This is a genomic window from Pantoea sp. X-Soil-ISGK-285, from assembly GCF_059730815.1.
On the sequence record NZ_AP035938.1, the window covers coordinates 2,053,269 to 2,168,611 of the forward strand.

Annotated in this window: 103 protein-coding genes and 1 pseudogene (2 of these 104 cut by a window edge); 51 read left to right on the top strand and 53 right to left on the bottom strand. The window is 56.0% G+C overall.

From position 1 onward, the window contains the following. Positions 1-100, bottom strand: the 5' portion of a protein-coding gene (locus AC6I8B_RS09845) for an MFS transporter (protein WP_157352138.1). 1,223 nt of this gene lie to the left of the window's left edge; the window shows 100 of its 1,323 coding nt (coding positions 1-100); it begins with the start codon at positions 98-100; its stop codon lies beyond the left edge, outside the window. A 191-nt stretch (positions 101-291) separates the two neighbouring features. Beyond that, on the bottom strand, positions 292-1,305 hold the full coding sequence (locus tag AC6I8B_RS09850; RefSeq protein WP_010670138.1) for a GT-D fold domain-containing glycosyltransferase: 1,014 nt from the start codon (positions 1,303-1,305) through the stop codon (positions 292-294). 667 nt (positions 1,306-1,972) lie between these two features. On the opposite strand from AC6I8B_RS09850, the gene AC6I8B_RS09855 reads away from it, so the two are divergent. The 7 genes from AC6I8B_RS09855 to AC6I8B_RS09885 all read left to right on the top strand — a co-directional run bounded on the left by AC6I8B_RS09855 (position 1,973) and on the right by AC6I8B_RS09885 (position 10,957). Next, the gene (locus AC6I8B_RS09855; protein ID WP_157352141.1) at positions 1,973-4,330 is read left to right on the top strand and encodes a membrane-bound PQQ-dependent dehydrogenase, glucose/quinate/shikimate family; all 2,358 of its coding nucleotides are present in this window, start codon (positions 1,973-1,975) and stop codon (positions 4,328-4,330) included. A gap of 307 nt (positions 4,331-4,637) precedes the next feature. Then, entirely contained in the window at positions 4,638-5,618 is a 981-nt protein-coding gene (locus AC6I8B_RS09860) for a TIM barrel protein (protein ID WP_022625661.1), read from the top strand. A 55-nt stretch (positions 5,619-5,673) separates the two neighbouring features. Then, positions 5,674-6,714, top strand: a complete 1,041-nt coding sequence (locus AC6I8B_RS09865) for a sugar ABC transporter substrate-binding protein (RefSeq protein ID WP_031592324.1) — start codon at positions 5,674-5,676, stop codon at positions 6,712-6,714. 16 nt (positions 6,715-6,730) lie between these two features. Continuing rightward, positions 6,731-8,233 (top strand): sugar ABC transporter ATP-binding protein, encoded by a 1,503-nt coding sequence (locus AC6I8B_RS09870; RefSeq protein ID WP_033787875.1) that lies wholly within the window; start codon positions 6,731-6,733, stop codon positions 8,231-8,233. A 32-nt stretch (positions 8,234-8,265) separates the two neighbouring features. Then, complete coding sequence (locus AC6I8B_RS09875; protein ID WP_010244946.1) at positions 8,266-9,237, top strand: ABC transporter permease; 972 nt, start codon at positions 8,266-8,268, stop codon at positions 9,235-9,237. Then, on the top strand, positions 9,237-10,094 hold the full coding sequence (locus AC6I8B_RS09880) for a MurR/RpiR family transcriptional regulator (RefSeq protein WP_010244943.1): 858 nt from the start codon (positions 9,237-9,239) through the stop codon (positions 10,092-10,094). The genes AC6I8B_RS09875 and AC6I8B_RS09880 overlap by 1 nt, the downstream gene beginning before the upstream one ends. A 2-nt stretch (positions 10,095-10,096) precedes the next feature. Beyond that, positions 10,097-10,957, top strand: coding sequence for a PfkB family carbohydrate kinase (locus AC6I8B_RS09885; protein ID WP_157352144.1), 861 nt, complete (start codon positions 10,097-10,099; stop codon positions 10,955-10,957). A 41-nt stretch (positions 10,958-10,998) separates the two neighbouring features. Here the strand turns inward: AC6I8B_RS09885 and curA are convergent, their stop codons facing one another. Continuing rightward, positions 10,999-12,030 carry an NADPH-dependent curcumin/dihydrocurcumin reductase gene (gene curA / locus AC6I8B_RS09890; RefSeq protein ID WP_033771767.1) on the bottom strand — a complete coding sequence of 344 codons (1,032 nt, stop codon included), beginning with the start codon at positions 12,028-12,030 and terminating at the stop codon, positions 10,999-11,001. A gap of 319 nt (positions 12,031-12,349) precedes the next feature. On the opposite strand from curA, the gene AC6I8B_RS09895 reads away from it, so the two are divergent. Then, complete coding sequence (locus tag AC6I8B_RS09895) at positions 12,350-12,748, top strand: VOC family protein (RefSeq protein WP_010244934.1); 399 nt, start codon at positions 12,350-12,352, stop codon at positions 12,746-12,748. Between the two features lie 120 nt (positions 12,749-12,868). Next, positions 12,869-13,387: a glutamate racemase gene (locus AC6I8B_RS09900; RefSeq protein ID WP_157352888.1), complete on the top strand. Its 519-nt coding sequence runs from the start codon at positions 12,869-12,871 to the stop codon at positions 13,385-13,387. Here the strand turns inward: AC6I8B_RS09900 and AC6I8B_RS09905 are convergent. Further along, positions 13,380-14,129 carry a DeoR/GlpR family DNA-binding transcription regulator gene (locus tag AC6I8B_RS09905; protein WP_010670143.1) on the bottom strand — a complete coding sequence of 250 codons (750 nt, stop codon included), beginning with the start codon at positions 14,127-14,129 and terminating at the stop codon, positions 13,380-13,382. The genes AC6I8B_RS09900 and AC6I8B_RS09905 overlap by 8 nt on opposite strands. A gap of 83 nt (positions 14,130-14,212) precedes the next feature. Here AC6I8B_RS09905 and AC6I8B_RS09910 point away from each other — a divergent pair, with 83 nt between their 5' ends. Further along, positions 14,213-14,797 carry an NUDIX domain-containing protein gene (locus tag AC6I8B_RS09910; RefSeq protein ID WP_010244931.1) on the top strand — a complete coding sequence of 195 codons (585 nt, stop codon included), beginning with the start codon at positions 14,213-14,215 and terminating at the stop codon, positions 14,795-14,797. 43 nt (positions 14,798-14,840) lie between these two features. On the opposite strand, the gene AC6I8B_RS09915 is transcribed toward AC6I8B_RS09910, so the two are convergent. Next, positions 14,841-15,941, bottom strand: a complete 1,101-nt coding sequence (locus tag AC6I8B_RS09915; RefSeq protein ID WP_010670145.1) for an NADH:flavin oxidoreductase/NADH oxidase — start codon at positions 15,939-15,941, stop codon at positions 14,841-14,843. 263 nt (positions 15,942-16,204) lie between these two features. After that, positions 16,205-16,954 carry a glucose 1-dehydrogenase gene (locus tag AC6I8B_RS09920; RefSeq protein WP_033787857.1) on the bottom strand — a complete coding sequence of 250 codons (750 nt, stop codon included), beginning with the start codon at positions 16,952-16,954 and terminating at the stop codon, positions 16,205-16,207. Between the two features lie 152 nt (positions 16,955-17,106). Here AC6I8B_RS09920 and AC6I8B_RS09925 point away from each other — a divergent pair, with 152 nt between their 5' ends. After that, a complete protein-coding gene (locus tag AC6I8B_RS09925) occupies positions 17,107-18,030 on the top strand; it encodes a LysR family transcriptional regulator (protein WP_157352149.1) in 924 nt (307 codons plus the stop codon). A 14-nt stretch (positions 18,031-18,044) separates the two neighbouring features. On the opposite strand, the gene uraH is transcribed toward AC6I8B_RS09925, so the two are convergent. Further along, entirely contained in the window at positions 18,045-18,467 is a 423-nt protein-coding gene (gene uraH, locus AC6I8B_RS09930; RefSeq protein ID WP_157352152.1) for a hydroxyisourate hydrolase, read from the bottom strand. Between the two features lie 741 nt (positions 18,468-19,208). Between uraH and AC6I8B_RS09935 the strand changes: the two genes are divergently transcribed. The 8 genes from AC6I8B_RS09935 to AC6I8B_RS09970 all read left to right on the top strand — a co-directional run bounded on the left by AC6I8B_RS09935 (position 19,209) and on the right by AC6I8B_RS09970 (position 28,959). Then, a complete protein-coding gene (locus tag AC6I8B_RS09935; RefSeq protein ID WP_157352156.1) occupies positions 19,209-20,228 on the top strand; it encodes an alpha/beta hydrolase in 1,020 nt (339 codons plus the stop codon). 1,641 nt (positions 20,229-21,869) lie between these two features. Next, entirely contained in the window at positions 21,870-22,484 is a 615-nt protein-coding gene (locus tag AC6I8B_RS09940) for a LuxR family transcriptional regulator (protein ID WP_487345377.1), read from the top strand. A 20-nt stretch (positions 22,485-22,504) separates the two neighbouring features. After that, a complete protein-coding gene (locus tag AC6I8B_RS09945; protein ID WP_033767254.1) occupies positions 22,505-23,050 on the top strand; it encodes a fimbrial protein in 546 nt (181 codons plus the stop codon). A 57-nt stretch (positions 23,051-23,107) separates the two neighbouring features. After that, positions 23,108-23,854, top strand: a complete 747-nt coding sequence (locus AC6I8B_RS09950; protein ID WP_022625650.1) for a fimbria/pilus periplasmic chaperone — start codon at positions 23,108-23,110, stop codon at positions 23,852-23,854. Next, on the top strand, positions 23,826-26,387 hold the full coding sequence (locus tag AC6I8B_RS09955) for a fimbrial outer membrane usher protein (protein ID WP_029519528.1): 2,562 nt from the start codon (positions 23,826-23,828) through the stop codon (positions 26,385-26,387). The genes AC6I8B_RS09950 and AC6I8B_RS09955 overlap by 29 nt, the downstream gene beginning before the upstream one ends. Next, a complete protein-coding gene (gene stbD, locus AC6I8B_RS09960; RefSeq protein ID WP_050498533.1) occupies positions 26,365-27,717 on the top strand; it encodes a fimbrial usher protein StbD in 1,353 nt (450 codons plus the stop codon). The genes AC6I8B_RS09955 and stbD overlap by 23 nt, the downstream gene beginning before the upstream one ends. Beyond that, the gene (locus AC6I8B_RS09965) at positions 27,683-28,399 is read left to right on the top strand and encodes a fimbrial assembly chaperone (RefSeq protein WP_157352889.1); all 717 of its coding nucleotides are present in this window, start codon (positions 27,683-27,685) and stop codon (positions 28,397-28,399) included. The genes stbD and AC6I8B_RS09965 overlap by 35 nt, the downstream gene beginning before the upstream one ends. 224 nt (positions 28,400-28,623) lie before the next feature. Further along, positions 28,624-28,959, top strand: a complete 336-nt coding sequence (locus AC6I8B_RS09970) for a gamma-glutamylcyclotransferase family protein (protein WP_157352159.1) — start codon at positions 28,624-28,626, stop codon at positions 28,957-28,959. 212 nt (positions 28,960-29,171) lie between these two features. Here AC6I8B_RS09970 and AC6I8B_RS09975 read toward each other — a convergent pair whose 3' ends face one another. From AC6I8B_RS09975 to hipB, 5 genes are all read right to left on the bottom strand, one after another. Further along, the gene (locus tag AC6I8B_RS09975) at positions 29,172-31,217 is read right to left on the bottom strand and encodes an FUSC family protein (protein WP_157352163.1); all 2,046 of its coding nucleotides are present in this window, start codon (positions 31,215-31,217) and stop codon (positions 29,172-29,174) included. A 75-nt stretch (positions 31,218-31,292) separates the two neighbouring features. Further along, complete coding sequence (locus AC6I8B_RS09980) at positions 31,293-32,714, bottom strand: M24 family metallopeptidase (protein ID WP_157352166.1); 1,422 nt, start codon at positions 32,712-32,714, stop codon at positions 31,293-31,295. A gap of 171 nt (positions 32,715-32,885) precedes the next feature. Then, positions 32,886-33,059 (bottom strand): type II toxin-antitoxin system MqsA family antitoxin, encoded by a 174-nt coding sequence (locus AC6I8B_RS09985; RefSeq protein ID WP_230873490.1) that lies wholly within the window; start codon positions 33,057-33,059, stop codon positions 32,886-32,888. 137 nt (positions 33,060-33,196) lie between these two features. Next, positions 33,197-34,510 carry a type II toxin-antitoxin system HipA family toxin gene (locus AC6I8B_RS09990; protein WP_010244882.1) on the bottom strand — a complete coding sequence of 438 codons (1,314 nt, stop codon included), beginning with the start codon at positions 34,508-34,510 and terminating at the stop codon, positions 33,197-33,199. Further along, positions 34,510-34,758, bottom strand: coding sequence for a type II toxin-antitoxin system antitoxin HipB (hipB, locus tag AC6I8B_RS09995; protein ID WP_022625644.1), 249 nt, complete (start codon positions 34,756-34,758; stop codon positions 34,510-34,512). Before hipB ends, AC6I8B_RS09990 begins: the two co-directional genes overlap by 1 nt. A 180-nt stretch (positions 34,759-34,938) precedes the next feature. On the opposite strand from hipB, the pseudogene AC6I8B_RS10000 reads away from it, so the two are divergent. After that, positions 34,939-35,396 (top strand): annotated as a pseudogene (locus AC6I8B_RS10000) (GNAT family N-acetyltransferase). Positions 35,397-35,429: 33 nt separating this feature from the next. Here the strand turns inward: AC6I8B_RS10000 and AC6I8B_RS10005 are convergent. From AC6I8B_RS10005 to AC6I8B_RS10020, 4 genes are all read right to left on the bottom strand, one after another. After that, positions 35,430-36,224, bottom strand: coding sequence for an inositol monophosphatase family protein (locus AC6I8B_RS10005; protein WP_033767265.1), 795 nt, complete (start codon positions 36,222-36,224; stop codon positions 35,430-35,432). 23 nt (positions 36,225-36,247) lie between these two features. Further along, positions 36,248-37,309, bottom strand: a complete 1,062-nt coding sequence (locus AC6I8B_RS10010) for an ABC transporter ATP-binding protein (protein WP_010670160.1) — start codon at positions 37,307-37,309, stop codon at positions 36,248-36,250. After that, on the bottom strand, positions 37,306-39,531 hold the full coding sequence (locus tag AC6I8B_RS10015; RefSeq protein WP_158149304.1) for an ABC transporter permease: 2,226 nt from the start codon (positions 39,529-39,531) through the stop codon (positions 37,306-37,308). Before AC6I8B_RS10015 ends, AC6I8B_RS10010 begins: the two co-directional genes overlap by 4 nt. An 87-nt stretch (positions 39,532-39,618) precedes the next feature. Then, positions 39,619-40,644, bottom strand: coding sequence for an ABC transporter substrate-binding protein (locus tag AC6I8B_RS10020; RefSeq protein WP_033757674.1), 1,026 nt, complete (start codon positions 40,642-40,644; stop codon positions 39,619-39,621). A 221-nt stretch (positions 40,645-40,865) separates the two neighbouring features. On the opposite strand from AC6I8B_RS10020, the gene AC6I8B_RS10025 reads away from it, so the two are divergent. The 3 genes from AC6I8B_RS10025 (at position 40,866) to AC6I8B_RS10035 (ending at position 44,975) form a co-directional block, all read left to right on the top strand. Further along, complete coding sequence (locus AC6I8B_RS10025; RefSeq protein WP_069026289.1) at positions 40,866-41,900, top strand: LacI family DNA-binding transcriptional regulator; 1,035 nt, start codon at positions 40,866-40,868, stop codon at positions 41,898-41,900. A 264-nt stretch (positions 41,901-42,164) separates the two neighbouring features. After that, positions 42,165-43,058: an SDR family oxidoreductase gene (locus AC6I8B_RS10030; protein ID WP_010670164.1), complete on the top strand. Its 894-nt coding sequence runs from the start codon at positions 42,165-42,167 to the stop codon at positions 43,056-43,058. A 93-nt stretch (positions 43,059-43,151) separates the two neighbouring features. Further along, positions 43,152-44,975, top strand: coding sequence for a glycoside hydrolase family 15 protein (locus AC6I8B_RS10035; protein WP_157352172.1), 1,824 nt, complete (start codon positions 43,152-43,154; stop codon positions 44,973-44,975). A gap of 39 nt (positions 44,976-45,014) precedes the next feature. Here the strand turns inward: AC6I8B_RS10035 and AC6I8B_RS10040 are convergent, their stop codons facing one another. The 5 genes from AC6I8B_RS10040 to AC6I8B_RS10060 all read right to left on the bottom strand — a co-directional run bounded on the left by AC6I8B_RS10040 (position 45,015) and on the right by AC6I8B_RS10060 (position 48,707). Next, a complete protein-coding gene (locus tag AC6I8B_RS10040; RefSeq protein WP_033771790.1) occupies positions 45,015-45,485 on the bottom strand; it encodes an RES family NAD+ phosphorylase in 471 nt (156 codons plus the stop codon). Beyond that, positions 45,485-45,937, bottom strand: a complete 453-nt coding sequence (locus AC6I8B_RS10045) for an Xre family toxin-antitoxin system antitoxin (protein WP_010244850.1) — start codon at positions 45,935-45,937, stop codon at positions 45,485-45,487. Before AC6I8B_RS10045 ends, AC6I8B_RS10040 begins: the two co-directional genes overlap by 1 nt. 89 nt (positions 45,938-46,026) lie before the next feature. After that, positions 46,027-47,181 (bottom strand): class C beta-lactamase, encoded by a 1,155-nt coding sequence (ampC, locus tag AC6I8B_RS10050; RefSeq protein WP_052271938.1) that lies wholly within the window; start codon positions 47,179-47,181, stop codon positions 46,027-46,029. A gap of 31 nt (positions 47,182-47,212) precedes the next feature. After that, positions 47,213-47,458 carry a hypothetical protein gene (locus AC6I8B_RS10055; RefSeq protein ID WP_010670167.1) on the bottom strand — a complete coding sequence of 82 codons (246 nt, stop codon included), beginning with the start codon at positions 47,456-47,458 and terminating at the stop codon, positions 47,213-47,215. Positions 47,459-47,525: 67 nt separating this feature from the next. Continuing rightward, on the bottom strand, positions 47,526-48,707 hold the full coding sequence (locus AC6I8B_RS10060; RefSeq protein WP_284672231.1) for a glycosyltransferase family 4 protein: 1,182 nt from the start codon (positions 48,705-48,707) through the stop codon (positions 47,526-47,528). 619 nt (positions 48,708-49,326) lie between these two features. Between AC6I8B_RS10060 and hpxO the strand changes: the two genes are divergently transcribed. Next, positions 49,327-50,484, top strand: a complete 1,158-nt coding sequence (gene hpxO / locus AC6I8B_RS10065) for an FAD-dependent urate hydroxylase HpxO (RefSeq protein WP_157352179.1) — start codon at positions 49,327-49,329, stop codon at positions 50,482-50,484. 51 nt (positions 50,485-50,535) lie between these two features. Here hpxO and dcp read toward each other — a convergent pair whose 3' ends face one another. The 5 genes from dcp to guaD form a co-directional block, all read right to left on the bottom strand. Then, a complete protein-coding gene (dcp, locus tag AC6I8B_RS10070) occupies positions 50,536-52,581 on the bottom strand; it encodes a peptidyl-dipeptidase Dcp (RefSeq protein ID WP_497817426.1) in 2,046 nt (681 codons plus the stop codon). 61 nt (positions 52,582-52,642) lie between these two features. Beyond that, positions 52,643-53,419, bottom strand: a complete 777-nt coding sequence (gene xdhC / locus AC6I8B_RS10075) for a xanthine dehydrogenase accessory protein XdhC (RefSeq protein WP_157352185.1) — start codon at positions 53,417-53,419, stop codon at positions 52,643-52,645. Next, a complete protein-coding gene (xdhB, locus tag AC6I8B_RS10080) occupies positions 53,406-55,772 on the bottom strand; it encodes a xanthine dehydrogenase molybdopterin binding subunit (protein WP_157352188.1) in 2,367 nt (788 codons plus the stop codon). The genes xdhC and xdhB overlap by 14 nt, the downstream gene beginning before the upstream one ends. Continuing rightward, on the bottom strand, positions 55,762-57,204 hold the full coding sequence (gene xdhA / locus AC6I8B_RS10085) for a xanthine dehydrogenase small subunit (protein ID WP_157352191.1): 1,443 nt from the start codon (positions 57,202-57,204) through the stop codon (positions 55,762-55,764). Before xdhA ends, xdhB begins: the two co-directional genes overlap by 11 nt. Beyond that, positions 57,201-58,529 (bottom strand): guanine deaminase, encoded by a 1,329-nt coding sequence (gene guaD, locus AC6I8B_RS10090; RefSeq protein WP_010244825.1) that lies wholly within the window; start codon positions 58,527-58,529, stop codon positions 57,201-57,203. Before guaD ends, xdhA begins: the two co-directional genes overlap by 4 nt. 400 nt (positions 58,530-58,929) lie before the next feature. Between guaD and ydfG the strand changes: the two genes are divergently transcribed. After that, positions 58,930-59,676, top strand: coding sequence for a bifunctional NADP-dependent 3-hydroxy acid dehydrogenase/3-hydroxypropionate dehydrogenase YdfG (ydfG, locus tag AC6I8B_RS10095; RefSeq protein ID WP_010244822.1), 747 nt, complete (start codon positions 58,930-58,932; stop codon positions 59,674-59,676). 31 nt (positions 59,677-59,707) lie between these two features. Here the strand turns inward: ydfG and AC6I8B_RS10100 are convergent, their stop codons facing one another. Continuing rightward, on the bottom strand, positions 59,708-60,034 hold the full coding sequence (locus AC6I8B_RS10100) for a YnfA family protein (protein WP_031292947.1): 327 nt from the start codon (positions 60,032-60,034) through the stop codon (positions 59,708-59,710). 279 nt (positions 60,035-60,313) lie between these two features. On the opposite strand from AC6I8B_RS10100, the gene AC6I8B_RS10105 reads away from it, so the two are divergent. Both AC6I8B_RS10105 and AC6I8B_RS10110 read left to right on the top strand, forming a co-directional pair. Then, the gene (locus tag AC6I8B_RS10105) at positions 60,314-60,637 is read left to right on the top strand and encodes a DUF1283 family protein (RefSeq protein ID WP_010244816.1); all 324 of its coding nucleotides are present in this window, start codon (positions 60,314-60,316) and stop codon (positions 60,635-60,637) included. Positions 60,638-60,681: 44 nt separating this feature from the next. Continuing rightward, complete coding sequence (locus tag AC6I8B_RS10110) at positions 60,682-60,978, top strand: DUF1161 domain-containing protein (protein ID WP_033757708.1); 297 nt, start codon at positions 60,682-60,684, stop codon at positions 60,976-60,978. 39 nt (positions 60,979-61,017) lie between these two features. Here the strand turns inward: AC6I8B_RS10110 and AC6I8B_RS10115 are convergent, their stop codons facing one another. Further along, complete coding sequence (locus tag AC6I8B_RS10115; protein WP_039388670.1) at positions 61,018-62,484, bottom strand: MDR family MFS transporter; 1,467 nt, start codon at positions 62,482-62,484, stop codon at positions 61,018-61,020. Between the two features lie 392 nt (positions 62,485-62,876). Here AC6I8B_RS10115 and AC6I8B_RS10120 point away from each other — a divergent pair, with 392 nt between their 5' ends. Genes AC6I8B_RS10120 through osmV form a run of 4 tightly spaced genes read left to right on the top strand, consistent with a single transcriptional unit; the run spans position 62,877 to position 66,315 of the window. Beyond that, entirely contained in the window at positions 62,877-63,593 is a 717-nt protein-coding gene (locus AC6I8B_RS10120; protein WP_010244807.1) for an ABC transporter permease, read from the top strand. A gap of 17 nt (positions 63,594-63,610) precedes the next feature. Then, complete coding sequence (locus AC6I8B_RS10125; RefSeq protein ID WP_010670177.1) at positions 63,611-64,522, top strand: glycine betaine ABC transporter substrate-binding protein; 912 nt, start codon at positions 63,611-63,613, stop codon at positions 64,520-64,522. 9 nt (positions 64,523-64,531) lie between these two features. Next, the gene (gene osmW, locus AC6I8B_RS10130) at positions 64,532-65,179 is read left to right on the top strand and encodes an osmoprotectant ABC transporter permease OsmW (protein WP_010244802.1); all 648 of its coding nucleotides are present in this window, start codon (positions 64,532-64,534) and stop codon (positions 65,177-65,179) included. Then, positions 65,179-66,315 (top strand): osmoprotectant ABC transporter ATP-binding protein OsmV, encoded by a 1,137-nt coding sequence (osmV, locus tag AC6I8B_RS10135; protein WP_010244799.1) that lies wholly within the window; start codon positions 65,179-65,181, stop codon positions 66,313-66,315. The genes osmW and osmV overlap by 1 nt, the downstream gene beginning before the upstream one ends. A 430-nt stretch (positions 66,316-66,745) precedes the next feature. On the opposite strand, the gene AC6I8B_RS10140 is transcribed toward osmV, so the two are convergent. From AC6I8B_RS10140 to AC6I8B_RS10155, 4 genes are all read right to left on the bottom strand, one after another. Next, positions 66,746-68,122 carry a nucleobase:cation symporter-2 family protein gene (locus tag AC6I8B_RS10140; protein ID WP_010670178.1) on the bottom strand — a complete coding sequence of 459 codons (1,377 nt, stop codon included), beginning with the start codon at positions 68,120-68,122 and terminating at the stop codon, positions 66,746-66,748. A 180-nt stretch (positions 68,123-68,302) separates the two neighbouring features. After that, positions 68,303-69,001 (bottom strand): dethiobiotin synthase, encoded by a 699-nt coding sequence (gene bioD / locus AC6I8B_RS10145; RefSeq protein ID WP_122458430.1) that lies wholly within the window; start codon positions 68,999-69,001, stop codon positions 68,303-68,305. A 113-nt stretch (positions 69,002-69,114) separates the two neighbouring features. After that, positions 69,115-70,332: a sugar metabolism global transcriptional regulator Mlc gene (mlc, locus tag AC6I8B_RS10150; protein WP_010244790.1), complete on the bottom strand. Its 1,218-nt coding sequence runs from the start codon at positions 70,330-70,332 to the stop codon at positions 69,115-69,117. 130 nt (positions 70,333-70,462) lie between these two features. Continuing rightward, positions 70,463-71,356, bottom strand: coding sequence for a LysR family transcriptional regulator (locus tag AC6I8B_RS10155; RefSeq protein WP_033771811.1), 894 nt, complete (start codon positions 71,354-71,356; stop codon positions 70,463-70,465). A gap of 95 nt (positions 71,357-71,451) precedes the next feature. On the opposite strand from AC6I8B_RS10155, the gene ynfM reads away from it, so the two are divergent. The 4 genes from ynfM to AC6I8B_RS10175 all read left to right on the top strand — a co-directional run bounded on the left by ynfM (position 71,452) and on the right by AC6I8B_RS10175 (position 75,147). Further along, positions 71,452-72,705 (top strand): multidrug efflux MFS transporter YnfM/SxtP(Kp), encoded by a 1,254-nt coding sequence (gene ynfM / locus AC6I8B_RS10160; protein WP_332837838.1) that lies wholly within the window; start codon positions 71,452-71,454, stop codon positions 72,703-72,705. Positions 72,706-72,872: 167 nt separating this feature from the next. Continuing rightward, complete coding sequence (locus AC6I8B_RS10165) at positions 72,873-73,133, top strand: hypothetical protein (RefSeq protein ID WP_010244780.1); 261 nt, start codon at positions 72,873-72,875, stop codon at positions 73,131-73,133. Between the two features lie 112 nt (positions 73,134-73,245). Continuing rightward, a complete protein-coding gene (cybB, locus tag AC6I8B_RS10170; RefSeq protein WP_010244777.1) occupies positions 73,246-73,788 on the top strand; it encodes a cytochrome b561 in 543 nt (180 codons plus the stop codon). A 174-nt stretch (positions 73,789-73,962) separates the two neighbouring features. Next, on the top strand, positions 73,963-75,147 hold the full coding sequence (locus tag AC6I8B_RS10175; protein WP_010244774.1) for a sugar transporter: 1,185 nt from the start codon (positions 73,963-73,965) through the stop codon (positions 75,145-75,147). 62 nt (positions 75,148-75,209) lie between these two features. Here AC6I8B_RS10175 and bhsA (AC6I8B_RS10180) read toward each other — a convergent pair whose 3' ends face one another. Both bhsA (AC6I8B_RS10180) and bhsA (AC6I8B_RS10185) read right to left on the bottom strand, forming a co-directional pair. Further along, positions 75,210-75,467 (bottom strand): multiple stress resistance protein BhsA, encoded by a 258-nt coding sequence (gene bhsA / locus AC6I8B_RS10180; protein WP_033757723.1) that lies wholly within the window; start codon positions 75,465-75,467, stop codon positions 75,210-75,212. Positions 75,468-75,505: 38 nt separating this feature from the next. Then, positions 75,506-75,763: a multiple stress resistance protein BhsA gene (gene bhsA / locus AC6I8B_RS10185; RefSeq protein WP_010244768.1), complete on the bottom strand. Its 258-nt coding sequence runs from the start codon at positions 75,761-75,763 to the stop codon at positions 75,506-75,508. A 307-nt stretch (positions 75,764-76,070) separates the two neighbouring features. On the opposite strand from bhsA (AC6I8B_RS10185), the gene AC6I8B_RS10190 reads away from it, so the two are divergent. Continuing rightward, positions 76,071-76,721 carry a TetR/AcrR family transcriptional regulator gene (locus AC6I8B_RS10190; RefSeq protein ID WP_010244765.1) on the top strand — a complete coding sequence of 217 codons (651 nt, stop codon included), beginning with the start codon at positions 76,071-76,073 and terminating at the stop codon, positions 76,719-76,721. Positions 76,722-76,768: 47 nt separating this feature from the next. On the opposite strand, the gene rhaM is transcribed toward AC6I8B_RS10190, so the two are convergent. From rhaM to rhaB, 4 genes are read right to left on the bottom strand one after another with little or no spacing between them, the layout of a single operon-like run. Then, positions 76,769-77,083, bottom strand: a complete 315-nt coding sequence (rhaM, locus tag AC6I8B_RS10195; RefSeq protein ID WP_010670186.1) for an L-rhamnose mutarotase — start codon at positions 77,081-77,083, stop codon at positions 76,769-76,771. After that, positions 77,073-77,915: a rhamnulose-1-phosphate aldolase gene (rhaD, locus tag AC6I8B_RS10200; RefSeq protein WP_010670187.1), complete on the bottom strand. Its 843-nt coding sequence runs from the start codon at positions 77,913-77,915 to the stop codon at positions 77,073-77,075. Before rhaD ends, rhaM begins: the two co-directional genes overlap by 11 nt. A gap of 10 nt (positions 77,916-77,925) precedes the next feature. After that, positions 77,926-79,182: an L-rhamnose isomerase gene (locus AC6I8B_RS10205; RefSeq protein ID WP_010670188.1), complete on the bottom strand. Its 1,257-nt coding sequence runs from the start codon at positions 79,180-79,182 to the stop codon at positions 77,926-77,928. Next, positions 79,175-80,647: a rhamnulokinase gene (rhaB, locus tag AC6I8B_RS10210; RefSeq protein WP_157352194.1), complete on the bottom strand. Its 1,473-nt coding sequence runs from the start codon at positions 80,645-80,647 to the stop codon at positions 79,175-79,177. Before rhaB ends, AC6I8B_RS10205 begins: the two co-directional genes overlap by 8 nt. 291 nt (positions 80,648-80,938) lie before the next feature. Here rhaB and rhaS point away from each other — a divergent pair, with 291 nt between their 5' ends. Further along, on the top strand, positions 80,939-81,760 hold the full coding sequence (gene rhaS, locus AC6I8B_RS10215; protein WP_029519526.1) for an HTH-type transcriptional activator RhaS: 822 nt from the start codon (positions 80,939-80,941) through the stop codon (positions 81,758-81,760). A gap of 11 nt (positions 81,761-81,771) precedes the next feature. Further along, entirely contained in the window at positions 81,772-82,635 is an 864-nt protein-coding gene (gene rhaR, locus AC6I8B_RS10220) for an HTH-type transcriptional activator RhaR (protein ID WP_010244749.1), read from the top strand. A 173-nt stretch (positions 82,636-82,808) separates the two neighbouring features. Here rhaR and rhaT read toward each other — a convergent pair whose 3' ends face one another. Beyond that, positions 82,809-83,843 (bottom strand): L-rhamnose/proton symporter RhaT, encoded by a 1,035-nt coding sequence (gene rhaT / locus AC6I8B_RS10225; RefSeq protein WP_033787799.1) that lies wholly within the window; start codon positions 83,841-83,843, stop codon positions 82,809-82,811. Between the two features lie 359 nt (positions 83,844-84,202). Here rhaT and AC6I8B_RS10230 point away from each other — a divergent pair, with 359 nt between their 5' ends. Next, a complete protein-coding gene (locus AC6I8B_RS10230) occupies positions 84,203-84,526 on the top strand; it encodes a hypothetical protein (RefSeq protein ID WP_010244743.1) in 324 nt (107 codons plus the stop codon). A gap of 43 nt (positions 84,527-84,569) precedes the next feature. After that, positions 84,570-84,668 carry a YoaK family small membrane protein gene (locus AC6I8B_RS10235; RefSeq protein ID WP_008925225.1) on the top strand — a complete coding sequence of 33 codons (99 nt, stop codon included), beginning with the start codon at positions 84,570-84,572 and terminating at the stop codon, positions 84,666-84,668. A gap of 3 nt (positions 84,669-84,671) precedes the next feature. Here the strand turns inward: AC6I8B_RS10235 and AC6I8B_RS10240 are convergent, their stop codons facing one another. Next, positions 84,672-84,938, bottom strand: coding sequence for a DksA/TraR family C4-type zinc finger protein (locus AC6I8B_RS10240; RefSeq protein ID WP_010244737.1), 267 nt, complete (start codon positions 84,936-84,938; stop codon positions 84,672-84,674). Positions 84,939-85,134: 196 nt separating this feature from the next. On the opposite strand from AC6I8B_RS10240, the gene aldA reads away from it, so the two are divergent. Then, positions 85,135-86,571 (top strand): aldehyde dehydrogenase, encoded by a 1,437-nt coding sequence (aldA, locus tag AC6I8B_RS10245; RefSeq protein ID WP_497817427.1) that lies wholly within the window; start codon positions 85,135-85,137, stop codon positions 86,569-86,571. A gap of 75 nt (positions 86,572-86,646) precedes the next feature. On the opposite strand, the gene AC6I8B_RS10250 is transcribed toward aldA, so the two are convergent. Beyond that, positions 86,647-87,915, bottom strand: a complete 1,269-nt coding sequence (locus tag AC6I8B_RS10250) for an MFS transporter (RefSeq protein WP_010244731.1) — start codon at positions 87,913-87,915, stop codon at positions 86,647-86,649. After that, a complete protein-coding gene (locus AC6I8B_RS10255; RefSeq protein ID WP_157352207.1) occupies positions 87,912-89,333 on the bottom strand; it encodes a M20 family metallopeptidase in 1,422 nt (473 codons plus the stop codon). The genes AC6I8B_RS10250 and AC6I8B_RS10255 overlap by 4 nt, the downstream gene beginning before the upstream one ends. A 140-nt stretch (positions 89,334-89,473) precedes the next feature. Between AC6I8B_RS10255 and AC6I8B_RS10260 the strand changes: the two genes are divergently transcribed. Beyond that, entirely contained in the window at positions 89,474-90,388 is a 915-nt protein-coding gene (locus tag AC6I8B_RS10260; RefSeq protein WP_157352210.1) for a LysR family transcriptional regulator, read from the top strand. Between the two features lie 348 nt (positions 90,389-90,736). Here the strand turns inward: AC6I8B_RS10260 and AC6I8B_RS10265 are convergent, their stop codons facing one another. Beyond that, positions 90,737-92,332, bottom strand: a complete 1,596-nt coding sequence (locus AC6I8B_RS10265) for an ABC transporter substrate-binding protein (protein ID WP_157352212.1) — start codon at positions 92,330-92,332, stop codon at positions 90,737-90,739. Between the two features lie 127 nt (positions 92,333-92,459). On the opposite strand from AC6I8B_RS10265, the gene pepT reads away from it, so the two are divergent. Further along, positions 92,460-93,686 (top strand): peptidase T, encoded by a 1,227-nt coding sequence (gene pepT, locus AC6I8B_RS10270; RefSeq protein ID WP_033787793.1) that lies wholly within the window; start codon positions 92,460-92,462, stop codon positions 93,684-93,686. Positions 93,687-93,722: 36 nt separating this feature from the next. On the opposite strand, the gene AC6I8B_RS10275 is transcribed toward pepT, so the two are convergent. Continuing rightward, entirely contained in the window at positions 93,723-94,499 is a 777-nt protein-coding gene (locus AC6I8B_RS10275) for a transporter substrate-binding domain-containing protein (protein WP_010670199.1), read from the bottom strand. A 65-nt stretch (positions 94,500-94,564) separates the two neighbouring features. Continuing rightward, positions 94,565-95,731 (bottom strand): methionine aminotransferase, encoded by a 1,167-nt coding sequence (locus AC6I8B_RS10280; RefSeq protein ID WP_157352217.1) that lies wholly within the window; start codon positions 95,729-95,731, stop codon positions 94,565-94,567. Positions 95,732-95,856: 125 nt separating this feature from the next. Between AC6I8B_RS10280 and AC6I8B_RS10285 the strand changes: the two genes are divergently transcribed. After that, positions 95,857-96,738: a LysR substrate-binding domain-containing protein gene (locus AC6I8B_RS10285; protein ID WP_010244709.1), complete on the top strand. Its 882-nt coding sequence runs from the start codon at positions 95,857-95,859 to the stop codon at positions 96,736-96,738. Here the strand turns inward: AC6I8B_RS10285 and AC6I8B_RS10290 are convergent. The 4 genes from AC6I8B_RS10290 to AC6I8B_RS10305 form a co-directional block, all read right to left on the bottom strand. Continuing rightward, positions 96,696-98,360, bottom strand: a complete 1,665-nt coding sequence (locus AC6I8B_RS10290; RefSeq protein ID WP_064691337.1) for a methyl-accepting chemotaxis protein — start codon at positions 98,358-98,360, stop codon at positions 96,696-96,698. The two genes, AC6I8B_RS10285 and AC6I8B_RS10290, sit on opposite strands and share 43 nt — an antisense overlap. A 217-nt stretch (positions 98,361-98,577) precedes the next feature. Continuing rightward, a complete protein-coding gene (locus AC6I8B_RS10295) occupies positions 98,578-100,098 on the bottom strand; it encodes a carboxylesterase/lipase family protein (RefSeq protein ID WP_497817428.1) in 1,521 nt (506 codons plus the stop codon). Between the two features lie 431 nt (positions 100,099-100,529). Next, entirely contained in the window at positions 100,530-101,873 is a 1,344-nt protein-coding gene (hglS, locus tag AC6I8B_RS10300; RefSeq protein ID WP_089414159.1) for a 2-oxoadipate dioxygenase/decarboxylase HglS, read from the bottom strand. Between the two features lie 67 nt (positions 101,874-101,940). Then, positions 101,941-103,275, bottom strand: a complete 1,335-nt coding sequence (locus AC6I8B_RS10305) for an MFS transporter (protein WP_045140321.1) — start codon at positions 103,273-103,275, stop codon at positions 101,941-101,943. A 322-nt stretch (positions 103,276-103,597) separates the two neighbouring features. Here AC6I8B_RS10305 and AC6I8B_RS10310 point away from each other — a divergent pair, with 322 nt between their 5' ends. Beyond that, positions 103,598-104,518 carry a LysR substrate-binding domain-containing protein gene (locus tag AC6I8B_RS10310; protein WP_010670205.1) on the top strand — a complete coding sequence of 307 codons (921 nt, stop codon included), beginning with the start codon at positions 103,598-103,600 and terminating at the stop codon, positions 104,516-104,518. On the opposite strand, the gene smrA is transcribed toward AC6I8B_RS10310, so the two are convergent. Beyond that, the gene (gene smrA / locus AC6I8B_RS10315) at positions 104,515-105,081 is read right to left on the bottom strand and encodes a DNA endonuclease SmrA (protein WP_052272209.1); all 567 of its coding nucleotides are present in this window, start codon (positions 105,079-105,081) and stop codon (positions 104,515-104,517) included. The genes AC6I8B_RS10310 and smrA overlap by 4 nt on opposite strands. A 317-nt stretch (positions 105,082-105,398) precedes the next feature. Here smrA and fnr point away from each other — a divergent pair, with 317 nt between their 5' ends. Continuing rightward, positions 105,399-106,151: a fumarate/nitrate reduction transcriptional regulator Fnr gene (gene fnr / locus AC6I8B_RS10320; protein ID WP_010244686.1), complete on the top strand. Its 753-nt coding sequence runs from the start codon at positions 105,399-105,401 to the stop codon at positions 106,149-106,151. 117 nt (positions 106,152-106,268) lie between these two features. Then, positions 106,269-107,225, top strand: coding sequence for a universal stress protein UspE (gene uspE / locus AC6I8B_RS10325; RefSeq protein WP_010244683.1), 957 nt, complete (start codon positions 106,269-106,271; stop codon positions 107,223-107,225). Positions 107,226-107,271: 46 nt separating this feature from the next. Here uspE and pntB read toward each other — a convergent pair whose 3' ends face one another. Both pntB and pntA read right to left on the bottom strand, forming a co-directional pair. Further along, on the bottom strand, positions 107,272-108,660 hold the full coding sequence (gene pntB, locus AC6I8B_RS10330) for a Re/Si-specific NAD(P)(+) transhydrogenase subunit beta (protein ID WP_010670206.1): 1,389 nt from the start codon (positions 108,658-108,660) through the stop codon (positions 107,272-107,274). Positions 108,661-108,663: 3 nt separating this feature from the next. Beyond that, entirely contained in the window at positions 108,664-110,196 is a 1,533-nt protein-coding gene (gene pntA, locus AC6I8B_RS10335) for a Re/Si-specific NAD(P)(+) transhydrogenase subunit alpha (protein WP_157352226.1), read from the bottom strand. Positions 110,197-110,736: 540 nt separating this feature from the next. Here pntA and ydgH point away from each other — a divergent pair. Beyond that, complete coding sequence (gene ydgH, locus AC6I8B_RS10340) at positions 110,737-111,690, top strand: DUF1471 family protein YdgH (protein WP_010244673.1); 954 nt, start codon at positions 110,737-110,739, stop codon at positions 111,688-111,690. A 206-nt stretch (positions 111,691-111,896) separates the two neighbouring features. Further along, on the top strand, positions 111,897-113,288 hold the full coding sequence (locus tag AC6I8B_RS10345) for a basic amino acid/polyamine antiporter (RefSeq protein ID WP_064704291.1): 1,392 nt from the start codon (positions 111,897-111,899) through the stop codon (positions 113,286-113,288). A gap of 142 nt (positions 113,289-113,430) precedes the next feature. Here AC6I8B_RS10345 and AC6I8B_RS10350 read toward each other — a convergent pair whose 3' ends face one another. Further along, positions 113,431-113,844, bottom strand: a complete 414-nt coding sequence (locus AC6I8B_RS10350) for a hypothetical protein (RefSeq protein ID WP_010244668.1) — start codon at positions 113,842-113,844, stop codon at positions 113,431-113,433. A gap of 178 nt (positions 113,845-114,022) precedes the next feature. Here AC6I8B_RS10350 and rstA point away from each other — a divergent pair, with 178 nt between their 5' ends. Both rstA and rstB read left to right on the top strand, forming a co-directional pair. Next, positions 114,023-114,748, top strand: a complete 726-nt coding sequence (rstA, locus tag AC6I8B_RS10355) for a two-component system response regulator RstA (RefSeq protein ID WP_010244666.1) — start codon at positions 114,023-114,025, stop codon at positions 114,746-114,748. Beyond that, a protein-coding gene (gene rstB, locus AC6I8B_RS10360) for a two-component system sensor histidine kinase RstB (protein ID WP_010244663.1) crosses the window boundary here: on the top strand, positions 114,745-115,343 show its 5' end (the start). 703 nt of this gene lie beyond the right edge of the window; 599 of the gene's 1,302 nt are visible here — the first part of the coding sequence; its start codon is at positions 114,745-114,747; its stop codon lies off the right edge, out of view. The genes rstA and rstB overlap by 4 nt, the downstream gene beginning before the upstream one ends.

Here is a 115,343-nt window from a genome sequence, read left to right on the forward strand (position 1 = left end):
CGTTAGCCGCAAACGACAGGGCGCCGCGATCAATATAGTTGATCAGGGCGATCAGGAACAGCAGTGAAAATATGGTGTAACGGTAACGGCTGGTTGTCATCTCACTTCTCCTGATTAAATGTCTCAGGAGAGCAGAAGCAAAATTGATGCCGGAAAGGGTATTTATCCGGCAAACCGCGGACAAGCACAGAATTCGGGCCCCTGAGCCCGCCCCGAAGGGGGTTAACTGATCCCGCTAATAATTCGCCTGCGCTTCAATGCGGTGCAGCCGCTGCCTGTCGGTGGTGAGGCTCAGGCGGCGTTATGATGGTTGGGGCTGACGTGTGGCAGCGGGATAACCACGGCTTCCGTGACTGCTTCTGTATCAGCCGTCCCGACCTGGGGTATTTCGCCAACGTGTTGTAAAATCTGCTGCTGATAAGTCGCATCTGCCACCGTAGTCTGTTCACTCAGCAGTACGCCCGCCTCATTGACGTTTTTTCCGTCCACTTTTATTTTGCTGGTGGCACTGGCCAGCATCCACTCATATTCAATATCGACGTGGCCGCTATCAATACAGCGGATACCGTGCTGACTTAAATCATATGCCAGCACGGTTGCGGTCGGCCCTAATGAAATCAAGACCAGGTCAAAGTTGACGGCATTCTTTAAAACGGTATCAAACAGACGATCATAGACGGAAAAGGCATTACGGTTCAGCGTCGTAATACGTTTCACTTCGCTGGCTCCCTCCAGTAAATCATTGCCTAATCCCAGGCGCGTTCCACTGCCTTCCACAATTAATACCCGGCGGCCCTGATAGAGCTGTTTAAACTTATCAAATATCGTCCGGGATAATTGCTTGCCTTTATAATCGTGATAGGGACGGGTCACCGAGGTATTTCCATACTGGTACTGTTTATTCAGCAGAGCCTCATAATATTTAAAATAAAATGATTTATGGAAGAACCAGAACAGGGCCGACCCGCTCCGCATATTACGGGTGGTGCGAAAGGCATCCGGCAGACAGATCAGACAGTTCGGGTTGGCTCCTGAATCCTGCTGCAGCAAGGCTTTGAGTCGTGCAGAGAGATTCGGGTCAAATGGCTGGAAACCGATATTTTTATACCAGGTCATTTCCAGTTCACCGTCGCCATAACGGGCCAGAGATAATTGTGGGTTACGTAATAACAGATCGACAGTCTCTTCTATCGACATGACGGAATAACGCTTTACCCGTGCCTGCGCGGCAGGATAGCGAATGGCAGCATTAAGAAACTTAAAAGGGAAACGAAACTTGCGATAAATAGCATGAAGTGCGGTCATAGTTAACCTGCCTGGTTTATTGCTGCCAGAAAAATCCCGCCTGCTGGCCGGATAAACGAATATAAGAGAGCTGATATATATCACAGATAAAATAAGCGTCATGCTACGGAATATCTGAAATCGTTTTCATCGGCAAAATCCCTTTGTTCATTAATCTATTTCCTGAGTGTTATTTTTCAGGAAAATAATAAAAAACGCGTTCAGGCTGGCACAATTAAATCATTTGAACAGCAGCGACACCGCACCAGCGTTGATGAAGCCGCCAATAATAACAGCAGGGCAGAACATTCCCGATTTCAGCAATAAGAGTTATTTCAGAGCAGAGTTAATAAACCATTATGATTATTTGACTCTGAAAAACTTTCGTCGGGCACACTTTAGCTGGCGTTACAGAAGGGCGGCTTGTCTGTTAATTAATCGCCTTTGAACAAAAGGTGCGGTCGTTAGCAGCCTATGGTTAATTTTTTGTGATGGATATCCCGTAATCAGCCCTTCAGAAAGTAAAAAAAGCGGCCTGACCGCATTAACAGGTGACATTTATAATAAATATTTCTAATGATTAACGCTTATACACGTTTTTACATATTTCGTGCGTAAGTTAAAATCTCGTTGAATTTATGTTTCCAGCTTAACCTTTCAATTGCCGCTAATGACCCGAGGATGGATCATGATCAATAAAATAACCAGTATAATCATGGTGATATTTGCTATCGCCCTGATTTACATGGGAGGACAACTCCTGCTTGCAGGAGGCAGCGCGTTCTATGCGCTGATGGGCGTGGGCGTTCTGCTCAGCGCGATTCTGCTGTTGATGAAAAAACGCAGTGCACTGACGCTTTATGCGTTGCTGATGTGGATGACTCTGTTCTGGACTATCTGGGAAGTGGGCTTCGACAAATGGCAGTGGATCCCGCGCGGCGACCTGTTTGGCGTGCTGGGTCTCTGGCTGGCGCTGCCGTGGGTGGTGCGTCCGCTCTATCAGGGGCAGCGTCGTTTCCATCCTTTCCTCGGGGGTTCCGTCGTCCTGATGGTGCTGCTGGTCATCGGTCTCTGCTTCTACGATCCGCTGCCGCAGCAGGGCGCCATTAATACGCCGCGCAACGCCTCTGCGACCGGCGGTGCCGCTGAAGAGTGGAGCGCCTATGGCGGAACCACAGATGGCCAGCGCTTTTCGGCGCTGAAGCAGATCACTAAAGATAACGTGAAAGATCTTGAAGTGGCCTGGACCTATCACACCGGCGACCTGCGTCAGGGTGATGATGCGACCGAATACACCTTTGAAGCGACACCGCTGAAAGCCAACGGCATGCTCTACTTCTGTACGCCGCACAACGAAGTCCATGCTCTTGACCCGGAAACCGGTGCGGTGAAGTGGAAAACGACGCCGGATAAAAACCGCTCTTATCTGCAGCAGCACCAGACCTGTCGTGGCGTGAGCTACTTCGATGCCGGTCAGCAGGCGCAGGCGCAGACGGGCGCATCGCCGGCCATCTGCCGCAAGCGTATCTTCAATGCCACCACCGATGCCCGCCTGCTGGCGCTGGATGCCGATACCGGTAAAGCCTGTGCTGACTTTGGTGACAACGGTGTGGTGAATCTGCGCGCCAACATGGGCGAGGTGCGTCCGCACGCGCTGATGCAGACTGCCGCGCCACTGGTGGCGGGCAACCTGGTGATTGTCGGCGGTTCGGTGATGGATAACGGCTTCAACAGCGGTAACCCATCAGGTGTGATCCGTGCCTATGATGCCGTCAGCGGTCGTCTGGTGTGGAACTTCGATCCGGCTAACCCGGATAACACCGCACCGGTCGCTGAAGGGGCAACCTATCCGCAGGATACCCCGGTCGCCTGGGCCACCCTGAGCGCCGATCTGAAAAACGGCCTGGTCTATGTGCCGTTTGGTAACGCCTCGCCGGATGAAGTGGGACTTGAACGCGATCCCGCCAGCAACACTGAAAAATTCCGTGATGCGCTGGTGGCACTGGATCTGAAAACCGGTGCGTTCAAATGGCGTTATCAGAGTTCGAACCACGACCTCTGGGATCGCGATAATCCGTCACAGCCGTCGCTGGTGGACATCAACTATCAGGGCAAACCGCAACCGGCGGTGATCCTGCCGACCAAAACCGGCAACCTGTTTGTGCTGAACCGCCTGACCGGCGAACCGGTTTATCCGGTAGAGCAGGTTAAGGTCTCCACGGATGGTATTAAAGGCGAGCAGTATGCGGCGACCCAGCCGGTCTCCAGCCTGAACTTCATTCCGCAGCCGCTGACTGAGAAGTCAATGTGGGGCATTACGCCGTTTGACCAGATGGCCTGCCGCACCACGTTCCGTGAGCTGCGCTATGACGGTAACCCGTGGACGCCGCCAACGGAGAAAGGCTCGCTGATCTTCCCGGGCAACATCGGGGTGTTTAACTGGGGTTCAGTAGCGGTTGATCCACAGCGTCAGATGCTGATTGCGGCACCGGTACGCCTGGCTTACAAATACAACCTCATCAGACGCACGCCGGAAACTGAAACCCAGCGTACCTTCACCAAAGATGGTACGCCGTACTGGAATGAGAACTTCCACGGTGACTACGCTATCCACATCCAGCAGATGGCGTCGGGTCTGGGTATTCCCTGCATCGCGCCACCGTGGGGACGGATGGTCGGTGTGGATCTGACCACCGGCAAAACCGAATGGCTGCGCCGCGTCGGCACCACCAAAAACCTCAAGACCAGCTTCCTGCCTGGCCGCTTCCCGCTCGGTTTCCCGATGGGCATGGTGGCGCACGGCGGACCGCTGCTGACGGCGGGTGATCTGGTGTTCCACGGCGCAACGGCAGATAACTTCTTCCGTGCTTACGACAGCACCACCGGCGAACTGCTGTGGCAGACTGAACTGAGTGCCGGAGCGCAGGCCACGCCATCCACCTTTATGGGCAAAGATGGCAAGCAGTATGTGGTGATTGCCGCGGGCGGCCACGGCTCGCTCGGTACCACGGCGGGCGACAGCGTTGTCGCTTTCCGTCTGAAGTGATTTTTTAAAAAACCGACCCGCTGAGCGCCGCCCTGGCGCTCAGCTTTTTTCACACCTCTGCCTGCCAGATCTCACACCCGGCTTCGCGCGACAACCTGTTGTATTTCATCTCAATTCTTTCATCTCCGCATTCACAGCATCTGATAACGCATCGAAACCATTTCGTGACAGCGCTCCCGCTTTAACGATTTCTCCTGCCTGACAGACTTGCGCATTAAGCCGCGAGGCGTAGATTAATATATGACTTCACAATTAATCGTGAATACGAAAAGTACTTCACAATACGCACTCTGAAGGATTGATGCTCATGTCGGAACTGAAATTTGCTACCCGTCTTAACTCTTTCGCCTCGGGGGCGCACCTCTACTGGCCCGATCAGCAGGGTAAGCCCTCTGTGCTGCAGATGGTTGCCCGTGCAGGCAAGGTCAAAGGCTTAACGCATCTCGACCTCAACTTTCCGCAACATCTCACCAGCGATATCCCCACACTGCGCCAGGCGATCAGTGATGCGGGTCTGGCCGTTAACGGTATGCAGATGCGCTGGGACGCGCCGCAGTTCAAAATCGGCGCGTTTACGCATCCCGACGCGAAAGTGCGTCGCGAAGCGATTGAGCTGACCAAACGGGGCATTGACGCGGGTCGGGAATTTGGTTCACGGCTGATGACGCTGTGGATGGGGCAGGACGGTTTCGATTACTGCTTCCAGGCGGACTATAAGAAAATCTGGGAGGATGCGGTCAGCGCCGTGCGTGAAGTGGCGGAGTATGCACCGGACGTTGACGTCAGCATCGAATATAAACCCAATGAGCCACGCGCCTACAGCATCTTTCCCAACGCCACCACCTGTCTGCTGGCCGTGGAAGAGGCGGGCTGCGCCAACCTGGGGATCACCCTGGATTTTGCTCATGTACTGTTTGCCAATGAGATCCCGGCTTACGCCGCCGCCATGGTGGCGCGCCGCTCACGGCTGCTGGGGCTGGACCTTAACGACGGCTGGGGCAAGCGTGATGACGGCCTGATGGTCGGCTCAGTCAACCCACGCGCCACGCTGGAGTTTCTCTGGCAGATGCAGCGTGATGGCTACCGCGGTGCCTACTACTTCGATACCTTCCCGGATGCCAGCGGTCTTGACCCGATCCGTGAAGCAGAAAGCAATATTGCGACCGTGACCCGTCTGCTGAGGCTGTGTGACCAGCTGCACGACAACGCGGCGTTACTGGCGGCCATCGGGCGCCAGGATGCGGTGGCCTCTCAGCAGATCGTCAATGACATCATGCTGGCCCGCTGACAGCCGATTAATCATAAAAACATCACACCTCTACCCAACACCCTGAGAATAAAATATGAAAAAACGCCTGCTTGCTCTTATCGCCTCCTCACTGCTCTGCAGCACGGTTTATGCGGCAGAACTGGCACCGCTGCAATCCGATACTGAACCGGATCGCACCGACTGGACCCAGCTCGACACCAAATATGGCGCACTGCCAAAAGTCGATAAGTCGCTGAAGATTGGCGGGGTATCGAAAACCCTGACCAATGAGTACTGGCGCTCACTCGGCCAGGGCTACCAGAACGCGGCGAAAAAGTATGGTTTCACTGTCGCTTATCAGGCGGCGGCCAATGAAGACGATCAGCTTGGTCAGCTCTCCATTGCGGAAACCCTGATCTCGCAGGGCTTTAACGGCCTGCTGGTTTCGCCGCAGACCGATATCAACCTGGAGCCTGCACTGGAGAGTGCCAACAGTAAAAATATCCCGGTGGTGAACGTTAATGATGCGGTGATGCCGAATGCGCGCTACTACGTCGGCAACGTCCAGAAGGACAATGGCGTGCGGGTGGCGAAATGGTTTATTCAGCACCATCCGCAGGGCGGCAAAGTGGCGGTGATTGAAGGGCAGCCAGGGGTTTATGCCGCCGGACAGCGCACCCGTGGCTTTAAAGAGACGCTGGACAGCGCCGGGAAGTTCACCATCGTGGCCAGCGTGCCCGCTAACTGGAGTCGCGAGCAGGCCTTTAACGCCGCATCGACCATTCTGCAGCAGCATCCTGATTTAATCGGCTTCTACGCCAACAACGACACCATGGCGCTGGGCGTGGTGGAGGCGGTACGCGCGCAGAACAAAGCGTCACAGGTGGCCATCTTTGGCACTGACGGTATTTCCGATGCCTACGCCTCGATTAAGCGCGGCGAGCTGACCGGCACGGTCGACAGTTTCCCGGTGCTGACCGGTGAAGTGGCGATGGACGTCATTATCCGGCTGATCAACGGACAGAAACTGTCGCGCGTTGTCTCGACACCTCAGGCGCTGATCACCAAAGAGAATGTTGAGGCGTTCTCAACCAAAGACAACAACCGGTTGCGTCAGCTGCTGGCTCAACAATAAGTCAGCGGGAGCGGGTATGGAACAGTTTCGCTTAATGATGCGTGGCATCAGCAAAAGTTACGGTAACGCCGCCGCGCTGCAGGATGTCGATTTCTCAGTGCGGCCCGGCGAGGTGCACGCGCTGATTGGGGAAAATGGCGCGGGTAAGTCGACGCTGCTGAATATCCTCTCCGGCGTTCGCGGCGCGGACAGCGGAGAGATCAGCGTCAATGGAAACCGGGTGCAGATCCGCAGTCCGCTCAGCGCCCGTCAGGCCGGGATCGCGATGATCCACCAGGAGTTACAGCATGTGCCTGAGCTTTCCGTGGCGCAGAACATGTTTCTGGGTCGCCCGCTGACCCGCGCCGGGGGCTGGTGGGTGGATAAAAAGGCCCAGCTGGCGCGGGCCACCCTGATTCTGAAGACGCTGGATCCCACTATCGATCCCGATACGCCGATCAGGAACCTCAAGGTATCGCAGCAGCAGATCGTTGAGATTGCCCGGGCGCTGCTGGATGACGCCAAAATCATTGCCATGGATGAACCGACCTCCAGCCTGACGCCACGCGAATTTGACCGGCTGGCAGAGCTGATTGGCGATCTGAAGTCGACCGGCGTCTCGCTGATCTATGTCTCGCACAAGATGAATGAGATTTTCCGGGTCTGCGACCGCGCCACCATTATGCGTGACGGAAAGCAGGTTGGGGTGGTCAATATCAGTGATGAGGATGAGGAGAGCATCGTCGCCAAAATGGTCGGACGGAAGATCGACAAGCTTGACCATCAGGCGTTTGTCACCGATCGCGAAGTGCTGCGGGTAGAGGATCTGACGCGTGGCAATGAGGTGGTGGCGGCAAACTTCAGCGTTCGTGCGGGCGAAGTGCTGGGCATTGCCGGGCTGGTCGGCGCGGGGCGCACCGAACTGCTGAAGCTGATTGCCGGTATCGACAGGCGCACCCGTGGCACGGTGAGCGTCAACGGTGCCGCGGTGAAGAACCACAACGTGCGTGCGGCGATCAAGGCGGGCATTGGCCTGGTACCTGAAGACCGCAAAAAAGAGGGCATTATCAAAGAGCGGGCGGTGAAGATGAATATGGCGCTGCCGTCGATGCACCGCTTCACGTCGGCGGGGCTGATGAACCAGGCCCGGCTGGACCGCGAGGCGCTGAGGGTCATGGGAGACCTGAAACTGCGCCCGCTCGACATTGAGAAAACCATCGGCACGCTGAGCGGCGGCAATCAGCAAAAAGTGATCATCGGCCGCTGGGTTGCGGCGGATGCCAATGTGTTTCTGTTTGATGAGCCGACGCGCGGTATCGATATTGGTGCCAAGTCTGAAATCTATCACCTGATTGAAAAACTGGCCCAGGCGGGCAAAGCCATTGTGGTGGTGTCGTCAGAAATGACCGAGATCATGCGCATCTCCGATCGGGTGCTGGTGATGCGCGAGGGCCGGATAACCAAAGAGTTAACCGGCAGCGCGATCACCGAAGAGAACATTGCCCGTTATGCCATCAAAGATATCGACCAGACCGCCTGACCGCTTACCTGACACTATTTAAGGTTATAACTATGACAACTCAGACATCTACCGGGCCGGGTACCCGACCTGCGCTGCGGCTTAAATTTAATCTGCGTGATGCCGGTACCTTAATTGGCTTACTGATTATCGTGGTGACATTTTCGTTTCTGTCGCCGGTCTTTTTCACCCTGCCTAATCTGCTGAATATTCTGCAGCAGTCCTCAATCAACGCCCTGATTGCACTGGGCATGACGCTGGTGATTATCTCCGGCGGGATTGACCTCTCGGTCGGTCCCACGGCGGCGCTCTCTGCGGTGCTGGGTGCAACCCTGATGGCATCGGGCGTGCCGGTGCCGCTGGCGATCCTCGCGACGCTGGGTGTGGGCGCGATGTGCGGGCTGTTCAGCGGCACGCTGATCGCCTATGCCGGGCTGCAGCCGTTTATTGTCACGCTGGGCGGCCTGTCGCTGTTCCGGGCGATAGCGCTGATCTACACCGGCGGCAATCCCATCTTCGGTATTCCGCTGGAATTTCGCAGCCTGATTAACAGTACGCTTTTCGGTATCCCCACGCCGATTGTGATTGTGGCAGTGATTGCGCTGCTGCTGTGGACGGTGATGAATAAGACCCCGCTGGGGGAATATATTCTGGCGATTGGCGGCAATGAAGAGGCGGCGCGGGTCGCGGGTGTGCCGGTTAAGCGCACCAAGGTCACGGTCTATATCTTCTCCGGCCTGCTTGCCTCACTGGCCTCGCTGATTCTGATTGGTCGCCTGGGGGCTGCCGAACCGACCATCGGCAACCTGTGGGAACTGGATGCGATTGCGGCGGCGGCCATTGGCGGTGCGTCGTTAATGGGCGGCAAGGGCAGTATCTTCGGAACGCTGATCGGCGTGGTTATCCTCGGTGCATTACGTAATGGCTTGACCTTACTGAACATTCAGGCCTTTTACCAATTGCTCGCTACCGGCCTTATTATTATCATAGCGATGTTGATTGACCGGGCGACCCGAGGCAAGTAATGAAGCAAGATCCGCGAGCCATTGGCGCTCAGATTCGTATGCGTTTGCCCCAGCTGACGCCGTTAGAACGTCGGGTAGCTGAGGCGATAATTGCCCGAACCGACATTACCGAGCAATCCTCATTAAAGGAGATTGCGCGGGAGAATAATGTCTCTGAAGCGATGATCGTTAAGATTACCAAAAAACTTAACTTCACCGGCTTCAGGCATTTCAGAAGTGGCCTGATCTATTACAACCAGTCTGAAGTGGCAGGGCTGCATGCGGAAATTGAGCCGGATGATTCGTCGGAGCAGTTGCTGGCCAAAGTTTTCAGAACCTCTATCCAGGCGATTGAAGAGACCTTATCGATTCTGGATGTTTCTGAATTCAATCGTGCGGCGGACATTATCTTTAAAGCGCGTCATATCGATCTCTACGCCGTGGGCGGTTCTGCCGCCGTGGCGCGGGACCTGTCACACAAGATGCTGAAGATTGGCATTAAGTCGACTGCCTATGACGACGCCCACATCATGCTGATGTCAGCCGCCGTGTTATCTGATGACGATGTGGTTATCGCCATCAGCCATTCGGGTGCTACGCGCGCGGTGAACGATCCGGTCAGACTGGCGGGGAGGAATGGCGCGAAAGTTATCGCCATTACCAACTACGCCGAATCCCCGATCGCGAAGAGTGCGCATGTGGTCCTCAATTCAACCTCTCAGGGATCGCATCTGCTGGGTGAAAACGCCGCGTCACGCATCGCCCAGCTCAATATTCTGGATGCGCTGTTTGTCGCTATCGCCAAGAAAGATCTGAAGCGGGCGGAGAAGAACCTGATGAAAACCCAGCATGCGGTTCAGGATCTGCGGGAATTCTAGCTATGAGCAAAATTGCAGTCACCGGCAGTCTTCACTACGACATTATGCTGGATGCACACCATCGCCCGGAAAAAGGCGAAACGGTGATGGGCAGCGCCTGTCACTATAAGTTTGGTGGCAAGGGGGGTAATCAGGCCGTCGCAGCGGCACGCGCGGGTGCCGCAGTGCGCTTCGCCGGTTCAGTGGGGCGCGATCAGCAGGGGCAATTCCTGCTGGATAATTTGCAGCAGGCCGGGGTCGATTGCACCGCCGTCAGCATCATTGATGCGCTTCCCTCCGGGATGAGCGTGGCGATTACCGATGCCGAAGGAGATTACGGTGCTGTGGTGGTCTCCAATGCTAATCAGCAGATCCCGCTGGAGACCTTTGAGCAACCCGGCTTCTGGCAGGAGGTGTCGCTGCTGGTGCTGCAAAATGAAGTCCCTGAAGCGGTGAACCTCTGTGCGGCCCGGGCGGCACAGCAGCGGGGGATTACGGTCTGCGTCAATGCCGCGCCCGCCCGGCCGTTGTCAGCCGCGTTTGAAAACTGTATCGATCTGCTGGTGGTGAACGCCATTGAAGCGCGCGATATGTGCGGGATTAGCGTGCAGGATCTGACGTCGGCGCGCTCAGCGGCAGAATCGCTGGCCAGCCGGTTTGCCAGAGTGGTGGTTACCGCTGGTGAACATGGTGTGGCTTACAGCGAGGCGGGAGAGACGCATACCCTGGCGGCGCAGAAGGTGACACTGGTAAGCACCCACGGTGCCGGGGATTGTTTTGTCGGCGTGTTGTGTCAGCGCCTGAGTAGCGGGGTAACGCTGGCAGAAGCGGTGAGTGCGGCAAATCGTGCAGCTGCCGAACACGTTTCCCGGCAGCCGCACTGATTAATGGCGTGCCACGTCAGTGACGCGGCACGCTAACGTCATCAGGCACCGACGTTCACCACGGTTTTACCGAAGTTTTTGCCATTCAGCATATCGATAAACGCCTGTGGCGCGTTCTCTAATCCTTCAATCATGTGCTCGCGATAGTGGATTTTTTTGTTCTCCACCAGCGGACGCATCGCCTCCAGGAACTCAGGGTAACGGTCACCATAATCCTGGAAGATGATAAAGCCCTGCATACGGATACGGCGTTTCAGAATGCCCGCCATGATCAGAGAGGTTCTGTCCGGGCCTTGCGGCAGCTCACGCTGGCTGTAAGCCGAGACCAGACCACAGACCGGCACGCGCGCAGCGGTGTTCAGCAGCGGGAACACGGCATCAAACACTTTGCCACCGACGTTTTCGAAGTAGATATCGATGCCATCCGGGCAGGCATTTTTCAGCTGCTCTTCAAAGTCGGCGCTGTGGTGATCGAGGCAGGCATCAAAGCCCAGCGTATCGACCGCGTAACGGCATTTCTCTTCACCGCCCGCCACACCAACGACACGGCAGCCTTTCTGTTTACCCAACTGACCGACCGTTGCGCCCACCGGACCGGTTGCGGCGGCAACGACCAGGGTTTCACCCGCTTTCGGCTGACCGATATCCATCAGACCCATATAGGCGGTAAAGCCTGGCATACCGAGAATACCCAGCGCCCATGAGGGATGAGGCAGATCGTTGCCCAGCTTCGCAATCTCTTTGCCATCGGAGACGGCATATTCCTGCCAGCCGCTCTGTGCCAGCACCCAGTCACCGGTCTTGAAGTCACTGTTTTTCGAATCGGCGACCTGACAGACGGTGCCGCCCACCATCGGCTGATCCAGCTCTGCCGGCGCGGCGTAGGATTTACCCTCGTCCATCCGCCCACGCATGTAGGGATCAAGCGAGAGATAGATGGTTTTCAGCAGTACTTCACCCTCTTTGATTTCCGGGACGGGCTGCGCCACATGGCGGAAATTCTCTTTGGTCGGCTCACCGTGTGGGCGTGAAGCCAGTAACCAGGCATGGTTCTGGGTTGCTTGTTCAGTCATATTGTCATCCTTTTATAGCCGGGCAATGCTCAGGGCATCACCATATGAATACCGGGAAAGTGTAGATGACCACGGCGGGAATGCGTTTAGCGCTGTGAGCGGTAAGCTGATTTACCGATAACAGGGCATAGGGTGCTAACCACGGGGACACAGCGGATGCAGGACCATTGGCGTCATGGATTCAGTCTGATGGCTGTTCACATCCGCTTGCAAAAAACGGGCAGGCGAGTCAACAGCAGTGCGGCATGACACGCATCCGGCGTCACGGGAAGCTCTGAAGATTGTGATAAATATCAGTGAACTCTACAGGGAGAGAACCATGATTATCCAGCATCTGCGTATTGCCCGACCGGTGACAGACCTGACGCAAAGCAGTCAGAACTATTGTGACGGGCTGGGGTTGCAAGAAATCGGTGAGTTTACTGATCATCAGGGGTTCAGTGGCGTGATGCTGGGCGCTGAAGGGCTGGCCTGGCATCTCGAATTCACGCTCTGTCACACGCATCCCGTCCGGCCATCGCCAACAGATGAGGACCTGCTGGTGCTCTACATTCCGCAACGGCCTGACTGGCTGGCCCGATGTGCCTGTATGGATGAGGCAGGATTTATGCGGTTGAATTCATTTAATCCCTATTGGGACCAACGGGGCGTGACATTTATCGACAGGGATGGTTATCGTGTTGTTATCCAGCATGCAGCCTGGCAATCCGCAATCTGACCTGTACCGGAGTTCACCCTGAACATTCTTTGCTTTCACACCGCGGCCAGTAATATCGCGATATTTGATGATGCCGCCCGCGCACTGGCGCGTGACAATCCACCGCTGAATCATCTGGTGATGCCTGCGCTGCTGGCAGAAGCGGAACGCAGCGGCGGGATGACGATTGCTTTACGCCGCCGTATTGCCCAAATGATTGAAACGCTGCTGCCGCAGTTCGATGCGGTGCTGATCACCTGCTCGACGCTGGGGCCGGTTGCCGGTGATTTCAGCGCGCAGGATCGGGTTATGCGCACCGACGGAATGCTGGCAGAGGCGCTGCAGCGTCAGGCAGGGCGCACAGTCGCGCTCTGTGCGGCAGAATCAACGCTGGCGGCGACGCGGGCACTTTTCAGCCAGCCCGGCAGCCAGGTGGAGGTCGTGCTGGTGGAGGGAGCATGGGCGGCGTTTAAAGCGGGGGAGACAACACGCTATTTTGCACTGATTGCAGCAGCAGCAGAGCAGGCTTATCAGCAGGGAGCCGTTGCGGTGGCCCTGGCGCAAAGCTCAATGACGCCCGTAGCACAGCAGTTTCCTGACACACAGCGACCATTGACCGGTCCGCATCTTGCGCTGCAGGCCTGCTACGAACTCAGATGACCGTCACACCCTGCTGGCTCAGCGCCTGTCGCAGCGCCTCGTCCGGCTGCGTTTCCACGACCAGCGTGCTGGCCAGCGACAGGTCGCCTATGGCAAATGCCGAGGCGGAGTTCAGCTTTTCCGCTGACGCCAGCACCACGGTTTCCGCTGCGCGTCCTGCCAGCGCACGCTTGACCGTCGCCTCTTCGAAATTACCGGTGGTCAGGCCCGCCGCCGGATGCACGCCGGTGACGCCCATAAAAAAGAGATCGGCATTGATGCGGTTGATCGACTCCAGCATCGCTGCGCCCACCGTCACCACTGAATGTTTATAGAGCTGCCCGCCAATCAGTATGATCTCCACGAGTGGATGATCGGCTAACGCCAGCGCCACGCTGGGACTGTGCGTAACCGCGGTAAAGCTCAGCGTGGCGGGTAACAGTCGCACCAGTTCCGCGCTGGTGGTCCCGCCATCAATCAGTACGATCTGTCCCGGCTGGATCAGTGAAACGGCTTTTTGCGCAATAACCTGTTTGGAAGCAGTCTGCACGCTTTTGCGCGTTTCAAAGGTGGCCAGCGCAGCGGAAACCGGCAGCGCGCCGCCATGTACCCGCTGCAACAATCCTTCAGCCGCCAGTTCACGCAGGTCGCGGCGGATAGAGTCTTCGGAGAGGCCAAAGCGCTGGCTGAGGTCCCGCGACTGCACCTGTTTTTCCTGGGCGAGCAGGGCAAGAATCGTCTGTTTTCGCTGGCTGGATAGCATAACTGGCCTTTGCATGTTTTTTCTTGAAGTTGCACGATTGTGCATGATAGCGTGATGGCTGTCTACCTATCCTGGAGAGCATCATGCAGCAGAACCATCCCCGCGTGCGCATCATCAATGAGCAGTTGCTGTCAGACAACTGGTATACCCTGAAGAAATATACGTTCTCGCTGCTGCGTCGTGACGGCCGCTGGCAGGAGCAGAGCCGTGAAGCCTATGACCGCGGTAACGGCGCAGTGATCCTGCTCTACAACCGTGACAAACGTACGGTGGTACTGACCCGTCAGTTTCGCTTTCCGATTTTCCTTAACGGGCATGATGGCTTTCTGATTGAAGCAGCCGCCGGTCTGCTGGATAACGCCTCGCCGGAAGCGCGTATTGTTGCCGAAGCCGAAGAGGAAACCGGTTTTCGCGTCAGCCATGTGCAGAAGGTATTTGAAGCCTTTATGAGCCCCGGTTCGGTTACTGAGAAACTCTACTTTTTTATTGCCGAGTATGGCGATCAGCAGCGTAGCGGTGAAGGCGGCGGAATAGCGGAAGAGGGTGAGGATATTGAGGTGCTTGAGCTCGGTTTTGACCAGGCGTTAAAGGCGATTGACCAGGGTGAGATTGTGGATGCCAAGACCATCATGCTGCTGCAGCATCTGCGGCTGAAAGGCATTTTATAAGAGAACGGGCAGACCGCCGTTAATACGGTCTGCCCGTTAAAGCTTACTGATCCTGCGTCAGGATGCCTTTTACATCGTGCGGTTCAGAACGCAGATACTGTGGCGGAACCTGGACTTTACCATCCAGCGCAGCGGCTGCGTGCCACGGCCAGCGCGGATCGTAAAGTATACCGCGCGCCAGCGCCACCAGGTCAGCTTCACCCTGTTGCAGCAGATCTTCTGCCTGCTGCGGCTCAGTAATTAAGCCGACCGCAATCACCGGAATCGACACCTGCTCACGAATATCGCGGGCGAACGGCACCTGATAGTTGGGTCCGACGCTGATTTTCTGGTCTTCTGACAAACCACCACTTGAGACATGAATATAAGCACTGTTCAGCGCTTCCAGCTCACGCGAGAAGGCGATTGACTGATTGATCTCCCAGCCGCCTTCAACCCAGTCAGTGGCAGAAATGCGCACGCCTACCGGCACGGAAGCGGGTACGGCATCGCGAACGGCTTTGAAGACTTCCAGTGGGAAGCGCATACGGTTTTCCAGCGAGCCGCCATATTCATCACTGCGCTGATTCGACAGCGGCGACAGGAACTGATGCAGCAGGTAGCCGTGTGCGGCATGCACTTCGATGAGCTGAATTCCCAGACGCACCGCACGCAGGGCGCTGTCGACAAAGGCCTGTTTTACCCTCGCCAGATCGTCAGTGTGCATGGCAACCGGTTTCACTTCATCCGCGCTGTAGCTCAGTGCGGACGGAGCCACGGTTTGCCAGCCGCCGGCTTCAGGCGCAATCTGCTTACCGCCTTCCCAGGGTACGGCACACGACGCTTTGCGTCCCGCATGGCCCAGCTGAATACCAACCGGAATAGAGGAGTAGCGGCGGACATCTTCCAGAACCGTTTTCAGCGCAGCTTCATTATCATCATTCCACAAACCGAGATCGCCTGGGGAGATGCGACCAATATCCTCTACGGCGGTGGCTTCAATAATCATCAGACCTGCGCCGGAAAAGGCCAGCTGGCCAAGATGGATACGGTGCCAGGCGGTCGCATTGCCCGCCTCAGCGGAGTACTGGCACATCGGCGCAATCACAATGCGGTTATCCAGCGTAAGTTCGCCCAGCGAGACAGTGGAAAAAAGTTGGCTCATGTTATCTCCATGGTTTTTATGACTGACGTGACAGGCAATAACTATAGCGGGGGATTTGCCAGGCGGGTGTTTCTTCAACGTGACATTTTATGACGGCGTGCCGGATTCAGGTTACAGATCAACACAGCCTGCTGCCTTTGACAGGGGTTATTACGTGAACGGTTCAGCCAGGCGCGCTTTGTTGCTCACGCCCGGCGAACCGGGATTCTGCGTAACGGATAATGACAATCACCAGGGGCTGATATTCAGCTACAGGGTGAGTCTCAGACCTGTGCCATTCCACCATCAACAAACAGTTCTGCGGCATTGATAAAGCTGGCGGCATCCGAGGCAAGAAACGCAACGGTGCGGGCAACCTCCTGCGGTTCACCCAGGCGGCCAAGCGGTATCTGTGCTGCCAGCGCATCAAACAAGCCCTGACGCTGATCTTCACTGACCAGATCACCCAGCCCAGGCGTACGGACAGGGCCGGGGCTCACGACATTGACCCGGATTCCGCGATCTTTCAGATCCAGCGCCCACGAACGGGCAAAATTGCGCACTGCCGCTTTACTGGCGCTGTAGACGCTAAAAGCCGCAGTACCCTGCGCTCCGGCAGTCGATCCGGTCAGAATTACCGATGCGCCATCAACCAGCAGAGGCAGGGCTTTCTGTACGGTAAACAGCACGCCGCGTACGTTAGTGCCAAAGATACGATCAAAATGCTCTTCAGTAATCGCCCCCAGCGGCAGCATGTCGCCGCCCCCGGCGTTGGCAAAGAGAATATCGAGGCGTCCCGCCTGCGCTGCAATTCTCGAGTAAACCTCATCGAGATCGTGCAGTTGTGAGGCGTCTGCGCGGATGCCGCTGACGGTTCCGCCGATTTCAGCGACGGCGGCATCCAGCTCCGCCTGACGACGGCCGGTTATAAAAACCTGTGCGCCCTGTGCCGCCAGCTCCCGGGCGGTGGCCAGGCCAATTCCGCTTGTTCCGCCCGTAACCAGTGCAATTTTTCCTGCGAGTGATGCGTTCATAAGTTCTTCTCCGGATAGTCTCTTAGACAGTTTGGGTTATTCCCGGTCAGCGGGGCTGCCGGACTGATTGCTACTGTAAGAGAGGAGGATTGGCGGATAAATCCGCTAAAATGAAAATGACTATCCACACGGGTGGATAATAGGGGGATAGAATGGATCAGCTGCTGGCGATAAAAGCCTTTTCACGGGTGGTGGAAAGCGGCAGTTTTACCCGGGCGGCGGACTCGCTGAATATGCCGAAGGCGACGCTGAGTAAGCTGGTTCAGGAGCTGGAGGCGCATCTTTCCGTCAGGCTACTGCAGCGCACCACCCGACGCGTGACCGTCACCGCAGAAGGGCGTGAATACTATGAGAAAGCGCTGCGCATCCTGCACGATCTCGAAGATATTGATGCCTGTTTCAATTCACTGCGCAGTAAGCCGCGTGGGCAGTTACGCATCGATGTCGGCGGATCTACCGCCAGGGACGTTCTGATTCCGCTGCTGCCTGATTTCTTTGCCCGCTATCCTGATATTACGCTGGATCTGGGCGTATCCGATCGCCCGGTCAATCTTATCAGTGACAACGTTGATTGTGTGATCCGCGGCGGTCCGCTGGTCGATTCCTCACTGATTGCCCGCCTGATAGGGCACGCTACGCTCATTACCTGCGCGACACCCGCCTACCTTAAAGCGTTTGGCGTGCCCGCCTATCCTGATGAACTGCGCAACGGACACCGACTGGTGAGTTATCTCTCGCCGCAAACCGGCAAGCCATTTCCGCTTCGGTTCGAACGTCATGGAGAGAAAATTGAGATCACCAGTGCGCATCGCATTGGCGTCAATGAAAGCAACGCGCATCTGGCCGCGGGACTGGCAGGGCTTGGGATCATTCAGACATTTAATTATTCGCTGTCGTCGATTCTGCGGCAGGGAGAAATGGTTGAGATCCTGCACGACTGGCGTCCGGCGGGTTATCCGTTTCATCTGGTTTATCCGCAAAACCGGCACGTGACGCAACGGCTACGGGTATTTATCGACTGGCTGGTGGAGTGCTTTCCGGCGCGGGTAGCGGGAGAGGGGAGATCCGGCACCTGAGTGCCGGATCGGGATCAGTTGCCGCGATAGGTAGAGTAACCAAATGGGCTCAGCAGCAACGGGATATGGTAGTGCTCACCGCTGGCTTCCATGTTGAACTCAACCGGGATCTCCGGGAAGAAGGTTTTCTGGCTGTTCTTTTTATAGAAGTCACCGGTTTTAAACACCACGCGGTAGCTACCCGCACTGGCTGTTTTGTCCTGCGGGAACAGGGCACTGATGCGACCATTGTTATCGGTGACGCCTGATGCCAGTTTCACCCAGTTATCCTGCTGCTTCTGATCCAGTTCAACTTCGATGCCTGCCGTTGGCTGGCCAGTTTGCAGGTTAAGAACGTGCACGCTCAGTGGGTTTTTAGCGGTAGCAGGCTGAGCAGCGATAGCGGATGCGCCAGAGGTCATCAGTAATGTTGCGATCAAGGCATATGAAGTTTTCATCAATGTTTCCTTTATTGATTGTCTGAAGTCGGGTGACAGTGCAGAGAGAGTAATGCGCCTGAGGGCAAAGAGATATTTAGCCGCAGGAAATGTGAAATTTCTGAGAAAGAAGAAAAATGTCTTTAGTTACATCATACAAAGTTTCTGCTTAATCATAGTCCAGCACCTGTGCAGTAATAGCTAATCAGGGAACAGAGGCACCAGATGAAATCCTCTCTGAATTCAGCAATAAAACAAAGCCTGGCCCCTGGCGGGCAACGTAGCGATAGCAATCCTCTGATCTATCCACAGAATCGTCTCGTCAGTTATCAACTACCGGACATGTATCGACTCGTGGGCGGGCTGCTTTCCGTCGCGAATGACGTGAGAATGTGAATCCGGCACGTCTGGTCAGCGAGCCGGATACGTACAAAGGTCTGACCGAGACAGGGTGTATAACCGAACGGACTCAGCAGCGGCAGCGGGATAGGGTAGCGAGCACCGTTGGCGTCCATGCTGAACTTAACCAGAAAAAAACTCTATGCTTTTAACTTTTTTCAGGTGCTCAGGCGCAGTGCTTAATTGCTGAAAATCGATACAGATAGCAGCAAAGTAGTCTGTTAATGACGAAAATAGTCAGAGAGGGTAAAAGCTTGAGATAAATAGTGTGCTATTTAGTAGTTTACAATCCAGGTTCGCCGTGTCATTGTCCTGCCAACCAGATAGCACACTACTTAATAGCAAGTTAATTGGAACCCTGTGATGAAAATGAAACTGATCGCCAGTGCATTATTGTTAGCCAGCCAGATGAGTACCGCGTTTGCTGCACCCACTGAAAACAGTCCGCAACCGACCGCAGGCGTGGCCGCTTTCCTGAAGGCGCTCAACAGCGGGAGTGGTAAACCGATTGAGCAACTCTCCGTCAAAGATGCCCGAGCGGTGTTGACGGGGGCGCAGAAGGGCGCAGAACTGCCGCCGGCACAGATTTCACAGAAGATCATTACCGTACAGGGCAAGCCTCTGACGCTGACCATTGTTAAGCCCGAGCACGCCAGCAGCACCTTGCCGGTGTTTATGTTCTTCCACGGCGGTGGCTGGGTGCTGGGTGATTTTCCGACCCATGAGCGACTGGTACGTGACATGGTGAATGCATCCGGCGCTGCTGCGGTATTTGTCAATTATCGACCATCGCCAGAAGCCCATTTCCCGGTGGCAATTACTCAGGCTTATGAAGCCACTAAATGGGTCGCCGAACATGGCGCTGACATTGGCGTTGACGGAAAACGTCTGGCGCTGGTTGGTAATAGCGTTGGCGGTAACATGGTGGCGGCGGTTGCCTTGCAGGCGAAGCAGTTTAAAACGCCGGCCATCCGTTATGATGTGATGCTGTGGCCGGTTACCGATGCGCGTTTCGACACCGCGTCGTATGATCAATTTGCTGACGGACATTTCCTGACGAAGAACATGATGAAGTGGTTCTGGGATAACTATACCGTTTCGGAAAAAGATCGTAATAACATCCTGGCATCACCGTTGCGTGCCACCCCTGAACAGCTGAAGGGGCTGCCGCCAACATTGATTCAGACTGCAGAGCTGGATGTGTTACGTGATGAAGGTGAAGCGTTCGGTCGTAAGCTGGATGCAGCAAGCGTGCCGGTTACCGTAACGCGCTACAATGGCATGATTCATGATTACGGTTTGCTGAACGCGTTAAGTCAGGAACCCACGGTCAGAACAGCTATTAATCAGGCGGGTGAAGAGTTGCGTTCGCATCTCAAATAACTGACCGGTCATGAAACCAACCCCGGACCGAATCGTCGTCCGGGGTTCTTACCAGACAGTAAGTTTGAAGGAATCAGTTCGAAGACGCAGGGCAGTGCGATTGCCGGAACACCAGGAAAGAATGGAGCAGTATCGAAGCGATAAGTGCGCTGTTAATATCTAATTTAACATAATATACATTATGCGCATATTGATTATGATCGGGAGCGTGATGCTCTATTGTATGGTCTGCTCACCATTTTGGGCTGATCCTGACTGTTTTCCTCTGTACAGCAAAATCTGTCAGAAACGATCACAATGTCTGCCTGACCTTGTTACTGTCGTTTACTCTGTTCCGAAACTGAAATAATGTGATGCTACGTTATTCAGCATGGCTTTCCCTGCGGGACATCTTCTTCAGCGACTCTACACGCTATCCTCTCATCAACAAACCTGATATCGGAGATTTGCAGCCGGACGCTGCAATGACGACTTCGCCCTTTGCGGCTGGCTGGATGCACTGCTGCGCATTCTGACCGTTTCTCTGCTCAGGTGCTTTGCACAACTTAAGCAGTGACGTCGCTACGTGAAAATTAGCGCATTCATCAGGGCTGTCGGCCACAAAAATGCTGTAGAGGCGTCTATGCATCACCGCTTTATGTTCATCCTCGTTGTCTGCCGTGCGTACCACTAAATTGTCGTAAACGCGTCCAAGTGTAACTACGCTTTCTTCACTCTGTTCCTTGCCAGGTTAATCCTGTAATGAGCAAGAAAGCCTGAGTCAGCTTTCTGCTGGCTGTCTGGTCAGCCGGACTCATACCGGCTATTCGCATTTCGATTGCAAGGCAGTCACCGTAACGCAGTGATGCTTTTGCCCTGAGCCTTGAAAATAAGAGTCAGTGACATCCGGTCGTTTTCAGCACTATCAACGACACGCAAAATGAGGCGTAACGTCCCTGCTCTGTCCTGTCATCCAATAACTATCTTGTATAATCTGACAAAAAAGCAGAACGTAAATTTCGCACAGCAAGAATGATTCTTCGTATACAAAATCTGAATGATAACGCCCGGGAAAGAAATAAATATAGATCTCTTTTCTTTTAATGACACTGACCAAAATAGTGATGTTTCCATGCACTAAATAACTGATTTAGATCAATATTTATAGCAAGTGCGTCAATTAACATCTTTGTTACCAGGAGTATTCTTAATAAAATGGGATGTGAACTATAAATATCGTCGCTAATTTTTTTATAAAAGCCATTTAAAATGCAGATCGTTTCAATGAAGTAAGGGAGAAAGCAATAATAGAGTCAGTAAAAATCATTTATCAATGCCATCTTAGTGGCCGCTATATACAAAATTGATCACTGAACAAAATTCGCTCATATTTAGCATTGAGTGCGGAATTTTTATTGATCAAAGTGGCGTTATTTGCGAAATATTCCTAACGGACGTAAAAAAATCCTGGTCTCTCAGCACTGCTGAGGGCGTCGTCGCCCTTTTTGTCCCGAATTTTCAACAAATATTACTCCCGCCCGTGGAGGTGACCACTTAAGAAAAATCCGAATGAAGAAAATAGCGGATAATTTTCATCGCCTTGAAACGCGGAGATTTTTATCGATAAAATAATCACAACTCTCGCAACAACGCCAAAATATTATGATAAAGATAACCAGAGAGGAAATTCGCTGCGCCAGTTGTAAATATGGCTGTGATCTCACCCATCGCGCATCAGACATTTATAACAGATGTCCGTTGCAAAAAATTACCACCTGGCCTGGAGGGAATCATTTTTTCTCTTCATCCATACTCAGCATGGTCGCTGGAAAATATGAGAGCCTCTTTTGCAGAGGATGTGTATTCGTTGACTTCTCCAGGGAAAATGTCAGGTATTTTACCAATAGCAATTGGATTGAGTATTTGAAACATACGGGATTAATGCTGATTATCGTCAGTGATCGCCATATGGAGCCGCTTGCGGCGTACTGGCAAAAAGAGGACCTGCGTATACAAACTGTGATTTATGCCGATTTTTCCCTGGAGGAGATAAACAGACAAATCCAGGGCTGTTATTTCGGTTTAAAAGGCGAGGTCAGGAAAAAAGTCAATGCACTTAAACAGGATGAAGTTCGGTTCCTTGATCTGGCGATGAACGGACTGTCACTACCGATTATTGCCAGAGAAATGGGAGTTGAAGTCAAGCGTGTTTATAACATCAAAGATGCCATTCGCCGGAAAATGGGCATCAGCCTCAATCAGTTATTTTCCGCATAATTATGATAAAGGAGTATTAAATGAACACCAAATTCAGAACGCTTAATCTTGCTGTGTTAATCAGTGCCGGGCTGGTGTCAGCCAGCGTGTTTGCAGCTTCAGATAACACCATCAACTTTCAGGGAGAAGTGACCACTGAAACCTGTTCTGTTTCCGTAAATGGCAACAATGCGTCCCCTGTCGTGCTGCTGCCAACGGTCAGTACTACGGACCTTGCTGCCTCTGGTGCAACTGCGGGTGATACCACCTTCACCGTGGGCGTTAGCGGCTGCGCCGGGGACAGTACCTCGGCCACCAAAATCTCGACGGTGTTTGTGGGGAATAACGTTAGCGCTGCCGGTAATTTATCTAACACCGGAACCGCAAAAAATGTTGAGGTACAAATCCTCGATCCGAAAGATGCGGTGGTTAATCTGACCAGTGGTTATACCGGCAGCGGTGATCTGACACTGCAGACCGGTGAAACTTCTGGCTCTGCCACCTACTCTGCCCGTTATTACGCATCCGGCACCCCAACGGCGGGTACCGTTACCGCATCACTGCAATATGCCGTGACTTACCAGTAATATTTTTCGTGCGTATCTGGATAGCCAGATACGCACGCCACGCTTGAGATATCCGACATGTATTCGCGCATTATGCTGTTCCCATTAAAAATGGTAATACTGATTTTTTTGATGACGTTTATTTCGGATAACGTCCAGGCAAGCGTCACTATTCTTGGCAGCCGAATTATTTATCCGGGTAATGCTCTCTCCGTCGATGTTCAGTTAAAGAACAACGATAATATTCCTTATGTCATTCAGGCCTGGCTTGATAATGGCAATATGGATTCGCAACCTGGCGATAAGAGTGACGTGCCTTTTATTATCACGCCACCGCTGTTTCGGATCCAGCCTCTGACCGGCCAGGTTTTAAGAATCCGATTCATACCTAATGTCTCATTACCACAGGATCGCGAGACGATTTACTGGTTCAACTCCCTGCAGATCCCCCCCGGTAATATTCAGGCGGAATCAGGCCGTAACAGTATTGTTTTAATGTTACGTAACCGCATGAAACTCTTTTATCGTCCTAAAGCGATTGGTCAGCCGGTTAATGTTTTCGACGGTGTAAAAGTAACGATGCAAAAAGAGGGGGTTGAAATCAACAACACTCAACCCTGGTATCTCTCACTTACAGAGGTTGTAATAAAAACAGCAGGCAAAAAAACAGCCTGCGAAGCTGAAATGATTGCGCCCTTTGCCAAAAAAATAGTCAGGTGTAAACCGGCAACGCACTCTTTATCAGCTAATAGCGTGATTTCTCTTTCAGCAATGAATGACCAGGGAGCTAAAGTCAGTGAAGACTATCCGATTGCAGGCAGGTAATATCCGCATCTTTTTTTTGCCTCTCTGTGCATCATTTACTTTTTCAACGTATGGACACGCTGATGAGTACTATTTCGATCCTTCGCTGTTTAAAGGTTCCGCCTTTGGCCAGAATATTGATCAGTTTAACCATCAGACTATCGCCCCCGGCAACTATTATGTCGATATCTATGTTAACAATAAGCTGGTTAAAAGCGGCGTCACCCTGAACTTTCTGTCAGCAGAGAAAGGTCAGCCGATAGAACCTTGTCTCCCGCTGACGGTGGCTGAATCATTAAGCCTTAAGTCACTGAATAAATCCTCAACCAGCGAGGGCTGTCAGCCCTTGCGTCACTGGTCATCAGCGGCCCGCTGGCAATTTGATCAGGCTTCACTGCGGCTGCAGTTCACCATTCCGGATGCGGAGTTAATTCATCTGCCCAGGGGAAATATTCCCGTCGCCGAATGGGATAAAGGGATCTCCGCCCTTTTCATCCGGCATAACACCAATTATAGCTGGACGGAAAATAGCGCTTCCGGTTACAGATACCAGTATCTCTGGAGTGGCATCACGGCGGGCACTAATATTGATAACTGGCAGCTGCGCCATCAGGGCAATCTGCGGTTTATCGACAATAACGTTACCGGCAGCGATGTTCGCTACACAACGGTCAGAACCTGGCTTCAGCGCCCCATTGAACCGCTGAACAGTCTGCTGACACTGGGCGACAGCTATACAGAAAGTTCGCAGTTTGGCAGCCTTTCTTATAATGGCATTAAGCTCACTACCGATGAAAGGATGCGTCCGCAAAGCCGGCGTGGTTATGCGCCCGAAATTCGCGGTGTGGCCTCCTCCAGTGCCCGGGTTATCGTCAGGCAACTGAATCGCGTTATTTATGAGACCAGCGTGGCGCCTGGTCCCTTCGTGATCAACGATTTGTACAATACCCGTAGCCAGGGCGATCTCGATGTTGAGATTATTGAAGCCAATGGCAAAACGTCCTCGTTTACCGTTCCTTATGCCTCTGTGCCTGATTCGGTCAGGCCGGGAAACTGGCATTACTCGGTTGCACTGGGTCGGGTACGGCAATTCTACTCAGTTAATAACACCTTCTTCGAAGGGCTGTTGCAGCGCGGTATCAGTAACCGACTGACCGCTACGGCAGGATCGCGGCTGGCTCAGGACTATCAGGCCTGGCTGCTTGGCGGTGTCTGGACTTCGGCAGCGGGCGCAGTGGGATTAAACACCACCTTTTCTGATGCAAAGGTCGCACAGAACAGAAATGCCTCGGGATGGCGCGCCGAGCTGAGCTACAGCAAAACCTTTGCTACCGGCACCAACCTGGTCCTGGCCGCCTATCGTTACTCAACCAGCGGTTATCGCGACCTGCAGGATGTGCTGGGCGTTCGGCGCCAGCAGGACAATGGCATCAGTTACTATTCAGATACGCTGCATCAGCGTAATAATTTTTCTGTGACCCTGAGTCAGTCAATGGCCGATTATGGCTTAATCAGCCTGAGCGGCAGCACGGCGGATTACTATAATAACCGGTCACGTATTACTCAGCTTCAGTTAGGTTACAGCAACAGCTGGAATAACATCAGTTACAGTCTCAACGTTGCCCGTCAGCGTACTACCTGGAATTATGATCGTTTCGGGCTGAACCTGGACGATGGTGATAACGCATACCGCGAGAAATATACCGAAAATACCGTTTCACTGAATGTCTCGGTTCCGCTGAACTGGGGCAATCACACTACCTCAGTGGCCTATAACTACAACCAGTCTAAAGAAACGCGCAATTCGACGCTCTCACTGACCGGTTCATCTGGCGAGAACAATCAGCGATCCTGGTCCCTGTATGGCGGAACCGAAAATACGCAAAGTAACAGCGGCCACCGTGTCTCGTTCGGCGGAAATATTCAGCAGAATACGCGCGCAGGCGCGGTCAGAGCGAATTATGGTCAGGGGGATAATTATCGCCAGGCTGGATTAGGGCTTTCTGGTACGTTGCTGATTCATCGCGGCGGCGTCACCGCCGGACCTTATACCAGCGACACTTTTGCGCTTATCCATGCGGATGGTGCCCAGGGCGCCAGCGTACGCAATGGTCAGGGTGCCGTCATTGATCATTTTGGTTACGCTATCCTGCCGTCGCTGACGCCATATCAGGCCAACACCGTCAGCCTTGATACACGCTATATGAATGCTGATGCCGAATTAAGCGGTGGAAGCCAGCGCGTTGTGCCCTATGCCGGTTCCGTTACCCGAATTAATTTTGCCACGCTGCAGGGTAAGGCCGTCTTAATCGCGCTCAAAAATGAAGATCATGAAATCCCGCCAATGGGCACCGAGGTCCGTGATGCTGATAATACCGTGATAGGTATTGTGGGCCAGGGTGGGCAATTATATGCACGTGTACCGCATGACTCTGGAACCTTAAAGGTAAACTGGGAATATAAGGGCAATAAAACATGTTTTGTTAATTATCAAATAACCGGTCGCGTGAATGAGAATATTGTTCGCCTGGATGCTGTCTGCCATAAGGGTTAATCGTGTGAGAATCGAAAAATATTTCCTGTATATCTTATTATTGCTGTTCAATGTGCCCGCCTGGGCTAATTGCAGCGTTGTTACCGCCACATCCTCGTTGTCTCAAAGCGCGATTGCAGCAGGCTATACCGCCGCCTACTGGACCGGCGCCTGCGACACCTGCTCAGGGAATGTGGGCCTGCCATCTGTGATCAGCATCAATAGCGGAAAGACCTTCCAGCCCTCTGGCACACTGCTGGCCAGCTCGGTAGGCAGCTTTCTGTCATCGGCCAGCAATGTTTCCTACTCAGCTAACCAGATTCTTTACCGCTGCGCCGTGGCAGATGCAGACAGTTTGTATGAGATGTATGCCACCAATGGCGACAGCCCCTATGCCGGTCAATATATTACCTCTGAAGTGGACGGCGCCTATTATGATGTCGCTGCAAATGTTGCCGTCAGGCTAACTAACCTGACAACCGGCGAATATTACAGTCGCTACTGGAAAGCCCGACAGCTGACAGCCAGTGACTGGTATTCTGATGGCACCTATATTTATATTCCGGCCAGTGCTTTCAGCAATGTGCTGTATGAAATGTTTAAAATAGACTCTACGCGCTATTACGCCAGCAACAGCAATCGCTATGTGGACAACTGGACACAACCTCGCGGATATATTGCTTTTAAAGGACCCGGGCTGGATACCAATAATCTTAAAGTGGGCCAGGATAGTCTCTCTTACTGGTATGGTTTTTACCGTAACTGGCCCGCTGCCTGGAGCACCTTCTCAAATGTCACCTATGTGCGTGGCGCGCTATGCGAAGTCCAGGATTATCCTTCGGTGGTGCTGCTGCCGACCGTAAGCGTGAACACCCTTGCCGCGGGCGGGAAAAGTCAGGCTCCTTTTACTATCACTATCCAGTGCGAGTCCGGTGCCATCTCCGGCACCAGTACATCGACGATCACGTCAGCAAATGTCGCTATGGGCTTTCTCGTTAACCAGTCAAATGCGGTGACGCAGGCAAGAAATCTGGGGCTGACTACAGCTGGCGGCGGGTTAACCTGGCTGCTGGATACCCACTATGGTAGCAGCGCTGCCGCCTCCGGCGTCGGTATAAAAATTTATGACAGTCATAATATGGCGCTCAATTTACTGCCTGACAGAACAGTGACGGGCACGGGCAACAGCCGTGGCTGGTATGCCTATAAAGATTTAACGTCGCAAATCTCCTCAGGAGGCGCTGATATTTACAGTGGTGATTTCACGGCCTCTCTTGAAGCGCTCAGCGGGCAAACTATTACAGCAGGAACAGTCAATGCGCAGTTACAGGTTGTGGTCAGTTTTCAGTAACGTCGTTGTGTTATCTGGCGTCCTGCTCTCATTCAGCGTCTGGGCGGTGGTCAATGTGGATAAAACCCGGATCGTTTTCAATCAATCGGATCTGAGCCAGTCTGTTAACGTCGTCAACAGCGGCGAAAACGAAACGTATTTGCAAATCTGGACAGATGACGGTGACCTGACTCTCTCACCCGACGCCAGCATCACGCCCGTCATAGTCATACCGCCGGTGGTAAAAATGTATCCGGGAGAAATGCGATCGTTGCGTCTGGTACTCACTTCACGTCAGGCGCTGCCCGCGGACAAAGAGAGCCTCTACTGGTTAAATATTTATCAGATCCCTGCGCTGAAAAAAGAGCTTAACGCGGCTGAACGTAAAGTGGTGTTACCGCTGCGAATCCGGCTAAAAATCTTTATACGGCCTGAGGGACTAAACGCCCCGCTGACCACCGATCCGGAAAAGCTCCGTTTCGCGGTAAAGGGAAATAAAATCGCCATAACCAACCCTACTCCCTGGTTCATGAGCATGAATGTCTATTCTGAAGGTCAGCCATCAATAAAAAATCTCACTCTTGCCCCACAATCTGATGCTTACATTGACAGTCACACTCCGCCGAAACCCGGTGAGTCAGTGAGTTATGCGGTGATCAATGACCAGGGGATTCCGGTTAACTACACGACAACCTTGAAGTAACCGGACGGGAGTGCCCTCTGCCGACAGGCAGAGGGCACATAAAACCGACCTTTTGCGGCAGTCCAGGGCGTCGCTACATGAATTCTGCGCATCTGATGGGGCTGGCAGTACGCAGAATTTACCTACGCATGGCGTTTTGAGAGGCTCAAGAGGCAGTTCCGCAAGACAATCCATTTTAGCCGCGCTAGAGTTGCTGGCTTCCACTGTTTCAACGACGAGAAAAAATGAAACGCTTATTTGTCTATGGCACGCTCTGTCCGGGCCGCGAGAATGCCCATATCCTGGAAAATATTGGCGGAGAATGGCTGGCCGGTTCGGTGAACGGTACCTTCTATCAGCGCGGCTGGGGCGCAGCGGCTGATTTTCCGGGCATCGTTCTGGATGAGCACGGCCCCGACGTGCCGGGTTATCTGTTTCTCTCCGACCAGCTGGACGCCCACTGGCCGATGCTGGATGAGTTTGAAGATGGCTACGATCGCGTCGAGGTTCGCGTTTCTGCCGAAGATAATCGGCAATACAGTGCGTGGATTTATCAGCTCCAGCCGCAGGAAAGCCGCTGAGCTATTACCGCTGAACTTTTCCTGCAGTGAGATGCGCGCGCCCTGCTCTTATTGTCTGCTGACTCCATCTTCCTGTCAGACAATATATGCGGGCACGCTGCCTGATTTTCAATTTAATTAAGATCTATTGTATGATGTAACTAAAATGAGGTCGTCCGCTCTGGTCCCGGCAAGCGCTCTCTTAGCCCGCCAGCCAGCCCTGTTATACCGGGTTAATCTGGCCAGCGCTGATGTGGAAACAGTGATACCCGAATATTAAACAGATGGATTAAGGGCGCAACAGCCACACTCTCCTCTCGGGCGATCGGCTCCAGTTTTAGCAGCAACAGATCCAGTTCTTCCAGCAGATCCTGATGTGGCGCTAACTGCAGCGACTTCATCTTGCGCTTCAGGTATAGCGCCAGCTCGTGAAACATCTGACCACTATCAATCTGATGACTCTCCAGCACCTCACGATAACGTGCGTAGAAGTCATAACAGTTGGCGCCCAGCCAGGTTTCAGTAATCAGATACCCCCCCACCACGATATCCGGCACCGGATCGAGCCTTTTACGCGGCAGAATGATATTCACCCGGTCGAGCATCCGCGCAATAAATTGCTGCCGTGACAGTAGCGTGGCGGAATTGCGCTCCACCATTTTAATAAACCCTAACAGATCGCGCAGCCCTCGTTGCACCGCTCTTCTGGCTATCCATGACGGCCGTTTGTTGCGGATCAACGCCGTCAGCACTACCGCAAACATAATCCCCACCATCGAGGAGATGGCCGCATTCAGCGTGACGATCAGATTCGGGACATAGTGATGGCTTAAGCCGATAAAACCGGGGATCTGGATGGCGACACTCAGCCCTACCAGATTGGTCGCCGGATTGGCAATAACCAGGCTCAGCAGCATCAGACCGGGCAGCAGTATGATCATCAGCGCCTGTAAGGTATTGGCCTGCGGGATCAGAAAAGCGATGTAGAACAGGCTGACCACCAGCGCAATCATCACCCCTTTCACGAACAGCTTCATCGGCGTTACCGGGGAATCGACACCAGCAAAAAATGAACTGATGATCGCCGCCATCAAAGGTGCGTTCGCCCCATCGGCCCAGCCGCTGCCGATCCAGAACAGGCTGGAGAGGAAGGTCGCCAGAAATGCCGTCAGCGCGGACAGCCGTAACAGTCCCTTGTCGATATGCCGGTGTTCCCGGATATTGCGGATCGCCGCCCCATCCCCGTGGCTGTAGAGATCCCCTGCGCGCGCACTGACATTCTCATAAGCATCGGCAATGCGCACAAAGTTAGCCAGCCGCTCCAGCAGACCAATCAGCAGCAGGCTCTCTTCGGTTGCCAGCAGCCCGGCCCGCCATTCGTGCTCCAGGGTTGCCTGACTGGCAGCAATCGCTTCACGCAGTCCGGCAATATCGTTAATCCGATCGTGATGCAGCCACAACAGGAACTGCTGAAACACGTCGGTGACGCACGGCGGAAAACGAATATTCAGTTCGGCCAGCACACCCAGCCGTGATTCAATCGCCGTCAGTGTCGGCAGCAGATAAGTCAGATGCTGATACTGTACGCTGACCAGACGGATGACATTACGCGCCGCTTCGCCCTCATAGACGCAGTGGGTCAGCAGCGTTTCAACATTCAACGGATAACCCGCCATCTGAATCAGGATATCTTCGCGCTCCAGCGATTTGTTCTTTGCCATTCCGCTGATCAGTTCATCACAGAGTTTGCGCGCGTTCTGAAACCAGAGATTAACGCTCTGCCCCAGCAGATGATGCATCGAAACCGGAAACACCAGCCGGTGAACCAGCGTGCTACAAAGGATGCCCAGCGTAATCTCCTCAATACGTGAAACTACGGTGTTGATGATTGCCAACGGTGACTCAACGTCTGGAAATCCCATAATCGCTGCGCTGTAGCCGGCCAGCATAAAGATATAGCTCTTCGGCGTGCGGTCATGCAGAGAGAGCCAGAGGCAAACCGTTACCCACAGCGATACGCACAGGCTGAACAACACTGGCGACTGCACCGTTTCGGGGTAGATCAGCAGAATAAAGATGCCGCCCAGCAGCGTGCCCAGCAGGCGAAACAGCGATTTCGAGACGGTCGATGCTGCATAGAGTTGCGAGGTGACAAACACCGTGGTGAGCGCCCAGGCGGGTTTTTCGAAGTTAAGAACGAGCGCCACAGAGAGTGCGATAAACGCGGCAAAGGAGGTTTTGCAGGCAAACAAAACCGCGTTTTTGGTAAACCATTTCATCGAATGAGAGCAACCAGGAACTTTCTGAGGCGCGTATCCTGACAGATGCGCCTGCGTTTTACTCTCAGTTAAATTTTACAAATTATTACCGGCCGCATCAGGCCGGTTAAGCCCCTGCTGGCGCACCAGCGCACGGCGCTTATCCAGTAAAAAAGGGCGCAGATAGCCTACCGTGTTCGAGAGCAAAATCACCTCTTCGGCAAGCTCAATCCTCAGCACATCTGTCAGGTACGCTTTGCGCTGAGTCATTCGCTGCCAGAGATCGGGAAAACGACACGCCAGCTCATCACGCAACGCCGCGTCCGCCAGTCCGACCGTATCCTCGATACTGCAACCGCCATAACCCGGCACCGACGGGATAATATCAATCTGCAGCAGCATACCGCTTTTCAGTGTCACGGCTGAATCGGGATAGATGGGCGAGCTTAGCCACTCTTCGTCAGCCACCAGATGCCCCGGATTAAGATGCCAGCCATACTGCGCTTTCGGCAGCACCGTTTCGATAAGCGAATAGAGTTCGCCGCCGGTGATCCCGATCCGCAGCTGCTCCAGCCAGCTGACCACCGCGTGATAATAGGGGATCGCCAGCCGGGTCAGCCAGTCGGAGACGTTACACTGTAACTCAGAGGCTTCACTGACCACGTAAGCCGAGCGGCTGGTCAGCCCGCCTTTGTAGCCGGTGGTAAGAGAAAGCTTATCACCACGCGCAATCCGTTTATCAGACGGATAGAGCCGGGCCTGGGCGAAACGATCGCCGGTCGCGGCAATCGTCACCACCGTGTTTGGCTGCCCTTCTGCGTTCAGACGTGCGCCTAACGCCTTCTCTGTGATGCCCGGCGCTATGCTATCCAGCGCAGCCAGCATCGCGGTTGAAGCAAGATTAGCCCCCGCCTCATAAAACGCCACTTCATCGGCGCCGTTAACGCAGCGTGCACCGTTGTCAGGCGAGATAAACAATCCGGTGGCGTTTACCAGTTGCGCATCGCCGCCCGCTGCCTGCGCCGCCGAGGCATAGATGAACTGCGGCAGATCAAACATCCCTCGCTCCCTGCCGGTAAATAACTTCCAGCCCACCAGCCCGGTGCGTTCGCCTGCTACAATCCCTGCCTCTGCTAACAGCTGATCCAGGGGCTGCTCCCCGCGCATAGGCTGGTTGGGCAGAGAAAAGACCGCCGCATGCAGACAGCGTCCCGGATTGCGGGCAAACGGCACCAGCTTGAGGTTCTCATTACCCATGATATAGGTGAGCTCGCCCTGCTGAGTCACCACCAGCAGCGCCTCCTCGAAGCGCGGAATGAATCCCGCCAGATATTCAAAATTGCTGCCGTGCTCTTTGTCGGCATAGATAATCAGTTGCACAATCTGCTGCTGTTCCATCCGCTCAATAATGGCGGCCAGACGGCGATGCAGTGTTTCATCAGACATCACAGGGCTGGCAGCACCGGGAAATGCCGGCGGTGACGGGATTGTTTCCAGGGCATAGCGATTGGCATCCATAACGCACTCCAGTGGCCAGATTGACGGGGTTTGATTTCCGTTCCCAGGGTAAACCTGAGGTTTAGCCTGTAGGGTGCCACAATCACACAACTTACTCGTTGCGTGTTATCAAAAGAGGGACATTCACCTGTAACAGAGACAAAGAAGCCCGCGCTAAACGGGCTCTCTGTGTTATTTGATGGGCACGCCTGCATTCTCCAGCGCTTCAGCCTTTTCGGGATATAACTCCGACGTTCCGGCATTCATAATCACCGCTCCACAGCGGATGCAGTGATCGCCCTTCACATCTGGCACAACGTCCTCCGGATTACCCGTATTAAGACTGACGTCGCGCGTGGCGTACACAAACGCCTCTCCTTCACATCCCGGACACTTCATACCATGACTCTCCTGTTAAGCCTGTCAGATAAGCATAGCCGACAGGCTTTTAGCCATACACATGAGGAGAGGTTTTTCAGGATATTGCCAGCTCATAAGCGCCATCACTCTTTGTGCCGCAGCCGCTCCAGCATAATCAGTGAATGACTAAAAATGGCGTCGGCGATGTGCTGTGGGAAATCGGGCGGCAAGGCATCGCGCACCGAGACCACTGCCTGGGGAAAGGCCTTAATAAAGAAGTCGAAGATCTGCTGCAAACTGTCACGATCAAAACTGACGCTTTTTGCCGTGGCGATAAAATGGCGCGGGAAGATTTTGTCGATCTCTGTCTTCTTCCCCTTAGTGGCACGCAGCCCCATCGCCAGTTTCAGCGCTCGCTTGTTCAGACCGGTGCCGCCCAGTACCGGATAAGCGGAGATCACATCATAAAAGGGAGTCAGTCGATAACTGCCGCCGCGCTCAATAAACAGTGAGAAGTTCTTGGCGTGACCGTCGGTTGCGCCAATCAGCCACTGAAAAACCTGGAACATCATAAAGCGATAGCGATCTTCGATGGCGTTGCTCGATCCCATCAGTATCTGCATGATCTCCGCAATGCCTGGCCCGCCATCCGACTCATATTTGGTTGAAGATGGCAGTCCCAGCGCCTGACAGAAATCCTCCTGCGGCAGGCGAATCAACCGGGTTTTATCGCGTGACCAGCGGCGGTCGAAACGTTCTACCGCCAGGGCGCGCATCTGTCCGGCACGAATAATCGTTGCCTGCGGCACGTCGATACCGAGTGCACGGGCCAGCGCCAGACAGAGATACTCATTCTCCACACTTTCACGCATATCCAGCGTCGCGGCCGGCTGTTTAATCTCTCCGATCGGCAGCTTAATGATGTGCGAGGTGGGCGTGGCACCGGCAGGAATGCTCCAGCCTTCATCGGTCAGCAGCAGTGCGGTTTTCTCCTGCGCCCCTGCGACCGAGATACGGAAATCGGTCTCTTCACGCAGCATCCCCAGCGGGATATCTGACTGATAGGCCGACAGCACGCTTTCGAGCCGGGTTTCATCCAGCACTTCATAGCGGGCCTGCAGTGCGGGCAGTGGCATATCGGGCGGCAGCAGCATAGTCGCCCCGACGCTGTCACGTCCCACTTCCTGCAACAGATCAAACGGCTGACGGGATTTAATCTGGTAACGCGCCACGATTCTGTCGCGAATCAATGGGCTATCCGGCAGCAGGTTATCGAAGAAGTTAATCACGGCGTGTGAGGTGATCGCCCTAACCTGCAACGGCATCGAAAGTGAGAGCGGCCTGGAGAGCGGATTACTCAGCCAGCCGGTATCATACTGAAACTCATGAGCGCCGTTTCGCTGGCGGGTGAGTACGCCTACCCGCTCGCCGTTCATCCACGCAATCAGCCTTTGCATTACCACTCATCCTCATCATGCAGCTGAGGCGCACTGGCCTCCTCTTTCTCCTGAACTTCCAGACTCAGCTCCAGCGACTGTAACAGCTTAAACAGCGTTGCCAGCGAGGTACTGTCAGGGGCATTTTCAAAGTGAGAGATGGTGGCCTGTTTCAGGCCGACCTTTTTCGCCAGTTCACTCTGGGTCCAGCCATTGCGCTGACGAATGAGCTTTAGCCGGTTTGCCAGCTGTAGCGGGCTGTATATCATGGGGTGGCTCCTTCTGGATCACAGGCTGTAAGCATAGCGCAGGGGCATTATCCCCGACAGGGTATAAAACAGCTTTTACCCCCTGTAGAGGATAATGATTAATTTATACCCCATAGCGGATAACTGCACAATTATCCTTTATGAGGGATAAGCCGGAACCACGATTAAAAGAGGACGAGGATGAGCACATTTACCCTTACCCATCAGGTCAACGACGACGATCGGGAAGAGTTGCTGGCAGGACTGGGGGCTTACAACCGGCAATTTATCAGCCGCGATAACTGGTTATCAGCCGCGATAACTGGGGACCGCTGTCGGTTTCTCACAGGGACGAACAGGGAACGTTGCGCGGGGGAGTGATCGCCGCACGCAAAGGAAACTGGCTCTGTATCGATTATCGCTGGGTGGACGAAACGCTCCGTGGCAGTGGTCTGGGCAGCGCACTGCTGGAAGCCGCAGAGCAGGAGGCGGGAAAGATGGGATGTCTCTATGCGCTGGTGGATACCTTTAGTTTTCAGGCCCTGCCGTTTTATCAGAAACAGGGTTATCAGCCGCAGATGTCCCTGCCCGATTTTCCGCAAACCGGTATGCAGCGTCACTATCTGACCAAAACGCTACGGCCAAAGGCATCACGCTGACCGCAGTACCATCAGCGTGACAGGGTCACATAATTACAAACCGGCAATGCGCCGCAGATCCGCTTCGGCACCCGGTGCCACGGCCAGAACCTGCGCGCCTTTAGTGATGCGATCGCCTTCGGTGTTAAACGGGTGGTACCAGCCGCCCGCTTCTTTTACCAGGCAGTAACCCGCCAGGCAATCCCAGGCGTGCATATAGGGTTCGTAGTAACCCACGACCCGACCGGCGGCGACCCAGGCCAGCATCAGTGCGCCGGAACCAATGCGGATAAAGTTACCGCCTGCCGACAGCAGCGCTGCCACAATCTCGCCTACTTGCTGCGGGCTGACATAACTGTTGGCGCCAAAACCGGTAACGTGGTTTTGCAGCGTGCGTGTGGGATCGACCTGCAGACGATGACCGTTGAGCGTCGCGCCCTGCCCCAGTGCCGCCACGTAGCACTCCTGATAGGTCGGCGCGAAAATCACCCCGATGACCGGCACATCGCCGCGCAGTACCGCGACGGAAACACACCAGCTCGGCATCCCATTGAGAAACGGGCTGGTGCCATCGATTGGATCAACCACCCAGGTGTAGTCAGACTCTCCCGCCTGCAGTCCCGACTCCTCACCCAGAAAGCCATCAGCGGGAAACGCATCCCGTATACGGCTGGCGATCAGCTGCTCCACTTCACGGTCGGCAATCGACACCACATCCTGCAAATCGTACTTGGTCTCCACCACCAGCGTCTCGCGACGGTTGAAGTAAGATAACGCCGTCGCGCCACCTTCACGGGCAACGGCTTCCGCTAAAGCCAGACGCGCCATTATTTCATCATGCGATTCCATGCGAACTCCTTGAGTTAGTCAGATTAACGGGCAATCAGGGCAAGGCCCTGCGGCTTGAAGTTGACGCCAACTGTGGTGGCGAGCGGTAGACGCTGTTCCATCTGCGGATCGATAATGAACAGCGCGCCCAGTTCGGTGGCGACTTCATATTCGATATGGTCACCCAGCCAGGTGCTGTGAATAACCTCCCCCTGCAGCGCACCCTGGCCGTCGCCGGACAACGTAATAAATTGCGGTCGCACCGCCAGCTGAGCACTGCCGGTTTTTGCTCCGGCACCTCGCACCCGGAAGCGCTGATTACCCAGGCGGACCAGCGCATCATCCGTATCTGCCTCTTCCACTTCACAGGGCAGAATGTTCGCCTCCCCCATGAAGTCCGCGATAAAGACCGAATTGGGTGAATGGTAAAGCGTCTCCGGCGCACCCTGCTGGGCAATATCCCCCTCTTTCATGACAATAATCTTATCGGAGACCGCCAGCGCCTCCTCCTGGTCATGGGTCACATAAACCGCCGTAAACCCGAGCCGCTGCTGCAGATCGCGGATGTCGGTGCGCACCCGACGGCGCAGACGCTCATCAAGGTTCGATAGCGGCTCATCAAGCAGCAGCACCTGCGGTTCCAGCACCAGCGCGCGGGCGACCGCAATACGCTGCTGCTGTCCGCCAGAAAGCTCCGACGGCAACCGCTGCCCCTGACTCTCCAGACCCACCAGCTTCAGCCCCTCGCGCGCCCTGTCCTGCGCCTCGCGTTTGTTCATGCCCGAGGAAAGCAGCCCGTAGAGAATATTGTCGATGGCGTTCATATGGGGAAACAGCGCGTAGGACTGAAACACCATCGCCACGTCGCGCTCGTTGGCGGGCAGATGGGTGACATCTTTGCCGCCAATCAGAATCCGCCCTGCGGTGGGATGCTCCAGCCCGGCCAGCAGTCGCAGCGTAGTGGTCTTGCCGCAGCCGGACGGCCCGAGCAGCGTCACCAGCGTACCCGGCTCTACGGTGAGCGACAGATCCGGCACGGCAGTAAAACCGGCAAAACGCTTTGCGACATGTTCAAACACCACCGATCCGGCGTTAATGGTCGTCATACGGCTCTCTCCTGAGTCAGAGTGGATGCAGAGGGTGCGGCAATAATCACCGCCGGTTGGATTGCACGACGCAGGCGACGTTCGCCCACCAGCAGCTGGAAGAGGCCAATGATCAGCAGCATCACCACGATCAATACCGAGGAGTAGGCAATCGCCACGCCATACTCACCGTTCTCCACCAGCCCGACAATGTACGAGGTCGCCATGTTGTACTGGGCGCTGACCAGGAAAATCACCGCACTGATAGAGGTAATGGCCCGCACAAAGGCGTAAACCAGCGCGGCGCTGATGGCCGGTTTCAGCAGCGGCAGCACCACTTTACGCAGGGTACGGAAACTGTTTGCGCCCAGCGTCAGTGAGGCTTCATCCAGGCTTTTATCCAGCTGGCTCATCGCCGCAATACCACCACGCACGCCGACCGGCATATTACGGAAGACAAAGCAGGCGATCAGGATCATCGCGGTACCGGTGATCTCCAGCGGCGGCAGGTTATACGCCATGACATAGCTCACACCAATCACCGTGCCGGGAATGGCAAAGCTCAGCATCAGCATGAATTCAAAGGTCTGACGACCGGCAAACTTCTGTCGCACAATCAGCCAGGCGGTCAGCAGTCCGACAATGGCCGTGAGCGGCGCGGCGATCAGGGCGATCTCCAGCGTGGTCCAGAAAGAACTCCAGGCAACGCCGCTCCAGACCAGTTGCCCCTGATTAACGCTGACGTTAAAGGCCCGGATATAGTGATCCAGCGTCAGGTTGTTATTCAGCCCCCAGGACTGCACAAAGCCGCCAATCATGATCATGCCGTAGATCACCAGGGTGAACAGACCCCAGGGTATTACCATGCCATAGACGCTGTAGCGCACCGGACGCGGCAGCATCACATGACGGCCGCCATCGCCTTTGCCGGTGACAGTGGCGAAGCTTTTGCCGGAGAGCCAGACGCGCTGCACCAGAAAAGCGGCCAGGGTGAAGCCCAGCAGGATCATCGCCAGCACCGCCGCGCGACTCGGGTCGTTCTGTGCGCCAACCACGGAGAAGAAGATCTCCGTCGACAGCACGCCGTGACTCCCGCCCAGCACCATCGGGTTACCGAAATCGGCCATGCTTTCGATAAAGCTGATTAAGAAGGCGTTGGCCAGCCCCGGCGCCATCAGCGGCAGCGAGATGCGGGAGAAAGTGCGCCAGCGGCTGGCACGCAGGGTCTGTGACGCCTCTTCCAGTGACGGACTGACGCCCTCGACCACCCCAATCAGCACCAGAAAGGCGATGGGGGTAAAGGAGAGCACCTGGGCAATCCAGATGCCGGTCATGCCATAGAGCCAGCGGCCCGGCTCGATGCCGAACAGCGTCGCCAGCGATTCGGTGACCACGCCGGAGCGGCCAAACAGCAGGATCAGCGCCAGACCGATGACAAACGGCGGCGTGATAATCGGCAGAATGGTCAGCATCCGCAGCGCTTTTTTACACGGCAGCGAGGTGCGCGTCGCCGCCAGTGCAAACGCCAGTCCCAGCAACGTAGCGCCACTGGCCGTCATCAGCGCCAGTCCCAGCGTGCGCCAGGCGGTGCCGCAGGTGCCACCGGTAAAACAGCCGAGGCTCCAGATGGCGGGATCCTGCATATTGGCAATCAGTCCGTCAGGTTTAAAACTGCCATCAATATCCTGCACCGAGGCGACAAACAGGCTCAGCACCGGATAGAGCACAAAGGTCGTGACCAGCGCCACCAGCAGCACAATCGACGCCACCACAAAGGCATCGCCTCTCAGCACGCCGCGCTCCGCCAGGGCAAAGGCGAAAATCAGCAAAAATATGGTCAGCAGCAGCAGCGCACCCGCACCCATCGCGGGTTGTCCCTGCGCCAGCGGGCCGGCGAGGTTCTCCAGCCATAACCAGTTCCAGCCACTGAAACCGATAGCATGCCCTTCCAGCACCAGAAACAGAATGCCGCAGGTGCTGAACAGCAACAGCAGCGTGCTGCGGGTGCGGCCCGGGGGCAGAAAGGCGCTGCCAGCACAGAGCAGCCACAGCGCCACGGCGATGCCCAGCCAGCTGTGTAACGCGAGCTGCCCCAGCGCAGGCGCATTGTTCTCATCACCCCATAAGCTGAACAGCCAGTCACCCGAGAAGAAGCCCTGCTCCAGGCTATACCAGGGCAGCAGCGTCAGCGCGATGGCGCCCGCCAGCAGCGCGCCGGTTAAGCGACGATTGTGCGCATTCATAAATCACCTCAATCAGGAAGCGGACATCAGGCTTACGCCACCGCGGTCTGGCACAGACCCGGCTCAGGTGGCCGGGGCGCACCACCGTTATTGTGCGCTGGCACCAATCTCTTTATCCCAGCGGCCCAGCAGCGCTTTGCGTTTTGCTGAGTCACCATAGGTTTTAAAGTCATAATCGATCAGCCTGATGTTCTCGAAGCGCGGTGCATATTCAGAGATCTCCGCCTTGCGGTTAGAGGGCAGCTGGAACGATTTCGCCTCTTTCATATGCGACTGTGCTTCAGCGCTGAGCGCCCAGTCATACCAGGCTTTGGCATTGGCCAGGTTTCGTGCCCCTTTGATGATCGACATCGAACCAATCTCATAGCCAGTGCCTTCACAGGGCGCGACGGGCTTAATCGGGAAGCCATCCACTTCCATTGCGACGGCATCATGCATAAAGACAATGCCGATGGTGGTTTCACCGCGCGCGGCGGCTTTGACCGGAGCAGAGCCGGACTTGGTATATTGCGAGATGTTGGCGTTGAGCTTCTTCAGGTAGTCAAAGGCTTTGTCTTCGCCCATGATCTGCACCAGCGTCGCCAGGGTGTTATAGGCCGTGCCGGAAGAGTTGGGATTGGCGATCTGAATCTCGCCTTTAAAGCCAGGGTCGAGTAAATCCGCCCAGCAGGCGGGCACTTTCTGCTTTTTCTCCGCCAGCAGTCTGGTGTTATAGCCCCAGCCCAGCGCACCGGCATAAACGCCCACGGTGCGATAACCGGAGATCTCCGCCACTTTTTGTGACCAGGGCTGTTGCTGATCGAGCAGTGGCGATTTATAGGCCTGGGTCAGCCCCTCTTCGGCGGCCTGCATATGCGGATCGCCGGTACCGGCCCACCAGATATCGGTACGGGGATTGCGTGCCTCGCTGCGGATACGGGCATAGGCTTCACCGGCAGAGAGCCGCACCATGCTGAGTTTGATATCGGGATGGGACTGGCTGAACAGCGTGGTCATCTGTTCGCACACCACCACGTCGGCTGAGCAGATCATATTAAGATTGCCCGCCGCCGAGGCAGCAAACGGCACTATAGGGCAGACGATTACAGCAGCGAGCAGAGAGGAATAACGCATGGTGTTCTCCTGGGCTGGATGACGCAGGCGCGCCAGCTTTTGCACATGTGTGCAAACGTGTGTGCAGATTAGTACGGCGGGCCTGAGGCAGTGTCAATTCAGTTGTTAAGCAATTGTCAGTCGCCGTCACAAATTTGAAACCTTTCGCCCGCCTGTATTTTTTGCACAGGCTTGCAACTTCAGGCAAACTCAGTGCAGACAATGTCAGGCGAGGAGAGAACATGCAGCAGCTTAAGGCGGTGGTGAGTGCGCAGGATGTGGCTGACCGGGCGGGCGTCTCCCGCTCAGCGGTCTCCCGCACCTTTACACCGGGAGCCAGCGTGTCAGATGCTACCCGTCAGCGGGTGATGAAAGCGGCGGAGGAACTGGGCTATCACGTCAATCATCTGGCGCGCGGCCTGGTGCGCAACCGCAGCGGCATCGTCTGCTTAATTGCCTCCGAGGTGGACACGCCCTACCGTGCCAGCCTGGTGCGCTGGATGACCCAGTATCTGCAGGAAGCGGGAAAAGTGGCGATGCTGATTAACACTGACCGATCTGATGCGCGCGTTTCCGCCGCGCTGCAGCAGGCGATTAATTTTCGCGCCGACGCATCGATTATTCTCTCCGGCATGCCGGACAGCGGTATCACCCGGCTCTGCTACAAACATGGTCAGCATCTGGTGCTGATTAACCGCGACGAGTCCCTGCCCGGCACGCTCAGTATCAACCTCGACTCCCGCCCCGCCGCAGAAATGGCGGTTAACGCGTTTGTGCGGGCGGGATGCAGCCGCATCGCCTTTGTCAATTCACTGGCGGGAACGCCGAGTCTGCTGAAGCGCGAAGCGGATTTTCTGGCCGCCGCGCAGAAAGTAGGCGTCACGGTCCAGGTGGAGCAGTTCGGCACCACCTCTTACGAAAGCGGCCAGATTCTGGCCCAGCGTCTGCTGACGCGTAAAGTTCGCCCTGATGCGGTGTACTGTGCCACCGACCTGCTCGCCTGCGGCTTTATGGATGAGGCGCGTCACCGCTTTGCGCTGCGTATTCCGGACGATCTCTGCATCATCGGACACGATAATATCGCGCAGTCGGGCTGGGCCTCTTACAACCTCACGACCTTTGCACAGCCGGTGGAGCAATTCGCCCGCGATGCCATTGCCTGGCTGGTGGAGACGGAAGCGCAACCGGAGACGCTGATGCCCAAAAATGAACAGCAGCAGGAGCGGAGAATATATCCGGTAGATGTGGTCTGGCGCGGTTCGGTACGCGGCGGTTAACCGCCCTTTTTTATTTTCTTCCGCTATGTAATTACGCCCTGAAATAATTCACAACCGATCTTACGCTTCGCTTTAAATATCCCGCCCCTGCACTGAAAAATAATCGGACGCTACTGCACAGTGTTCCGATTTTCTGTCTACGCTTTATCTGCATTATTAAGTTCTTCTGGTTTTAACTGCTCAATGAATCAGCAGTCAGATGTGACAAATATCACATTTGTGCCAGGCTTAATGTCTCAGATAACTCTGTTCAAGGAGCATACAATGGCTACACCAACTAACAAGACGCTCGATCTGGATCAATTTCCTAAACCTCCTTTTGAGGACCAGCCACAACAGGCGCCAGGCCTGGCCAGCAAAATGATCCCGGTTCCCGACCACGGTGAAACCAGCTATCGCGGCACGGGCCGACTGACCGGCCGCAAGGCGCTGATCACCGGCGGTGACTCCGGTATTGGCCGCGCGGTGGCTATCGCTTATGCCCGTGAAGGCGCAGATGTGGTGATTAACTACCTGCCGGAAGAACAGCCCGACGCCGATGAAGTGATTAAATTAATCGAAGCGGAAGGCCGTAAAGTTTTTGCTATTCCGGGCGACATTCGTTCTGAAGAATTCTGTCAGCAGCTGGTCAAAGAGGCAGCCGATAAATTAGGTGGCCTGGATATTCTGGTTAATAACGCCGGTCGTCAGCAATTTAATGAGTCCATCCGGACCCTGAGTACGGAAGATTTTGACGCGACGTTTAAAACCAACGTTTATGCGATGTTCTGGATCACCAAAGCGGCGCTGGAATATCTGCCACGCGGTGCGTCCATTATTAATACCTCGTCCGTACAGGCGTTTAAACCCAGCGATATTCTGCTCGACTATGCGCAGACCAAAGCGGCCATCGTCGCCTTTACCAAATCCCTGGCGAAGCAGCTGGGTGGCGACGGTATCCGGGTTAATGCCGTTGCACCAGGGCCGTACTGGACCGTGCTGCAATCCAGCGGCGGACAGCCGATGGAGAAAGTGAAGCAGTTTGGCGCCGACTCACCGATGGGCCGTCCGGGCCAGCCGGTTGAGATCGCCCCACTCTACGTTACCCTGGCCTCAACCGAGAGCAGTTACTCCTCCGGGCAGGTCTGGTGCTCTGATGGCGGCACCGGTACGCTGTAATCTCACTCAGGTGGCCGCATAACGCGGCCATTTTTTTGTCCCGCTTTTGCCCCGCTTAATAAACCTCGCCACCGTGATATAAGGAAGCAGATTATGGAAAACACGATCTTTCATTCGCCGGTCAGAAAAGAGGGCTTTGCGGGCCTGGGTGATTATGCCGCCATTGGTGAAGGCCGTTCTGTTGCGCTGATTGCGCCGGACGGTTCCATTGACTGGTGGTGCGCGCCCAATCTCGACGCAAAGCCCCTGTTTGATCGCCTGCTTGATGCCGGACTCGGTGGTTACTTCCAGATTGTCCCGCGTGCGCCTTATCAGGTCTCACGCCGCTACCGCGATAACAGCAATGTGCTGGAGACCCGCTTCGAAACCCGTGACGGCACCGTGCTGCTGACCGAATCGATTAACAGCACGCTGGCGGGCCGTCTGCCCTGGTGCGAACTGGCTCGCCGCATAGAGGGTGTCAGCGGTGAAGTGGAATTAGCGATCACCCTGCGCTTCGGCACCGCCGCTGAAACCCGTTCACCGTGGGTGGCCGATAATGAGAAAGGCAAGGTGTTTCACATCGCGGAGATCATGGCGATGTTGCGCACCAGCGAAGATATTCAGATCACAGAGCTGGATGACGAGCAGGTCTGCGCTACGTTGCGTACCTATGCCGGTTCCCGCTCGCTCTGCGCGCTGCTGGTGACCGAGAAAGAGCCGCTGGCGGTGCCGCCGCTGGAGGCTATCGATCAGCGGATTGAAACCAGCCACACCGGCTGGACCAGCTGGGTGGAGAGCCTGAGTTATGAGGGCCGCTACCCGACGCTGGTGAAGCGCTCAGCCCTGTCGCTGAAGTTTCTCTGGTACTCCCCGACCGGCGCACTGGCTGCTGCTGCCACCACCTCCCTGCCGGAGGGGATCGGCGGCGAGAAAAATTATGATTACCGCTACGCCTGGGTGCGCGACGCCTGCCTGATTATTAAAGCCTTCGTCTATCTCGGGGCGCTGGAAGATTGTAAGGCGGCCTTTTCCTGGCTGTCGCAGACTATCATGCGCCATGGCGTCAGGCTGCGCGCCTGCTATGCCCTGAATGGTGATGAGGTCCCCGCTGAGCGTTATCCGCCGCTGAGCGGTTATCAGAACTCTCAGCCGGTGCGGGTCGGCAATAATGCCCGTGACCAGCTGCAGCTCAGTATGTATGGCGACATGCTGGTGACAGCCCAGCATTTTATCGAGGCGGGACACGTGCTGGATATCACCACCTCGCGCATGCTGGGCGAGCTGGCGAACTGCTGCGCCGATCACTGGCGGCAGAAGGATTGCGGCATCTGGGAGCTGCCGGAGTTGCAACACTACACCCACTCCAAAATGGCCTGCTGGATGGCGCTGGATCGGGCGGTGGCGCTGGCAGAAAGCCAGCATATCGAACCGACCTGGCTGGGACGCTGGCAGCGGGAACGTGACCGTATCCGCGACTGGATTGAGTCGCACTGCTGGTCAGAGCAACAGCAGGCTTATCTCTTTTACGCCGGCAGTGACGATCGCCTCGACGCGTCGCTGGCGCTGGTTCACAGCTACGGCAACGCGGTCAATCCGCAGCGGATGCTCTCGACCTACCGTGCTATCCGGCAAAAACTGGGTGACGGCAGCGCCATGCTCTATCGCTACAGCGGGGTCAGAGAAGAAGAGAGTACCTTTCTCGCCTGCGCCTTCTGGCTGGTGGAAGCCTGGGCAGAGATGGGTGAGGCGGATGAGGCAGAACAGGCGATGCAGGCGATCCTGGCTACGCTGAACGGCCACGGTAACGTCGATATCTTCAATGAGATGTATGACGTCCGCAGCCAGAGCTGGCGCGGCAATATGCCACAGGGGCTGAGTCATCTGGCGCTGATCTGCGCGGCGCAGGCGCTATCGGAATCGCAGGCCCCAGCGTGATGTGAGATGTTGCGCTTAGGAAAGTGGCGAATCCGTGCCCTACTGCAGCCGGAAACGCGGATCGAAGAAAAATGGCTCCACCACCACCTTACTGATGATGCCAGCCGCTGCCGGATGACGGGGATTGAACAGCGCATTCCACTCGCCGGTCAGCGTGCTCGGTACCTTCAGCACCAGGCCGTTATCCGGGCTGGCAAGCCAGTCGTCACCAATTTGCCGCGTGGACGATGGCGCAGGATCGGCCTGCCAGTCATCGGGGAGTGCCTCCAGCGAGAGCTCGGTAATCAGCGATTCAGGGACGCTAATCGACAGCATTGAGTAGTCGTGTGACAGATCCTGAATGGTGAGATGAACCAGCGCCTCAAGTACACAGAGCGCCCGGCTTGATCCCATATAGACACAGACCGTTCCCACGGAATTCCAGCGCCCCCCGTAAGTGCGGGCACCAAAACCATCAAAGGCGGTTATCGCATACTCACTCTTCACCAGGCGAAAGAAACGTACCGCCATCAGGTAATCACGCCATGCTCAAGCTGGCCAATCAGGTTAATCACCGCTTCTGCACCCGCCACCGTGGTGGTCATCTCCGCCGGTTTCTTACCGCCCAGCGCTTTGGCGGGCGTTTCCAGCCACTGCACCAGACGCTGCCTGTCGTCGCGGAACAGTTTACTGGCGGCAGAGAGGACGCGGATCAGCATGTAGATCCGTCCGCTCTGATCGGGCGAAAAGGTCTGCTGCGGATCTTTGACTTTGCGGTTGTAGGTGGTGCGATCAATGCCCGCCAGACGGCACAGCCAGCCCTCGTCAAAAGTAGACAACGACGCCGTGCGTTTCAGCACGCCGCTGCTGAACCCTACCGCAATACGCTGGTGCGCATCAGGCAGTGTTTCCGGCAGATTCAGGGCATGCAGCAGCGAATTGTCGCGACGATGCTGAGCGGGTGTGTAGATGGCGATAGACATAGCAGCCTCCTGTTCATTTGATTTTTATTTTAGCGCAAATGAACAGGCGGTGCCAGCTTTACCCCGTCGCTGAGCAAGCGTGATGCCTGTTACTCAGGCTTCTCCTGCTGTAACGCCTGCAGAATCTGCCACGCCGCCTTTATACGCAGCGGATTAGGGTAATTCTTGTTGGCGAGTATCACGACGCCGCTGTTCCTCTCAGGAATAAAGGCGATATAGGCACCAAATCCATTGGTTGCACCGGTTTTATGCACCCAGCTGGCACTCTGTGACGGCCCGACCGGATTGAGCAGCGTCGCCGGGCGGGGTTGCAGCGCAACACCATTATCGCTGTCGCCCATCAGCGTGTCGGCAGTCACCGGCCAGTCGTAGATCTCCCAGCCCAGTCCCTGAAACAGGGTGCCGACTTTGAAGTAGCGCGCCTGCGCGGTGCGAATGGCATTACGCAGCACGGCATTCCCCGAAGAGAGGCGGTTAGGATCCACATTTGCCTGCATAAAGGTGAGCATGTCACGCGCAGTGGATTTAACGCCGTAGGCTTCTGCATCCAGCATGCCAGGTGAGACCCGTACCGGCTGGCCATTTTTATAGCCCCAGGCGTAGTCCAGCATCATCGAGGGCGGCACGGTGATATAGGTGCGCGTCAGACGCAGTGGCTGAAACACGTTTCGCGCCATCGCCTGCTCATAATCGCCCTTCACCATCAGCGAACCAAACAGACCGATGCTGGCGTTAGAGTACTGCCGGAGCGTGCCGGGCGCTGCCTCTGGCTGCCATTCCTGATAGAAACGCAGCAGCGAAGCCTGATCGGTGACATCATCCGGCAACTGTAGAGGCAGGCCGCCCGCGGTATAGGTCGCCAGATGCAGCATCCGCACCGGACGCCACTGCTCACCGGTCAGCTGCGGCCAGTACTTTTGCACCGGATCGTTAAGGCGTATTTCGCCGTTGCGGATCATGACGCCGGCCAGGGTACCAGTAAAGGTTTTGCTCACTGAACCCAGCTCAAACAGCGTGTTTTCCGTGACCCGGCGGCGTGATTCGAGATCGGCCACGCCGAAGTTCACAAACTGCGCCCGGCCTTTGTAAAGCACCGCCACCGACATGCCGGGGATCTCCTGCTGCTCCATCAGCGGTTCGATCGCGGCTTTAACCAGAGAAGTAACCTGCTGTGAAGAGAGATCGGCGGCGACACAGCTGGCAGAAAGAGAGAATAACGCGAGATAAAACAAAGACTTTTTCATTGGCAACTAAGGGATTCTTCACTGAATTAAATTATTTACACTGGTCGGCACAGGCCTGCACGCACATCTGAGCCTGGGAACTGCAGCCACCGTTTTCCCGGGTGTTGCAGTGCGATTGTTCTGTGTAGCAGTTGGTCTGACAGGCGGAGACATCGCAGCGGGCAGCGACGGGCGTCAGCTGTGCCAGGGGCGCGCGGGCCGGAAAAAGCGGTGCGGGCTGAGCGAAGGCGCTGCTGCCCAGTAATCCGGACAGCAGCAGGCTGATGATCATTTTCATAAGAGTTCTCCAGAGGGACGCTGCACTAAGTATGGCCAGTCTGGCGCGCCACGTCAGAGAAATCTAATCAAATTGAGACCACAGGGGGATGTTGAGTGACATTAATCACGCCACGGCTGTAGATATCGTTGAGCCGGGCAATGTAACGCTGGGTGTCATGCTGATCTTTGATGCGCAGAATCGCCGCCTCACCTTTCTCCTGCAGCATCTCAGGACGGTCGATAATAGCGAGCAGTATCGATTTCAGCCCCTCCACCAGCGACTGACGCAACTGCGTTTTCTGCTCTGGCGAGGTAATACTGTATTCACGGTCAGCGTTCAGCGGACTCGCAATCACCCAGCCTGCGCTGGCAGGATTAATCTCTGGCAACGCGCGCACGTTGCTGGTGATCACCGGGCAGCCGTTAGCCTGCATCTCCAGTACCGAGAAACCGTACGTCTCCTGCCAGGTTGGTAGCAGTCCGGCATCGCTCTGGCGGAACAGCTGCATCAGGGCGCCGTTATCCATCTGTGAATGATGCGTGAAGCAGCGATAGCGTTTGATGCGGTTCTCAATGCCACTATAGAACGTCTCATCATCCTGGAACTGGCGGTGCGCCACGTTACGACGCTTGGCGAGATCGCCAATCAGCTGCACATCCAGCTGCGACTCTTCCAGTTTGCGCTCTTCAATCAGCTCACTGATCGCCAGCACGACTTCAGCCCCGCCTTTGCGGTAGAACTCGTTACCGGCAAAGGTCAGTTTCAGAATACCGGGCTGACGCGGCGTTTTCTGCTGGATAAACAGCTTCTGCGGCGGATGCAGCACCAGGGTTTTACGGCGGATTTGCTGGGCAATATCCGGCCTGAACAGTTTCATCTGAATGTTCAGGGTGGCATCTGAGATGGCAATCAACCCCAGGCAGTTATCTTTTAACAGATAAGGAATGAGGCGTTTCAGCTCGGGGTTATCCTGCTTGGCGACGCCCGCCACCGGCAGCACACGCGGCAGCTCCGTTTCAAACGACGCGACCCACTTCTGATGGGTTATCGCCACTTCATTGAACAGATGCAGGATGTCAGCCCGCGATGCCCCTGAAAAAGGCACAGGCTGAAAGACAAAGGTTTTATTTTTTTTGAGCAATCGGGTTCGTAGCGGGTTAATAAAGTAGAACAGATTGCTCTTTTTCAGATTGATATATTCGTTATCCGGATTAACTAAGATATTACGCTGCTCCGGATACTGGTTATTCGTGATTCCAATTTTCATGTTCGCCTTCCAGAGTCCTTGTGTCCGGAGTGATCTATATCACGTGATCGTGACTGGCGGGTCTGAGCAATATCCTAAAAGCCCGTAATGACGCGGCCTGAACGCTTTTGCTAATGATTGCGCACGGTGCTAAAACAGACACAGTTGTGTCTGGTTATGAATTTGCATTTTTTATTAACAGGTGTGTTTAACTGTGTCAGGCTAACCCCTTATTGAATATAACGATTATTTCCCGGGAAATATTCGCGCCAGTTGTTATGTAAATGTTTAATTAATTGTCAGGAATATTAGCGAAGCGGATAAGGATTTTAGTTAATAACTTTTAAAGTAATAAGAATGACCATGCTGAAAAGTGCCCGGCGCGTTTCACTGGCTGATGATTAACACAGACACAGACGGGCGGTAATGAAACAAATGATGCAGTACGGTTATAGCCGCACCCTTTTTGCACGCCCGTTTGCCACAATTCAGTGCAACTGATTAAGAGGAAGGCGGGAGTCAGGTGCCCCCCATTATACATTAAGCCTATGATTTACATTGTTATTTATATGAAACTCTCTACCACCATCTCTCTGGTACAAAAGTTGCAGGAAGTGACGTATGCAGACAGGAGAGCATTATGAAAGCAATCGTGATTGGTGGCGGTATAGGCGGCATGAGTAGTGCCATTGCGCTGGAGAAATCCGGAATTGACGTTGAGGTCTTTGAAGCCGTAAAGGAGATGAAGCCCGTCGGCGCGGCGATTTCCATCTGGCCCAACGGGGTTAAATGCCTGAATGCGCTGGGCATGAAAACCGCGCTGCGTGAGCTGGGCGGGAACATGGCCTATATGGCCTATCACGATGGCACCACCGGCGCGCCCCTGACCCGCTTCAGTATGGCGCCGCTGGTGCAGCAGGTTGGCGAATATCCCTGTCCGGTGGCGCGGGCAGAACTGCAGGCGATGCTGATTGATACCTTCGGGCGTGAACGGGTGCAGTTTGGTAAGCGGGTGATCCAGGTCGAGCAGACCGGCAGTGGCGTGATTGCCACCTTTTCCGACAACACTCAGGCCACCGGCGATTTCCTGATTGCCGCCGATGGCACCCATTCGGTGATCCGCGAGTATGTGCTGGAGCAGAAGCCTGAACGACGTTACGCCGGTTACGTTAACTGGAATGGCCTGGTCACTATAGATGAGAGGATTGCGCCCGCCGATCAGTGGACCACCTTTGTCGGTGACGGCAAGCGGGTGTCGCTGATGCCGGTCAGCGGTAATCGATTCTACTTCTTCTTTGATGTGCCGTTGCCGAAGGGACTGCCGCAGGATCGCAGCACGGTGAAAGCGGACTTAACCGGCTATTTTAAGGGCTGGGCGGAGCCGGTACAGCAGCTGATCGCGGCAATCAATCCTGACACCACCAATCGGGTTGAGATCCACGACATCGAACCTTTCAGCCGCTTCGTTAAAGGACGCGTGGCCCTGCTGGGCGATGCTGCCCACAGCACCACGCCCGATATCGGCCAGGGCGGCTGCGCGGCGATGGAAGATGCCGTGGTACTGGCCTCGACGCTGGCTTCTCATTCACTGGGTATTGAAGATGCACTGCTGCGCTATCAGGCGCGACGGGTTGAACGGGTAAAAGATCTGGTGCTGAAAGCGCGCAAACGCTGTGACGTCACGCATGCGCGCGATCCGGCAATCACGGCAGAATGGTATGACTCTCTGAAAAGCGAAACCGGTGAACGGGTGCTGGCCGGAATGTGCGAAACCATTGAAGGTGGCCCGCTGGGCTAACACGAATAAAACCGGGCTGCCAGCGCGACCAGCGCGTGACAGCCCGTTCTGCTATGAATCCGCCAGACCACGATTTTTCAGCATGGGCTCAAGCTGCGGAGGCCCGCCCCGCCAGCTTTCATACAGTGTTTTGAGATCGCTGCTGTTCCCCCGCGACAGAATTTTCTGTCGGAAGAGGTCGCCGTTCTCACGCGTCAGTCCGCCCTGTTCCGCAAACCACTGATAGCCATCGTCGGCGAGCATCTGCGTCCAGATATAGGCGTAATAACCTGCAGCATAGCCACCGCCCCAGATGTGCTGGAAATAGCTGGAACGATAGCGCGGCGGCACCGCCGTCAGCGCCAGATTATCGCTCTGTAACGCCTGCTGCTCGAATCCCTCCACGCTTTGCGGCGCGGAATCACGGTTAAGGCTGTGCCAGTGCAGATCCAGCAGCGCAGCAGCCAGCAGCTCGCTCATCTCGTAGCCTTTGTTGAACGTGGCGGCCCGGACGATTTTTTCATGCAGCTCAGCGGGCATCAGCGCCTGAGTCTGATAGTGGCGAGCGTAGTTGCGGAACACCGCTGGCTCGCTGGCCCAGTGCTCGTTGATCTGCGAAGGAAACTCAACGAAATCGCGCGGGGTTTCCGTTCCCGACAGGCTCGGATAGCGCTGGCTGGCAAACAGACCGTGCAGCGTGTGGCCGAACTCGTGAAACATCGTGATGACGTCGTCCCAGCTCAGCAGCGCCGGTTCACCGGCTGGCGGTTTGGTGTAGTTACAGACGTTGTAGATCACCGGTTTGCTGTCGAGCAGCGTGGACTGGTTGACGAAGTTGCTCATCCAGGCGCCGCCGCCTTTGCTGTCGCGCTTAAAGAAGTCGGTGTAAAACAGCGCCAGCGGGGTCTCATCGGCGTCAAAAATCTCATAGACCTGGACGTCGGGATGGTAAACCGGCAGATCCTGTCGCGGCGTGAAACGGATGCCATAGAGCTGCGTCGCCGCCCAGAACACGCCATTCTGCAGCACCGAATTCAGTTCAAAGTAGGGCTTAATCTGGCTCTCATCCAGATCGTAACGGGCACGCCGCACCTGTTCGGCATAAAAACGCCAGTCCCAGGCCTGCAGGGTAAAATCGCCCTGCTGCTGATCGATGGTCTGCTGGATAGCCGCCGCTTCACGCTCCGCACGACCGCGCGCGGCAGGCACGATGTTATGCATAAACGCCAGCGCCGCCTTAGGCGTTTTGGCCATCTGATCCTGTAACTTCCACTCGGCATAGCTGGCAAATCCCAGCAGCCGCGCCTGCTCCGCCCTGACCTGCGCCAGACGTAATACCAGCTCGCGGGTGTCGTTCTCATCGCCTTTTTCAGTGCGCGTGACGCCCGCCTTAAACAGCGCTTCACGGGTTGCGCGATCGGCCAGGCTCTGTAGTGCGGGTTGCTGGGTGGTGTTTTGCAGCACCAGCAGCCAGCGCTTTTCCAGTCCGCGTGCCTGCGCTTCCGCCTGCGCCACCGCCAGATCGGCCGGTGAGAGTCCCGCCAGCTTCTGCAGATCATCGACGACCAGCCCGCCCGCTTTAGTGGCGGCCAGCAATTTGTTGGTGAAGCGGGTACCGAGGCGGGCCGCTTCCTGATTCAGTGTCTTGAGCTGCTGTTTCTGCGCTTCCGGCAGATTAGCCCCCGCCAGTTGAAAGCGCTTCCAGATCACCTCAACCAGCCGTTTTGATTCAGCATCCAGTTTAGCGCGCTGCAGATAGACCGCATCGAGCCGCGAAAACAGCGGGCGGTTAAGCATGATGTCATCGTTGAGCGCGGTGAGCTGAGGCGCAATTTCCTCATCCACCTGCTGCAGATACGGGCTGGTATGCGCCGAGGTCATGGCACTGAACACCAGATTCACCCGGTTGAGCAGTTGTCCGCTCCTCTCCAGCGCCTCATAAGTGTTGAAAAAGCTGGGCGCGTCGCTGTTCAGTGCGATCGCCTCGATCTCCTGACGCTTCTCCTCAATGCCCGCCTGCAGCGCGGGCAGGAAATCCTGCTCCTCAATCTGGTCAAAAGGAGGAGTCTGGTAAGGCAGTGTGCTGACGCTAAAGAAGGGATTCTGACGGGCGTTCATGGTTCGCTCCTGGTGGGCATCGCAAAGTCTTATCCTGACAGGTTGCCGCGAAAGCGACAACTCAGGCGACGTGCTGCTGATAAATGCTGATGATTTCACCGGCAATCGCCACCGCAATCTCGGCGGGCAGCTTGCCTTTGACGTCCGGCAGGCCAATCGGACAGCGCAGGCGCGCCAGCGGTTCGTTCGCCACACCCTTGCCCGCCAGCCTGTAGCGGAAACGCTGGTTTTTCGTTTCAGAACCGATCACCCCGGCATAGCGGAAATCGCCGCGCTTCAGCACCGCCTCGCACAGTTCAAAGTCGAGGGGATGATGATGGGTCATGATGATGAAGTAGCTGCCTGCGGGTGCCTGTGCTACGCAGTCGAGCGGATCGTCCGGCTGCAGCGTCACCACGCCAGCGGGAACGTGGCTGAACTGCGCCGGACGGCTATCGATCCAGTTTATGTGACAGGGTAACGTTGACAGCAGATTGACCAGGGCCTGTCCCACATGGCCTGCGCCAAAAAGGTAGATCTCCGGCTGCGCCTGCAGCAGCGGCTCAAACAGCAGCGTGGTTTTGCCGCCACAGCACTGGCCAAGCCGAGCGCCCAGGCTGAAATCCTCGGTGTGTGGCGCAGTCGCCCCACTCTGCAGCATCGCCCTGGCCTGGGCGATGCACTCAAACTCCAGATGACCGCCACCGATGGTGAGATAACTCTCCTGCTGCGTCACCACCATTTTGCTGCCGCTGTCGCGCGGCACCGAACCGTGCTCACTGAGCACGGTGATTAATACGCAGCTCTGACGTTTTTCACGCAACTGATGCAGCACGCCAATCCAGTCATGATAAATCATCAACCCCTCCCGTCAGGCGCTGCACGCCCCAGAAGATGCGCTCCGGCGTCGCGGGCGCGTCCAGCAGTGGGTGCTGCCGGTAATCGGAGACGCTGGCGACCGCATCCTGCAGGGCACACCAGGCGGCGATGCCCAGCATAAACGGCGGTTCACCTACGGCCTTGGAGTGGAACACCGTGTCTTTAGGGTTTTTACGGTTCTCCACCAGCGTGACCCGCAGGTCCGCCGGAACGTCGCTGATGGCAGGAATTTTGTAGCTCGCCGGGCCATCGGTCAGCAGCTGGCCTTTATCACTCCACACCAGCTCTTCGCAGGTGAGCCAGCCGACGCCCTGTACAAAGCCTCCTTCAACCTGGCCGATGTCGATGGCCGGATTCAGCGAGGCGCCGACGTCATGCAGAATGTCGGCACGCAGCAGGCGGGATTCGCCGGTCAGAGTATCAATCACCACTTCACAGCAGGCTGCACCGTAAGCGTAGTAATAGAACGGCGTCCCGCGACCCGCGACCCGGTCGTAATGAATCCCCGGCACGCGGTAGTAGCCGGTGGCGGAGAGCGGAACCTGATTCAGCCACGCCAGCTTCGCCACCTCGGCGAAGGTGTAATGTTTATCCCCGGCGCGCACCACCCCGTTGCGGAAGCTCACCGCCGCCGCGTCGCACTGGTGTAGCTCGCAGAGCATGGCGGTCATGCGGTCGCGCAGGATCTCTGCACCATTCTGCGCCGCTTTGCCATTGAGGTCAGCCCCGCTGGAGGCCGCGGTTGGTGAGGTGTTGGGCACTTTGCCGGTGTCGGTGGCGGTGATCTGAATTTTATCGATCTCAATCTGCAGCACTTCGGCGACAATCTGAATCACCTTGGTGTTCAGGCCCTGGCCCATCTCGGTGCCGCCGTGGTTAAGCTGCACCGTGCCGTCGGTGTAGATCAGAATCAGCGCCCCCGCCTGATTGAGAAAGCTGGAGGTAAAGGAGATGCCGAATTTTACCGGCGTCAGCGCCAGACCGCGTTTCAGCAGCGGACTGCGGGCATTAAACGCCTTAATCTCCGCGCGGCGAGCCTGATAGTCGCTGCTCTGCTCCAGCTGTTCGGTAATCTCATCCAGCAGATTATCCTCTACCTGCTGGTGGTAATGGGTGATGTTGCGATCCTGCTTGCCATAGTAGTTACGCTTGCGCAGCGCCAGCGGATCCAGCCCGCGCTCACGGGCGATATGATCCATGATCTGTTCAATCGCCACCATGCCCTGTGGCCCGCCAAAACCCCGATAGGCGGTGTTCGAGGCGGTGTTCGTGCGGCAGCGATAGCCGGTTACCCGTGCATCCCCGAGGTAATAGGCGTTATCGGCGTGGAACATGGCGCGATCGACAATCGATCCGCTAAGATCCAGCGAATAACCGCAGTTTCCGGCCAGATCGATTTTGATGCCGCACAGACGCCCATCCTCTTCAACACCCGCTTCGTAGCGCACAAAGAACGGATGGCGTTTGCCGGTGACGCGCATATCGTCGCGACGTGAAAGCCGCATCTTCGCCGCCCGGCCGGTCTGGCGCGCCACGATGGCACAGAGACAGGCGACACCGGCCGCCTGCGTCTCTTTACCACCAAAGCCACCGCCCATCCGGCGCATATCTATCGTCACCTGATTCAGGCTGATGCCCATCACTTCCGCCACCAGTTTCTGCACTTCGGTGGGGTTCTGGGTTGAGGAGAAGACCTGCAACTGCTGATCTTCACCGGGAATAACCATTGCCGTCTGGGTTTCCAGATAGAAATGCTCCTGGCCGCCAATGTGAAACGCCCCACTGACCCGATGCGGCGCACGCGCCAGGGCCGCTTCCACATCACCGCGCTGGTGAATGTGAGGTTCCTGCACAAAGCTGCCCTGTGCCAGCGCCTGTTCCACATCCAGCAGCGGTTCCAGCACCTCATATTCAATTACCGCAGCGGCCGCGCCAAGACGTGCAGCTTCGGGGGATTCCGCCGCCACCGCGATCACGATCTGTCCCAGATACTCTACTTTGTCATGGGCCAGCAGCGGGTCGCCCGGCTCCAGCGGCCCGACATCATTGATGCCCGGCACATCCTGCAAGGTCAGGACGCTGACGACGCCGGGAACGGCATAACAGGGCTGCACATCAATATGCAGGATGCGCGCATGAGCATACTCACTCAGGCGCGGACAGAGATGCAGCAGACCCGGCAGCTCCGGCTTATCGTCGATAAAACGCGCCTCGCCGGAGACATGTTTTTCCGCGCTCTCATGGCGGTTACTGCGACCGACGCCGCTCTGTAAATCAGCGGCATACTGCGCCTTAATGACCTCTTCGTTGAGTTCAGGACGGTTATGAGACATAGCGGGCCACCTCGATACAGGTTATTTCGCCGTTGTGGCGATGCCAGTAGCGGCGCAGCAGGTTGCGTGCGACCTGCAGACGATAGTCACTGCTGGCGCGGAAATCGGAGAGCGGCTGGAAATCCTCTGCCAGCGCCGCGGCTGCGCGTGACACTGTCACGGAATTCAGCGGCTGACCGATGAATGCCTGTTCACAGTGACGGGCACGCTGCGGTGTTGCCGCCATGCCGCCAAAGGCGATGCGGGCACTGCTGACTACGCCCTGTTCAATCTGCAGATTAAAAGCGGCGAACACGGCGGAGATATCATCGTCCAGCCGTTTGGACACTTTCCAGGCCACAAAATCAGGTGACACCGTCACTTTATCGACGCGAATGGCGCGAATAAACTCCCCTTTTTCGAGCCGGGTCTGACGATAGCCGGTAAAGAACTGATCCAGCGGCAGGCTGCGCTGCTGCTCACCGCGCTGTAACAACAGGCTGGCGTTCAGGGCCAGCAGCACCGGCGAGGCGTCGCCAATGGGGGAAGCGTTGCCGATGTTGCCGCCTAATGTGCCCTGCAGACGGATTTGCAGCGAGGCAAAGCGTTGCAGCATCTCGCTGACGCCGGGAATGCGGCTGGCAAGAAATTCGCTGACCTGCTGCAGCGAAGCTCCTGCGCCCAGCAGGTAGTGGTCATCAAATTCGCTGCAGACTTTGAGCGCGGCAACCTGCTCCAGCGCAATCAGCAACGGTATTCTTTTATGCTGCTGGGTAATCTGCAGGCTGAGATCGGTGCCACCGGCAATCAGCCTCGCCTCGGGATGTGCCAGATAGATCGCCGCCAGCTGAGCCGGGGTTTTGGGCAGGAAGCAACGGCGGCCCTCACCCCCTAATTCCTGCATCTCCGGGGTTGCCAGCGCCTCAAGCCGCTGCACGGTTGCGGCGGCACCTTGATCGAACTGGTCTGTCACCGGCTGCGAGCAGAGCTGTTCGGCGGCGGCCATAATCGGCCGGTAACCGGTACAGCGGCAGAGGTTGCCTGCCAGCGCAGTTTCCGCCTGATGGCGATCCCAGCCCGAAGCGGTTTTTTGCAGGCTGAACAGCGACATCACAAAGCCTGGCGTGCAGAATCCGCATTGCGAGCCGTGACAGTCGACCATCGCCTGCTGCGCCGGATGCAGTGCGCGGCCGTGACGCAGATCCTCAACCGTAATCAGCTGCTTGCCCTGTAACGCGGAGACCAGCGTCAGGCAGCTGTTGATCGTTTCATACTGCATTGTTCCCCCGACGGCTTTGCCCAGAGTCACGCTGCAGGCGCCACAGTCGCCAGATGCACAGCCCTCTTTGGTGCCAGGGCGTTGCTGACGGGTGCGCAGGTAGTTGAGTACCGTGAGGTTGGGGTCGAGCGCATTCTCGCTGACCAGCTGGTTATTTAACAGAAACTGGATCATGCGGCTTGCTCCTGTGCGTCGCGCTGCCAGACCGGACGACCGGCTACCCAGGTCTGGGCAATATTGCGGTCGTCGCCGAGCGTCATTAATACAAACAGTTTTTCCCAGATATCTTTGCTGTTGCCGATGCGCAGTTGCTGCAGGGCAGAAACCGCCGGGTCCAGCACCACAAAGTCTGCTTCTTTACCGATGTTGAAATTTCCGATGACGTGGTCGAGATCCAGCGCACGTGCCCCGCCCAGCGTGGCGTGATAAAAGGCTTCGGCCGCGCTGAGCCGGTAGTGCTGCAGCTGGCCCACCTTGTAGGCTTCGCCCAGGGTCTGCAGCATATTAAAGGTGGTGCCCGCGCCGACATCGGTGCCGATCCCCACTTTCACCCCCTGCTGCCAGCTGCGTTTCAGGTTAAACAGGCCACTGCCGAGAAACAGGTTTGAGGTGGGACAGAAAGCAATGGATGAATCGGTATCGTGCAGACACTGCCATTCGTTCTCTTCCAGATGCAGACAGTGAGCAAAGACGCTGCGGCGGCCGGTCAGCTGGTGATGATGATAAACATCCAGATAGCCTTCACGCTCCGGGAACAGTTCTTTGACCCAGGCGACCTCCTGCGGGTTTTCGCTGAGATGGGTATGCAGCCAGGTATCCGGGAACTCCTGACGCAGCTGCTGCACTTTTTCCAGCAGCTGTGGGGATGAGGTCGGCGCAAAGCGCGGCGTCAGGGCGTAGCTCAGGCGTCCGCGCTGGTGCCAGCGCTCAATCAGCGCCCGGGTCTGCTGGTAGCTCTGTTCAGGGGTTTCGATCAGGTTGTCGGGCGCATTGCGATCCATCATCACTTTCCCGGCAATCAGCCGCATGTTCAGCGCTTCGGCGGCGCTGAACAGCGCCTCCACCGATTGCGGATGGACGGTGCCAAACACCAGCGCGCTGGTGGTGCCGTTGGAAAGCAGCTGATGCAGGAAGAAGGCGGACATCCGCGCAGCATGATCGGGACAGTGATACTGCGCTTCAACCGGGAAGGTGTAGTGATTCAGCCACTCCAGCAGCTGTTCGCCAAATGCGCCAATCATCTCTGTCTGCGGATAGTGAATGTGGGTATCGACAAAGCCCGGCACGATCAGTCTGCCGCGCAGGTCGATGACCGGATGCCCCGCCAGCATCGCCTCGCTATTCTCCCAGCTATCCAGCCCCACTACGCATCCATCACGCAGCAGCAGCACCGCATCCTCAAGATAGCGGGCCTGGCCGGCCAGGTCGTCGGGACGATCCACCACGCCGGTAAAGTCAAAGAAGCTGGCGCGTATCGCCGTGTCGGTTGCTGAAAGCATGGGTAGTCCTTTCTGAAAGCGCGATGTTATATCTGCAGATGATTATCTGAATAATCTTGTGCAACCTGCGTGCCAGAATTGAAATAGAATAAATTCTTTAAATATCAGTCAAATAAGTAAAAGAGGAAAGTTGCGCAACAAATAAGGACTGAGATGGCGTAGCAACCGTTTGCGGAACGGATGCAAACGGTTGCTACTCAATATTGCGCGCCCTGAACATTTTGAGTATGGCGGGTTACCCGCAAACCTGCCCTTTAACGGTGCAATCTGCCCTGAAAAGGCGCAGCTGGCTACCCGTTAAAATCCGTTTACAGGTCAGGCAGTTTTTCCACGCGCAGAAGCGGAAATGAAATGCTATGGTGAAGCCATCGACTCTGAAAATGGCATAAGGAACAGTGAGATGATTATTTTTGTCACCGGTGCGACCGCCGGTTTTGGTCAAAGCATCACCCGTCGCTTTATTGAGAATGGTCATAAAGTGATTGCCACTGGACGACGGGCTGAACGTTTAAAAGCGCTGAAGGATGAACTGGGCGAGAATATTTATACGGTACAGCTCGATGTGCGTAACCGTGCCGCCATTGAAGAGGCGGTGGCGCAGTTACCGGCGGAATGGCGCAATATCGACGTGCTGGTCAACAACGCCGGTCTGGCGCTGGGCGTCGAACCGGCGCACAAGGCCAACGTCGAAGACTGGGAAAACATGATTGACACCAACACCAAAGGCCTGGTCTATATGACCCGCGCCCTGCTGCCACAGATGGTGGAGCGTGATGTCGGTCATATCATCAATATCGGTTCAATTGCCGGCAGCTGGCCCTATGCCGGCGGCAACGTCTACGGCGCCACCAAAGCCTTTGTGCGCCAGTTCAGCCTGAATCTGCGAACCGATTTACACGGCACCGCGCTGCGTGTGACCGACATTGAACCGGGTCTGGTCGGTGGCACAGAGTTTTCCAACGTGCGCTTTAAGGGCGATGATGACAAAGCGGGTCAGGTCTACGAAGGGGCTACCGCCTTAACGCCGGAAGATGTGACAGAAGCCGTATACTGGGTGGCCACACTGCCTAAACATGTCAACATCAATAGCCTTGAGATGATGCCGGTCAGCCAGACGCTGGCGGGGCTGAAAGTGCATAAACCTTAACTCCCTGCAGCGCCAGCCCTCACGGCTGGCGTTACCCGCGTCCCCAGCCCATCACGATAATCAGCATGCCGCTGAATGCGATCAGAGCCCCGCTCCAGTCCCACACACTTAGCTTCACGCCATCCACCACCCGCAACCAGAGCAGCGCGGTAAGCACATAGACGCCACCGTAGGCGGCATAAACCCGTCCGCTGGCCGCGGGATGCAGCGTCAGCAGCCAGACAAACAGCGCCAGACTTGCTGCCGCAGGGAGTAGCAACCAGGCTGAGCCGCCTTTTTTCAGCCATAACCACGGCAGAAAGCAGCCGGTGATCTCCGCCAGTGCGGTAATAAAAAACAGCAAGGCGGTTTTAATCAGCATCCTTACCTCTCCTTAACGTAAACAAACGACTCACTGCTGGTGAGCAAAGAAACGGCGATGATATACTAATAGCCAGGCCCATCAGGCTGTTTTATTTGTCCGTCTGAACCCGGGCAGTGCTTACCCTCCTCACGTACACCCTGTACGCACCGGTTGTTATGCGCTGTCGGTGTTCAGACTTCTGCCTCAATGCCCCCTGATGAGCCAGGCTCTAAGCATGCCCGCTGCAACCGCTGTCGTGGATGGCGATGTTTGCGTTAACTAAAGGATAGTGTGATGAAAAAAATGATCCCTGCCGTGCTGATGGTTCTCCTCTCCACTGCGGCATTCACTGCCACTGCGAATACTAATCGTCTGATTATCGAAGATGGCAGTTCCGCGCTGAGCAATGAAGCAGCGCGCCAGGATAAAGAGCAATGGAATGACACGCGCATGCTGCGCAATAAAGTGAACACCCGGGTCGAAAAAGAGTTTGATAAAACCGATCGCGCGTTTGATACCCGCGACAAGTGCGAGCAGAGCCTCAATCTCAACGCCTACTGGGAGCCCAACACCCTGCGTTGTCTGGATCGTCGTTCCGGTCGCCCGGTAGCGCCGTAAATTTGAGCTATAGTAATGACGACGACTAACATAAGGAAGACGTGATGAAGCTACAGAGGGTTTTGTTAAGCGCGGCGTTATTTGCTCTGCCGCTGATGGCGCAGGCATCCTGTGAATCGGTAAAAACCGAAATCAGCCAGAAAATTATTCAGAACGGTGTACCTGAGTCGGGTTTTAGTCTCGACATCGTCGCCAACGATCAGGTTGATCAGGCGGGTGGCCAGGTCGTCGGACATTGTGAGAACGACACACAAAAAATTGTTTATAAGCGCTCAGGCAGTGACAACGAAGCCAGCGTACCTGCCAGTGTCGGCAGTTCGCAGGACTCATCTGCCCAGTAGTTCTGTTCAAATCAGGGCGACATCCTGTCGCCCTGCCTGTTAGTCCGCCTGTTCCGGCCGCTGACGCGGCATCATCCATGCCACACCCACCGCAAACAGCGCAATCACCAGTGCCACCACGAACACCCAGTGCAGTGAGGCGGCAATGGCTGCTGTCATCTGCTGCAGGGTTTCCGGCTGTAACTGCTGACGGCTGGGTTCGGACATAATCTTCTGCACCGGATCCTCGACCTGCGGCAAACGCCACTGCAGATTGAGATTCAGCACCGCGCCCATGATCGCCGTCCCTACCGCCGACCCGATCATCCGGCTGAACATAATTGAAGCGGTACAGATGCCGCGAATCTGGTAATCCGCCTGATTTTGCACTGATACCAGGAACGTGGTGCTGGTCATTCCCATTCCGGTACCGATCAGAAACGCCGTAAAGCCCGCCTGATAGAGTGAGCTTGCGGGCTGTAAAAACAGCAGCAAGGCACTGCCGGTCACCAGCAACAGCGCCCCAAGCTGGGCGGTGAAGCGGTAGGAGGTGTGCAGCATCAGTCTGCCGCTGAGGGTGCTGGCCAGCGGCCAGCCAATCGACATCATCGCCAGCACACTGCCCGCCTGTAACGGTGAACCGCCGCTGATCCCCTGAATCCAGGTGGGCAGAAAAGCGCTGATGCCCATCATGGCCGCCCCGATGATGAGGTTGCCCGCATTGCCCGCCACGATAAGCCGGCTGCGCCAGATTATCAGCGGAAACAGCGGTGCCGCTGAATGCAGCTCGTGGCGTCTGAGCTGCCAGCCAGCGAACAGTGAGAAGAGCAGAAACGGCACCAGCCAGACGCCCAGCTGTTCCGCCTGCAACAGCGCAATCAGCAAGGCCGTCACGCAGAGCATCAGCCAGCCGCTGCCCGCCAGGTTCAGCGGCTGCGATTTCTCCTCCTTCTGGTGCGACGGTAGCCAGCGCCACAGCATCAGCATGCTGATCAGGCCGATGGGCAGATTGACCCAGAAAATCACCGACCAGCTAAAGTGCTGTACCAGCCACGCGCCGGTCAGCGGCCCCACTATCGCCGCTACACCCCAGACGCTGGAGAGCCAGCCCTGCACGCTGGCGCGTTCACGCGGCGAATAGATATCCGCCACGATGGTGGAGCTGAGGGGCATGATCGCCCCCGCCCCCAGGCCCTGAAACGCCCGGAACAGGATCAGCCAGGTCATGGTATGGGCAAAGCCACACAGCACCGACCCCACCAGGAAAATCGACGTGCCGACAAAAAACATCGTTTTGCGACCCACCATATCCGCCAGCCGCCCATAGAGCGGCACGCTGACCGCCTGGGTCAGCAGATAGATCGAGAAGACCCAGCCAAACTGCGAAAAACCGCCGAGGTCAGCAATGATGGTGGGCATCGCGGTGGCCACAATAGTGACTTCAATGGCCGCCATAAACATCGCCAGCATGCAGGCGATTAAGATCCAGTGGCGATGTCCGGTCTGGAGTTGTGCGCTTTCAGTCATAGGGTTCCTTTTTTAATCTGCAAGGCTAGCTGAAAAACAGACAATGCAGTTTCCCGCGCGTGCGCATTTTCTGCGCCCTCTGTGACAGTGTCACCAGAAATCGATGAAAATTTTTTATTGTCGCATTAGCCCAGCGGCTACGCGGCTTTAACACCATTTTAACCTGTTTCTATCTCTCTGATTTGTGGCTTAAAAGCTGGCTTGTGCAATAAAGGGCTGCTATAGCATTAAACCATCTTATTCAGTATTCACTGAAAAAGAGTGGGTAAACAGTCATTTTATCTACATTTTATCGCAGTTTCGGTATTGGGCGCGGCGGCATTTTTTGCCGTACCTGTCGGGCTGTTTATGGTTGTTATAACAATTGAGATCGTAATCAGGGAGATTCTCCTATGCAAAATGCTTCACTGGCCCGACGCGCCGGTCTGGCACTGCTTGCAGTGGTCGCGGTGATCGCGGTGCTGATCTGGGGCCTTGGCTGGGATCAGCTGGTCGCACGTAAAGTCGATCTGCTTTATCTCGGGCAACAACACCTCTTCTTAGTCTTCTGGTCAATGCTGTTCGCTTTGCTGGTCGGTATCCCCAGCGGCATCCTGCTAAGTCGCCCGTTTGCACGTCGCTGGGCAGAGTACGTGATGCAGATTTTCAATGTCGGTAACACCCTGCCACCACTGGCGGTACTGGCTCTGGCGATGGTTATTATCGGGATTGGCGACCGTCCGGCGCTGATTGCGCTGTTTCTGGCTTCGCTGCTGCCTATCGTCCGCAACACCTTCTCTGGTCTGAGCGCAGTTCCCCCGTCGCTGATTGAGGCGGCCAACGGCATCGGCATGACCAAATGGCAGCGTCTGCGTCAGGTAGAGCTGCCGAATGCCTTGCCGGTCATCCTCTCTGGCGTGCGCATCGCCACCGCCATCAATGTCGGCACCGCCCCACTGGCGTTCCTGATTGGCGCCAGCAGCTTTGGCGAGCTGATCTTCCCGGGCATCTATCTGAATGACTTTCCGACGCTGATACTCGGCGCCGTCGCCACTGCACTGGTGGCACTGGTACTGGATATGATGCTGGCCGCGCTGGGCCGCTTTCTGAGTCCGCACGCTGCGGCCTGACCACAAGGAGCTTTGCAATGCTAACGCGTTGGATTAAGAAAAGCGTTGTCGCGCTGACCGCGACACTGCTGTTAAGCCAGACGGCACAGGCTGCTGCACCGCTGGTGATGGCGACCAAAAGTTTTACCGAGCAGCATATCCTGTCAGCAATGACGGTGCTCTGGCTGCAGAAGAAAGGCTTCGAGGTGGTGCCTAAACGCAATATCGCCACCACCATTGGCCGTAATGCGCTGCTGAATAAGCAGATTGATATGGTCTGGGAATATACCGGCACCTCGCTGATCATCTTTAACCATATCAACCAGCCGATGTCTTCACAGCAGGCGTATGAGACGGTGAAAAAGCTGGATGCCAGACTGGGGCTGGTCTGGCTTAACCCGGCACCAATGAACAACACCTATGCCTTTGCCATGACCCGTGAACGGGCCGAAAAAGAGGGCATCAGCACCATGTCGCAGCTGGTTGCGAAGATTGAGCAGGTGCGTAAAACCGACCCGGATCATAACTGGCGACTGGGTCTGGACCTGGAGTTCTCGGGTCGTTCAGACGGCATGAAGCCGCTGCAGAAAACCTACAACCTGACGCTGGATCGCCCGCAGATCCGCCAGATGGACCCCGGTCTGGTCTATAACGCGATTCGCGACGGATTCGTGGATGCCGGTCTGATCTACACCACCGATGGCCGGGTTAAGGGCTTCAACATGAAAGTACTGGAGGATGATAAGCACTTCTTCCCGAGCTACAACGTGACGCCGGTTGTGCGTCAGGATGTGCTGGCGAGTCATCCGGGGCTGGATACCGCGCTTAATCAGCTTTCTGCGCAGATCACCGATGAGGCGATAACAGAGCTGAACAAGCGGGTCGATATCGATCATCAGTCACCGGAAACCGTGGCGCGTGATTTCCTTAAATCCAAAAACATGCTGTAAGGAGGCACTGTGGATACCCTTCACTACATCATGGATAACTGGAGCACCCTGCTCACCCTGAGCTGGCAGCACAGCTGGCTGGTGCTGGTCGCGGTCGGACTGGCAATTGTGATTGGCGTGCCGCTTGGCATTCTGATCGTGCGTGTAAGATGGCTGGCAACGCCGATTCTCGGTATCGCCACCGTAGTGCTGACTATTCCCACCATTGCGCTGTTTGGTCTGATGATCCCGCTGTTTTCACTCATCGGTCAGGGCATTGGCGCGCTGCCGGCGATTACCGCCGTATTCCTCTACTCGCTGCTGCCGATTGTCCGAAACACCCACACCGCACTGGAGAATCTGCCGGACGGCCTGCGTGAGGCGGGCCGTGGTATCGGCATGACGTTCTGGCAGCGCCTGCGCTGGGTTGAAATCCCGATGGCGCTGCCGGTGATCTTCGGTGGCATCCGTACCGCCGTGGTGATGAACGTTGGCGTCATGGCGATTGCCGCTGTGATTGGCGCGGGCGGTCTGGGCCAGCTGCTGCTGGATGGTATCAGCGGCAGTGATATTCGTATGTTAATTGCCGGGGCATTGATGATCTGTCTGCTGGCTATTTTTCTTGACTGGCTGCTGCACCGTTTGCAGCAGGCGCTGACTCCAAAGGGGATTCGATAATGATTACGCTGGAAAACCTGACGAAAACCTTTACACAGAAAAACGGCACGACCAATAAAGCCGTCGATAACGTCAGCCTGCACGTGCCAGCCGGTGAGATGTGCGTGCTGCTGGGACCCTCGGGCTGCGGGAAAACCACCACGCTGAAGATGATTAACCGCCTGATTCCCGCCACCAGTGGCCGGATCCTGATTAATGGTGAAGATACCAGTACACAGGACACCACCACCCTGCGCCGCAACATTGGCTATGTTATCCAGCAGATTGGTCTGTTTCCCAACATGACCATCGAGGAGAACATTACCGTGGTGCCACGCATGCTGGGCTGGAACAAAAAGCAGTGCCACGAGCGGGCTACCGAGCTGATGAGCATGGTAGCGCTGGATCCCACCAAATTCCTGCATCGCTATCCGCGAGAGATGTCCGGCGGTCAGCAGCAGCGTATCGGGGTGATTCGTGCCCTGGCGGCGGATCCACCGGTGCTGCTGATGGATGAGCCGTTTGGCGCCGTTGACCCGATTAACCGCGAAGTGATCCAGAATGAGTTTCTCGACATGCAGCGTCAGCTGAAAAAAACCGTAATGCTGGTGAGCCACGATATTGACGAGGCACTGAAACTCGGCGATCGCATTGCGGTATTTGGTCAGGGTAAAATCGTGCAGTGCGCCAGCCCGGATGAACTGCTGGCGACCCCTGCCAATGAGTTCGTCGGCTCGTTTGTGGGTCAGGACCGTACGCTTAAGCGCCTGTTACTGGTGCAGGCGGGCGACGTGACCGACCAGCAGCCGACCATCACCGTCCGCCGCTCTACACCGCTGGAAGAAGCCTTTGGCACCATGGATGAGAACGATATGCGGTCGATTACCGTGGTCGATGAGGATGGCAAACCGCTGGGCTTCGTGAAGCGTCGCGAGGCGCGTAACGTCAGTGGCCGCTGTGAAGAGCGACTGCACACCTTTAAGGTCACCGGTAAAGCGGAAGAGAACCTGCGCGTGGTGCTGTCAAAACTCTATGAGCACAACACGGTCTGGATGCCGATTGTCGATGAAGAGGGTCGCTACAGCGGTGAGATTTCGCAGGATTATATTGCGGATTACCTCAGTTCTGGTCGTACCCGCCGTCGTCTGAATCCATAATTTCGTCACCTAAATGGGTCTTACCGGCCCATTAAAACAGCACATATAAGCAGATATACCCAAGCCTGGGTAAATCAGACAGCAACAAACAAGCTTAACGCGCAGGGAACCGGGTCAGAGGAGGAAAGCGTCCCGCGCCAGGACGGCGCGGGCCGAGCGTGCCACGGATGGCGGCTTTTGCGACTTTCCGATCTGACCCTGTTCCCTTCGCAGACTCCATCTTAAAGCCAGTTAAGTCACGGCCTGTCCTGTCTGTCAATTCAGGTAGTAGCTCAGGGAGCATACGCCTGTAGCAAAGACGCAAAAGATGCCATCCATGGCATGCTCAGCGCGGCCCATCCCTGGTCCGCGATGCTTTGATACAGGCATATGCTCCCATCGCTTTGGATTTTTGAGCCGTATGTGAGAGATACATCGGCTCTTCTGCTTTTTAGCTCTCCGTCAGCGTTTCCGCCTCCACCTCTTCCACCACAGGCGCCTCGTCCGGCAGCACCATGTTCAGCACAATCGCCAGAATACCGCCGGTCGTCACCGCATGACCAAACAGACTGTTAATCAGCGGCGGGAACTGCTTCAGCACATCCGGCACCGCCTCCACGCCCAGACCAATACCAAAAGCGATCGCCACAATCAGCATCTCGCGGCGACCCAGCGGCGTCTGGGTCATCACACGGATGCCCGCAGCAACCACGCTGCCAAACATCACGATTGTCGCCCCGCCCAGCACCGGCGGCGGGATCTGCTGCAACAGGGAGCCAATAAAGGGAAACAGCCCCAGCAGCGCCAGCATGATTCCCAGCAGCATACCGACGTAACGGCTGGCGACGCCGGTCATCTGGATAACGCCATTGTTCTGCGCAAACGTGGTGTTGGGAAAGGCGGAGAAGACCGCTGCCAGCACACAGCTCAGGCCGTCGGCGACAATGCCACCCTGCAACCGCTGCTGAAAAGGTTTGCCGGTGATCGGCTGCTGTGAAATCAGGCAGTTAGCGGTAAGGTCACCGACGGCTTCAATTACCGCGATCACTGACACTAGCGCGATCGGCAGGAAAATGGTCCAGTCAAAGGCAAAACCAAACCGGAAGAACGCGGGCAGCACCAGCCAGTTGCTCTCCGGCGCAACATTAAGTTGCAGATGACCGGTCAAGGCCGCGGCAACGCATCCCACCGCGATTCCGGCCACCACCGCCACCAGCCGCGCCCAGCGATTTCGCGAGCGGTTCAGCGCCACGATCACCAGCAACGTCAGCGCCCCCAGCGCCAGATTTCCCGGCGATCCAAAATCTGTGGCGTTGTGCCCGCCCGCCCAGTCGGTAATGCTGACTTTTATCAGGCTGATGCCAATCAGGGTGATCACCGTGCCGGTCACCACCGGCGTCAGCACTTTGCGCAGCGAGCCAACGCAGCGGCTGATCAGAATCGGAATCAACGCCGCCACCAGGTTACAGCCAAACAGCATCGCCATAATCTCTTCCGGCGAACCACCGCGCCCTTTCACCATCAGACCACCCGAGAGGATCACCCCCAGAAACGCGAAGCTGGTGCCCTGCAGACAGATCATGCCCGCCCCGATGCCATAAAAGCGTCTGGCCTGCATAAACGTGCCTAAGCCGGAAACGAACAATGACATGCTGATCAGATAAGGAATATAGGCCTGCAACCCCAGAACGGAGCCAATAATCAGCGGCGGCGTGATGATTCCCACCACGCTGGCCAGCAGATGTTGCAGTGCGGCGAAAAACGCCGGGGCGGGGCCGATGCGGGCTTCAAGCCCATATAACAAACCTTTCTCGTGCGAGTGCGACATGATGGGGCTCCAGCTCAGTGTGATAAGCGGAGTTAATGCATTTTCTGCGCCATGACGCCACGATTTCGCGATATCCGAGCCAGGTCTTTCAATTCTAAATGGAAATAGTTAAAGACAGCCGACAACGAGCCTGAAACTTTAGGCTCACTGCCGACTCAGATGACTTGGTTTGTTTCATAATCAGGCGATCTTTGCACTCACAGCGTGCAGATTGTTCTGCTCCAGCAGAGAAATATCGATGTAAGACGTCAGATCACGCTGTTCTGCACGCGGCAGATATGGCAGCTCGCCCAGCAGCGGCGCACTAATTTTTTCACGCAGAATCTCAATAATATCGCTGTACTGCGCCAGTCCCGGATTGATGCGATTGGCCACCCAGCCCACCAGTGGCAGTCCATCCTGCGCTATCGCTTCTGCTGTTAACAGGGCATGGCTGATACAGCCCGACTGGATACCGACCACCAGCACCACCGGCAGCTGCTGCTCAACGACCCAGCAGGAGAGCGGACGTCCGTCGTTCATCAGGCTGCGCCAGCCGCCAGTGCCTTCCACAACTACGCGATCGGCCTGCTCCGTCAGGCTGCTTAAGCCCTGTGTCAGCAATGCGTAATCAATGATCTGGCTCGGATGGGTGCAGATCTCCTCTTCCTGAAAGGCCAGCGGATTGATCGCCTGATAGGGTAAATCGATGGATGAAGCGCTTTGCAGAACCTGTGCATCTTTGTTACGCAGGCCGTCAGCGGTTTTGACCGCGCAGCGCGCGACGGGCTTGTACCCGACGGCACTGAGCCTGGCCTGGATAAAACTTTGTAACAGGGCGCGTGACACCACCGTTTTGCCCACTGCGGTGTCAGTGCCGGTAACAAATAGTCTGTTCACTCAACTTCTCCTCTCGAACCGTTGTGGTTAATCGGTGATTAACCTTGCTGCGAACCGGCATTTTAAGGAATGGAGGATGAGAACAGATTGCGTTAGCGCAAGATTAGGCCCGCTTAACCTTGCAACAGTTTCACTAACAGGTGTCCGTTATAGAGCGCGTCTTTGATCAGCGCTGCGCCGCCTAACGTTCCCGGCTCGCTAAATTCGGTAGGTGCCAGCTGGATACTCGCACTGTAGGCCGGGAGTGATTGCTGCAGAATGGTGTTGCTCACGGCCGGAAACAGCACATCCGCGGCGGCATTAAGGGGGGAACCGATAAGAATATGTTGAGGATTGAAGATGTTGACCATCATCGCCAGAATCCGGCCAACATGATGACCCACGCTGGCGATGGTGTCGCGCGCCAGACGGTCGCCAGACTGCGCCGCCGCGCACAGCGACTCCAGCGTCAGCGGCTGATTATTGAGCAGGCTGTCGGGCTGGGCAGGCAGACGCTGCGCCGCCAGCGCCAGCAGACTGCCGGTACTGGCCACGGTCTCCAGACAGCCATGATTACCGCAGTAGCACTGCTGTCCATACGGGTCGATCTGAGTATGCCCGATCTCGACCAGCGCCCTGCCACTTTTATGCAGCAGCTGACCGCCACTGATCACCCCGGCTCCCACGGTTTCATCAATCACAATCTGAATCACATCCTGCGCCCCACGTGAGGCACCAAACAGCGACTCCGCCAGCGTCCAGGCTGAAATATCGTGCTGCACAAACACCGGTAAGCCGGTTCGCGCCGCCAGCGCATCGCCCAGCGGCATATCGCGCACCTCATAACCCGGTAGCCGATGCACCACACCTGACGCGGCGTTGATCAGCCCTGGCAATGTAATGGCAATGGCCGTAAGACGTTCCAGTTTCTTCTGATGACGAATAAAGAAGGCATCAACCTGTTCAATCAGCGCGGTAAGTAACGGCTGAGCAGACTCATCAGGCAGCGGCAGGCTCTCTTCCACCAGTTCCTTGCTGCTGAGATCGCGCAGCGTAAACGTCATGGCGCCGCGATGCAGGCGAATAGCCAGATAGTGCCAGGCGTCGGTATCCAGTATCAGGCCTATCGCCGGACGACCACGACTGCCGGGATCCTGAAACTCGGTCTCCTGCACTAAATGTGCGTCCAGCATTTCACGCACAATTTTGGTAATGCTGGCCGGAGCAAGCTGGGCACGGCGGGAAAGTTCGATACGCGAAATGGGACCATAACGGTCAATTAATCGATATACGACACCTGCATTAGTCTGCTTGATCTGGTCAATGTGGCCAGGTTGACTGTCCGGATTCACAACCCTGCTCCCGGTTATTTTCGCGCTTCTAAATAAACATGCGCCATGGTGAGCCAGATCCGGCGACAGCGTCAAATATTTGATTAGAAATGTGATTTATCGCACAGATTGATGCGGTGTTGCCCGCGCATCAGTGCCGGTTTCGCCGCAGCAACGCCATCATGTTTTCCATCTGCGCATTTATTTCGCGTCCGGCTGACCAGACCAGCCACAGCTCTGAAATGGCATCCTCTTCCGTTAAGGGCAACCAGACCAAATCGGCCAGCCGCGCCCGACGAAATGAGGCAGGCAGAATGGAGACGCCTAACCCGGTTGCCACCAGCCCAAGGATGGTCATCGCCTCACCCACTTCCTGGGTAATAAAGGGCTTGATATGATAGCGGTGCAGCAGCGCCAGAATGTCGCTATAGAGCGCGGTTCCGCCCTGAGGATCAAAGAAGACAAAGGGTTCCGCCGCCAGGGCAGTGACAGAGATTTTATCGGCGTCAGCCAGCGGATGCGCCTTATGCACCACGGCATAAAGCGGCTCACTCAGCAGCAGCTGATGACGCAGATCGGCGGGCAGCGGCGTGTTGCGCATCACGCCAAGATCGAGCCGTCCATCATGAAGCGGTGCCAGCTGCTGGCGGGTATTAATCTCCTGCATCTGAATATGTACCTGCGGCCAGCGCTGACGAAACCGGAATAGCGCGTCAGAGACCACGGCGGTAAACGGGGCCGAGGAGGTAAAGCCAATCCGCAGCTCCCCCTCTTCACCACGATGCAGCCGGGCGGCGCGATCGGCCGCCTGTTCAACCTGTAACAGAATCGCGCGGGCGTCACTCAGCAGTTGCTGTCCGGCAGCGGTAAGCTGCACGCTGCGGTTAGTGCGATTGAACAGCCTTGCGCCCGTTTCTGTTTCCAGCTGAATAATCTGCTGGCTGAGCGGCGGCTGAGAAATGTTCAGACGCTGGGCCGCCCGCCCGAAATGTAATTCTTCCGCCACCGCAACAAAGTAGCGCAGATGACGCAGTTCGATATTCATATCTTAAACGTCTCATTTGAGATTATTAATATATTAGACATCATAATGCCGCTTTCCTAAGCTGACGACAGGTTTTCTAAATTTGAGGAAGATGTGTGAGTCGCTCAACACATGCTGTCACAGTGGATGAGAATGCGGTCTCTGCGCCGCCAGAGTCTGTTGCCGCTTCAGGTCATATCCGCCGGGATTCCCCACAGTTTATGCGCGTGACGCTGGCGCTTTTCTCCGCCGGGCTGGCGACCTTTGCCCTGCTCTACTGTGTGCAGCCGATTCTGCCGGTGCTGTCACAGCAGTTTGGTATCTCTCCGGCAACCAGCAGCCTGTCGCTCTCCATCTCGACCGGTCTGATGGCGCTGGGCCTGCTGGTCACCGGGCCGCTCTCTGATGCTATCGGTCGTAAATCGGTGATGGTCACAGCCCTGATGCTGGCCGCCATCTGCACGCTGATCTCGGCCACCATGACCAGCTGGCACGGCATTCTGATTATGCGGGCGTTGATGGGATTGTCGCTGAGTGGCGTGGCGGCGGTCGGCATGACCTACCTCAGCGAGGAGATGGATGCACGCGTCGTCGCCTTTTCCATGGGGTTATATATCAGCGGTAACTCGATAGGCGGGATGAGCGGTCGACTGCTGAGCGGTGTACTGACTGACCTCTTCTCATGGCGACTCGCCGTGGCGGTAATCGGCTGTTTTTCGCTGGCCTCGGCGCTGATGTTCTGGAAAATCCTGCCTGCGTCGCGCCATTTCCGGCCCATTACGCTGCGTCCGCGTAATCTGCTGATTAACTTCCGGCTGCACTGGCGCGATCCGGGCCTTCCCTGGCTGTTTGCCGAAGGATTCCTGCTGATGGGAGCCTTTGTCACCCTGTTTAACTATATTGGCTACCGTTTACTGGATGCGCCCTGGCATCTCAGCCAGGCTGTGGTCGGGCTGTTATCAGTGGTCTACCTCACCGGCTCCTGGAGTTCGCCTAAGGCGGGCGCGCTGACCAACCGGTTGGGTCGGGGTCCTGTGATGCTGGGTGCTACCGCCATCATGCTGCTGGGTTTGCTGATTACCGCCTTCAACTCCCTCTGGCTGATCCTGCCAGGGATGATGCTGTTCACCGCCGGTTTTTTTGCCGCCCATGCGGTTGCCAGCGGCTGGATTGGCCCCCGGGCACGCCGGGCACGAGGCCAGGCTTCTTCGCTCTATCTGTTCAGCTACTACGTGGGTTCCAGCGTCGCGGGTACGCTGGGTGGCGTGTTCTGGCATAACTTTGGCTGGAGCGGGATTACGCTGTTTATCAGCGTCCTGCTGATCCTGGCGTTACTGGTTGCCTGGCGTCTGCACAGTAAAAAACTCTGAGAACGTCTTCTCATGCCAGGCCTGGCTTCTCCTGCGGGCCTGGCGGTTTATCACAATAAACGCGCTATTCAGAGCCACAGCAAACAAAACGCAGGTTTCCCGCTATAATCGTTTTTATTGTAATAATTCATCTGCTTTGCCTTTTAACACGGCAACAAGGAACGCCTGTGGCTCTCTACTACTACGTCAATAAACAGTCAGGATATAACAATAATCATGTGGTTCATGCCGCAGGCTGCCCCCATCTTCCCGACATCGATAACCGTATGTTTCTGGGCAGTTTTTACCATGTGAATGCCGCCATCCTGCAGGCTAAAAAATATTATGCTGGCGCAATCGGCTGTGAAAATTGTTGTCCACTCAAAAATGTTGACCAGCAGGCCACCCAGCTCAGCGTGGCCCTGAAGCACACCCCGGCTTCGCGTTAATCTGATCCACATGGTAAGGGGGAAAAAATTTTTCCCGCTGCGCTAATTTGTTAAGAATTACCGCTGTTTTCCGTTATGTTAATCTTTCTGATTCTCTTTAATGGAATGCACAATGCGGGATAAGTTTGCGCGCGCTCAGATAGCCCTTCACTGGCTCACCTTTTTACTGGTGGTGACGGCCTACGCCACCATTGAACTGCGCGGTTTTGCACAGCGCGGATCCTGGCAGGGTTATGCCATGATCATTACCCATTTCAGCGCCGGCGCGACCATCCTGGTATTGATGCTTGCCCGCCTCTTTTTACGCACCCGGCATCGCACACCGCCCATTACTCCCGCTCCGCCGCGCTGGCAAACCGGGCTGGCACATCTGACTCATACCCTGCTCTATGCTCTGTTTATCACTCTGCCGATCCTCGGCCTGACATCGCGTTATCTTAAAGGTCGGGAATGGTGGCTGTTTGGCATCAGCATGCCGGTCGCGCCTGAACCTGACTTTGATATGGCGGATATGCTGATTGGCTGGCATGAAACCCTGGCACCGCTGGGTTACTGGCTGATCGGACTGCATGCTGCTGCCGCACTGTTCCATCACTATCTGCTTAAAGACAATACTCTGCTGCGAATGATGCCCGCCCGGCGTCGCGGTCAATAACCTCAGGCTATCGCCCTGTGATGGGGCGATAAAAAAATTTCAGCATTAAAAGGCGTTTATAAGGTTTCTCTTCCCGCTTTATTCACTACAATGGTCAGTAATTTGTGACGCAGGTCACTTTCGCTGGATGTTTCTGCCACATCCGATTCGCTGTACTGACTGACTTGACTCCTCATGCAACCAACTACTGTTTCACGTAAAACTGCCTGGCTACGCGTGGTATTGCTGGCCATCGCCGCCTTTGTATTTAATACCACCGAATTTGTGCCGGTTGGCCTGTTATCTGACATCGCTGCTGACTTTTCAATGCAGACGGCTGACGTCGGGATCATGCTGACCATCTATGCCTGGGTGGTTGCACTGCTCTCACTGCCGCTGATGCTGCTGACCCGCAATATTGAGCGACGACTGCTGCTGGGTGTGCTGTTCCTGATCTTTATCGTCAGCCACGTTCTTTCTACCGTTGCCTGGGATTTCCGTTCGCTGATGGTGTCACGCGTGGGTATCGCCCTGTCTCACGCGGTGTTCTGGTCGATCACCGCCTCGCTGGCGATTCGCGTCGCTCCGGCCGGTAAGAAAACTCAGGCGCTAAGTATGCTGGCAACCGGTACCGCGCTGGCGATGGTGCTGGGCGTGCCGATTGGCCGCGTGGTCGGTCAGTATCTTGGCTGGCGTACGACCTTCGGCGCGATTGGCCTTTCGGCACTGGTGCTGATGATTATGCTGGTGCGCATCCTGCCGCGTCTGCCGAGTGAACATACCGGCTCGCTGAGCAGTGTGCCGATGCTGTTTCGCCGTCCGGCGCTGGTCAGCATGTATCTGCTGGTGACGCTGGTCGTTACCGCGCATTACACCGCTTACAGCTATATCGAGCCCTTTATGCAAACCGTGGCCCATTCCAGTGGCAACTTCACCACCCTGCTACTGCTGCTGTTTGGCTCTGCGGGCATTGTGGGTAGCGTACTGTTCAGCACACTCGGTAATAAGTTTCCCTCCGGACTGCTGATTGCGGCCATCGCGCTGATCACCCTGTGCATGGGCCTGCTGATTTTTGCTGCCGTTCGCCCTGCGGCTATTTCAACGCTATGCGTTGTCTGGGGAATGGCGATGATGATGATCGGACTGGGTATGCAGGTGCGGGTGTTGTCGCTGGCACCGGATGCCACGGATGTGGCGATGTCGCTGATGTCCGGTATCTACAATATCGGTATCGGCGCGGGTGCGCTGCTGGGTAATCAGGTCAGCCTGCATCTGAGCATGGCGGAAGTCGGCAATGTCGGCGGGATGATTGGCCTGGTGGCGTTACTCTGGTGTGTTTATATCTTCCGTCGTTATCCACAGTTACGCAGTAACGGATAATAAAAAAATGCTTCAGATAAGCGGGTTATCTGAAGCCTGTTCAGGGTTATTTACTGCTCATTTTATCTATAAAGAACGGCTGTGCCATGCAGGTTGTTGCTGCCAGAGGTCGAAGTGATGCGGAAAGACTTTGCTCCTGCATCGCTGGCCTTTTCTGACAGTTGCTGCTCCAGCGAAAGCAGATTAGTACTGCCCGTTGCGCTGATGACACCGATTTTTTGCTGATCCAGCGGTGTGCTGCTGACCTGCTGGGCCGCTACGCTGGCAAATGACAGACCGCTTAGCACCGCCGCCACGACCATCATATTGATATTTTTCATAACGAACCCCTTCTCACTTATTCTGTTGAAAACCAAAATTACTGATAAATCACAGCCGTGCCGTGCAGTTTGTTCTGGCCGCTGGTTGAGGTGATGCGGAACGATTTCGCACCCGCTTCATCCGCTTTAGCACTTAGCTGCGCTTCAACAGAAGACAGATTGGTGCCGCCCAGTACAGAGATGGTGCCAACTGGCTGCTGATTAACAGGTTCGCTGGTCACCAGGTCAGCGGCAGATGCGCCAAAAGTCAGAGTCGTCAGTGCCAGCGCTGCCAGGGTGATTTTGATGTTTTTCATAATAATCTCTCTATTCAATATTGAAATTCGGTTGGTCTGAATGGGTTGTCACTATTTAATTAATGACCGTTAAACAAATGATAGACCCCGATACGGTTTGTCGTCAACATTTATTTAATGAGCGTTATTTTATTCGCGAAGTGGCGTGATTATGGGCTTCAGCCTCTTTTCTGACTTAACCTAAGGGGCTGTAATAATGCGCTGGCGCACAAAATGGCAACCCCTGCCGGCGGTATCCACGCCAGGCCTTGCACATTTTTATAATGATCGGTAATTTAATAGGGTGTTTTACTGTCAGTGAGGGTGTATGAGTCAGGTTCAGGATTGCGATGTAAAGAAATGCCGCGGCCGACCAAAAGTGTTCGATCGCGAAGCAGCGCTCGATAAAGCTCTGACCCTGTTCTGGACGCACGGTTACGAGGGAACTTCTCTGGCCGATCTGGTGGCCGCAACCGGCGCGAAAGCGCCAACCCTCTACGCCGAGTTTGTTAATAAAGAGGGACTGTTTCGCGCGGCGATGGAGCGCTATGTGGAGAAGTTCAGTGCATGGCGTGAAGCGGCATTGGGCGATGACCAGTTACCGGTGGATCGGGCTATTGAAGCCTATTTCCGCGCCACCGCGGCCTGTTTTACCGAACGCGACTCTCCCGGCGGCTGTTTCTTTATCTGCACCTCAACCGCCCTGTCTGCGGCTTCAGCAGAGATTGCCACCATGCTGCAACAGCAGCATCAGTCGCAGGAGCATGTGTTAAAGGATTTTCTGCTGGCGCGTCAGCAGCGTGGTGAACTGAGTGCGTCAGTAAACATTCCCGCGCTGTCACGTTATCTGAGTTGTATGCTGCAGGGCATGTCGGTGCGGGCGCGTGAAGGCGTTGAGCGTGACGATCTGGAGAGCATTATTGATACGCTGATGGCGATGTGGCCGACACTCACCGGCCTGTGTCAGGCTAAGCGTTGAAAATATCAGGGCGGCGATGCCGCCCTTTTCATCTTTTATTCCCGATTTTATTCCAGAAAGAAAACCGGTTTTAACGGCTCACTGATCGGGCTGTTATCTGCATTCGACGGCATCAGATCTTTCATTGATGCCCACCAGCGCTGACAGACCTCCGTTTCTGCCACCGCGTTCCAGCGCTCCTCAGATTCAATCTCAACACTGGCGAACAGCAGATGCCGCTCGGCGTCCAGCCAGATGGCATAGTTGTGCGCGCCGTGCGCTTTCAGGGTTTCGGCCAGTTCTGGCCAGATCGGTGAGTGCCGACGCTCATACTCTGCATGGCAATAAGGATTCACCTGCATCACAAAGGCTTTACGCAGCATTAGCAGGCCCTGCATCCAGCGCCGGTTGCCACGGCTTCACACCAAAGCGCTCACCCAATGCAACCAGCTGTTCTGTGGTGATACTCTGACGAATACCGCCCATCGACAGCACTTTGACGATCACTTCTGACGATTTCTCCGCCGTATCAATCAGACCAAAAGTCTCATCGAGTGTCGGGCCCGTGCCAAAGACACCGTGGAATGGCCACATCACAAGGGTATGTGACTGCATCTGTCCGGCGGTCGCGGTGCCGATTTCATCGGTGCCGGGTACCATCCAGGGTAAAACACCCACACCGTCCGGGAACACCACCAGACATTCGGTACTCCCTTCCCACAGCAGGCGGGTAAAGCGGGCGGAATCCATCTCAACCACATAGCTTAAGGCCATAAAGTTGGTGGCGTGACAGTGCATGATCACCCGGTCTGCACCCTTGCTGACCGCTTTACGCACCGCATGAGACTGAAAGTGTGACGCCAGTTCAGAGGTCGGCAAACCGCCATTCGACAGGCCCCAGTGAATTTTATAAGAGAGCCCTTTGTCATCGACCTGCAGCAGTGCCAGACAATCCGCCGGATCAAGCTGGACATTACGCATGAATTTTCCTGACCCGGTCACCAAAAACCAGTCGTTCGCCAGCGCCGGCGCGGGTTGTGTCAGCTCAATACAGCGCGGTTGCAGGCAGAAATCAGCGGCAAAAGGTTTAACCTCCTCTTCCCGCAGACGCAGGCTGACGTTGCCGCCGTTACGTTCGTCCCAGCCCTTCAGCCACATATCGCTGGTTGCTTTGACCATTCCCTTAACAAACCCGGAAGAAAGAATGCTTTGCATAGTGAAATCCTTAACGTTGGCTCAAAATCTGTTGTTCATAATGGCGGACGTCGCCTAACCAGCTGGCATCAGCCGGGACGTCATGGCGCAGGCACCAGGCTTCCCATACCGCCTGCCACGGCAATGATTTTTGCTCTTCCAGCAGCGTCAGCCGCGCGGTGTAATCACCCTCGTTCTCGGCCTGGCGCAGACGATCGGTTGGCTCCAGCAGAGCACGCAGCAGCGCTTTTTTAGTGTTACGGGTGCCGATAACCCAGGCGGCAATCCGGTTGATAGAGGCGTCGAAGAAATCGAGTCCGATATGCACTTTGTCGAACAGCTGATGGCGGACGATCTCACTGGCGATCGCCTGAGTTTCATCATCCAGCAGCACCACATGGTCGCTGTCCCAGCGCACCGGGCGGCTGACGTGCAGCAGCAGACGCGGCACATAGAGCATCGCGGCAGAAATTTTGTCGGAGATCACTTCGGTGGGATGAAAATGTCCCGCATCCAGGCATAGTGCCGTCTGGCGGCTGGCGGCGTAACCAAGATAAAACTCATTGGAGCCCACGGTGTAGCTCTCTGCGCCAATGCCAAACAGCTTGCTCTCAACCGCGTCGATATGGTGCTGCGGATTCAGTTTTTCTGAGATGACCTCATCCAGTGCGCTCATCAGACGCTGACGCGGGGCCAGTCGATCCACGGTAATATCTTTCATGCCGTCCGGCACCCAGATATTCATCACTGACGGCGTGCCAAGCTGCTCACCAAACGAAGCGGAGATGCGGCGACTCGCTTTGCAGTGATCGATCCAGAACTGACGCACGGTTTTATCACTGTGCGACAGCGTAAAACCGTCGGCACTCATCGGATGCGAGAAGCAGCTGGGGTTAAAATCCAGCCCTAAGTTGTGCTCTTTCGCCCAGGCGACCCAGTTGGTGAAATGGGCAGGTTCAATCGCATCCCGATCGACTGGCTTGTCACTTTCCAGATAGATAGCGTGCAGGTTCAGACGTTTTGCGCCTGGGATCAGAGACATCGCCTTGTCGATATCGCTGCGTAATTCACTGGCATTGCGTGCCCGCCCCGGATAGTTGCCGGTCGCCTGGATGCCGCCAGTCAATGCGCCCTGTGGGTTCTCAAAGCCCCGGACATCGTCCCCCTGCCAGCAGTGCATCGAGACAGGAATGCTGTCCAGCTGGCGAATGGCCTGTTCAACATCAACTCCATTGTCAGCGTAGCGTTGTTTAGCCAGTTCAAAAGCCTGTTCAATCTGCTTAGTCATAAGCGGGTTCCTTAGCGGGTTGACTCAGCGTCGCGAAGCGTGCCTGACTGGCACTGAAGACGCTGTGAGTTTGCGGTTCGAATTTTTCCAGTGGGAAGTTGTTGATGACGCTGCAGCGGAAATTAGCCACATCGATCAGTTCGCCAAGCGCAATCAGCTGGCAACCGACGTTACCCAGCGTGGAGGCTTCAACCGGACCTGCCAGCACCGGAATCTGGCAGGCATCGGCACAGAGCTGGTTAAGAAAACGGTTCTGGCTGCCGCCCCCTACCACGTGCAGCTGGCTGAAAGGTTTGCCTCGCAGCTCTGCCAGCTCCTGGATCACCTCACGATAGAGCAGTGCCAGGCTGTCAAATATGCAGCGTGCCAGCGCGGCGGCAGATTGTGGCACCGGCATTCCCTGCTCTGCGCAGGCGTTCTGAATCTCGTTAACCATGCTGTCGGGATTGATGAAGCGCGCATCGTTGGGACTAATCAGTGAAACACAGGCGGGCTGGCGGGCCGTCTGATCAATCAGTGCGCTGAGATCGTCAATCTGCAGTTCGCCGCAGATGCGCTGCAACAGCCATAAGCCCATGATGTTTTTCAGTACGCGATAGCCTTCTGCGCCGCCCTCATTGGTGATATTGGCGCGTAAAGCGGCATCGCAGGCATAAGGCTGCAAACTTTCAAAGCCCATCAGCGACCAGGTTCCGGAACTGAGATAGGCCGCATCGTCCTGCATCAGCGGCGTTGCCAGAACCGCGCTGGCGGTGTCGTGGGTGGCGACGGCAATCACCGGGACCGGGACACCCGCGCTATTGACCCAGTGGCCGACGGTGTTGCCCGATGCCTGCGGCTGACCGAACCATTCAGGAGCAACGCCCGCCCAGGCGAGCAGCTCACGATCCCATTCGCCGCTGTGAATATTGAGCATTTGCGTGGTGGTGGCGTTGGTGTATTCCCAGTTGAGATTACCGGTCAGGCGATAATGCAGGTAGTCCGGCATCATCAGCGCATGCGCCACGCGGGCCTGCCAGTCGGGCTGCTGCTGATGCAGGGCACGCATCTGATAGAGCGTATTGAATGGCAGAAACTGAATGCCGGTTCGGGCGTAGATGGCACTGCGGCTCAGTTCGTGCTGCGCCTGCTCCATCAGGCCGTGGGTGCGCGCATCGCGGTAGCTGACCGCCTCACCCACCGGCTCGCCCTCTGCATCCAGCAGCACCATATCAACGCCCCAGGTGTCGATACCGATACTGTCTGGCACGATCTTCTCTTCATCTAACTGAGCCAGCCCGGCGCGTATCTCCTGCTCAAGCATCGTCAGATCCCAGCAGTCATAACCGGCACGACGCTGGCGCTTATTTTTAAAGCGCCGGACCTCACGAAGCGCGAGCTGGCGCTGCGCAGCATCCCAGCTTGCGAGCATGACCCGCCCGCTGGATGCCCCGAGATCAATAGCAACAATGTTTCTCCTGGTCATGGCGACTTTTCCCTGTGATTGAGTGGTCACAGAGTAAAAACCTGGCCGGTTAAAGACCTTCCCCGGAGTGCCAGCGGCTGATAAGCCCTGGCAGACTTGCAAAGAACTTCGTGAGAGAGATCACAGAGGCGAAAGGCAGGAGGATGTGACCCCTGCCGCAAATCTGTTAACTGCTGAGGATTTCTTGAAAAATCAGCATGATTCCTGCTGAGTCAGGCTGAAAATTCAAGGTAAGGTTAGAGCGTGCTGATTAGACTGCGTTACGGTTTTGTTAAGCAGCGAGAGATGACCATGACCATATTGCACAGTGCGGATTTTTTCCCCGAAGGCGATTACGCCATTGCGATTGAACCCCGCGTACCCCAGGCCGCCTTCCCGGAACATCATCATGATTTCCATGAAATTGTGCTGGTTGAGCAAGGCTCTGGCATTCATGTGTTTAATGGTCAGCCACAAACGCTGTGCGCCGGTTGCGTCTGTTTTGTGCGCGATCACGATCGTCATCTTTATGAGCAGACCGACAACCTTTGTCTGACCAACGTGCTTTATCGCAGCCCCGGCGCGTTTCGCTTTCTCTCCGGGTTACAGGCTTTACTGCCCTGCGATCAGGACGGGCAATATGCTTCCCACTGGCGCATCAATCAAAAGGTGATGACGCAGGCGCTGAGTGTGGCGGCGCAGATGCAGCCGGATGATACCTGGTCGATGGAAAAACAGGCGCGTCAGGAACAGCTCTTTTTACAGTTGCTGGTGCTGTTGCGTGAGGCGTGCATTGACGGACAGAGTCAGGATCAGGAGGCGCGGCTGCATCGTCTGCTCGACTGGCTGGGTGAGCATTACAGTGATGAGATTATCTGGGATGAACTGGCGGATCGCTTCTCCCTGTCGCTGCGTACCCTGCATCGGCAAATGAAGCAGCAAACCGGTAGCACGCCGCAGCGCTACCTGAACCGTGTGCGGCTGTTGCAGGCCCGTCATCTGCTGCGTCACAGTGATATGCGAATTACCGATATCGCCTTCCAGTGTGGATTTGGGGACAGCAACCATTTCTCAACCCTGTTCAGGCGCGAATTTGGCTGCGCACCGCGAGCGGAGCGCCAGCAGATGATGTAAAGGAGCCAATCATGGCATTGATACTCAGTCGGGATGACTATTTTCCCGCCACTACTCTACCGGTGGCGGTCGCCGAAAGGATGCCACAACCCTCTTTCCCGCCGCATCGACACGAGTTCAGTGAAATCGTGATTGTCTGGCGCGGCAATGGCCTGCACGTCCTCAACGATCGGCCCTGGCTGATTACCTGTGGCGACGTTTTTTATATCCGCGACAGTGACTGCCACAGCTACGACAGCGTTAACGATCTGGTGCTGGATAACATCCTCTACTGTCGGGATCGCTTTGGTCTTGCCCTTGACTGGAATCAGCTGCTGCCGCAACAGGGACCGGATGCGCCAGGCGGCTGGCGGCTGACCACGCGAGGGATGGCGCTGGCCCGGGGAGTGATCAGCCAGCTGGAGCGTGAAAGCCGCAAAAGCGACCCCCTGTCAGTTCAGCTCTCGGAGGCGCTGTTTTTACAGCTGGCGCTGATTCTGCGCCGCCACGGCTACGCGGCCGACCGCCCCTGGGCGTTGCCGGAGGGGGAACAGCTCGATCTGCTGATGTCAGCGTTACAGGGTGCGATTGCCCGCCCCTTTGATCTCGCGGAGTTTTGTCAGCAGAACCAGCTCAGCGAACGGGCGCTGAGGCAGCTTTTCCGTCAGCAGACCGGGATGACCATCGGTCATTACCTGCGTCAGCTGCAGCTCTGTCAGGCAAAATATCTGCTGCGCACCCAGGATTGTCTGATTAGTGAGGTTGCCGCCCGCTGCGGCTTTGATGACAGTAACTATTTTTCGGTGGTTTTCACCCGTGACACCGGTTTACCTCCCAGCGCCTGGCGACAGCAATTTATCGCGCCACGCCAGGCACTGAAAAGTGCCGAGTCTTAATAAAACGGGCCTGCATAGCAGGCCCGTTGAGGTAACAGAGAAAAGCTGTTCCACATTGCCGGGAAACAGTGCCTGCGAATTAAACTAATGTGTTGTTGTAAGTAAAACCCCGACGGAGTGAGCCATCAGTCTGGCAGGCCCCGCCTGCATAAAGACAGAGTCACTATTCGCGATCAGGCCGCCATGCCAAGTCCCACAATATTGGCGGCAATGATAATCACCACACAGCCGATTGATAACACGCTGACCGGGCGGCGTCCCGCAGACTTCCACTCCTTCATCAGCAGCCCCACAAGACCACCACACAGGACGTATAGACTCATGTGCAGCATCCAGCTGACATAGTCATACTGCGCCGGGATTCTGGCATGGCCCCAGGCATAGAAGAAGAACTGCAGATACCACATGGTGCCGCCGAGCACCGCAAACGCGGTATTAGCAATCAGCAGCGACTTCCCGACCGAGAAGTCTTTACGCACCGACAGCTCTGGCCGGGTGGCCAGCCGCCAGAAACAGAAGGCCAGATTAACCAGAGCGCCGCCGCCCATAATGATTACGTAGCTGGGCAGAGCTACATACAGCGGATCGATGCCCAGATTAGCGGCGGCCTGATGCATGGGTTTAGCCGCATCCATGGCAAAGGACATACCCGCCGAGAAGATGCCGCACATCACCGCCAGCACCAGTCCTTTTCTGAGATTAAACTCTTCTGCGTTAATCCCCAGCGCCCGCTCCTTTAACAGCCCGGCACGCGATACAATCCCGACGCCAATCAGTGCCACCAGTACGCCCAGCAGGGTTAACCGGCCACCCGCCGACGCGAAGAGCTCACCAAAGCGCCCCTGCAGAAGCGGTGTCATCAGCGTGCCGACCACCAGGGTAATGCCAATCGCGATACCGATCCCCATCGACATGCCGAGATAACGCATAGTCAGGCCGTAGTTGATATTGCCTATGCCCCACATCGCGCCAAACAGAAATACCGGTGTCAGCTGGGACAGCGAGAAGCTGCTGTAATAGGCCATAAAATCTGGCAGTAAAATGGCACTTACCGCCCACGGCAGGATCAGCCACGACATCAGGCCACCGATCGACCACATGGTTTCCCATGACCATCTTTTCACCTGTTTAAAAGGCGCGTAGAAACACGCGGCGCTGGCAGCTCCGACAAAATGCCAGAAGATACCCGCAATAATGGCACTGTTCATTGTTATTCCCCGGTTAGGTTGAGGCCTGTCGGAAACCTGTCTGCTTCCGCTCAGCAGGCAGTCTACGTTCAGCAGGAATTCCTCAGCCTTTGGATAAATGCCGGAAGCCACAGTGAAGTGGCAATATTTACCCGTTGTGCCCATCAGGGATCACAATTTCACCGTTGTCAGAAAACCGGATGATTAGTTAAGTAAGTAACTTATTATTCAATGTTTTTTTCATTTTTGCTGTGTGGCGCAGCACAATTCTGATCTGACTGCCATTCACAAGGGAAGGTTGGCAAATGTGCAAAGAAGCCTTTCATTAACGCGGGCAAGGTCGTATAAACTGGGGAAAATTGATCGGATCAGGGAATGGGATGACGACAAAGTGGTTAACGCTGTTTCTTTCGCAGTCAGTCAGCCAGGTCATGCTGGATGATCTGCGCGCGATATTACCTGCAGATGCGATAAAGGTGTTTGTGAATGGCCTGGATGAAACCCACTATGCCACCCTTGAGTGTGTGCAGGCGGATCAGCATTGCGCCCTGATCGCCTCAGCGATAGTGGTCTGGCGTCAGCTCGGACATGTTCACCATATTCTCTATAAAAAAGGTGAGGTGTTGCGGGAGGAAAATGATGCAACGCAGTTCCAGCTGTTCACTCTGCTGAAAACCCACCGCGCCGTATTGCAGATCTCATGATAAGATCGCAGCCCCTGAAATCGCTGTTTGCAGCAGGTAAATTATGAGAATTGGAATTCTGTTTCCGATCGCCATCATTGTGGCGGGCGTGGGCTTTCTGGCGTGGTTTATTGGCAGTGGCCTGGCGATGCCAGGCTCCTGAAGGTCAGCGCAACTGACTGTCTTTACTGCCCCGACGGTTATATAAACTGCTGGTCTGCTGCTGCTTGTCGATTTTTTCCTGACACGCCACACAATAGTGCACGCCTTTAAGCGCCTGACGACGCGCTTCGGGAATCGGCTCGCCGCAGAGCTCACATTCGGTGGCGCTTTCGCCCTGTCCGATCGACTGTCTTACCCGCTCAATGCCGTCATTGACGGTGCTATCGATCTGTTCCTGTACTGCGCCTTCTGACGCCCATCCATTTGCCATGATTTAACCCCTTTATTACCACTTCACTCCTTTAAATCTACAACATATTGACGTTTTTGCCGCAGAACTCACCGATATCTGTGATTGGCTGCCAAGCGCAACCGGCAGCTGGCAATCAGCTAAAGGTAGCCCTGAGCAATCTGTTTCACCCTGCTATCACATTACTGCAACGTATCGATAGCGGAGAGCTAAGCTAATGACAACACATCATCAACATTACATTAATGGCGAATTTGTTGCCCATCAGGGTGACCGGTGGATTGAAGTGATCAATCCGTCCACGGAGGCGTTGCTGTCCCGTATTCCCCAGGGCAGTCGTCAGGATGCCAGCCTTGCTATCAGCGCCGCAGAAGTGGCTCAGCCTGGATGGGAAGCGCTGCCTGCAGTAGAGCGTGGCGTCTGGCTGCACAAAATTGCCACCGCCATCCGCCAGCGTGAGCCTGAACTGACGTCAACCATTGTGGCTGAGGGTGGAAAAACCCAGGGACTGGCGAAGACCGAAGTGATGTTCACCGCCGACTACCTCGACTACATGGCGGAGTGGGCGCGGCGCTATGAAGGTGAGATCATCAACAGTGACCGCCCCAACGAAAACATCTTCCTGTTCAAAAAAGCGATCGGCGTCACTACCGGAATACTGCCGTGGAATTTCCCCTTCTTCCTCATTGCCCGCAAAGCGGCGCCGGCCCTGATCACCGGAAACACCATCGTGATCAAACCCAGTGAGCTGACACCGAATAATGCGGCACTTTTTGCCGACATCATACAAAAGCTGGGTCTGCCTGCTGGCGTCATTAACTTTGTTTATGGTCTGGGACCGGAAGTGGGACAGGAGCTGGCAGCAAATCCTAAGGTCGGTCTGGTGAGTCTGACCGGAAGCGTCGGTGCGGGCATTGCCACCATGGAAGCCGCGGCTAAAAATGTCACCAAAGTGTCGCTGGAACTGGGTGGCAAAGCCCCCGCCATCGTGATGGATGATGCCGACCTCGAGCTGGCTGTGCGGGCGGTCGTCAGCTCGCGGATCATTAACAGCGGCCAGGTCTGCAATTGCGTAGAGCGGCTCTATGTGCAGGAAGGCATTTACGATCGTTTTATCAGCGCACTGACCGCCGCGTTTCAGCAGGTGACATTTGGCGACCCGGCCGAACGCAGCGATATCGATATGGGTCCGCTGATTAATGCCGCAGCACGGGATCGGGTGGAGCAGAAGGTGGCAGAGGCCGTCGCCGCAGGGGCGAAAGTGGTTCTGGGCGGCAAGCGCGCCGGAGACAGAGGCTTCTTTTTCCAGCCCACCTTGCTGACTGAGGTGCGCCAGGAGATGACGATTATGCAGGAGGAGATTTTTGGCCCGGTTCTGCCGGTGATGAGTTTTAAAACGCTTGACGAGGCGATTACGCTGGCCAACGACTGCGAGTATGGGCTGACCTCTTCGATTTATACGCAGAATCTGAATACCACCATGACCGCGCTGCGAAAGCTGAAGTTCGGCGAAACCTATGTTAACCGTGAAAACTTCGAAGCGATGCAGGGATTTCATGCCGGGTGGCGTAAATCGGGTGTCGGCGGTGCCGATGGAAAACATGGTCTGGAGGAGTATCTGCAGACCCATGTTGCCTATTTACAGTTCAGTTAATCACTGGCTCGATCTTACCTCCTCCCGTACCTGACGTTGTCAGTACCAGAGTGGGCCAGTAATTGGCCCACTCTTTTATGCCACCCGCTTACTGCAGCGCAGCAGCGCGATGCCACTCAGCACGGCTACGGCCATCAGGTAGTATCCAGGCGCCAGACTGCTGCCGGTGGCGGCTATCAGCATGCTGCAAATCAACGGTGCAAACCCGCCAAATACCGTCACGGCCACGTTGTAGCTAATCGCCATGCCGCTGGCGCGCGTGGTCGCCGGGAAGAGATCGGCCATCACCGACGGCACCGTGGAGAAATAGACCGACTTGAGTAGCGCCATCCACGCCACCAGCAGGATCAGCGTGGTGGGCGTAGTGTGATCGACCATCCATTTGAAGGCGGGATAGATCGTGACCATCAACAGCAGCAGCGATCCCCACATCAGCGGCAATCGGCCTATCCGCTCCGCCCACAATCCCATTATGGGCGTCACCACCGTCAGGATAATCCCTGCGACCAGCGTGGCGGTAAAGGCCACTGACCCCGGCAGATGCAGCGTTTTGGTGGCGTAGGTCGGAATGTAATTGAGCATGTAGTTGACGGCGGTCGAGATCACCATCACCCCAATCGCCAGGGTGATCAGCGCTTTCTGCCGCCCGAACAGCGTTTTCAGCGGTGCGGCTTCCTTCTCCTGCGTCGCAAAGCTGGCGGGCTCCTGCACGTGACGGCGAATGTAGATCCCCAGCGGCCCAATGAGTAAGCCGAAGGCAAACGGGATACGCCAGCCCCACGCCTGAATCTCGCTTTCGCTCAGCCAGTGTGTCAGCCCCAGGCCGAACGCCGATGCCATCAGAGTACTGGCGCCCTGTGTGGCGAACTGCCAGCTGGCGATAAAGGCTTTGCGCTCCGGAAAGTGCTCTACCAGGAAAGCGGTGGAACTGCCAAATTCGCCTCCGGCAGAGAAGCCCTGAATCAGACGCGCCAGGATAATCAGCAGCGGCGCCGCCAGACCAATAGTGGCGTAACCCGGCATAAAGGTAATGATCGCCCCGCCCAGCATCATCAGATTGATTGAGAGCAGCAGCGCTTTTTTACGGCCATGACGGTCGGCATAGTTGCCCAGCACGATGGCACCCAGCGGACGGATCAGGAATGAGATGCCGAAGCTGCCGAAGGTCAGCAGCAGCGACACTGACGGATCGCTGACCGGAAAGAAGACGTGCGCGATGTAGCTGGCGAAGAAGCCATACACCGCGATGTCGAACCACTCCAGCGCGTTACCAATGCAGGTAGCGAACAGCGTTTTGTGCAGGCTCGGTTTCACCTGCGGAGTACTCTGCGCGATGCTGCTCATTGTTCACCTCTCCGCCACTGATGGTGGCGCGACATCAGTTGTTCGCCCTCTTCACCCAGTTGCCAGAAAAGGCGGGTCATGATCGCCAGCCCTTCACGTGCAACAGAGGTGAGCATGTGTTCGTTAACGCCATGCTGGCCGCAGGCCGGATAGGAATGGGGCACCCACAGCGTCGGGAGGCCGAGGATATCGGCAAATACCTCATTGGGCAGTGAACCGCCGAGATTGGGCAACAGCGCCGGTTTTTTACCGCTGCTGCGGGCCAGCGTGTCCAGCGCCCAGGTCACCAGCGGATCCTGCGGATCGAGTCGCGTTGCAGGTGAACCGCGCATAAACTCCACGCTGACGTTATCGAAGCCGTGCTGATGCAGGTGACTTTCGACATGCCGGACCAGATTTTCCCAGTCGGTGCCGACCACAAATCGCAGCTGACACACCGCCGTGGCGCTGCCGGGGATGGCGTTCATCGGGCGCGCCGGGTTACCGGTTTCAAACGCCAGCACCTCCAGCGTGTTCCAGCCATAAAGACGCTCCGCAGGCGTCAGGCCAGGTTCTCCCCAGCCGTCGGCCAGCGCCGGATCGCCCGGCATTCCGCCCACCTCGATATCACTGAGGATGGCGCGCACCGCATCGGTCAGGGAGTCCGGTTTCAGCGCGGCGACCTGCAATACACCCTTTGCATTCACCAGGCAGGCGAGCGCATTCGCCAGCTGGGTGCCGGGATTGCTCAGCAATCCGCCCCAGTTGCCGGAGTGATAGGCGTTGTCGCGCGCCCTGATAGTCAGACGAAAGTTCGCCGCGCCACGCGAACCCAGGAACAGTGTCGGCCGCACCGCGTTCAGTCGCGGGCCATCAGAGGCGATAAAGAGGTCGGCCTGTAACAGCGCCCGCTGCTGCTGGCAAATCTCCGCCAGCCCTGGCGAGCTGATCTCTTCACCCATTTCAAACAGGATTTTGCAGTTGAAGCCCAGTGCGCCACCGCGTGCCTGCCACACCTGCTCCAGCGCCGCGAGATTGATGCAGTGCTGGCCTTTGTTGTCCGCACTGCCGCGCCCGTACAGGCGGTCATCTTCAGCCGTGAGTCGCCACGGTGATAAACCGTCGCGCCAGTTCTCATCGTCGCCGAACACCACATCGCCGTGGCCATAGCAGAGCAGCGTCGGTCTGGAGGGATCTTCAATGAGCGTGGCGATCAGAAACGGCGGGCTGCCGGGCTGCGGATTCTCAAACGGGTGCAGCGTAAATCCCATCGTCGCCAGCTGCGGGCCGATCTCCTGCTGCAGATAGTTCTCCAGCTCCACCTGCCTGCTGGCGTGCTGGCTTTCGGTCACGCAGGAAATTCGTCGTGCCAGCAGCTGCTGAAACTCGCCACTGTCGAAATAGTGCATCGCCTGGTCAACGGTCTGTTGCTCTGTCATGTTTGCCCTGTCTGTTCTTTTTATCGTGCTTTATCTTTGACAAACTTCTCTCTTTGCCACAATTATTAATTTATCGAGTGAGCCTTGCTTTTAAAGCAAGCCACGCCTGCCCTTTTATGATGCGTTTTGTTGGAGTCACCATGTTAAGCAGTGAGATCCGCTATTTCCTGGCGGTCGTACAGTGCGGATCGCTCAGCGCCGCCAGCGAGCAGCTCTTTGTGGCGGTGTCGGCGATTAGTCGCCAGATTCAGCGTCTGGAGACACAGGTGGGTGTGCCGCTGTTTGAGCGGCATGCACGCGGCATGGTATTGAACGAAGCGGGTGAAATATTCGCGCATCATGTGCGCAAGAGCCAGCTCGATATGGAATATGCGCTGGCGGAGATTAAGGGGCTGAAAGCAATACGGCGCAGCCTGATCCGCATCGCCTGCACCGACGGAATGGCGTTCAGTCTGCTGCCGGGTCTGCTGGCGGAGTTTCGTCAGGCCAATCCCGGCGTGCTGTTTGCGCTTAACGTGACGCACTCGCAGGGCGTGGCGGCATGCGTCAGAGCTGGGGAATGCGATGTTGCGCTGCAGTTCAGTCTGCAGCCGGAGCGCAGCGTTGAGGTGCTCGGCTCGTGGCCGGCGCCGGTGTTACTGGCGATGCATCAGTCGCATCCGCTAGCGTCGCGTCAGGTGACGCTGGCCGATCTGCATGGCTGGCCGCTGGCGTTGCCAGGTCAGCATACTACCGTGCGGCAGTTGTTTGACCTCTCCTGTCAGATGAACGACTGCGTGTTCGAGCCGGTGCTGACCTGCGACTATTTCGCTACGCTCTACCACTTTTTGCTGCATACCCCGCAGGCAGTAACCATTTGCAGTGCGTTTACCCTGCTGTTTGAGCGCGACACGCAAAATCTGGTGTTGCGTTCGATGGGGGTGGATCAGCTGAGTCAGCGTACGTTGCAGCTTCAGACGGTGTCCGGCCGCCAGCGGAATGCGGCGCTGACGCTGTTTCTGCAGTTTTTGCAGCAGCGGCTGACGGAGATGGATCAGCAGGTGAGGATGGGATGAGGGGTACAGGCTTAAAGGAGTTTGGTTGTTAAAGTCTGCGCTGGATGGCTGTCAGATAGTGCTGGCTTAGGAAACACGACCCGATCGGAAAGTCGCAACAGTCGCCATCCATGGCATGCCCGGCCCACGCGATTACGCACCTCATCCCTGAGGTGCGCCCGTAGCCGGGCCAACGCGTTGCGTTGTTCAAAAACGCTCCCGGCGTTTTTATCCGGGCGGCGGGACGCTTTCCTCCCTGCTCGTGTTCCCTTCGCGTTGAGCTTTATCATTGCGGTCATATAAACCCTGACTTTAGTGCATAAACAGAGCCCCACTTGGAAGTGGGGCTAAGTTTTTAGCGGCAATCACTTACTGCTTAATATCAACCTGATAGAAGATGTGTTTGCCGAACGGATCGACCTGATAGCCGCTGACCGATTTGCGCACCGGCTCAAAGATGGTGGAGTGCGCAATCATCACCGCAGGCATCTGGTCATGCATCATCTGCTGTGCCTGCAGATAGAGCGCGGTGCGTTTGCCCTGATCCGGCTCGGCGCGGGCTTCGGTGATTAACTTCTCGAACGGCTGATAGCACCATTTTGAGGAGTTGGAACCGCCCTGTGCAGAAGTACAGCTGTAAAGCGGGCCAAAGAAGTTGTCCGGATCGCCGGTGGCGGTGGTCCAGCCCATCAGCGCCGCCTGATGCTCGCCGCTGCGCACGCGTTTCAGGTATTCGCCCCACTCATAGCTGACGATATTGGCTTTGATGCCCACTTTAGCCCAGTCCGACTGAATCATCTCCGCCATGCGGCGCGCATTCGGGTTGTAAGGCCGCTGAACCGGCATCGCCCAGAGCGCAATTTCGGTACCCGGTTTCACACCCGCCTGTTGCAACATGGCTTTGGCCTTCTCTGGATCGTAGTCGTAATCTTTCAGATCTTTGTCGGCGCTCCAGACGCCCGGTGGCAGGATATTTTTCGCAACCGTGCCGGTGCCTTTAAAAATCGCCTCGATTATTGCCGGTTTGTTGATCGCCATCGCCAGCGCCTGGCGCACTTTGACGTTATCGGTTGGCGCTTTGGTGGTGTTAAACGCCAGGAAGCCGGTATTGAGACCCGCCTTTTGTTCCAGGGTGATATCCGGGTTAGCGCGCATCTTTTCAAGATCGGCGGGATTAGGGAAAGGCATCACCTGACACTCGTTCTTCTCCAGCTTGGCATAACGCACGGAGGCATCCGGCGTGATGCTGAACACCAGCCGATCGAGCTTCGCCTTACCCTGCCAGTAGTCCGGGAACGCTTTGTAGAGAATGCGGGAATCTTTCTGATACTGCACCAGCTCAAACGGTCCGGTGCCGATCGGGTTCATATCGACCTTCTCCGGCGTCCCCGCTTTCAGCATCGCGTCTGCATATTCCGCCGAGTGGATCGAGGCGAAATACCAGGCTAGATCGGCAAGGAACGGCGCTTCCGGATGGGACAGCGTAAAACGTACGGTGTGGTCATCGACCCGGTCGATACTTTTAATCAGCGTGGAGAGCTCCAGGCTTTCGAAGTTGGAATAGGTGCCGCCAGAGACATTGTGGTAAGCATTTTTAGGGTCCATCTGGCGCATAAACGAGAAGATCACATCGTCGGCGTTGAAGTCGCGGCTGGGTTTGAAGGCTTTATTGCTCTGAAACTTCACATTCTTGCGCAGATGGAAGGTGTAAACCGTGCCATCCGGGCTGATTTCCCAGCGTTCCGCCAGGCTGGGCACCAGGTTGGTGGTGCCAGGCGTAAAGTCCACCAGCCGGTTGAAAACCGGCACCGCACTGGCGTCAACGCTGGTCCCGGAGGTATAGAGCTGCGGGTTAAAGTTCTCTGGCGATCCCTCAGAACAGAAGACCAGCGTTTTGGCGTTAACGCTGCCAGCCAGCGCTATCCCAGCCGTAACAAGCGCTAAGGTGGCTATCTTGATTTTCATTATTATCCTCGCTTTGTATTGACTTCCGGTGATCACAATATCTAAATGAATCATTCAGATGCTTCATTGATAGCACGATTCGGCACCATAACGAACCCCGCCGGTGGCTGACTAATAAGGAATAGTGATGACAGACAAACTTGAGTCGCAGCTCACAGAACGTTTTTTCCGTTACCTCGCCATCAGCAGTCAGAGCGATGCCAAATCCACCACCCTGCCCAGCACGCCGAGCCAGCACGCCATGGCGGAACTGCTGGCGGATGAGCTGCGCGCGTCAGGGCTGGATGAGGTAGTGATTGATGAGCATGCCACGGTGACGGCGGTGAAACGCGGCAACCGGCCTGACGCGCCGCGCATCGGGTTTATTACGCATATCGATACCGTTGATGTCGGTTTGTCGCCCGATATCCACCCGCAGATCCTCACCTGGCAGGGCGAAGATCTCTGTCTGAATGCAGAGCAGGATATCTGGCTGCGCCGCGATGAACATCCGGAGATCGCGCCCTACGTCGGTCAGCAGGTGATCTTCAGCGACGGCACCAGCGTGCTGGGCGCGGACAACAAAGCGGCGGTCACCGTGGTGATGACGCTGATGCAGAACCTTAACGGCGACCACGGCGACATCGTGGTGGCCTTTGTGCCGGACGAAGAGATTGGGCTGCGCGGCGCGAAAGCGCTGGATCTGGAAACGCGCTTTAATGTTGATTTCGCCTGGACCATCGACTGCTGCGAACTGGGCGAAGTGGTCTATGAAAACTTCAATGCTGCCGCTGCAGAAATTGTGTTTACCGGCGTACCGGCCCATCCGATGTCGGGCAAAGGGGTGCTGGTCAATCCGCTGCTGATGGCCCATGACTATATCAGCCTGTTTGATCGGCAGCAGACCCCGGAGCACACTGAAGGCCGTGAAGGCTATATCTGGTTCAATGAGATTCAGGCCAACGCCAGCAAGGCGACGCTTAAGGCCTCAATCCGTGATTTTGATCTGACCAGCTTTGCGGCACGTAAGCAGCAGTTGCAGCAGGCAGCAGAGGATCTGGCGGCGCGTTACCCCACCGGCAAGGTGAGCGTGGGTATCAGCGATACTTACAGCAATATCAGCAATGCCCTGGGTGAAGATCGTCGGGCGATTGACCTGATCTTCAGTGCCTTTGCCGCGCTGGAGATTGAGCCGAAGGTGATTCCGATGCGTGGCGGTACAGACGGTGCCGCGCTGTCAGCCAAAGGTCTGCTGACGCCGAACTTCTTTACCGGCGCGCACAACTTCCATTCACGCTTCGAATTTCTGCCGGTAACGTCGTTTGTGAAGTCCTATCAGGTGGCGGAAAAACTCTGTTATCTGGCGGCGGAATAAGCGGAGGAATCGGGCGCAGAACGCGCCCGATTGCGATTATGGCTTCGCGCTGACATCAATGCCTGGGAAATATTTTTCAGCCAGCTTTTTGATGGTGCCATCGCCCTGCACTTTAGCAATCGCCGCATCCAGTGACTGCTTCAGCTGCGCGTCATCTTTGCGCAGGCCGTAGCCGATGCCTGAACCAAGAATCGCGTCATCTTCGACTGGCTTGCCAACAAACCCAAAGCCTTTGCCCTGCGGTTTATCGAGGAAGCCAGACTGACCGGCAGCGGACATCACCAGTGTGCCATCCAGACGGCCCGCGACCATGTCGTTGTAAACCTGGTTTTGATCCTGATACGAGGTCACGGTCACACCCTGCGGCTCCCAGTGCTTCTTCGCATAGGTTTCCTGGATGGATCCCTGTAATACACCGATGTTCTTGCCCTTCAGACCTTCGGCAGTCGGTGCCAGATTTTCACCGGTCTTCGCCACTAACATGGTCGGAATACGGTAGATCGGCTGCGTAAACGCAATGCTTCTGGCGCGCGCTTCGGTGATGTTCATCGCCGAGTTAATGGCGTCGAACTTTTTCGCCTGCAGTGCCGGGATCAGCGCATCAAAGCTGCTCTCAACCCAGTGGCAGCTGAAGTTGCCCGCCTTACAGATGGCATTGCCCAGCTCGATATCAAAGCCTTCCAGTTCCCCTTTAGCATTGCGGCTTTCAAAAGGCGGATATTGTGACTCCACGCCGTAGCGTAAATCCTGTGCCAGTGCCTGTACCGATGTCATCATGCCCAGAGCGAGAAAAAGCGCGTTCAGTTTCTTCATTATGTCATTTACCCCGAAAAGTCCTGGTTACCTGTTCCCCGAGCTGCCTCACGCGGTGGCGTGAATCAGCGAGAAAAAGCACATAGCGCAGCCGCGCCAGCCTCAAGTGTCGTCTCGTCTTTGGCAAAAGAGAGCCGAATCAGTTTGTTATCTGTGCCATCCATATAAAACGCCGACAGCGGTATGGTCGCCACACCGTGATCGACGATAAGACGTTTTACCATTTCACTGTCCGGTTCGTCACTGAAATGTCCATAGCTGGCGAGCATAAAGAATGAACCAGCACTCGGCAGCAGCCGGAACGGGGAGTTCTGCATCAGGGCGATCAGCCGATCGCGCTTCTGCTGATAGAAGGCACTGAGCGACAGATAGTTCTCTGGCGTCTGCAGATAGTGTGCGAAACCGACCTGCATCGGCGTATCGGCGGCGTACATCATAAACTGATGTACTTTCACCAGCTCAGTCATCAGCTCTGCCGGTGCCAGACAGTAGCCTACCCGCCAGCCGGTGACGTGGAAGGTTTTGCCAAACGAAGAGACAATGACGCTGCGGGCTGCCAGCTCCGGATGCGTCGCCATCCCACAATGCGGTCGCCCATCAAACAGAATATGTTCGTAAACCTCATCGGAGAGCACCACGATATCGGTGTTGCGGATTAAGGCTGCCAGCTGATTCAGGTCGTCGGGGGTCAGCACCTGCGCGCTGGGGTTGTGCGGCGTATTAATAATGATCATCCGGGTGCGCGGCGTGATTGCTGCCCGCAACTGATCCCAGTCGATAGCAAATGACGGCACCTGCAACTTCAGGCCAATCGGTTTACCGCCCTGCAACCGCACCACCGGCGCGTAGCTGTCAAACGCCGGTTCAAAGAAGATCACCTCATCGCCCTGATGAACCAGCGCGGTGATCGCCATATAGAGCCCCTGGCTGGCGCTGCCGGTGATCAGCACTTCACTGGCGGCATCATATTGTTGTCCATAGAGCGCCTGCACTTTGCTGGCAAGCGCGTCGCGTAAGGCGGGCAAGCCCATCATGGCGGCATACTGATTATGTCCTTCCTGCATCGCGCGGCTGACTGAGTCGACCAGCGCCGGATCACAGGGGAAATTGGGCGCGCCCTGCGACAGGTTAATCGCCTGATGCTGCGCCGAAAGCTGGCCAATCACGCTGAAAATAGTGGTGCCGACGTCCGGCAATTTTGAGTGGATAGCGACAGGCGTTTTCAGGGACATACTCTCTCCGTCAGGGGCTTAACCGCTCAGATGCGGTAAATAGCTATTCAACGGGCTGCGACTTGAGTCGGCAAGCGAAATGTCGTCATAATAGCCATGAAAAAAATGCATAGCTGAGGTTCACCGTGTCACGCTTATCGCTGCCGCTTAATGCCATTCACGCCTTTCTGGTGACCGCCCGACATCTCAATCTGACTCACGCTGCCCGCGAACTTTGCCTGACGCAGGGCGCCGTCAGTCGTAAAATTGCCGCGCTGGAGCAGTGGCTGGGCGTTACGCTGTTTGACCGCCACGCGCGCGGTCTGCGCCTGACCCCTCAGGGCGCGGCGCTGCTGCCCGACTTACAGCAGGGTTTTGAGCTGATGGTTCAGGCCAGCGAGAAGGTCCGCCGTAGTCAGGTCAGCATTCGCCTGAAAGCGCCAACCTGTGCGATGCGCTGGCTGGTGCCCCGGCTGATGGCGCTGGAGCATCATCGTCCTGAACTGCATGTGGCCCTGACCACCACGCTGGATCATGCCGCGCAGCTGGAGAACTTCGATGTGGCGATTGTCTATGGTAAGCCGCACCCTGACGGAATTTGCCTGTTCAGTGAGTCGCTGACGCCAGTGATGGCAGCCGATCAACCCCGCCCGGACTCCCCGGCGGCACTGGCCACAATGACCTTTTTGCATCCGACGGCAGATACGCGTGACTGGCAGTGCTGGCTGCAGGCGCAGCAGGTGACACTGAACATGAAGCGGAACCAGCATTTTGCCACCATGGACTTAGCGATCAGTGCAGCGATTCAGGGGTTTGGTGTGGCGATGGCCGACAGCAATCTGGTGGAGAGTGATATAGCCAGCGGCAGGCTGATTAAGCCGTTCGCTGGCGAGGCAAAAACCGGTGCGGTTTACAGTTTACTGAAACGGCCCGCGCAGGATGCGCCACCGTTCCTGGCGGAGCTGGTGGCGTGGCTGTGCAGGGATCAGAAGGTGACCCAGTCGCCGTTATCCGCCGGTTTAGCCTGAGGCGCATTCAGCACGGTTGCTTTCGGCGCGGCAGGTTTATTCGTGATGACCGGTGCGGTCTGGCGGTTGCTGGAGAGACGGAACTTCGACACAGAAGCCTGCAGCGCTTCCGTCTGCAATGCCAGTGCGCTCGCCGCGGCAGAAACCTCTTCAACCAGTGAGGCGTTCTGCTGGGTCACGCTATCCATTTCGGTTACCGCAGCACCCACCTGAGAGATGCCTTTGCTCTGCTCTTCTGAGGCGGAAGCAATCTGTTTCATGATCGCATCAACATCCTGCACCGATTTCAGAATATTGTTCATGGTGCCGCCGGTGGTGCTGACCAGCTCGGCGCCTTTACCTACACGCTGAACCGAATCTTCAATCAGCGTCGCAATCTCTTTCGCGGCATTGGCGCTGCGCTGTGCAAGGTTACGCACTTCAGAGGCAACGACCGCAAAACCCCGCCCCTGTTCGCCAGCACGTGCCGCTTCGACGGCGGCGTTCAGCGCCAGAATATTGGTCTGGAAAGCGATGCCGTTGATCACGTTAGTGATTTCAGCGATTTTCTTCGAGCTGCCTGAGATGCCATCCATAGTGCTGACGACTTCACTGACCAGCTGACCGCCACGTTGTGCCGTGGTGGTGGCGGTTTCTGCCAGCAGGCTGGCCTGGCGGGCATTATCGGCGTTGAATTTTACCGTGGCCGTCAACTGCTCCATGCTGGCCGCAGTCTGTTCGAGCGCAGCGGCCTGCTCTTCGGTACGTGAAGAGAGGTCGTTGTTACCGGCAGAAATCTCTGCGGCACCGCGCGAGATATTCTCAGTGCCGCTGCGAATGGCGCTGACCGCTTCACGCAGGCTATCCTGCATGGCGCTCAGCAGCGGCACCAGTTTACCGACGCAGTTGCGTCCGAAATCGGATACCGGCTGACTCAGGTCGCCCGTGGCAATGACCGCGAAGTGGGTACGAATACTTTCCAGCGGACGGACCAGCATCGCCACCAGATAGCGGTCGGTAAACAGCAGAATAAACAGGCCGATAATTACCGTGATGGTAATAATCGTTTTGGTCATCGCGGTGAGGTGATCCACTTCAACCCGGGTTGCATCCAGCTTTTCAGCTGCGCCCTGGCTGAATTTCTCTGCGCTGATGCCAAAGGCACGACTGAGTGGCGGCGTGACGTTATTTGCCTGCTGACGATAAGCATCAGGCGAGGCCTGGCGGGCCAGCTGCAATTGTGGCGTAACGCCCGCATCCAGCAGCTTTTGCCAGCTCTGAATCACCCCATCCACGACATCCGGGTTCATCGGGCCGGGTGCCAGTTGTTTAAAGCGCGCCAGTTGCTGGGTCATGCTGTCCAGCGCCTGCTGCACCGGAGCATAAGCCTCATCGTTCAGGGTCTGACCTGCGGCTTTGCCTTCCATCACGCGGGATAAGCGCGTGATGACACGAAAATATTGATCGTTGCCTTTGCTCAGCACCGTCATTTGCTCAACCAGATGACGGTCCACATCATTCCCTTCGCTGAGCGCGCCAAGAGAGTGAATGCTATACAGCCCGACGCCGCTCCACAGTAAACAAAACAGTCCCAGAATAGAGAGCATCACTGCGCGAATGGTAAAATTTTTGAGCATTCCCATACCAAAATCCTATACACGTTGACCCGCAAGCGTCGGGCATAGGAGGTTTATCGGCATGCAATTGTGAAGATGTAACTGTTTTGTTACCTAATATTTTACAGCGTCCCTAAGGCAAATTTCACTTTATAGCCCTTTTATTCAGCAGGTTAACCTTTAAAAAGCAGATTAATTCCATTCGCGCAATTTGATGGTTAGCAGGCTAACCATGAGCCGCCGCTTAAAGCCTGACCATACGAGTCATTAATAGCCGGAAAAGCCGCATACGGGCGCGCATAAAGTTCCGCTTCAGAACCAGCCCGCTCTTCCGATTATCACCGAGTGACATTGTCACGTCAGAGCCTGGGTGCCAGGCTGGCCACACGACTTCCCCCTCCAGCTGATGCTTATATTCCGTAGCATCACGGGCAAAGGTAAACCAGTATTCGCTGACCCGTGCCGCAAACGCCCGATCGGCCTCACTGAAGGGTCGTTCTTCGTTGGGATCCGGCATCTGACTCAGCGTGTTCAGCACATAAGGCACTTCGTTGCCGTGCCAGGTGCCGTGTGGATAGAGGTCACGGGCATGTTCAGAGACATAATCAAACCAGTAGCGCCAGCCTGGCATTCCGGCATTGTGCTGCGCCCGCATCACCAGCCACGGCACCAGGCTGAAGGCCATATCGCGCGCCACGGCACGTCCCAGCCGCTGATCGTCATGAATGTCATACATCCATTTCAGCGTCCGGTAAGTGAGACGATTTTTATCGCGTAACTGATGCAGCACCGCGGTGGCATCCACGCCAAAATATTCCAGCACGCTGGCTTCATCGCTGTTGCTGCCCGCCATCAGCGGCAGACGGTGCTGTTTTGCAGCCATAAAGGTTTTCAGCATCGGCTCAGGCAGGACAGCATCACCCGCAATCGGCACCGGCGGGATCGCCAGCGGCCCTTCCAGCGACCAGAAGGCATCGGCAGGCAGTGCGCGCAGGTCATCAGCGCTGGCATCGGGCGGCAGACCGAAATGGCGGGCCACCGCCATTCCCTGCTGACGCGCTTTTTTCAGCGGCGTATCAGGCAAGCTGTAGGCGCTCTGCACGATCCCTTTATGAAACAGCCCTTCGGCCAGCGGCGAACAGCAGAGTGACAGCACGCTGCGTGCGCCTGAGGACTCACCGAAAAGTGTCACATTGCGGCGGTCGCCGCCAAAGGCAGGAATGTTGCGCTGCACCCACTGCAGTGCGGTAATCTGATCCAGCAGGCCAAAATTGTTCACCGTGCTGGCAACAGGGTATTCCGCATCCAGGGCCGGATGAGAGAAGAAACCGAGATGGCCGAGCCGGTAGTTGAGCGTCACCACCACCGCGCCGCGTGAAGCCATCGGCTTGCCGTTGTAAGGTGCCAGCCCGCCAGCACCAATGGTGTAGCCACCACCGTGCAGCCATACCATTACCGGCAGGGGTGTCCCGGGCGCGACATCCGGCGTCCAGACATTAAGGTAGAGGCAATCTTCACTGAACTCACCCGGATCGCCACCGCCCACGGCCTGGCAGTAAGTGCGATTTTGCCAGCCGGAAGCCCCAAACGCGGTGGCGTCGCGCACCTGCTGCCAGGGCGTAACCGGCTGTGGCGGACGCCAGCGCAGTGCGCCAAGCGGTGCCGCCGCATAAGGTATGCCTTTGAATACGAAAAGGTCATCGTCCATGCATCCACGCAACTCCCCCTCAGCAGTCATGATCCTCAGACCTGTTTCGTTTTTCATTCCTGTTTCCCTGTTCAAACGTCCCTCCATTATTTGCAGGCCCGCCAGCATTGTCCAGGTACGGAAGGGATTTGCAGAATATGCCGAAGCGTGAGGGGCAGGCGTGAACATGCTCATCAACAGGTTCAGAGAGTCAGTTACGGTTATGATTCAACGTTGTTTATCTTTTCGCGATTGGTCAATGACGCTGCCAGCGCCGGAGTGGCGCGTCGTTGCTCTGTTATCACGTGCGGTTGTGTGGCTGTTAATCAGTTAGTCTGCTAATAGATTAAGATACTCACGCGGGTAAACCTGCGCTGAGCGGTAAAGCGTTGTTTTTCCCCAGTCCTGTCAGCATATTACCCGCGTTGCCCCACTTCAGGTCCACTGGCCTTAGCAGGGCGGGTGCGGAGAAAGCCTTGCGGGCAGCGCGCCTGTTGCCCGCAGAGGCGTCAGTCTGGCCGTAAGCCGCACTGCGCCAGCGAGCGCTGCTGGCGCTCTTCGTATAACGCCATCTCATCCAGCACGACAGCGCCCAGCGCGGCTTCAAATGCCTGGCGGCTCGCCTGTCCCGCCGAACGAACCTGCGCCCGATCGCCGAGGTTGGACTGGAAAATGCCCGCCGCGCTGACGGGCAGAAAATCTTCGTAGATGATAGGGTCTGCCAGCACACGACCTTCTTCGATGAGGGTCTCCAGCGATTCACCCTGAGCCGGCGGCGTCGCGATGCCCTTTTCACTCAGGCGATAATGGAACCAGGCCAGCTCCTGCTGGCGCAGCGTGGTTTCGTCGTCGGGGAAGTCACGGAAAATCGCCGCCAGATGTTGCTGATGCTGCTGATTATCCTGACCGCTGCCCGCCTCGCTGAGTAGCCGATCGTAGAGCGCACGGCCCTGAGGCGTCAGCGCCACGCCGCGCTGCTCAATTTCACCGAAGCGTGCAGTATGGGTTCCCTGATGCCCATCCTTAAAGATGATCGGCTCTTCCAGCGCTTTAAAGCTGGTCTGACGTAACAGGATCGGTACCTGACGACGCGGCGGTCCCTCGATCAGGGTTTTCGGATCGATACCGCGCGACGGCATCAGTTGCTGTACGCGGTCAATATCGAGCGTGCGCGGCGTGAGATGGTTGATGTGGCAGCCGGGAAAGCAGACCACGTCAGCGATCAGCCGATGCTGCTGGTTCAGCGCCTGATAGGTCTGACTGTCCACGCTGCTATGGGCATGCCAGCGGAAGGTTTCCAGTGCTTCGGTAACAAACTCAGTGGCCTGCTCGTCGGTTAATCCGCCCTGCTGCTGATGCAGTTCCAGAAGCGCCCGGCAACGGGGGGTGAAAATGTCGCGCGCGGCAAGAATCTCCGCCGCCTTTTCACGCAGCGCGCGGTCGTCGATCAGTTCAGGGCGTAACAGCGAGGTAAAGACCCGAAAGGGATTGCGCCGCAGCGCCGCATCGGTGATCGGCCGGAACGCCGTGGAGTGCACCGGCACACCAGCCTGAGAGAGATCGTAATAGCCAACCGGGTGCATTCCCATCACCGCAAACAGCTGCCGCAGTGTGGCTAATTCGTCTGCCGTGCCCACACGGATCGCACCGTGACGTTCCAGGTTGAGTCGGTCGATCTCATCGGCTGCGGTGAGACGATCTTTCAGCGCGATATCCGCTTCCAGCGCGCGGTCGTTGACGGTCGCCACCAGCTGCATCAGCGTGCCATATTGTGGCACTTCCTGCTGATACATAGCTGACATCGCCTGAGAGAAACGGGTGCGGATGAGATCCGCACTGAGAAAGTTGTCCATCTTATCCACCTGACACCGTTAGCGTTGCTGCTAATGTAATGCAACACGCTGGCCTCAGCGGAAAAAATCACGAATCTGTGATCGGCTTAAAGCCGTAGCGGTTTTTTAACAGCAGCATCAGGGTGGTGATCACAGCCGGTATTGCCAGCAGCAGAAAGATAACGCTGAAAGACCATCCAAGAGACATCATCTCTGCGCCAACGAAGGCGCTTAAAATCGCGCCGATGCGGCCCACTCCATGCATCCAGCTGGAACCGGTAGCGCGGGCGTGGGTAGGATAATAGCTGGCGGATAAGGCATTCATACCGGTATTGGCCCCGTTGAAACAGAAGCCACTGCAAAAGGCGATCGCACTCATCATGCCCACTTCCGCGGGTGAAAAGCCCAGTGCCACAATAAACAGACCGCCGCAGCCGTAGATCGCCGCCAGGGCCAGGTTAGCGTTGAAGCGATCCATCATCCAGCCCGCAAACAGGGAGCCCAGCGTCCCGCCCGCCTGATACATCGCGGTGATAATCGCCGCTTCGGTCACTGACATGCCCAGGGTGTTGACCAGCGACGGCAGCCAGCTGCCAATCAGGTAAACCATGAACAGCCCCATAAAGTAGCCGCCCCACAGCATGGTGCTGCCAAACAGATAGCGGCGTGAAAGTACGGTGCCTATCGCGCCGCTCACCGGCATGGTGGCCTCAGGCGCGTGAAACGCACAGTCGGGCGCGGTTTTGCCCGGCATCATCCGGTCGAGGATGGCGTGAATGCGGGCAGCCGGTGCGCCACGGCTGATAAGAAATCGCACCGACTCCGGCAGGCCGCGGATCAGTAATGGCAACACCAGCAGCGGCAGAATACCGCCCAGCAGCAGCACGGAGTGCCAGTCATAGCGCGGTAGCAGCCAGGAGGCAGCAAATCCCCCGCTGGCGGCACCAAAGGTAAAGCCGCAGAACACCACCGTGATGATAAAAGCCCGCCGCCGCTCAGGTGCATATTCCGCCACCAGCGTGCCGACGTTGGGCATCGCCGCACCCAGTCCCAGCCCGGTCAGGAAACGGAACAGCATCATCTGCTCAATGTTTTGTGACAGCGCCGTTGCCAGCGTCCAGAGACCGAAAAAGAAGACGCTGAGGATAATCATCATGCGACGGCCATAGCGGTCAGCCAGCGGCCCTGCCACCATGGCACCCAGCGCCAGCCCGATTAACGCTGCGCTGATGACGACCCCGAGCTGATGATTACTCACCCCCCACGCGGCTTTCAGTGTCGGCGCAATAAATCCCATGATCGCAATGTCCATGCCATCGAGTGCCACCACGATAAAACAGAGCGCAATGAGCCGCTTTTGCCAGTGGCTCAGCCCCTGCTGGTTGATAAGCTGGCGGACATCTACCGCCTCGACGCTGGTCAATGAACACTCCTCTGGAGTAACGAAATCTAACATCAGTTTAAGTAAAAAAAACGGCGCTAATGATAGCCGATCGTTAACCTTAAGCGGTCAGATTTTTATATGATATTGAGAATTATTCAACTTTAAGCCGTTAAGTTATTGATATACCGTAGTCAGAGGATGGCGTTTTTCAGAGGCATACCCGGCTGAGCGCTTTTTAATCAGAGAGTTAAAGGGTAGCGCGGTCATTTCAAATCGTTTGTTAAAATAAATTTGCAGCAAAGTTAACAGAATTCATTTTAAACAGTTGCCTGAAGCCGGTCATTCTCATTAAGTTTAGGATATGGAAAAAAATATCCTTTTCAATCAGCGCATTCGCTTGCGCCATCTACATACCTTTGTTGCGGTTGCGCAGCAAGGCACACTGGGCCGGGCGGCAGAGACGCTTAGCCTCAGCCAGCCTGCCCTCTCCAAGACCCTGAATGAGCTGGAGGAGCTGACTGGCGTTCGTCTGTTTGAACGTGGCCGGCTGGGCGCGCAGCTGACCACCATGGGAGAGCAGTTTCTGACCCATGCGGTGCGGGTACTCGACGCGCTAAACCATGCAGGACAGAGTTTTAATGAGCAGCCGGGCGATGCGCCGGTGATTATCCGGCTGGGGGCATTGACCACTGCCGCAATGGGAATGCTGCCACGCATTCTGGATCGTTTTCATCAGCTGCAACCCAACACCACCATTCAGGTGGCGACACTTCACAATAATGTGCTGCTGGCGGGCTTGCGCGGCGGTGAGTTCGACATCGGCATTGGCCGGATGGCGGACAGCGCCATGATGACCGGGCTGACCTATGAATTGCTGTTTCTGGAGTCGCTCAAGCTGGTGGTCAGGCCGGAACACCCGCTTTTAAGTGACAACGTCACGCTTTCGCGTGCGATGCAGTGGCCGGTGGTGATATCGCCCGAGGGCACAGCTCCGCGCCGGATTGCCCAGCAGATGCTGGATGAACAGGGCTGCACCCTTCCGCCTCACTGCATTGAGACCTCTTCGACTTCACTGGCACGCCAGCTGGCTCTTCGCTACGACTACATCTGGTTCGTCCCTTCCGGGGCGATTAAAGAGGATCTGAGCCACAACGCTGTTTGTGCGCTGCCGATCGCCTCTTCCGGGCCGGGCGAACCGGTGGGCATCATTACCCGCACCGGCGCAGAGCTGAGCCTGAGTGCTGAAGTGCTGATGTCCACCATCCGTAAGTTTCACAGTTAGCGGCTGCGTTTCGCATGCCGCTCGCGGTTTTCAAGCCGGGCTTTATCGGTTTTGCGCAATCCGACATAAAGCGCCCCGGCCCCGCCATGCCGGGTCTGGGCCACGCAAAAGGTCTGTACGTCATCAAACTGCTTTAGCCAGCGCGCCAGATAGCTGCGCACAATGTTGGCATGAGATTCATCATCACGACCTTTACCGTGGATGATCAGCAGATTGCGCAATCCCTGTTTGTGCGCCTGCATCATAAAGTTAAAGAGCGCCTGACGACAGGTTTCGACCGGTTGCCGCAACAGATTGAGGCTGGCATCCAGCTGATACTCTCCTCTGCGCAGTTTATCCAGAATCCCCTGCTGAATGCCGTCGGCTCTATATTCCAGCGGGGTATTGAGTGGAACGATCTCCAGATCGCCCCGGGTCAGGAAATTCTCCAGCTCAGATTCACCTGGCGGTTTTCGTGGCGCCTTCGTTGAGGGTGCTTTAAGCCACAAGGTTGTGGTGGTGTCTTTTAACGGCGTGACATCGCCCATGGCATCCCGAAAGAGATCATTATCATCAAGGTTCATGGTTTTCTCACACCTGGTTAAAATTGATGGAATGTGCAAATCACGCTTTACCCGTTAGCGTAGCAAAAGCTGGAATCACCGGCCCACCCCACTTTTTCGAAAGTCACTGCCAGTGCAGAAGCGTGTGACAGATCACATAAGCGGAAAGTTTTCTTGACAGTCGGCCCTGTCGGGATTCTGAGAAGCCCGTCACATCAGCGTTTGTCGTTGTGTGCTTAGTCCATAATATTTGTAAGTGTAAAACTGCTCGGATGAGTTCCCTTCAGCACAAAAAATGTTAAAATTGACCCCAGTCAATAATCGTCGAGCAAACCATTATGATCCCTGAAAAACGCAGCATTCGTCGTATTCAGTCGGGCGGTTGTGCCATTCACTGCCAGGATTGCAGCATCAGTCAGCTCTGCATCCCCTTTACGCTAAATGAACATGAGCTGGATCAGCTCGACAATATCATTGAGCGTAAAAAACCCATTCAGAAAGGGCAAACGCTTTTCAAAGCAGGCGATGAACTCAAGTCTCTGTATGCGATTCGCTCCGGCACCATTAAAAGCTACACCATTACTGAACAGGGTGATGAGCAGATCACCGGTTTCCATCTGGCGGGCGATTTAGTCGGCTTTGACGCGATTATGGGCTCCAGCCATCCCAGCTTTGCGCAGGCGCTGGAAACGGCCATGGTGTGTGAAATCCCTTTTGAAACGCTTGATGATTTGTCCGGCAAAATGCCGGCCCTGCGTCAGCAGATGATGCGTCTGATGAGCGGTGAAATCAAAGGCGATCAGGACATGATCCTGCTGCTGTCGAAGAAAAATGCTGAAGAGCGCCTGGCGGCGTTTATCTGGAACCTTTCCCGTCGTTTTGGCCAGCGCGGCTTTTCACAGCGCGAATTCCGCCTCACTATGACGCGTGGCGATATCGGTAATTACCTGGGCCTGACGGTTGAAACCATCAGCCGCCTGCTGGGGCGTTTTCAGAAGTCCGGTATGCTGGCGGTGAAAGGCAAGTACATCACGATTGAAAACCATGCCCTGCTGGAAGAGCTCGCCGGTCAGAGCCACCAAGCCGCCTGATCCTCAGCCGGATCAATAAATCTTATTTTGTTGATCCGGCAGTAACTTTTTCACTTCTTCCGCTGTGCAACATAAGCTATCTTTATTCCAGTCGCTCTGGTTTAAGGAGAACGCCTCATGTCCCAGTACCAAAATGTTCTGGTCGCCATTGATGCCCAGCAAGACGATCAGCCCGCGCTGCGACGTGCGGTCTATCTGAATCAACGTCTTGGCGGAAGAATTAAAGCCTTCCTGCCTATCTATGACTTCTCATATGAGATGACCACCCTGCTTTCGCCGGATGAGCGCGCGTCGATGCGCCAGGGCGTGATCAGCCAGCGTACCGAATGGATCCGCGAGCAGGCCCGCGCTTATCTTGATGCCGGTGTCGAAATTGACATCAAAGTGATCTGGCACAACCGTCCCTACGAAGCCATTATTCAGGAAGTGCTCGCCCATCAGCATGACCTGGTGCTGAAGATGGCGCATCAGCACGATCGCCTTGAGTCAGTGATTTTCACTCCAACCGACTGGCACCTGCTGCGGAAATGCCCGTGTCCGGTGTGGATGGTCAAAGATCAGCCGTGGCCGGAAGGCGGTAAAGCGATTGTCGCGGTCAATCTAGCCAGCGAAGAGCCGCATCACGATGGCCTGAATCAGAAGCTGATTCGTGAAACGGTGATCCTGGCGGAAAAGGTGAATCAGACCGAAGTGCATCTGGTCGGCGCCTACCCGATTACCCCTATCAATATTGCTATCGAACTGCCCGATTTTGATCCCAGCGTCTATAACGACGCGATCCGTGGTCAGCATCTGGTGGCAATGAAAGCGCTACGGCAGAAGTTCTCGATTGGTGAAGAGTTCACCCATGTGGCTAAAGGCCTGCCGGAAGAGGTCATCCCCGATCTGGCGGCGCATCTGGGAGCCGGTGTGGTGGTGCTGGGAACGATTGGACGCACCGGCCTGTCGGCGGCATTCCTCGGTAATACGGCGGAACAGGTGATTGATCATCTGCGTTGCGATCTGCTGGCGCTTAAGCCGGACGATTTCAAATCGCCGATTGACCTGGATGATGAAGAGGATGAGGAGGATTAATCCTCCTCAGAAACAGAGAGGGCGGCTGATTAGCCGCCCTTTTTTATTACAGCGCTTTAAGAATCGCTTCCACGCTGGCTTTGGCATCGCCAAACAGCATCTGGCTATTCTCTTTGAAGAACAGCGGATTCTGCACCCCGGCATAGCCGGTGTTCATTGAGCGTTTGAACACTATCACGTTGTGCGCCTTCCACACTTCCAGCACCGGCATGCCCGCAATCGGACTCCGGGGATCATCCTGCGCCGCCGGGTTGACCGTGTCGTTAGCACCAATGACCAGCACCGTGTCGGTGTCGCTGAAATCGTCGTTGATCTCATCCATCTCCAGCACCACGTCATAAGGCACTTTCGCCTCTGCCAGCAGCACATTCATGTGACCCGGCAGACGCCCCGCCACCGGATGGATACCGAAGCGCACTTTGATGCCAAGCGCACGCAGTCGGGCAGTCATTTCCGCGACCGGATACTGCGCCTGCGCTACCGCCATGCCGTAGCCTGGGGTGATAATCACCGAGCTGGAAGCCTTGAGCATTTCAGCGGTCTCTTCAGCCGTAATCTCACGATGCTCCCCCGCTTCCTGACTTTCATCGCCACTGCTGGCTTCAGTACCAAAGCCGCCCGCGATCACGCTGATAAACGAACGGTTCATCGCTTTGCACATGATGTAGGAGAGGATCGCACCCGATGACCCCACCAGCGCACCGGTCACAATCAGCAGATCGTTGCTCAACATGAAACCAGCAGCGGCGGCGGCCCAGCCTGAATAGGAGTTAAGCATCGAGACCACGACCGGCATATCCGCGCCGCCAATCGACGCGACGAGATGCCAGCCAAACGCCAGCGCAATGACCGTCATCAGCAAGAGTGCAAACACCTGCACAGCCGTGCTGCTGGTGTTAACAAACCACAGCAGCAGCAGGAACGAAACCACCAGCGCCAGCAGATTCAGCTTGTGACGATGCGGTAACGCTAACGGCCGTGAAGAGATTTTGCCGCACAGTTTGCCAAACGCCACCAGCGAGCCGGTGAAGGTGACGGCACCGATAAAGATACCGATAAACACTTCGCTGAGATGGATATTCTCCATCACCGCTGGCAGGCCAGGCGCATGGTCGATATAGCTGTTGATGCCCACCAGCACTGCGGCCAGGCCAACAAAGCTGTGCAGAATCGCCACCAGCTCTGGCATTTCCGTCATTTCGACTTTCTTCGCCAGACGAATGCCGATAGCGCCGCCGATGACCATCGCCAGCAGGATCCAGACCACATTACCGCTGTCCGGGCCAAATATGGTGGCAATCAGCGCAATCGCCATACCGCTGATACCGAAAATATTACCCCGCTTAGAGGTCTCATGACGCGAAAGACCAGCAAGGCTACAGATGAACAGAATCGCAGCCACAATATAGGCTGCAGTGACTAATCCGCCAGACATGTGTTACCCCTTACGAAACATTTTCAGCATGCGCTGGGTGACGGTGAAGCCACCAAAGATATTGATGCTGGCAATCAGCACGGCAATAAAGGAGATAAAGGTGACCCAGCCACCGTGGCCCATCTGCAAGACCGCACCGATAACAATGATGCCGGAAATGGCATTGGTTACGGACATCAGCGGTGTATGCAGCGCATGACTGACGTTCCAGACCACGTAATACCCCACCACGCAGGCGAGCGCGAACACGGTAAAATGTGAGAGGAAGTCGGCCGGTGCCACGTTTGCCAGGCTGCCAAACAGCACGATAGCCAGGGCGATCAGCAGATATTTACGCCACGGTGAAACGGGCTTCGCCTCAATCTTTTCTGACGGCTTCGCGGCGGCAGCGGCAGCCTGTGGCGTGGCGGAGACCTGAATCGGCGGGGCTGGCCAGGTCACTTCGCCATCGCGTACCACGGTGACGCCACGCACCACCACATCTTCGAAATCGACCTGGATTTCGCCATTTTTCTCTTTACACAGCAGCTTGATCAGATTGACCAGATTGGTGCCGTAGAGCTGGGAGGATTGTGTCGCCAGACGGCTGGGCAGATCGGTGTAACCGATGATTTTCACACCATTCGGCGTGACGGTAACCTTATCAGCGACGGTCAGCGCACAGTTGCCGCCGGTCTGCGCCGCCAGATCAACAATGACGCTGCCCGGCTTCATGCTGGCGACCATCTCTTCGGTGATCAGTTTCGGAGCCGGTTTGCCTGGGATCAGCGCCGTGGTGACAATGATGTCCACGTCTCTGGCCTGACTGGCAAACAGCGCCATCTCAGCTTTGATGAAAGCCTCGGACATGACCTTGGCATAGCCGTCGCCGCTGCCCGCTTCCTCTTCAAAGTCGAGCTCGAGGAATTCGGCGCCCATACTCTGCACCTGCTCTTTGACTTCGGGACGGGTATCAAACGCCCGGACAATCGCGCCCAGGCTGCCCGCTGCGCCAATCGCGGCCAGCCCGGCAACACCGGCCCCAATCACCATCACTTTTGCCGGTGGCACTTTACCGGCTGCGGTGATCTGACCGGTAAAGAAGCGACCAAATTCATGGGCGGCTTCGACAATGGCGCGATAACCGGCAATGTTCGCCATAGAGCTCAGGGCATCCAGCGACTGCGCCCGTGAGATACGCGGCACTGAATCCATTGCCATTACCGTGACCTGACGTGCGGCCAGTTTTGACAGCAGTTCGGGATTCTGTGCGGGCCAGATAAAACTGACCAGCGTGCTGCCCGCACGCGTCAGCGCAATCTCTTCGTCATCCGGCGCATTCACCTTCAGCACGATATCGGACTGCCAGACCTGCTCTCTGTCGCTGAGTGTGGCACCGGCTGCGATATAGCTTTCATCATCGAAGCTGGCGCGTTTACCGGCGTCATGCTCAAGGGTGACGCTGAAACCCAGCTTGATGAGTTGTTCCACGGTCTTAGGCGTGGCGGCCACGCGCGACTCGTTTGGCAACCTTTCCTTGGGTATTCCAATTAACATAGTGTTTCCTTTCATCGGTTAAAGGATGATGGCCCGAACCTGCACCACGAGAGCGCGACTGAAACGCGATTTCAGCCGCTTTTAGACGAAACGCAGGTATTTCAAAGTGTTTATAACCTACTGAAAATGTGACGAGCGATCTACAGCGACTACGCAGAGTGATGACATTCACCCAATTATGCAGTGTTCTGTTAAGAAACCTGCGTTATCCCACTGCAAAATAGTCTCACAGGCAGATAATCTGCCAGAGATAATTGTACCCGGACGAATTAATCAACAACAAAAACCTTTATTTAACAATGCATTAACTATTTTATCGCTAACAGTTACCGCTTTTAGTGGTAACTATCACTAAAACTGGCCATAACTGCGTTTGATGACAAACAAATGAAAAAATCATGGTTGAATAACGCGATCTGACACAAAAAATCGCTGCGACAGTCTGTTTATAACATGCAATAATCAGCGGCTATTCTGTTATACATCAAGAGTCCAGCACGTTTTCGTACTCATTTTTGCGTAAGGCGAAGGATTATTTTTATGAAGCTGAAGAACACTATTCTGGCGACCACTCTGTTGTCCCTGCTGGCAGCCAACGCATTCGCTGCGCAGGAACTTACGCCAGAAAAAGCGGCCGCGTTGAAGCCATTCGAACGTATTAATATCACCGGCCGTTTCAACGCAATTGGCGACGCTGCCGATGCGGTATCTAAGCGTGCAGATCAGATGGGCGCGGCCTCTTATTACATCCAGGCGATCAACGACAGCAACGGTAACAGCGGTAACTGGCGCGTTACGGCTGACCTCTATAAAGCCGATGCCCCGGCAGCCACAGAGTCAACGACTTACCGTCGTTTCAACGGCGTAAACGAACTGCCAAAAGCAGAAGCGTATAAACTCGAACCCTTCGATACCGTTTCGGTCAGCGGCTTCTTTGCCAGCCAGCCGGATGTAAACGACGCAATTTCGAAAGCCGCAAAACAGAAAGGCGCAGCCTCCTTCTTTATCGTTCGCCAGATCGATGCCAACAGCGGCGGCAATCAGTATGTCACCGCCTATGTCTATAAAGCGGATGCTAAAGAGCGCGCGGTGCAGACACCAAATGCGATTCCTGCCGATTCAGAAGCGGGTAAAGCCGCACTGGCAACCGGTGGCGCTGCGGCGGCTAACGTAGAGATTCCAGGCGTGGCCTCGTCTGAAACGCCAAGCAACAAAGTGGGTCGTTTCTTCGAAACCCAAAGCTCTACCGGCAAGCGCTATACCGTTAATCTGCCAAACGGCAAATCGGTGCAGGAAGTCAACGCCATTACTGCTGCGCAGATGCAGCCGTTCGACACCGTAACCTTCACCGGTCACTTCGGTACGCCAACTGAGATTTCAGAAGAAGTGGCGAAGCGTGCGGCGGACAAAGGTGCCAAGTTCTACCACGTTACCCGTCAGTGGCAGAACCAGAGTGGCGGTAACCTGACCGTCACGGCTGACCTGTTTAAGTAATCCTTCTCAGGGCGGCGCCTGCCGCCCTGCTGTTTGCATAATTCCTGCGCTGTTTTGCATAGTCACGCATTGCCATCCCCTGCCACACTCCGTAAAATCCTCCGCCTGTTTTACCGGATATTGTCCCTGTATTGTGCCTTTGGTGTGACATAACCCAGCGACAGAATCCGATTTACCCAGCCATATATGCTAGCGGGAAGGTTGTTTTGGAGAAAAAATTAGGTCTCGGTGCGCTGACGGCGCTGGTGCTAAGCTCAATGCTGGGCGCAGGCGTGTTTAGTCTGCCGCAAAATATGGCTGCAGTGGCTGGTCCGGCGGCGCTGCTGCTGGGCTGGCTGATTACCGGCGTCGGCATCATCTTTCTGTCGCTGGCGATGCTGCTGCTGACCCGCCTTAAACCCGAGCTGGATGGTGGCATCTTTACCTATGCCCGTGCCGGTTTCGGCGAGCTGATGGGCTTCTGCTCCGCCTGGGGCTACTGGCTGTGCGCCGTGATCGCCAACGTCTCCTATCTGGTGATTGTCTTCTCTGCCCTGAGCTTCTTCACCGATACGCCGGACCGGATTATCTTTGGCGATGGCAACACCTGGCAGGCGATGCTGGGTGCATCCGTGCTGCTGTGGCTGGTTCACTGGCTGGTGCTGCGCGGCGTGCAGACCGCTGCCAGCATTAATCTGATGGCGACGCTCGGCAAGCTGGTGCCGCTGCTGCTGTTTATTGTGCTGGCGGTGATGGCATTCAACTATGATCGTTTCCGCTTTGACTTTTCCGGCGTCACGCTGGGACAACCGCTTTGGGAGCAGGTCAAGCAGACCATGCTGATTACCCTGTGGGTCTTTATCGGCGTCGAGGGGGCGGTGGTGGTCTCTGCACGCGCGCGCCAGAAAAAGGATGTGGGCCGGGCTACATTATTCGCCGTGCTGGCAGCGTTGCTGGTCTATCTGCTGGTGACACTGCTGTCGCTTGGCGTGGTTCCACGCGCTGAACTGGCTGAGATGCGTAACCCTTCCATGGCGGGGTTGATGACACGACTGATGGGCAACTGGGGCGATGCGGTGATTGCGGTGGGTCTGGTTATCTCGGTGTGCGGTGCCTATCTGAGCTGGACGATTATGGCCGCTGAAGTGCCGCTGATTGCCGCGCAACAGGGTGCATTTCCACGCAGTATCGCCCGGCAAAACCGCCATAACGCGCCAGCCGCCTCACTGTGGCTGACCAACGGCAGTATTCAGCTCTGCCTGATCCTGATTGCCCTGACTGGTGCGAACTACAACAACCTGCTGACCATCGCCTCTGAGATGATTCTGGTGCCCTATCTGCTGGTGGGGTTATATCTGATCAAAGTGGTCCGCGGACAGCATAAGCCGCTGGCGATGGCGACCGGTATCGGTGCCAGCCTCTATGGCATCTGGCTGCTTTACGCCTCGGGGCCATTGCACCTGATGATGTCAGTGGTGCTTTATACACCGGGCCTGCTGCTGTTTCTGTTTGCACGACGCGGTGGCCGCGCAGAGTTTGCGCTGACTTCGCTGGAGCGGATTGCAATGGGGTTGCTGATTGCCGCGACGCTGCCCGCCGTGTGGCAGCTGACGACTTAGCGCCTGGCCCGGCAGGCGTAATGGTTGCAGGCAGTGCGAACCCGGCCAGCGCGAAGCAACCAGGCGTACAGATAGTACGTGAGGATGGTGAGCACTGCCCAGGTTCAGACTGAGAAATCAGATAGCCTGATGGGAGAGGCTATCAGTGCGACTGCACAGGTATTGAGACACACAGCAGGTCATCCTGCTGTGTCAGATTCAGCGGCCTGGAATATTCATGATGGATCGCGTCCAGCTGCTCCGCCGAAAGCGGATAAGGAAGCTGAATATCGAAGCGACTAATCTGCTGTTGTTCCGCAAGGGTAATCAGGCGTGCGATATTAATTTCGTCGCTGACCTGAGTAGAAATGATTTGTAATGCTAATTCTTTTAACGGGTCGTCACTGCCCTGTAAGCGGTGTGCCGATTTACGTGTCACCATGCCAAATATCGGCATCACACCATAAATAGCATCGACGAAGCTCCAGCGCTTTTTGCAGGAAGCGGAGAGAAAGTCACTGTAATTGAAGCAGATGCGGTCGGGGTATATGGCTGATGCCAGCTCTTTATCAGACACACTAACGCTCCTCATGATAATCATCAATATCCCAAACCTGGCGCAAAAAGGCCGCGCTAATGATTGCACATTTTGCCGGTTATATACCAGCAAGCCACGGATATTTCGTGCGGTAACGTAGAGCTCAGGACCAGGAAAAGATATGCTTCCGTCCATCCCTGTCTCTGCTTTGTGAACTATGAACAAAATTGTTTATGTAGAAGATGAACCCGAAGTGGGCTCACTGATTGCGGCCTATCTGGGTCGTCATGATATTGAGGTGATTGTCGAGATGCGCGGCGACCGTGCTGAAGCGGTCATTGCCGAACAGCAGCCCGATCTGGTGATGCTGGATATCATGTTGCCAGGCAAAGATGGCATGACTATCTGCCGTGACCTGCGGGCCAACTGGCAGGGGCCGATCGTGCTGCTCACCTCACTGGACAGCGACATGAACCATATTCTGGCCCTGGAGATGGGTGCGCAGGATTACATTCTGAAAACCACGCCGCCGGCGGTACTGCTGGCCCGCCTGCGCCTTCATCTGCGTCAGTCGCAGCAGGGACAGCCGGACGATGCGCCCAGCGCACCCGCCGCCAACCGTATGCTGCGTTTTGGCTCGCTGACCATCGATGCGCTGAACCGCCAGGTCACGCTGTTTGACGAGCAGATTGCCCTTTCCACCGCAGATTTCGATCTGCTGTGGGTACTCGCCAGCCATGCAGGCCAGACGCTTAACCGTGATGCGCTGCTGAAAACGTTGCGCGGGGTCAGCTATGACGGCCTTGACCGCAGCATCGACGTGGCCATCTCCCGGTTGCGCAAAAAGCTGCACGACAGCGCCACCGAGCCGTTCCGCATTAAAACCATTCGTAACAAAGGCTATCTGTTTGCGCCCCAGGCCTGGGATACCCGCGGACTATGAGAAAGCTTTTTATTCAGTTTTATCTGCTGCTGTTTGTCTGCTTTCTGGTGATGGCGCTGCTGGTGGGGCTGGTCTACAAGTTCACCGCTGAACGTGCGGGCCGCCAGTCAATGAATGACCTGATGGCCAGTTCGCTCTACCTGATCCGCAGCGAACTGCGCGAGATCCCGCCGCGTGACTGGAATAAAACCATCAAGAGTCTCGATCTCGGCCTGTCGTTCGACCTGCACATCGAGCCGATGAATAAATATCAGCTTGATGAAGGCAACATGCGTCGGTTGCGCGCCGGAGAGATCGTGGCGCTCGACGATCAATACACCTTTTTGCAGCACATTCCGCGCAGCCACTACGTGTTGTCAGTCGGGCCGATTCCCTATCTCTTCTATCTGCATCAGATGCGACTGCTGGATATTGCCCTGCTGATCTTTATAGGGATGTCACTGGCGCTGCCGGTGTTTATCTGGCTGCGCCCCCACTGGCAGGAGATGCAGCGACTGGAAAAAGCGGCTCAGCGCTTTGGCCGTGGCGAGCTGGACGTGCGCACCCATTTCGACAGCACCTCCAGCCTGTTCCGGCTCGGCATCGCCTTTAACCA

Excerpts from the sequence above, each read along its gene's own strand:
- AC6I8B_RS10020 (WP_033757674.1), bottom strand. The coding sequence starts at position 40,644 with ATGCGTTATTCCTCTCTGCTCGCTGCTGTAATCGTCTGCCCTATAGTG.
- AC6I8B_RS09910 (WP_010244931.1), top strand. The coding sequence starts at position 14,213 with ATGCAGCAGAACCATCCCCGCGTGCGCATCATCAATGAGCAGTTGCTG.
- hipB (WP_022625644.1), bottom strand. The coding sequence starts at position 34,758 with ATGATATACAGCCCGCTACAGCTGGCAAACCGGCTAAAGCTCATTCGT.
- AC6I8B_RS10140 (WP_010670178.1), bottom strand. The coding sequence starts at position 68,122 with ATGTCGCACTCGCACGAGAAAGGTTTGTTATATGGGCTTGAAGCCCGC.
- AC6I8B_RS09915 (WP_010670145.1), bottom strand. The coding sequence starts at position 15,941 with ATGAGCCAACTTTTTTCCACTGTCTCGCTGGGCGAACTTACGCTGGAT.
- AC6I8B_RS10235 (WP_008925225.1), top strand. The coding sequence starts at position 84,570 with ATGAGAATTGGAATTCTGTTTCCGATCGCCATCATTGTGGCGGGCGTG.
- AC6I8B_RS09885 (WP_157352144.1), top strand. The coding sequence starts at position 10,097 with ATGAGCAAAATTGCAGTCACCGGCAGTCTTCACTACGACATTATGCTG.
- AC6I8B_RS10240 (WP_010244737.1), bottom strand. The coding sequence starts at position 84,938 with ATGGCAAATGGATGGGCGTCAGAAGGCGCAGTACAGGAACAGATCGAT.
- AC6I8B_RS10250 (WP_010244731.1), bottom strand. The coding sequence starts at position 87,915 with ATGAGCAGCATCGCGCAGAGTACTCCGCAGGTGAAACCGAGCCTGCAC.
- AC6I8B_RS09875 (WP_010244946.1), top strand. The coding sequence starts at position 8,266 with ATGACAACTCAGACATCTACCGGGCCGGGTACCCGACCTGCGCTGCGG.
- AC6I8B_RS09870 (WP_033787875.1), top strand. The coding sequence starts at position 6,731 with ATGGAACAGTTTCGCTTAATGATGCGTGGCATCAGCAAAAGTTACGGT.
- pntA (WP_157352226.1), bottom strand. The coding sequence starts at position 110,196 with ATGTTAATTGGAATACCCAAGGAAAGGTTGCCAAACGAGTCGCGCGTG.
- AC6I8B_RS09965 (WP_157352889.1), top strand. The coding sequence starts at position 27,683 with ATGCGCAGTTACAGGTTGTGGTCAGTTTTCAGTAACGTCGTTGTGTTA.
- xdhA (WP_157352191.1), bottom strand. The coding sequence starts at position 57,204 with ATGATCCAGTTTCTGTTAAATAACCAGCTGGTCAGCGAGAATGCGCTC.
- smrA (WP_052272209.1), bottom strand. The coding sequence starts at position 105,081 with ATGAACCTTGATGATAATGATCTCTTTCGGGATGCCATGGGCGATGTC.
- rhaM (WP_010670186.1), bottom strand. The coding sequence starts at position 77,083 with ATGCTGCGTAAAGCCTTTGTGATGCAGGTGAATCCTTATTGCCATGCA.
- xdhC (WP_157352185.1), bottom strand. The coding sequence starts at position 53,419 with ATGATTTATCATGACTGGATTGGCGTGCTGCATCAGTTGCGTGAAAAA.
- AC6I8B_RS10005 (WP_033767265.1), bottom strand. The coding sequence starts at position 36,224 with ATGGAATCGCATGATGAAATAATGGCGCGTCTGGCTTTAGCGGAAGCC.
- AC6I8B_RS09940 (WP_487345377.1), top strand. The coding sequence starts at position 21,870 with ATGATAAAGATAACCAGAGAGGAAATTCGCTGCGCCAGTTGTAAATAT.
- AC6I8B_RS10190 (WP_010244765.1), top strand. The coding sequence starts at position 76,071 with ATGAGTCAGGTTCAGGATTGCGATGTAAAGAAATGCCGCGGCCGACCA.
- aldA (WP_497817427.1), top strand. The coding sequence starts at position 85,135 with ATGACAACACATCATCAACATTACATTAATGGCGAATTTGTTGCCCAT.
- AC6I8B_RS09850 (WP_010670138.1), bottom strand. The coding sequence starts at position 1,305 with ATGACCGCACTTCATGCTATTTATCGCAAGTTTCGTTTCCCTTTTAAG.
- cybB (WP_010244777.1), top strand. The coding sequence starts at position 73,246 with ATGCGGGATAAGTTTGCGCGCGCTCAGATAGCCCTTCACTGGCTCACC.
- stbD (WP_050498533.1), top strand. The coding sequence starts at position 26,365 with ATGCTGTCTGCCATAAGGGTTAATCGTGTGAGAATCGAAAAATATTTC.
- hpxO (WP_157352179.1), top strand. The coding sequence starts at position 49,327 with ATGAAAGCAATCGTGATTGGTGGCGGTATAGGCGGCATGAGTAGTGCC.
- rhaD (WP_010670187.1), bottom strand. The coding sequence starts at position 77,915 with ATGCAAAGCATTCTTTCTTCCGGGTTTGTTAAGGGAATGGTCAAAGCA.
- bhsA (WP_033757723.1), bottom strand. The coding sequence starts at position 75,467 with ATGAAAAATATCAATATGATGGTCGTGGCGGCGGTGCTAAGCGGTCTG.
- AC6I8B_RS09880 (WP_010244943.1), top strand. The coding sequence starts at position 9,237 with ATGAAGCAAGATCCGCGAGCCATTGGCGCTCAGATTCGTATGCGTTTG.
- dcp (WP_497817426.1), bottom strand. The coding sequence starts at position 52,581 with ATGAACGCCCGTCAGAATCCCTTCTTTAGCGTCAGCACACTGCCTTAC.
- AC6I8B_RS10035 (WP_157352172.1), top strand. The coding sequence starts at position 43,152 with ATGGAAAACACGATCTTTCATTCGCCGGTCAGAAAAGAGGGCTTTGCG.
- uspE (WP_010244683.1), top strand. The coding sequence starts at position 106,269 with ATGTCCCAGTACCAAAATGTTCTGGTCGCCATTGATGCCCAGCAAGAC.
- AC6I8B_RS09925 (WP_157352149.1), top strand. The coding sequence starts at position 17,107 with ATGGATCAGCTGCTGGCGATAAAAGCCTTTTCACGGGTGGTGGAAAGC.
- AC6I8B_RS10255 (WP_157352207.1), bottom strand. The coding sequence starts at position 89,333 with ATGACAGAGCAACAGACCGTTGACCAGGCGATGCACTATTTCGACAGT.
- AC6I8B_RS10060 (WP_284672231.1), bottom strand. The coding sequence starts at position 48,707 with ATGAAAATTGGAATCACGAATAACCAGTATCCGGAGCAGCGTAATATC.
- AC6I8B_RS09905 (WP_010670143.1), bottom strand. The coding sequence starts at position 14,129 with ATGCTATCCAGCCAGCGAAAACAGACGATTCTTGCCCTGCTCGCCCAG.
- AC6I8B_RS10025 (WP_069026289.1), top strand. The coding sequence starts at position 40,866 with ATGCAGCAGCTTAAGGCGGTGGTGAGTGCGCAGGATGTGGCTGACCGG.
- AC6I8B_RS09865 (WP_031592324.1), top strand. The coding sequence starts at position 5,674 with ATGAAAAAACGCCTGCTTGCTCTTATCGCCTCCTCACTGCTCTGCAGC.
- AC6I8B_RS10055 (WP_010670167.1), bottom strand. The coding sequence starts at position 47,458 with ATGAAAATGATCATCAGCCTGCTGCTGTCCGGATTACTGGGCAGCAGC.
- bhsA (WP_010244768.1), bottom strand. The coding sequence starts at position 75,763 with ATGAAAAACATCAAAATCACCCTGGCAGCGCTGGCACTGACGACTCTG.
- AC6I8B_RS09900 (WP_157352888.1), top strand. The coding sequence starts at position 12,869 with ATGCCTGCGCTGCTGGCAGAAGCGGAACGCAGCGGCGGGATGACGATT.
- AC6I8B_RS10310 (WP_010670205.1), top strand. The coding sequence starts at position 103,598 with ATGGAAAAAAATATCCTTTTCAATCAGCGCATTCGCTTGCGCCATCTA.
- rstA (WP_010244666.1), top strand. The coding sequence starts at position 114,023 with ATGAACAAAATTGTTTATGTAGAAGATGAACCCGAAGTGGGCTCACTG.
- pntB (WP_010670206.1), bottom strand. The coding sequence starts at position 108,660 with ATGTCTGGCGGATTAGTCACTGCAGCCTATATTGTGGCTGCGATTCTG.
- AC6I8B_RS10040 (WP_033771790.1), bottom strand. The coding sequence starts at position 45,485 with ATGGCGGTACGTTTCTTTCGCCTGGTGAAGAGTGAGTATGCGATAACC.
- ydfG (WP_010244822.1), top strand. The coding sequence starts at position 58,930 with ATGATTATTTTTGTCACCGGTGCGACCGCCGGTTTTGGTCAAAGCATC.
- AC6I8B_RS10280 (WP_157352217.1), bottom strand. The coding sequence starts at position 95,731 with ATGTCCCTGAAAACGCCTGTCGCTATCCACTCAAAATTGCCGGACGTC.
- ampC (WP_052271938.1), bottom strand. The coding sequence starts at position 47,181 with ATGAAAAAGTCTTTGTTTTATCTCGCGTTATTCTCTCTTTCTGCCAGC.
- AC6I8B_RS10115 (WP_039388670.1), bottom strand. The coding sequence starts at position 62,484 with ATGACTGAAAGCGCACAACTCCAGACCGGACATCGCCACTGGATCTTA.
- AC6I8B_RS09950 (WP_022625650.1), top strand. The coding sequence starts at position 23,108 with ATGTATTCGCGCATTATGCTGTTCCCATTAAAAATGGTAATACTGATT.
- AC6I8B_RS09855 (WP_157352141.1), top strand. The coding sequence starts at position 1,973 with ATGATCAATAAAATAACCAGTATAATCATGGTGATATTTGCTATCGCC.
- hglS (WP_089414159.1), bottom strand. The coding sequence starts at position 101,873 with ATGGACAACTTTCTCAGTGCGGATCTCATCCGCACCCGTTTCTCTCAG.
- AC6I8B_RS09860 (WP_022625661.1), top strand. The coding sequence starts at position 4,638 with ATGTCGGAACTGAAATTTGCTACCCGTCTTAACTCTTTCGCCTCGGGG.
- AC6I8B_RS10265 (WP_157352212.1), bottom strand. The coding sequence starts at position 92,332 with ATGAAAATCAAGATAGCCACCTTAGCGCTTGTTACGGCTGGGATAGCG.
- AC6I8B_RS10155 (WP_033771811.1), bottom strand. The coding sequence starts at position 71,356 with ATGAATATCGAACTGCGTCATCTGCGCTACTTTGTTGCGGTGGCGGAA.
- AC6I8B_RS10295 (WP_497817428.1), bottom strand. The coding sequence starts at position 100,098 with ATGAAAAACGAAACAGGTCTGAGGATCATGACTGCTGAGGGGGAGTTG.
- AC6I8B_RS09980 (WP_157352166.1), bottom strand. The coding sequence starts at position 32,714 with ATGGATGCCAATCGCTATGCCCTGGAAACAATCCCGTCACCGCCGGCA.
- AC6I8B_RS09970 (WP_157352159.1), top strand. The coding sequence starts at position 28,624 with ATGAAACGCTTATTTGTCTATGGCACGCTCTGTCCGGGCCGCGAGAAT.
- AC6I8B_RS10045 (WP_010244850.1), bottom strand. The coding sequence starts at position 45,937 with ATGTCTATCGCCATCTACACACCCGCTCAGCATCGTCGCGACAATTCG.
- curA (WP_033771767.1), bottom strand. The coding sequence starts at position 12,030 with ATGACTGAACAAGCAACCCAGAACCATGCCTGGTTACTGGCTTCACGC.
- guaD (WP_010244825.1), bottom strand. The coding sequence starts at position 58,529 with ATGCTTTCAGCAACCGACACGGCGATACGCGCCAGCTTCTTTGACTTT.
- AC6I8B_RS09895 (WP_010244934.1), top strand. The coding sequence starts at position 12,350 with ATGATTATCCAGCATCTGCGTATTGCCCGACCGGTGACAGACCTGACG.
- AC6I8B_RS10030 (WP_010670164.1), top strand. The coding sequence starts at position 42,165 with ATGGCTACACCAACTAACAAGACGCTCGATCTGGATCAATTTCCTAAA.
- rhaT (WP_033787799.1), bottom strand. The coding sequence starts at position 83,843 with ATGAACAGTGCCATTATTGCGGGTATCTTCTGGCATTTTGTCGGAGCT.
- AC6I8B_RS10290 (WP_064691337.1), bottom strand. The coding sequence starts at position 98,360 with ATGGGAATGCTCAAAAATTTTACCATTCGCGCAGTGATGCTCTCTATT.
- fnr (WP_010244686.1), top strand. The coding sequence starts at position 105,399 with ATGATCCCTGAAAAACGCAGCATTCGTCGTATTCAGTCGGGCGGTTGT.
- AC6I8B_RS09990 (WP_010244882.1), bottom strand. The coding sequence starts at position 34,510 with ATGCAAAGGCTGATTGCGTGGATGAACGGCGAGCGGGTAGGCGTACTC.
- AC6I8B_RS10105 (WP_010244816.1), top strand. The coding sequence starts at position 60,314 with ATGAAAAAAATGATCCCTGCCGTGCTGATGGTTCTCCTCTCCACTGCG.
- osmV (WP_010244799.1), top strand. The coding sequence starts at position 65,179 with ATGATTACGCTGGAAAACCTGACGAAAACCTTTACACAGAAAAACGGC.
- uraH (WP_157352152.1), bottom strand. The coding sequence starts at position 18,467 with ATGAAAACTTCATATGCCTTGATCGCAACATTACTGATGACCTCTGGC.
- AC6I8B_RS10260 (WP_157352210.1), top strand. The coding sequence starts at position 89,474 with ATGTTAAGCAGTGAGATCCGCTATTTCCTGGCGGTCGTACAGTGCGGA.
- rhaS (WP_029519526.1), top strand. The coding sequence starts at position 80,939 with ATGACCATATTGCACAGTGCGGATTTTTTCCCCGAAGGCGATTACGCC.
- AC6I8B_RS10015 (WP_158149304.1), bottom strand. The coding sequence starts at position 39,531 with ATGAATGCGCACAATCGTCGCTTAACCGGCGCGCTGCTGGCGGGCGCC.
- AC6I8B_RS10010 (WP_010670160.1), bottom strand. The coding sequence starts at position 37,309 with ATGACGACCATTAACGCCGGATCGGTGGTGTTTGAACATGTCGCAAAG.
- AC6I8B_RS10175 (WP_010244774.1), top strand. The coding sequence starts at position 73,963 with ATGCAACCAACTACTGTTTCACGTAAAACTGCCTGGCTACGCGTGGTA.
- AC6I8B_RS10230 (WP_010244743.1), top strand. The coding sequence starts at position 84,203 with ATGACGACAAAGTGGTTAACGCTGTTTCTTTCGCAGTCAGTCAGCCAG.
- AC6I8B_RS09920 (WP_033787857.1), bottom strand. The coding sequence starts at position 16,954 with ATGAACGCATCACTCGCAGGAAAAATTGCACTGGTTACGGGCGGAACA.
- rhaR (WP_010244749.1), top strand. The coding sequence starts at position 81,772 with ATGGCATTGATACTCAGTCGGGATGACTATTTTCCCGCCACTACTCTA.
- AC6I8B_RS09945 (WP_033767254.1), top strand. The coding sequence starts at position 22,505 with ATGAACACCAAATTCAGAACGCTTAATCTTGCTGTGTTAATCAGTGCC.
- rhaB (WP_157352194.1), bottom strand. The coding sequence starts at position 80,647 with ATGACCAGGAGAAACATTGTTGCTATTGATCTCGGGGCATCCAGCGGG.
- ydgH (WP_010244673.1), top strand. The coding sequence starts at position 110,737 with ATGAAGCTGAAGAACACTATTCTGGCGACCACTCTGTTGTCCCTGCTG.
- xdhB (WP_157352188.1), bottom strand. The coding sequence starts at position 55,772 with ATGTCTCATAACCGTCCTGAACTCAACGAAGAGGTCATTAAGGCGCAG.
- AC6I8B_RS09935 (WP_157352156.1), top strand. The coding sequence starts at position 19,209 with ATGAAAATGAAACTGATCGCCAGTGCATTATTGTTAGCCAGCCAGATG.
- AC6I8B_RS10275 (WP_010670199.1), bottom strand. The coding sequence starts at position 94,499 with ATGAAGAAACTGAACGCGCTTTTTCTCGCTCTGGGCATGATGACATCG.
- AC6I8B_RS09975 (WP_157352163.1), bottom strand. The coding sequence starts at position 31,217 with ATGAAATGGTTTACCAAAAACGCGGTTTTGTTTGCCTGCAAAACCTCC.
- AC6I8B_RS10205 (WP_010670188.1), bottom strand. The coding sequence starts at position 79,182 with ATGACTAAGCAGATTGAACAGGCTTTTGAACTGGCTAAACAACGCTAC.
- AC6I8B_RS10110 (WP_033757708.1), top strand. The coding sequence starts at position 60,682 with ATGAAGCTACAGAGGGTTTTGTTAAGCGCGGCGTTATTTGCTCTGCCG.
- pepT (WP_033787793.1), top strand. The coding sequence starts at position 92,460 with ATGACAGACAAACTTGAGTCGCAGCTCACAGAACGTTTTTTCCGTTAC.
- AC6I8B_RS10125 (WP_010670177.1), top strand. The coding sequence starts at position 63,611 with ATGCTAACGCGTTGGATTAAGAAAAGCGTTGTCGCGCTGACCGCGACA.
- AC6I8B_RS10120 (WP_010244807.1), top strand. The coding sequence starts at position 62,877 with ATGCAAAATGCTTCACTGGCCCGACGCGCCGGTCTGGCACTGCTTGCA.